General features: G+C 65.7%; 106 protein-coding genes and 1 pseudogene (2 of these 107 only partly in view). 75 read left to right on the forward strand and 32 right to left on the reverse strand.

What is annotated here, in order from left to right; all coding sequences use genetic code 11:
• The 3 genes from ACQCSU_RS15845 to ACQCSU_RS15855 form a co-directional block, all read left to right on the forward strand.
• Window positions 1–321: the 3' portion of a Gfo/Idh/MocA family protein gene (locus tag ACQCSU_RS15845; RefSeq protein WP_426976221.1), read on the forward strand. It extends 693 nt beyond the left edge of the window; the window shows 321 of its 1014 coding nt (coding positions 694–1014); its start codon lies off the left edge, out of view; it ends in the stop codon at window positions 319–321.
• A 74-nt stretch (window positions 322–395) separates the two neighbouring features.
• Window positions 396–1268 (forward strand): sugar phosphate isomerase/epimerase family protein, encoded by an 873-nt coding sequence (locus ACQCSU_RS15850; RefSeq protein WP_426976222.1) that lies wholly within the window; start codon window positions 396–398, stop codon window positions 1266–1268.
• A 31-nt stretch (window positions 1269–1299) separates the two neighbouring features.
• Window positions 1300–2730, forward strand: a complete 1431-nt coding sequence (locus ACQCSU_RS15855) for a sugar porter family MFS transporter (protein ID WP_426976223.1) — start codon at window positions 1300–1302, stop codon at window positions 2728–2730.
• Window positions 2731–2820: 90 nt separating this feature from the next.
• On the opposite strand, the gene ACQCSU_RS15860 is transcribed toward ACQCSU_RS15855, so the two are convergent.
• On the reverse strand, window positions 2821–3270 hold the full coding sequence (locus tag ACQCSU_RS15860; protein ID WP_426976224.1) for a MarR family winged helix-turn-helix transcriptional regulator: 450 nt from the start codon (window positions 3268–3270) through the stop codon (window positions 2821–2823).
• 161 nt (window positions 3271–3431) lie between these two features.
• Here ACQCSU_RS15860 and ACQCSU_RS15865 point away from each other — a divergent pair, with 161 nt between their 5' ends.
• Complete coding sequence (locus ACQCSU_RS15865; protein WP_426976225.1) at window positions 3432–4685, forward strand: MFS transporter; 1254 nt, start codon at window positions 3432–3434, stop codon at window positions 4683–4685.
• A 33-nt stretch (window positions 4686–4718) separates the two neighbouring features.
• On the opposite strand, the gene iolB is transcribed toward ACQCSU_RS15865, so the two are convergent.
• Window positions 4719–5624 carry a 5-deoxy-glucuronate isomerase gene (iolB, locus tag ACQCSU_RS15870; protein WP_426976226.1) on the reverse strand — a complete coding sequence of 302 codons (906 nt, stop codon included), beginning with the start codon at window positions 5622–5624 and terminating at the stop codon, window positions 4719–4721.
• Between the two features lie 32 nt (window positions 5625–5656).
• Window positions 5657–6397, reverse strand: a complete 741-nt coding sequence (locus ACQCSU_RS15875; RefSeq protein WP_426976227.1) for a GntR family transcriptional regulator — start codon at window positions 6395–6397, stop codon at window positions 5657–5659.
• A gap of 302 nt (window positions 6398–6699) precedes the next feature.
• On the opposite strand from ACQCSU_RS15875, the gene ACQCSU_RS15880 reads away from it, so the two are divergent.
• From ACQCSU_RS15880 to ACQCSU_RS15890, 3 genes are read left to right on the forward strand one after another with little or no spacing between them, the layout of a single operon-like run.
• The gene (locus ACQCSU_RS15880) at window positions 6700–7695 is read left to right on the forward strand and encodes a substrate-binding domain-containing protein (RefSeq protein ID WP_426976228.1); all 996 of its coding nucleotides are present in this window, start codon (window positions 6700–6702) and stop codon (window positions 7693–7695) included.
• 51 nt (window positions 7696–7746) lie between these two features.
• Entirely contained in the window at window positions 7747–8796 is a 1050-nt protein-coding gene (locus ACQCSU_RS15885; RefSeq protein ID WP_426976229.1) for an ABC transporter permease, read from the forward strand.
• A gap of 13 nt (window positions 8797–8809) precedes the next feature.
• Entirely contained in the window at window positions 8810–9718 is a 909-nt protein-coding gene (locus tag ACQCSU_RS15890; RefSeq protein WP_426976230.1) for an ATP-binding cassette domain-containing protein, read from the forward strand.
• A 249-nt stretch (window positions 9719–9967) separates the two neighbouring features.
• Here ACQCSU_RS15890 and ACQCSU_RS15895 read toward each other — a convergent pair whose 3' ends face one another.
• Entirely contained in the window at window positions 9968–10984 is a 1017-nt protein-coding gene (locus ACQCSU_RS15895) for a LacI family DNA-binding transcriptional regulator (RefSeq protein ID WP_426976231.1), read from the reverse strand.
• 142 nt (window positions 10985–11126) lie between these two features.
• Here ACQCSU_RS15895 and ACQCSU_RS15900 point away from each other — a divergent pair, with 142 nt between their 5' ends.
• Together ACQCSU_RS15900 and ACQCSU_RS15905 are read left to right on the forward strand one after the other, a co-directional pair.
• Window positions 11127–12236, forward strand: a complete 1110-nt coding sequence (locus ACQCSU_RS15900; RefSeq protein WP_426976232.1) for a Gfo/Idh/MocA family oxidoreductase — start codon at window positions 11127–11129, stop codon at window positions 12234–12236.
• Window positions 12236–13009, forward strand: coding sequence for a TIM barrel protein (locus ACQCSU_RS15905; RefSeq protein ID WP_426976233.1), 774 nt, complete (start codon window positions 12236–12238; stop codon window positions 13007–13009). Before ACQCSU_RS15900 ends, ACQCSU_RS15905 begins: the two co-directional genes overlap by 1 nt.
• Before the next feature lie 29 nt (window positions 13010–13038).
• On the opposite strand, the gene ACQCSU_RS15910 is transcribed toward ACQCSU_RS15905, so the two are convergent.
• The gene (locus ACQCSU_RS15910; RefSeq protein ID WP_426976234.1) at window positions 13039–14061 is read right to left on the reverse strand and encodes a LacI family DNA-binding transcriptional regulator; all 1023 of its coding nucleotides are present in this window, start codon (window positions 14059–14061) and stop codon (window positions 13039–13041) included.
• Between the two features lie 158 nt (window positions 14062–14219).
• Here ACQCSU_RS15910 and ACQCSU_RS15915 point away from each other — a divergent pair, with 158 nt between their 5' ends.
• Window positions 14220–15269, forward strand: a complete 1050-nt coding sequence (locus tag ACQCSU_RS15915) for a Gfo/Idh/MocA family oxidoreductase (protein WP_426976235.1) — start codon at window positions 14220–14222, stop codon at window positions 15267–15269.
• Here ACQCSU_RS15915 and ACQCSU_RS15920 read toward each other — a convergent pair.
• Window positions 15266–16060, reverse strand: coding sequence for a gamma-glutamyl-gamma-aminobutyrate hydrolase family protein (locus ACQCSU_RS15920; protein ID WP_426976236.1), 795 nt, complete (start codon window positions 16058–16060; stop codon window positions 15266–15268). The two genes, ACQCSU_RS15915 and ACQCSU_RS15920, sit on opposite strands and share 4 nt — an antisense overlap.
• Window positions 16061–16113: 53 nt before the next feature.
• On the opposite strand from ACQCSU_RS15920, the gene ACQCSU_RS15925 reads away from it, so the two are divergent.
• From ACQCSU_RS15925 to ACQCSU_RS15945, 5 genes are all read left to right on the forward strand, one after another.
• A complete protein-coding gene (locus tag ACQCSU_RS15925) occupies window positions 16114–16602 on the forward strand; it encodes a polyketide cyclase / dehydrase and lipid transport (protein ID WP_426976237.1) in 489 nt (162 codons plus the stop codon).
• Between the two features lie 143 nt (window positions 16603–16745).
• Window positions 16746–17453: a FadR/GntR family transcriptional regulator gene (locus ACQCSU_RS15930; protein ID WP_426976238.1), complete on the forward strand. Its 708-nt coding sequence runs from the start codon at window positions 16746–16748 to the stop codon at window positions 17451–17453.
• A 200-nt stretch (window positions 17454–17653) separates the two neighbouring features.
• Window positions 17654–19039, forward strand: a complete 1386-nt coding sequence (locus tag ACQCSU_RS15935; RefSeq protein WP_426976239.1) for an MFS transporter — start codon at window positions 17654–17656, stop codon at window positions 19037–19039.
• 26 nt (window positions 19040–19065) lie between these two features.
• Entirely contained in the window at window positions 19066–19839 is a 774-nt protein-coding gene (locus tag ACQCSU_RS15940) for an SDR family NAD(P)-dependent oxidoreductase (RefSeq protein ID WP_426976240.1), read from the forward strand.
• 138 nt (window positions 19840–19977) lie between these two features.
• A complete protein-coding gene (locus tag ACQCSU_RS15945) occupies window positions 19978–21111 on the forward strand; it encodes an LOG family protein (protein WP_426976241.1) in 1134 nt (377 codons plus the stop codon).
• A gap of 132 nt (window positions 21112–21243) precedes the next feature.
• Here ACQCSU_RS15945 and ACQCSU_RS15950 read toward each other — a convergent pair whose 3' ends face one another.
• Window positions 21244–22212 (reverse strand): matrixin family metalloprotease, encoded by a 969-nt coding sequence (locus ACQCSU_RS15950; RefSeq protein WP_426976242.1) that lies wholly within the window; start codon window positions 22210–22212, stop codon window positions 21244–21246.
• Window positions 22212–23390, reverse strand: a complete 1179-nt coding sequence (locus ACQCSU_RS15955; RefSeq protein ID WP_426976243.1) for a VIT1/CCC1 transporter family protein — start codon at window positions 23388–23390, stop codon at window positions 22212–22214. Before ACQCSU_RS15955 ends, ACQCSU_RS15950 begins: the two co-directional genes overlap by 1 nt.
• A 262-nt stretch (window positions 23391–23652) precedes the next feature.
• On the opposite strand from ACQCSU_RS15955, the gene ACQCSU_RS15960 reads away from it, so the two are divergent.
• Complete coding sequence (locus ACQCSU_RS15960) at window positions 23653–23889, forward strand: hypothetical protein (protein WP_426976244.1); 237 nt, start codon at window positions 23653–23655, stop codon at window positions 23887–23889.
• A 91-nt stretch (window positions 23890–23980) separates the two neighbouring features.
• Here ACQCSU_RS15960 and ACQCSU_RS15965 read toward each other — a convergent pair whose 3' ends face one another.
• Entirely contained in the window at window positions 23981–25504 is a 1524-nt protein-coding gene (locus ACQCSU_RS15965) for a sodium:solute symporter (RefSeq protein ID WP_426976245.1), read from the reverse strand.
• Window positions 25505–25867: 363 nt separating this feature from the next.
• Here ACQCSU_RS15965 and ACQCSU_RS15970 point away from each other — a divergent pair, with 363 nt between their 5' ends.
• A complete protein-coding gene (locus ACQCSU_RS15970; protein WP_426976246.1) occupies window positions 25868–26443 on the forward strand; it encodes a helix-turn-helix domain-containing protein in 576 nt (191 codons plus the stop codon).
• Window positions 26444–26529: 86 nt separating this feature from the next.
• The gene (locus tag ACQCSU_RS15975) at window positions 26530–27339 is read left to right on the forward strand and encodes a hypothetical protein (protein WP_426976247.1); all 810 of its coding nucleotides are present in this window, start codon (window positions 26530–26532) and stop codon (window positions 27337–27339) included.
• Window positions 27340–27471: 132 nt separating this feature from the next.
• Here the strand turns inward: ACQCSU_RS15975 and ACQCSU_RS15980 are convergent, their stop codons facing one another.
• Entirely contained in the window at window positions 27472–28299 is an 828-nt protein-coding gene (locus ACQCSU_RS15980; RefSeq protein ID WP_426976248.1) for a DUF559 domain-containing protein, read from the reverse strand.
• A 320-nt stretch (window positions 28300–28619) separates the two neighbouring features.
• On the opposite strand from ACQCSU_RS15980, the gene speB reads away from it, so the two are divergent.
• The 10 genes from speB to ACQCSU_RS16030 all read left to right on the forward strand — a co-directional run bounded on the left by speB (window position 28620) and on the right by ACQCSU_RS16030 (window position 42816).
• Window positions 28620–29687, forward strand: coding sequence for an agmatinase (gene speB / locus ACQCSU_RS15985; protein ID WP_426976249.1), 1068 nt, complete (start codon window positions 28620–28622; stop codon window positions 29685–29687).
• Entirely contained in the window at window positions 29684–31360 is a 1677-nt protein-coding gene (locus ACQCSU_RS15990) for a thiamine pyrophosphate-binding protein (protein WP_426976250.1), read from the forward strand. The genes speB and ACQCSU_RS15990 overlap by 4 nt, the downstream gene beginning before the upstream one ends.
• Window positions 31361–31630: 270 nt before the next feature.
• The gene (locus ACQCSU_RS15995; protein WP_426976251.1) at window positions 31631–32116 is read left to right on the forward strand and encodes a MarR family winged helix-turn-helix transcriptional regulator; all 486 of its coding nucleotides are present in this window, start codon (window positions 31631–31633) and stop codon (window positions 32114–32116) included.
• 91 nt (window positions 32117–32207) lie between these two features.
• Window positions 32208–34286, forward strand: a complete 2079-nt coding sequence (locus ACQCSU_RS16000; RefSeq protein ID WP_426979813.1) for an MFS transporter — start codon at window positions 32208–32210, stop codon at window positions 34284–34286.
• Window positions 34287–34513: 227 nt separating this feature from the next.
• Window positions 34514–36247, forward strand: coding sequence for an ABC transporter ATP-binding protein (locus tag ACQCSU_RS16005; protein WP_426976252.1), 1734 nt, complete (start codon window positions 34514–34516; stop codon window positions 36245–36247).
• Entirely contained in the window at window positions 36244–38286 is a 2043-nt protein-coding gene (locus ACQCSU_RS16010) for an ABC transporter ATP-binding protein (RefSeq protein WP_426976253.1), read from the forward strand. The genes ACQCSU_RS16005 and ACQCSU_RS16010 overlap by 4 nt, the downstream gene beginning before the upstream one ends.
• A gap of 119 nt (window positions 38287–38405) precedes the next feature.
• Window positions 38406–38852 carry an acyl-CoA thioesterase gene (locus ACQCSU_RS16015; protein WP_426979814.1) on the forward strand — a complete coding sequence of 149 codons (447 nt, stop codon included), beginning with the start codon at window positions 38406–38408 and terminating at the stop codon, window positions 38850–38852.
• Between the two features lie 79 nt (window positions 38853–38931).
• On the forward strand, window positions 38932–39189 hold the full coding sequence (locus ACQCSU_RS16020; protein ID WP_426976254.1) for a hypothetical protein: 258 nt from the start codon (window positions 38932–38934) through the stop codon (window positions 39187–39189).
• Window positions 39190–39293: 104 nt separating this feature from the next.
• Window positions 39294–41525, forward strand: a complete 2232-nt coding sequence (locus tag ACQCSU_RS16025; RefSeq protein ID WP_426976255.1) for an McrB family protein — start codon at window positions 39294–39296, stop codon at window positions 41523–41525.
• A gap of 94 nt (window positions 41526–41619) precedes the next feature.
• The gene (locus ACQCSU_RS16030) at window positions 41620–42816 is read left to right on the forward strand and encodes a 5-methylcytosine restriction system specificity protein McrC (protein WP_426979815.1); all 1197 of its coding nucleotides are present in this window, start codon (window positions 41620–41622) and stop codon (window positions 42814–42816) included.
• Between the two features lie 104 nt (window positions 42817–42920).
• Here the strand turns inward: ACQCSU_RS16030 and ACQCSU_RS16035 are convergent, their stop codons facing one another.
• A complete protein-coding gene (locus ACQCSU_RS16035) occupies window positions 42921–43217 on the reverse strand; it encodes a hypothetical protein (RefSeq protein ID WP_426976256.1) in 297 nt (98 codons plus the stop codon).
• A 124-nt stretch (window positions 43218–43341) separates the two neighbouring features.
• On the opposite strand from ACQCSU_RS16035, the gene ACQCSU_RS16040 reads away from it, so the two are divergent.
• A complete protein-coding gene (locus ACQCSU_RS16040; protein WP_426976257.1) occupies window positions 43342–43968 on the forward strand; it encodes a TetR/AcrR family transcriptional regulator in 627 nt (208 codons plus the stop codon).
• Here the strand turns inward: ACQCSU_RS16040 and ACQCSU_RS16045 are convergent.
• Together ACQCSU_RS16045 and ACQCSU_RS16050 are read right to left on the reverse strand one after the other, a co-directional pair.
• On the reverse strand, window positions 43965–44414 hold the full coding sequence (locus ACQCSU_RS16045; RefSeq protein ID WP_426976258.1) for a very short patch repair endonuclease: 450 nt from the start codon (window positions 44412–44414) through the stop codon (window positions 43965–43967). The two genes, ACQCSU_RS16040 and ACQCSU_RS16045, sit on opposite strands and share 4 nt — an antisense overlap.
• 53 nt (window positions 44415–44467) lie before the next feature.
• A complete protein-coding gene (locus ACQCSU_RS16050; RefSeq protein WP_426976259.1) occupies window positions 44468–44902 on the reverse strand; it encodes a pyridoxamine 5'-phosphate oxidase family protein in 435 nt (144 codons plus the stop codon).
• A 246-nt stretch (window positions 44903–45148) separates the two neighbouring features.
• Between ACQCSU_RS16050 and ACQCSU_RS16055 the strand changes: the two genes are divergently transcribed.
• From ACQCSU_RS16055 to ACQCSU_RS16120, 14 genes are all read left to right on the forward strand, one after another.
• Window positions 45149–45736 (forward strand): DUF6318 family protein, encoded by a 588-nt coding sequence (locus tag ACQCSU_RS16055; protein WP_426979816.1) that lies wholly within the window; start codon window positions 45149–45151, stop codon window positions 45734–45736.
• Between the two features lie 442 nt (window positions 45737–46178).
• Window positions 46179–46679 (forward strand): hypothetical protein, encoded by a 501-nt coding sequence (locus ACQCSU_RS16060; RefSeq protein WP_426976260.1) that lies wholly within the window; start codon window positions 46179–46181, stop codon window positions 46677–46679.
• A 100-nt stretch (window positions 46680–46779) separates the two neighbouring features.
• Entirely contained in the window at window positions 46780–47850 is a 1071-nt protein-coding gene (locus ACQCSU_RS16065; RefSeq protein WP_426976261.1) for an alkene reductase, read from the forward strand.
• A gap of 222 nt (window positions 47851–48072) precedes the next feature.
• Window positions 48073–48783, forward strand: a complete 711-nt coding sequence (locus ACQCSU_RS16070; RefSeq protein WP_426976262.1) for a GntR family transcriptional regulator — start codon at window positions 48073–48075, stop codon at window positions 48781–48783.
• Window positions 48784–48921: 138 nt separating this feature from the next.
• Window positions 48922–50262, forward strand: a complete 1341-nt coding sequence (locus tag ACQCSU_RS16075; RefSeq protein ID WP_426976263.1) for an MFS transporter — start codon at window positions 48922–48924, stop codon at window positions 50260–50262.
• Window positions 50259–51323, forward strand: a complete 1065-nt coding sequence (locus tag ACQCSU_RS16080) for a 2-hydroxyacid dehydrogenase (RefSeq protein ID WP_426976264.1) — start codon at window positions 50259–50261, stop codon at window positions 51321–51323. Before ACQCSU_RS16075 ends, ACQCSU_RS16080 begins: the two co-directional genes overlap by 4 nt.
• Before the next feature lie 80 nt (window positions 51324–51403).
• On the forward strand, window positions 51404–52408 hold the full coding sequence (locus tag ACQCSU_RS16085) for a sugar phosphate isomerase/epimerase family protein (RefSeq protein ID WP_426976265.1): 1005 nt from the start codon (window positions 51404–51406) through the stop codon (window positions 52406–52408).
• Between the two features lie 87 nt (window positions 52409–52495).
• On the forward strand, window positions 52496–54283 hold the full coding sequence (gene dhaL / locus ACQCSU_RS16090; protein WP_426976266.1) for a dihydroxyacetone kinase subunit DhaL: 1788 nt from the start codon (window positions 52496–52498) through the stop codon (window positions 54281–54283).
• Window positions 54280–54762, forward strand: a complete 483-nt coding sequence (locus ACQCSU_RS16095) for a ribose-5-phosphate isomerase (protein ID WP_426976267.1) — start codon at window positions 54280–54282, stop codon at window positions 54760–54762. Before dhaL ends, ACQCSU_RS16095 begins: the two co-directional genes overlap by 4 nt.
• 2 nt (window positions 54763–54764) lie before the next feature.
• Window positions 54765–55751, forward strand: a complete 987-nt coding sequence (locus ACQCSU_RS16100; RefSeq protein ID WP_426976268.1) for a 3-hydroxyacyl-CoA dehydrogenase family protein — start codon at window positions 54765–54767, stop codon at window positions 55749–55751.
• A gap of 38 nt (window positions 55752–55789) precedes the next feature.
• Window positions 55790–56557 carry an SDR family NAD(P)-dependent oxidoreductase gene (locus tag ACQCSU_RS16105; RefSeq protein WP_426976269.1) on the forward strand — a complete coding sequence of 256 codons (768 nt, stop codon included), beginning with the start codon at window positions 55790–55792 and terminating at the stop codon, window positions 56555–56557.
• Between the two features lie 12 nt (window positions 56558–56569).
• Window positions 56570–56698 (forward strand): hypothetical protein, encoded by a 129-nt coding sequence (locus ACQCSU_RS16110; protein ID WP_426976270.1) that lies wholly within the window; start codon window positions 56570–56572, stop codon window positions 56696–56698.
• A gap of 91 nt (window positions 56699–56789) precedes the next feature.
• Window positions 56790–58139: an MFS transporter gene (locus ACQCSU_RS16115; protein WP_426976271.1), complete on the forward strand. Its 1350-nt coding sequence runs from the start codon at window positions 56790–56792 to the stop codon at window positions 58137–58139.
• Between the two features lie 66 nt (window positions 58140–58205).
• Entirely contained in the window at window positions 58206–59000 is a 795-nt protein-coding gene (locus ACQCSU_RS16120; RefSeq protein ID WP_426976272.1) for a triose-phosphate isomerase family protein, read from the forward strand.
• Window positions 59001–59101: 101 nt separating this feature from the next.
• On the opposite strand, the gene ACQCSU_RS16125 is transcribed toward ACQCSU_RS16120, so the two are convergent.
• On the reverse strand, window positions 59102–62812 hold the full coding sequence (locus ACQCSU_RS16125; RefSeq protein WP_426976273.1) for a TM0106 family RecB-like putative nuclease: 3711 nt from the start codon (window positions 62810–62812) through the stop codon (window positions 59102–59104).
• 318 nt (window positions 62813–63130) lie between these two features.
• Between ACQCSU_RS16125 and ACQCSU_RS16130 the strand changes: the two genes are divergently transcribed.
• The 9 genes and pseudogenes from ACQCSU_RS16130 to ACQCSU_RS16170 form a co-directional block, all read left to right on the forward strand.
• Complete coding sequence (locus ACQCSU_RS16130) at window positions 63131–64219, forward strand: IS630 family transposase (RefSeq protein WP_426976274.1); 1089 nt, start codon at window positions 63131–63133, stop codon at window positions 64217–64219.
• A gap of 93 nt (window positions 64220–64312) precedes the next feature.
• Window positions 64313–65632, forward strand: a complete 1320-nt coding sequence (hisD, locus tag ACQCSU_RS16135) for a histidinol dehydrogenase (RefSeq protein ID WP_426976275.1) — start codon at window positions 64313–64315, stop codon at window positions 65630–65632.
• Between the two features lie 29 nt (window positions 65633–65661).
• Window positions 65662–66474: a transporter substrate-binding domain-containing protein gene (locus tag ACQCSU_RS16140; protein WP_426976276.1), complete on the forward strand. Its 813-nt coding sequence runs from the start codon at window positions 65662–65664 to the stop codon at window positions 66472–66474.
• Window positions 66475–66563: 89 nt separating this feature from the next.
• Window positions 66564–67217 carry an amino acid ABC transporter permease gene (locus tag ACQCSU_RS16145; protein WP_426976277.1) on the forward strand — a complete coding sequence of 218 codons (654 nt, stop codon included), beginning with the start codon at window positions 66564–66566 and terminating at the stop codon, window positions 67215–67217.
• Entirely contained in the window at window positions 67210–68061 is an 852-nt protein-coding gene (locus ACQCSU_RS16150) for an amino acid ABC transporter ATP-binding protein (RefSeq protein ID WP_426976278.1), read from the forward strand. Before ACQCSU_RS16145 ends, ACQCSU_RS16150 begins: the two co-directional genes overlap by 8 nt.
• A gap of 110 nt (window positions 68062–68171) precedes the next feature.
• Complete coding sequence (locus ACQCSU_RS16155) at window positions 68172–70619, forward strand: Tex family protein (protein ID WP_426976279.1); 2448 nt, start codon at window positions 68172–68174, stop codon at window positions 70617–70619.
• A 154-nt stretch (window positions 70620–70773) separates the two neighbouring features.
• Window positions 70774–72168 (forward strand): OFA family MFS transporter, encoded by a 1395-nt coding sequence (locus tag ACQCSU_RS16160; RefSeq protein WP_426976280.1) that lies wholly within the window; start codon window positions 70774–70776, stop codon window positions 72166–72168.
• A gap of 1 nt (window position 72169) precedes the next feature.
• Window positions 72170–72301 (forward strand): MFS transporter small subunit, encoded by a 132-nt coding sequence (locus tag ACQCSU_RS16165; protein ID WP_426976281.1) that lies wholly within the window; start codon window positions 72170–72172, stop codon window positions 72299–72301.
• A gap of 114 nt (window positions 72302–72415) precedes the next feature.
• A pseudogene (locus tag ACQCSU_RS16170) lies at window positions 72416–72772 on the forward strand (gamma-glutamyltransferase); the annotation flags it as partial.
• A gap of 32 nt (window positions 72773–72804) precedes the next feature.
• Here the strand turns inward: ACQCSU_RS16170 and ACQCSU_RS16175 are convergent.
• The 7 genes from ACQCSU_RS16175 to ACQCSU_RS16205 all read right to left on the reverse strand — a co-directional run bounded on the left by ACQCSU_RS16175 (window position 72805) and on the right by ACQCSU_RS16205 (window position 79573).
• A complete protein-coding gene (locus ACQCSU_RS16175) occupies window positions 72805–73203 on the reverse strand; it encodes a VOC family protein (protein ID WP_426976282.1) in 399 nt (132 codons plus the stop codon).
• A gap of 122 nt (window positions 73204–73325) precedes the next feature.
• Window positions 73326–75122 carry a DUF222 domain-containing protein gene (locus tag ACQCSU_RS16180; protein WP_426976283.1) on the reverse strand — a complete coding sequence of 599 codons (1797 nt, stop codon included), beginning with the start codon at window positions 75120–75122 and terminating at the stop codon, window positions 73326–73328.
• Between the two features lie 133 nt (window positions 75123–75255).
• Window positions 75256–76011, reverse strand: a complete 756-nt coding sequence (locus ACQCSU_RS16185; protein WP_426976284.1) for a YqjF family protein — start codon at window positions 76009–76011, stop codon at window positions 75256–75258.
• A gap of 153 nt (window positions 76012–76164) precedes the next feature.
• Window positions 76165–76953: an isocitrate lyase/PEP mutase family protein gene (locus ACQCSU_RS16190; protein ID WP_426976285.1), complete on the reverse strand. Its 789-nt coding sequence runs from the start codon at window positions 76951–76953 to the stop codon at window positions 76165–76167.
• Window positions 76954–76994: 41 nt separating this feature from the next.
• Entirely contained in the window at window positions 76995–77384 is a 390-nt protein-coding gene (locus ACQCSU_RS16195) for a DUF1622 domain-containing protein (protein ID WP_426979817.1), read from the reverse strand.
• Window positions 77385–77425: 41 nt separating this feature from the next.
• Window positions 77426–78298 carry an SDR family oxidoreductase gene (locus ACQCSU_RS16200; RefSeq protein WP_426976286.1) on the reverse strand — a complete coding sequence of 291 codons (873 nt, stop codon included), beginning with the start codon at window positions 78296–78298 and terminating at the stop codon, window positions 77426–77428.
• 375 nt (window positions 78299–78673) lie between these two features.
• The gene (locus tag ACQCSU_RS16205) at window positions 78674–79573 is read right to left on the reverse strand and encodes an MSMEG_6728 family protein (RefSeq protein ID WP_426976287.1); all 900 of its coding nucleotides are present in this window, start codon (window positions 79571–79573) and stop codon (window positions 78674–78676) included.
• A 146-nt stretch (window positions 79574–79719) separates the two neighbouring features.
• On the opposite strand from ACQCSU_RS16205, the gene ACQCSU_RS16210 reads away from it, so the two are divergent.
• The 5 genes from ACQCSU_RS16210 to ACQCSU_RS16230 all read left to right on the forward strand — a co-directional run bounded on the left by ACQCSU_RS16210 (window position 79720) and on the right by ACQCSU_RS16230 (window position 84581).
• Window positions 79720–80304 carry a hypothetical protein gene (locus tag ACQCSU_RS16210; RefSeq protein WP_426976288.1) on the forward strand — a complete coding sequence of 195 codons (585 nt, stop codon included), beginning with the start codon at window positions 79720–79722 and terminating at the stop codon, window positions 80302–80304.
• Between the two features lie 197 nt (window positions 80305–80501).
• Window positions 80502–81590 (forward strand): adenosine deaminase, encoded by a 1089-nt coding sequence (locus ACQCSU_RS16215; RefSeq protein WP_426976289.1) that lies wholly within the window; start codon window positions 80502–80504, stop codon window positions 81588–81590.
• A 211-nt stretch (window positions 81591–81801) separates the two neighbouring features.
• Window positions 81802–82656, forward strand: coding sequence for a DUF3883 domain-containing protein (locus tag ACQCSU_RS16220; protein ID WP_426976290.1), 855 nt, complete (start codon window positions 81802–81804; stop codon window positions 82654–82656).
• A 200-nt stretch (window positions 82657–82856) separates the two neighbouring features.
• A complete protein-coding gene (locus ACQCSU_RS16225; RefSeq protein WP_426976291.1) occupies window positions 82857–83756 on the forward strand; it encodes a glycosidase in 900 nt (299 codons plus the stop codon).
• Window positions 83757–83783: 27 nt separating this feature from the next.
• Window positions 83784–84581: an alpha/beta fold hydrolase gene (locus ACQCSU_RS16230; RefSeq protein ID WP_426976292.1), complete on the forward strand. Its 798-nt coding sequence runs from the start codon at window positions 83784–83786 to the stop codon at window positions 84579–84581.
• Between the two features lie 310 nt (window positions 84582–84891).
• Here ACQCSU_RS16230 and ACQCSU_RS16235 read toward each other — a convergent pair whose 3' ends face one another.
• Window positions 84892–86679 carry an alpha-glucosidase gene (locus ACQCSU_RS16235; RefSeq protein ID WP_426976293.1) on the reverse strand — a complete coding sequence of 596 codons (1788 nt, stop codon included), beginning with the start codon at window positions 86677–86679 and terminating at the stop codon, window positions 84892–84894.
• 482 nt (window positions 86680–87161) lie between these two features.
• Between ACQCSU_RS16235 and ACQCSU_RS16240 the strand changes: the two genes are divergently transcribed.
• The 3 genes from ACQCSU_RS16240 (at window position 87162) to ACQCSU_RS16250 (ending at window position 89579) form a co-directional block, all read left to right on the forward strand.
• Window positions 87162–87665, forward strand: a complete 504-nt coding sequence (locus ACQCSU_RS16240) for a hypothetical protein (protein WP_426976294.1) — start codon at window positions 87162–87164, stop codon at window positions 87663–87665.
• 38 nt (window positions 87666–87703) lie between these two features.
• A complete protein-coding gene (locus ACQCSU_RS16245; RefSeq protein WP_426976295.1) occupies window positions 87704–88456 on the forward strand; it encodes a hypothetical protein in 753 nt (250 codons plus the stop codon).
• Between the two features lie 178 nt (window positions 88457–88634).
• Window positions 88635–89579, forward strand: a complete 945-nt coding sequence (locus ACQCSU_RS16250; RefSeq protein ID WP_426976296.1) for an alpha/beta fold hydrolase — start codon at window positions 88635–88637, stop codon at window positions 89577–89579.
• A 54-nt stretch (window positions 89580–89633) separates the two neighbouring features.
• On the opposite strand, the gene ACQCSU_RS16255 is transcribed toward ACQCSU_RS16250, so the two are convergent.
• From ACQCSU_RS16255 to ACQCSU_RS16265, 3 genes are all read right to left on the reverse strand, one after another.
• Window positions 89634–90896 (reverse strand): ABC transporter permease, encoded by a 1263-nt coding sequence (locus tag ACQCSU_RS16255; RefSeq protein ID WP_426976297.1) that lies wholly within the window; start codon window positions 90894–90896, stop codon window positions 89634–89636.
• A gap of 4 nt (window positions 90897–90900) precedes the next feature.
• On the reverse strand, window positions 90901–91863 hold the full coding sequence (locus ACQCSU_RS16260; protein WP_426976298.1) for an ABC transporter ATP-binding protein: 963 nt from the start codon (window positions 91861–91863) through the stop codon (window positions 90901–90903).
• 121 nt (window positions 91864–91984) lie between these two features.
• Window positions 91985–92248 (reverse strand): YegP family protein, encoded by a 264-nt coding sequence (locus ACQCSU_RS16265; RefSeq protein WP_426976299.1) that lies wholly within the window; start codon window positions 92246–92248, stop codon window positions 91985–91987.
• A gap of 171 nt (window positions 92249–92419) precedes the next feature.
• Between ACQCSU_RS16265 and ACQCSU_RS16270 the strand changes: the two genes are divergently transcribed.
• Both ACQCSU_RS16270 and ACQCSU_RS16275 read left to right on the forward strand, forming a co-directional pair.
• Window positions 92420–92725: an acylphosphatase gene (locus ACQCSU_RS16270; protein WP_426976300.1), complete on the forward strand. Its 306-nt coding sequence runs from the start codon at window positions 92420–92422 to the stop codon at window positions 92723–92725.
• Between the two features lie 75 nt (window positions 92726–92800).
• The gene (locus ACQCSU_RS16275; protein WP_426976301.1) at window positions 92801–93136 is read left to right on the forward strand and encodes a cupin domain-containing protein; all 336 of its coding nucleotides are present in this window, start codon (window positions 92801–92803) and stop codon (window positions 93134–93136) included.
• A 29-nt stretch (window positions 93137–93165) separates the two neighbouring features.
• On the opposite strand, the gene ACQCSU_RS16280 is transcribed toward ACQCSU_RS16275, so the two are convergent.
• The gene (locus ACQCSU_RS16280; RefSeq protein WP_426976302.1) at window positions 93166–94797 is read right to left on the reverse strand and encodes a PucR family transcriptional regulator; all 1632 of its coding nucleotides are present in this window, start codon (window positions 94795–94797) and stop codon (window positions 93166–93168) included.
• A gap of 134 nt (window positions 94798–94931) precedes the next feature.
• Here ACQCSU_RS16280 and ACQCSU_RS16285 point away from each other — a divergent pair, with 134 nt between their 5' ends.
• From ACQCSU_RS16285 to ACQCSU_RS16320, 8 genes are all read left to right on the forward strand, one after another.
• Window positions 94932–96203 carry an alpha-hydroxy acid oxidase gene (locus ACQCSU_RS16285; RefSeq protein WP_426976303.1) on the forward strand — a complete coding sequence of 424 codons (1272 nt, stop codon included), beginning with the start codon at window positions 94932–94934 and terminating at the stop codon, window positions 96201–96203.
• A gap of 101 nt (window positions 96204–96304) precedes the next feature.
• Entirely contained in the window at window positions 96305–97216 is a 912-nt protein-coding gene (locus tag ACQCSU_RS16290; RefSeq protein ID WP_426976304.1) for an ABC transporter substrate-binding protein, read from the forward strand.
• 6 nt (window positions 97217–97222) lie between these two features.
• Window positions 97223–98302 (forward strand): amino acid ABC transporter permease, encoded by a 1080-nt coding sequence (locus tag ACQCSU_RS16295; RefSeq protein WP_426976305.1) that lies wholly within the window; start codon window positions 97223–97225, stop codon window positions 98300–98302.
• Window positions 98299–99066, forward strand: coding sequence for an amino acid ABC transporter ATP-binding protein (locus ACQCSU_RS16300; protein ID WP_426976306.1), 768 nt, complete (start codon window positions 98299–98301; stop codon window positions 99064–99066). The genes ACQCSU_RS16295 and ACQCSU_RS16300 overlap by 4 nt, the downstream gene beginning before the upstream one ends.
• A gap of 88 nt (window positions 99067–99154) precedes the next feature.
• Window positions 99155–100513, forward strand: a complete 1359-nt coding sequence (locus ACQCSU_RS16305) for an MFS transporter (protein WP_426976307.1) — start codon at window positions 99155–99157, stop codon at window positions 100511–100513.
• 147 nt (window positions 100514–100660) lie between these two features.
• Complete coding sequence (locus ACQCSU_RS16310; RefSeq protein WP_426976308.1) at window positions 100661–101281, forward strand: DUF1326 domain-containing protein; 621 nt, start codon at window positions 100661–100663, stop codon at window positions 101279–101281.
• 91 nt (window positions 101282–101372) lie between these two features.
• Complete coding sequence (locus ACQCSU_RS16315; protein WP_426976309.1) at window positions 101373–102140, forward strand: DUF2182 domain-containing protein; 768 nt, start codon at window positions 101373–101375, stop codon at window positions 102138–102140.
• A 78-nt stretch (window positions 102141–102218) separates the two neighbouring features.
• A complete protein-coding gene (locus ACQCSU_RS16320; protein ID WP_426976310.1) occupies window positions 102219–102635 on the forward strand; it encodes an ester cyclase in 417 nt (138 codons plus the stop codon).
• Between the two features lie 99 nt (window positions 102636–102734).
• On the opposite strand, the gene ACQCSU_RS16325 is transcribed toward ACQCSU_RS16320, so the two are convergent.
• The gene (locus ACQCSU_RS16325; protein ID WP_426976311.1) at window positions 102735–103160 is read right to left on the reverse strand and encodes an HD domain-containing protein; all 426 of its coding nucleotides are present in this window, start codon (window positions 103158–103160) and stop codon (window positions 102735–102737) included.
• Between the two features lie 277 nt (window positions 103161–103437).
• On the opposite strand from ACQCSU_RS16325, the gene ACQCSU_RS16330 reads away from it, so the two are divergent.
• Complete coding sequence (locus tag ACQCSU_RS16330) at window positions 103438–103794, forward strand: hypothetical protein (RefSeq protein WP_426976312.1); 357 nt, start codon at window positions 103438–103440, stop codon at window positions 103792–103794.
• Here ACQCSU_RS16330 and ACQCSU_RS16335 read toward each other — a convergent pair.
• Window positions 103779–104855, reverse strand: coding sequence for a glycerophosphodiester phosphodiesterase family protein (locus ACQCSU_RS16335; protein WP_426976313.1), 1077 nt, complete (start codon window positions 104853–104855; stop codon window positions 103779–103781). The two genes, ACQCSU_RS16330 and ACQCSU_RS16335, sit on opposite strands and share 16 nt — an antisense overlap.
• A gap of 157 nt (window positions 104856–105012) precedes the next feature.
• Window positions 105013–105567, reverse strand: a complete 555-nt coding sequence (locus ACQCSU_RS16340; protein ID WP_426979818.1) for a helix-turn-helix transcriptional regulator — start codon at window positions 105565–105567, stop codon at window positions 105013–105015.
• A 79-nt stretch (window positions 105568–105646) separates the two neighbouring features.
• Between ACQCSU_RS16340 and ACQCSU_RS16345 the strand changes: the two genes are divergently transcribed.
• Window positions 105647–106099: a VOC family protein gene (locus ACQCSU_RS16345; protein WP_426976314.1), complete on the forward strand. Its 453-nt coding sequence runs from the start codon at window positions 105647–105649 to the stop codon at window positions 106097–106099.
• Window positions 106100–106183: 84 nt separating this feature from the next.
• Here the strand turns inward: ACQCSU_RS16345 and ACQCSU_RS16350 are convergent, their stop codons facing one another.
• The 3 genes from ACQCSU_RS16350 to ACQCSU_RS16360 all read right to left on the reverse strand — a co-directional run bounded on the left by ACQCSU_RS16350 (window position 106184) and on the right by ACQCSU_RS16360 (window position 109931).
• Entirely contained in the window at window positions 106184–107857 is a 1674-nt protein-coding gene (locus tag ACQCSU_RS16350; RefSeq protein ID WP_426976315.1) for an amidohydrolase, read from the reverse strand.
• A gap of 170 nt (window positions 107858–108027) precedes the next feature.
• On the reverse strand, window positions 108028–109239 hold the full coding sequence (locus tag ACQCSU_RS16355; RefSeq protein WP_426976316.1) for a PLP-dependent aminotransferase family protein: 1212 nt from the start codon (window positions 109237–109239) through the stop codon (window positions 108028–108030).
• A complete protein-coding gene (locus ACQCSU_RS16360) occupies window positions 109236–109931 on the reverse strand; it encodes a TetR/AcrR family transcriptional regulator (RefSeq protein WP_426976317.1) in 696 nt (231 codons plus the stop codon). The genes ACQCSU_RS16355 and ACQCSU_RS16360 overlap by 4 nt, the downstream gene beginning before the upstream one ends.
• Before the next feature lie 160 nt (window positions 109932–110091).
• Between ACQCSU_RS16360 and ACQCSU_RS16365 the strand changes: the two genes are divergently transcribed.
• The 3 genes in view from ACQCSU_RS16365 to ACQCSU_RS16375 are tightly spaced (at most 5 nt apart) and all read left to right on the forward strand, a layout consistent with a single transcriptional unit that may run on beyond the window.
• Window positions 110092–111042, forward strand: coding sequence for an ABC transporter substrate-binding protein (locus ACQCSU_RS16365; protein WP_426976318.1), 951 nt, complete (start codon window positions 110092–110094; stop codon window positions 111040–111042).
• Complete coding sequence (locus tag ACQCSU_RS16370) at window positions 111039–112031, forward strand: amino acid ABC transporter permease (protein ID WP_426976319.1); 993 nt, start codon at window positions 111039–111041, stop codon at window positions 112029–112031. Before ACQCSU_RS16365 ends, ACQCSU_RS16370 begins: the two co-directional genes overlap by 4 nt.
• 5 nt (window positions 112032–112036) lie before the next feature.
• A protein-coding gene (locus ACQCSU_RS16375; protein WP_426976320.1) for an amino acid ABC transporter ATP-binding protein crosses the window boundary here: on the forward strand, window positions 112037–112738 show its 5' portion. 57 nt of this gene lie beyond the right edge of the window; the window shows 702 of its 759 coding nt (coding positions 1–702); the start codon lies at window positions 112037–112039; its stop codon lies beyond the right edge, outside the window.

Below are 112738 nucleotides of genomic sequence, written 5' to 3' on the forward strand. Positions count from 1 at the left end.
GCCAAGTTCGGCTACGAAGTCGGCACCCAGGCCTCGTTCGAAGACGGCATCGTCAGCATCGGCGGGGACAAGGGACCCTACACCCGCAGCGCCGGCCGCTGGGGCGGCACCGTCACCCCCGGCTTCGAGGAGCGCTTCGGCGCGGCGTACGACGTCGAAATCCAGTCGTGGGTGGACGCTGCACGCCGCGGCGAAATCGGCGGCCCGACCGCCTGGGACGGCTACGCCACCGCCGCCTGCTGTGAAGCCGGTGTGGAAGCGCAGAAGAACGGCCAGAAGGTTGCAGTAGTCCTGAACGCCAAGCCGGCCCTGTACCGCTAAGGAACATAGGGAGGGGCGGAAGCGATTCCGCCCCTCCCACGATTGCCCGCCTGACCCACAATGGAGTGACCACCGTGAAAATTGCGCTCGACCCCACGCCGTTCCACCACAGCCACAGCCTGCTGGAGTTCCCCCAGCTGGTGGCCGACCTCGGGTACAAGTACATGCAGCTGACGCCGCACCCGGACTTCATCCCGTTCTTCAACCACCCCAAGGCGGACGACGCCCTCGTCCGCCAGCTGAAAAATGCGTGCACTGATGCAGGCATTGAGATCGCCTCCGTGCTGCCGGTGCTGCGCTGGTCCGGCCCGGACGAGGACGCCCGCGAAGCCGCGGTCCGCTACTGGAAGCGAGCCATCCAGATCACCGTGGACCTGGGGGTCCGGCAGATTAACACCGAGTTCAACGGCCGCCCCGAGAGGGCGGAGGAATCCGAGCGGGCCTTTTACCGGTCTATGGAGGAGCTGCTGCCGATCATCGAGCGCGAGGACCTGCACGTGGCCATCGACCCGCACCCGGACGACTTTGTAGAGCAGGGCGTGGCCGCCCTGCGCGTGATACGCGGCGTCAACTCGCCGAACATCGGCATGGTCTACGTGGCCTCGCACACGTTCCACATGCAGGATGACCCGGAGGCGATCATGCAGGCGGCCGGGAACCGGCTTCGTGTGGTCCACGTATCCGACACCCTGAACCACCATGCCTCCCATGGCCTCCGCTACATCACCAATCCGCCAGGCAACGCCGTGCGCGTACACCAGCACTTGAGGCTCGGGGACGGCGACGTGGACTGGGACGAGTTCTTCGGGTGCCTGTCGGAAAACGGGTTCCTTGACCGGGACGACTCGGTCATGGTCTCCAGCGTTTTTGCCGAGGACGACAACGCCCGGGAGGTATCCCGGTTCCAGCTGAACACCATCAAGGAATACGTCTCAAGCGTCCAATAGCGGCTGAGCTCTTCAACCCCCTAAAGGAACCATGACGAATTTACCCCTCCTGGAGACCGCGGCTCCGGCCCAAAAAACCGCGGCGAACCCCAAGAAATTCATGCGCCGCGTGGCGCTCTTCTCCACCTTTGGTGGGCTGCTGTTCGGCTACGACACCGGCGTCATCAACGGTGCCTTGCCGTTCATGCAGCGCGATCTGGGCCTGACGCCGCTCACTGAAGGGCTGGTCACATCGACTCTCCTGTTCGGGGCGGCTTTCGGCGCCATCGGTTCCGGCCGGCTGTCTGACCGGTTCGGCCGCCGCAAGACCATCATGGGCCTCGCTCTGATCTTTGCCGTGGCCACCATTGCCTGTTCATTCGCGCCAAGTACGGAGTGGCTCATTGCAGCCCGTACCTTGCTGGGTCTGGCGGTCGGCGGGGCGTCCGTCACTGTCCCGGTCTATCTGGCCGAAATGTCACCGGCTGCCCAACGCGGGCGGATCGTCACGCAGAACGAGCTCATGATTGTCACGGGCCAGTTCCTGGCCTTTACCTTCAACGCAGTGCTGGGAAATGCCTTCCCGGAGTCGATGCACGTGTGGCGCTGGATGCTCGTCATCGCCACGTTGCCTGCCGTTATCCTGTGGTTCGGAATGCTGGTGCTGCCGGAGAGCCCCCGCTGGCTGGCCGCGGCAGGCCGGTTCGGCGAGGTCATGGCTGTTCTGCGCAGCACTCGCGCAGCGGGTGACATCTCGAACGAGTTCGACGAAGTACGGCAGGCTGCCCGCGAGGACTACAAGTCGAAACTGGGAACAGTCAAGGATCTGACAGTCCCATGGATCCGCCGGATCTTTGTGGTGGGGCTGGGCATGGCCGTGATCAATCAGATCAGCGGCGTCAACGCCATCATGTACTACGGCACCACGATTCTGTCCTCGTCCGGATTCGGCGATCAGGGGGCGCTGCTGGCGAATGTACTCAATGGCATCACCTCCGTAGTGGCCGTCATTGTGGGCATGTACCTGATGACCAGAATTGCCCGCAAGTCCATGCTCATCTTCGGCCTGAGCGGCACCGCGACCTCACTGCTCGCCATTGCCATCATTTCCCTTGCCGTCCCGGAAGGGCTCCTTCGCGCTTACCTGGTGCTGCTCTTTATGGTGACGTTCCTGGCTTCCATGCAGGCCTGCATCGGCACGGTGACGTGGCTGACCATGTCCGAAATCTTCCCGCTCCACGTGCGTGGCGTGGCCATGGGGATCTGCGTGTTTGTGCTCTGGATGATCAACTTCCTGATCGGGTTCTTCTTCCCTCAGATGGTTTCGTGGATCGGCATCTCCGCAACGTTCATGATCTTTGTTGTTCTCCAGGCCTGTGCCATCGTCTGGGTCAAGCGGGTGGTTCCCGAAACCAAGGGCAAGAGCCTTGAAGAGTTGGAACACCATTTCAAGGAAGCGGCCGGAGTCAGGACCGCAGCTTAGGCGGAGTCCGCCGGCACGGTAAGTGCGGGGAAGGGCTCCCGGTCAGTCGGCGGGAGCCTTTTTGATGTCCTTCCGGAATGCGCTGCTGCGCTAGACGCCGGCGTGCAGCCGGGGGAGCGCGTCCACCAGCGGCGCCAGTTCCGGCACCTCCTGGGCCTCGGCCAGGGCGCGCTCCAGCGTGGCGTCGTGGATGGGGCGGACCTCTTCCAGCAGCTTGATTCCGCTGGGCGTGAGCTCGGTGTAGATCCCGCGGCGGTCGTCAGCGCACAGGATCCGGGTCAGCAGGCCGCGGTCCTCGAGCCGGTTGACCAGCCGCGTGGTGGCGCTGGCGCTCAGCGCCGTGGCGCGGGCCAGCTGCTGCATCCGCATGTGCCAGCCGTCCTGGCGGCTCAGCGCATCCAGCACGGTGTATTCCACCACTGACAACTGAGCCTCCGCCTGCAGCGAGCGCTCCAGCTCCGACTCGATCAGCCCGTGCAAGGCCGCCAGCGTCCGCCAGCCTTGCGCCCGGACTTCGACGGCGTCGTCCTTGATGCCCATCTGTTGTTCCCTTCAATCAGCCTGCTCCGCCGCGAAAGGCGGACACTCCACATAATAGTTGCTTGCGCGCTGTATCTGCTTGTGCAACAATAAATAACGCGTCTGCAACTAATAGCTTACGCCTCGTATTACTTTCCGTACAGTTTTGAAGGAGCTCTTCCATGCCTATTGGCCTGATAGCACTCGCCCTCGGCGGGTTCGGGATCGGACTCACCGAGTTCGTCATCATGGGCCTGCTGCCCGAGGTGGCCGCAGACTTCCAGGTCAGCGAGGCTACGGCGGGCTGGCTCATCTCCGGCTACGCGCTCGCCGTCGTCGTGGGTGCACTGCTCCTGACTGCCGCCGTGACGCGCTTCGAGCGCAAGCCCGTGCTGGCCCTACTGATGGTGCTGTTCATTGTCGGCAACCTGGTCTCCGCCATCGCGCCCGACTATGGGCTGATGATGCTCGGCCGCATCATCGCGGCGCTCGCGCACGGCGCCTTCTTCGGCATCGGCGCCGTGGTTGCCGCCAGTATGGTGGCCCCCACCAAAAAGGCCGGCGCCATCGCCATCATGTTCACCGGGCTGACGGCGGCCAACGTCCTGGGCGTTCCGTTCGGCACCATGCTGGGCCAGGCCGCAGGCTGGCGGTCCACCTTCTGGGCGATCACGGGCATCGGCGTCCTTGCGCTGGTGGGCATCCTGGCAATGGTCCCCAAAACGGGGTCCGCGGACGCCGCCGGTTCTGCCGCTGGTTCTGCCTCTGGACTCCGCGGGGAGCTCCGCGCCTTCCGGTCGGGCCAGGTCTGGTTCTCCATTCTGGTCACCATTCTCGGCTATGGCGGCATGTTCGGCGCCTTCACCTACATCGCGTTCACGCTCACCGAGGTCACCGGATTCGCCGCGTCCACCGTGCCGTGGCTGCTGATCCTCTTCGGCGTCGGACTCTTCATCGGCAACACTGTCGGCGGCAAGGCCGCGGACAAGAATGTGGACCGCACCCTGCTGGTGGCTCTCGCCGCCCTCGTGGCGGTGCTCGTGGTCTTCGCGCTGACCTCCAGCAACCAGCCGATGACCATCGCGTCCATGGTGCTGCTGGGCGGGTTCGGGTTCGCCACCGTTCCGGGGCTACAGATGCGCGTCATGAAGTACGCCAACAGCGCGCCCACCCTCGCCTCCGGCGCCAACATCGGCGCCTTCAACGTGGGCAACGCCCTCGGCGCCTGGCTGGGCGGCGTGACCATCACCGCCGGCCTCGGCTACACCTCGCCGATCTGGGCAGGTGCAGGCATCACCCTGCTGGGCATTGGCGTGATGGCGTTCGCAGCCGCTCATGCCAAGCGGAACGACGCCGGACGCACCGAAGGTCCCCGACCCACCGACGCCGCCACGGCTGACAGCCAGCAGGACAGCACCGAACTGCAGCCGGCCTGACTTCTGCGTTCGGACTGCCTCGGGACTAGGACCCTACCCGGCGAACGGCAGCCGGGGGTCCACGTCCTGTCCCGCCCAGGTCTGCCGGACCCAGCCGTGGTGCGGGTCGTCGCTGATAAGCCAGTCGCGGACACGGCCGGGCCCGGCCATGACGTTGAGGTAGTACATGTCGTAGCCGGGTGCGGCCATTGCCGGTCCGTGCCAGCCGTAGGGGACCAGGACAACGTCACCGGTGCGCACCTCGGCCGAGACATCGATGGGGCGTTCGTCGGAGGCATAGACCCGCTGGTATCCGATGGCATCCGCGTCCGGCGCGGGGCCCGCAGCGGGGCCTGCCAAGCTGGTCACCCGGGTTTCGAAGTAGTAGATCTCCTCCAGGCGGGTCTCGCCGTCTTTTTCTTCGTCGTGCTTATGCGGCGGATAGGAGGACCAGTTGCCGGCTGGAGTGAGCACTTCGCACACGATGAACCGGTCGGCCTCGAGAGCAGCTGGTGTTCCGAAGTTGTGGACCTGGCGGGAGCAGTTCCCGGCGCCGCGCAATTCAACGGGGGTCTCCGCGGCGGTGACCAGCCGCGTGGGGTACGAAACCTTTGCCGGAGCGGTGGCAATTGCCACCCTCCCGCCGTCGGACGAGCTGACGGTGACGGCCTTGCCCGTGCCGGAGTAGAGCACATCGGTGGGGCCGCTGAACACACTGGCCCGGCCCGCGAGCGGGAACTCCTGGCCATCAACTGTCGCCTCGAAGGCTCCGCTGAGCGGGATCACTATCCGTTCCTCGCCGGTTGCGGGGAGTTCGACGGCGGCTCCGGGAGCCAGTGTGGCCACCTTCAGCCCTGTGTGTGCCCACCCTTTCACCTCGAGGGTGGAGTCTGCCGTCCCCAGCGAAACGTCCCAGCAACCTTCGGCTGCAGTTCCCAGCGGATATACCCAGTCGGCCATGGATTTACTCTTTCGGTAGGCATGTCCGGCGCTCATCGTTGGACCAATGTCATTTCAAAACTGTAGGAATCCGCGCGGTAGACGTGATGCCCGGTCTCCACCATGCGTCCTGTGTCATCCACTGCGGTGCGCTCCATGGTCACCAGCGCTGAGCCCGGCTTTGTTTCGAGCAGGGGGGCCTGATAGTCGTTGGCCACCATGGCGCCAATGCGCTGGGAGGCCAGCCGGAAGTTGACCCCGCCGTTGCGCAGGATTCCGTAGAGGCCCTGGGATCCCAGCAGGGCTTCGTCAATGGTGGTGATGTCATCACGGACCCAGTTCTCCATCAGGGCCAACGGTTTGCCTGCCACTTTCCGTAGCCTGGTGAAGTGGTAGACGCTGGCCCCCGCCGGCAGATGCAGGGCTTCCCGGGTGGGGGCATCAGCCTCAATATGGGAAAAGCTCAGCACCTCGGTGGTGGGGTTGCTGCCATTGTTGCTGAGATCGTCAAAAAGGCTGGAAAGCTCCAGCGGGCGGCGGACCTGGCTGGAAACCACCTGGGTGCCCACCCCGCGTTTGCGGACCAGCAGTCCCGAGCGGACCAGTTCATCCATGGCTTTGCGCATGGTGGGCCGGGAAAGGTTGAGCTGGGCGGCAAGGTCGATTTCATTCTCCAGCCGGCTGCCGGGTGCCAGGATCCCGGTGTGGATGGCAGCTTCAATGCCCTGCACCACCTGGTGATAGAGGGGCACGGGGGAAGAGCGATCAATACTGAGATTAAGTTGATTCGCCATTGAGCTCTCCCTTGGTGCAGTGGGTTCCTGCGTCCAGGGTGCCCGTATGTCAGGTGCATGTTCGCTTGATAGGACATACTGCCTTTTACAGATAATAGCAGGGCCAGACAGTGCATCAAAGGCCCTGCCTCCGTGCCTCTGGTCTCGGTCTTGAGATTCTCTCCGGCCTGATTAGGTAAAAACATCCTCATGTCAGGACAAACTATTGACATCTGTGAGCAGAGTCACGAAGATCGGTGTAGACGGAATACGAACTGATGCAATGTGGCACCAGGCGTAGGCCGAAATCAAAGGAGATTATCGTGACGAAGTTCGCTTGGCGAAAGGCCGCACTGATAGCTGCGGTTGTGCCCATGATGGCGCTGAGCGCCTGTTCCAGCACCGGCGGCAAGCCGGCTGACACCGGAAATGGCGGAGGCGGTGGCCAGGCAGTCACTACCCCACGTATCAAAGTGGCCCTGATTACCCACGCGGCCGCCGGGGATACCTTCTGGGACATCGTCCGCAAGGGGGCCGAAGAGGCAGCGGCCAAGGACAATGTTGAACTCCTGTACACCTCGGACCCGGAAGGCGGGCGCCAGGCCCAGCTGATCCAGCAGGCGGTGGACCAGAAGGTTGACGGCATTGCCGTCACACTGGCAAAGCCGGACGCGCTCAAGGACGCACTGAAGAAGGCAACGGACGCAGGAATTCCTGTCGTCAGCCTCAACGCCGGCGAGTCCGTGTCGGCACAGCTGGGCGCATTCACGCACTTCGGATCCAATGAAAAACTGGCAGGTGCCGCTGTGGGCGAGAAGCTCGCCTCACTGGGCCTCAAACATCCCATCTGCGTGATCCAGGAACAGGGCCACGTGGGTCTGGAAGCCCGGTGCGCCGGCGTCAAGGAAAAGGTGCCCGCCACGGAAATCCTGTATGTGACCGGAACCGATATGACCCAGGTTTCCTCCACCGTGACGGCCAAACTGCAGGCGACAGCCGACGCCGATGCCATCATCGGCCTGGGCGCCCCCTTCACGCTGACCATCCTCAAGGCCGTCACCTCCGCCAACAGCAAGGCGAAGGTTGCCTCCTTCGATATGAACGCCGAACTGGCGCAGAAGATCGTGGGCGGCGAGGTCATCTTCACCGTGGACCAGCAGCCGTGGCTCCAGGGCTACAGTGCCGTTGATGCCATCTGGCAGACCAAGCGCGGTGGGTTCAAAATCGGCGGCGGGCAGCCCGTTCTGACCGGACCCACCATTGTTGACAAGGCAGCGGCAACAGACGCTCTCAAGTTCGCCCAGCAGGGCGTCCGCTAAGCAGTTTTTTCAGCCTGGCCCGGGCGTGTCCCGGGCCAGGCGCTAAGGAGAATGACCATGACCCAAACTCTCACTAAGCCCCTGGCCGGCGATGAACGCGTGGGAACGCGCAACCCGCTCCAGAAACTCCTGGGCCGCCCCGAAGTCGGCGCGCTCGTTGGCGCGATCGTGCTGTTCGTCTTTTTCGCCATTGTTTCGCAGACCTTCATCCAGCCGAACGCCTTCGCCACCGTGCTCTACGGCAGTTCCACCATCGGCATCATGGCCGTGGGTGTTTCACTGCTGATGATCGGCGGCGAGTTCGACCTCTCCACCGGCGTGGCCGTAATCAGCTCGGCGCTGACAGCCTCACTTTTCAGCTGGTACTTCACCACGAACGTCTGGGTGGGGGTGCTGCTGGCCCTGGCGGTCTCGCTCTCGATCGGGTTCATCAACGGCTGGATCCTGATCAAGACCAAACTGCCCAGCTTCATCGTGACGCTGGCAAGTTTCCTGATGCTGACGGGCCTGAACCTGGGCCTGACCCGCCTGATCGGCGGCTCGGTCTCCTCCCCGTCGATTTCCACCATGGACGGCTTCAAATCGGCGCAGGCCATTTTCGCCTCCTCTGTCAACATCGGCGGCGTCGAGGTCAAAAACACCGTGTTCACCTGGATCATTCTGGTGGCCGTGGCCTCGTGGGTACTGCTCCGCACCAAAGTGGGGAACTGGATCTTCGCCTCGGGCGGCGACGCCAACGCTGCCCGCGCTGTGGGTGTTCCGGTCACTAAGACCAAGATCGGGCTGTTCATGGCCGTCGGTTTCTGCGGCTGGATCCTGGGCATGCACAACCTGTTCGCCTTCGATGCCGTGCAGTCCGGTGAAGGCGTGGGCAACGAATTCCTCTACATCATCGCCGCCGTTATCGGTGGCTGCCTGCTCACCGGCGGCTACGGCTCGGCGGTGGGCGGGGCGATCGGCGCCTTCATCTTCGGCATGGCCAACAAGGGCATTGTGTACGCCCAGTGGAACCCGGACTGGTTCAAGTTCTTCCTGGGCCTGATGCTGCTGCTGGCCACCATCGTGAACCTGATCGTCAAGCGCCGCGCAGAACTCAAGTAAGGGGCTGAACACCATGAACTCCAAACAGATAGACCAGCAAACGCTGCTCAAGGATGAAAAAGACCCGCTGACCCACACACCCGTCCACCTGCTCTCTCTGGACCAGGTGGCCAAGCACTACGGCAACATCGTGGCCCTCACCGACGTCACCATGGCGGTGGACAACGGCCGGGTGACCTGCGTCCTGGGCGACAACGGTGCCGGCAAGTCCACCCTGATCAAGATCATTGCCGGCCTGCACCAGCACGACGCAGGCGTCTTCAAGATCCTGGGCGAGGAGCGGAAACTCAACAGCCCCCGCGAGGCGCTGGATTCCGGCATTGCCACGGTTTATCAGGACCTTGCGGTGGTCCCCCTCATGCCGATCTGGCGCAATTTCTTCCTTGGCTCGGAAATCACTGTTGGCTGGGGCCCGTTCAAGCGCATGGATGTCCAGACGATGAAGGACATCACCAAAAAGGAACTGGCCGACATGGGCATCGACCTGCGCGATGTTGAACAGCCGATCGGCCAGCTGTCCGGCGGTGAACGCCAGTGTGTGGCCATCGCCCGAGCCGTGCACTTCGGCGCGAAGGTCCTGATTCTGGACGAACCGACGGCCGCTCTCGGCGTGAAGCAGTCCGGCGTGGTGCTCCGTTACATCCTGCAGGCCCGCGACCGCGGGCTCGGCGTCGTCTTCATCACGCACAACCCGCACCACGCCTTCCCCGTCGGTGACCGGTTCCTGCTGCTCAAGCGCGGCAAATCGATCGGCTACTACGAGAAAAAGGACATCACCATCGAAGAACTGACGGCCCAGATGGCCGGCGGCGCCGAACTGGCAGAACTCGCCCACGAGCTCGAAGAGCTCGGCGGCCACGGCGAGGTCGTCAAGGCGGTAGAGGCCGAGTTGGCCGGAACCACCGGCCAACAGCCCGGCTAAGAATCCCGTAGAACCCCCGGCTGATGGCCCACCACCAGCCGGGGGTTTTCCTTTGACCGAAGATCGGACGGGCAATTGTCAATCAGGGTAGGTGTCATTGGCGCCGGAATCATGGGTGCCGACCGAATCCGGCCGGAACACGAACCTGCACAACTTCACGCCGACGACGGCGGCCCTGGTGGGTACCGCTGGGCTGTTCAACATGCCGGGCGGATTCAGCGTCCGCCTTCCGCACGGCAGGGAGCTTCGCTACGACGAGCCGGCAGGGGCCGCGGTGGTGCCGCCGATTTCCAGGAACGGAGGCACCAGCACGTGTTCGGCCGTGCCGCCGCACAGCCGAGCGGCGGCCGCACGGACGGCCGCCGCCGCCAGCTCGGGACCATTTTGGCCGATCGAGGTCAGGTTGATGTGCTCAAGCCGCGCCAGCCGGGAGTTGTCGTAACCCACCACGGAGATGTCCCGCGGGACGCTTAGCCCGGCCTTGCCGAACACATCCAACACGCCAAGGGCGCAGCGGTCGTTGAAGACGACGACGGCGCTGGGCCGTGCGGCACCGCCGGGCCGTCCAGCCGCGTCGAGCAGCTCGCGGGCGGCCCGGGACCCATCCGCCTCACTGGGGCCGCCCGTGAAGACCGAGGCATGTCCCGTGAGCCCGGCATCGGCCATATAGCCGAGGTAGGACCGGCGGCGTGCGGCGGAGCCGATCGCGGTGCCCCCGTCGATATGGGAAATCCGGGAGTGCCCCAGCCCGCGAAGGTGGTCCATCGCGAGCCTGATTCCCGCGTCCTCGTCGCTGGAGACACTGCCGGCCGCGTCGCCGCGAACCGGGCGGAGCATGGAAATCACCGGCAGTGGCAGCTGCGCAAGCCCTTCCGCGGGCGTCGAGGGGGCGATCAGGACCAGGGCCTCGGTGCCAAGGTCCAGCAGGGATTCAACGGCCCGCTGCTCGCTGCGCCGCGGACCTGCCGCGCTCAGGGTCACGCCGTAGCCGGCAGCCTCACCGGCCTCGTAAAGTAACTCAACGAGCTCGGCATGGTAGGGCTCGGTCACGTTGAAAACCACGCCAAGCAGGCGGGAACGGGTGCTGCGCAGAAGCCTGGCCCGCGTATCCGGACGGTAGCCGAGTTCCCGGGCGGTATTGAGGACCCTCTCTCGCGTGGCCAGGCTGGCGCCGGCCGCCCCACGGATCACGATCGAAACCAGCGCCCTTGAGACCCCAGCGGCCGCCGCGACGTCCGCCATGGTGGGGCGGGGGCTCGCTGTCATGGGGTCTCCTGAGTCGTCCGGAAAGTACTGGACCCAGTCTACTAGATCGATCTAGATTTTCTGCCGATGCTGTGCAAAACTCATTAGCAGCACATCTTCTAGATCGATCTAGAAGATTTCAGCACGAGGAAAGGACGGGCCCATGGCCTACATTGAAAACCAGGCAGGGACACCCGCACGAGGCATCCGGCTGGGACTTATCGGCGCCGGCTGGATGGGGGCATTCCACGGGGAAAGCATTGTCCGGCGCATTCCCGGAGCCGTCCTTGAGGCCATCGCTGACCCAGCGCTGGACGCCGCCGCCGAGCTGGCCGGCCGGCTGGGCGTCGCCAAGGTGACAGCCGATGCTGCAGACTTGCTGGCCGATCCGGAGATCGACGGCGTCATCATCGCCAGCCCGGCCCGCTTCCACGCCGCGCTGATCACCCAGGCGGCGCGCGCCGGAAAGCATGTCTTTTGCGAAAAGCCAGCCGGACTGACGCTTGCCGAACTCGACGCGGCCCTGACCGAGGTGGACACGGCCGGGGTGCACTTCCAGATCGGCTTCAACCGCCGTTACGCCCCTGATTTTGCTGCCGCGAAGCGCGACCTTGCCGCAGGTGTGGCCGGGCAGCCACAGCTCCTGCGCTCGCTGACCAGGGACCCTGGCACCGGCAGCATCGACCACGCTGCCCGGATCCCTGCGTGGACCATCTTCCTCGAAACGCTGATCCATGACTTCGACACCCTGAACTGGTTCAATGAGGGTGCCGAGCCGGTGGAGGTCTACGCCGTGGCCGACGCCCTGGTGGAGCCCGACTTCAAGGAACACGGATTACTGGACACGGCCGTTGTGACCATCCGCTACAGCAACGGTGCGCTGGCGGTCGCGGAGGCGAACTTCAGTGCGCTCTATGGCTACGACGTCCGAGGCGAGGTCTTCGGCTCCCGGGGAATGGTCCAGGCAGGACGGAGCACCGAAACATCGGCCCGCCGCTACACCGCGGACGGTGTTTCCGCCGACACCCCGCGGCTGAACGTCGAACTTTTCCGCCAGGCCTACACTGATGAACTGGCCGACTTTGCCGACACCGTCCGGGCACGGCGCGACGGCGGCACGGCGCCGTCGGCCGGGTTCACGCTGACCCCAGGTGCCGCCGACGCCCGCCGGGCTCTGGCGATGGCGCTGGCCTGCATCGAGTCGGTCAAACTCGGTGCGCCTGTGGCTCTGCCCGGAGCTCTTCTGAAGGCAGCGACGAAGGCCGGCAACTGATGCGGCTCGCGGTCTGCGCCGAAATGGTGTTCACGGAGCTGCCGTTCATCGAACGGGTCCGGCGCATCCACAACGCCGGATTCGACGTCGAACTCTGGGACTCGCGCAGCAAGGACCTCGCGGCGCTTAAGGCAACCGGGGCGGTGTTCTCCTCGATGACTGGCTACACCGCCGGCAGCGTAGTTGACCCGGCGACGGCCGATGACGTGGTCCGGACAGCCGCGGAGCTCATCCCCACGGCTCTGGAACTGGGCATCAGCCGGATGGTGGTGCATTCGGCGGAGCTGGTGGATGGCGCAGCCGCCCGCCCTGTCTTCCGCTCAACGGGCAGGATGTGGACCACCGGACTGCGCACTCTGCAACGGCTGGGGGACCTTGGCGAGAAGTATGGGGTGACATTCTGCCTCGAGAATCTCAACACCATTCTTGATCATCCCGGGATTCCGCTGGCGCGGGCCAAGGACACCCTGGCGCTCGTGGAGGCCGCCGGGCACCCGAACGTCAAGCTGATGCTGGATCTCTACCATGCGCAGCTGGGCGAGGGGAATCTGATCGGGCTGGTCCAATCGGCCCTGCCACACATCGGTGAAATCCAGGTGGCAGATGTGCCGGGCCGCTGCGAACCCGGCACAGGGGAGATCAACTACAGAGCCATCGCCGGCGCACTGGCCGATGCGGGCTATGACGGGACCGTGGGCATGGAAGCCTGGGCGAGTAACGACAGCGACGACGCCCTGGCCGCATTTCGCGATGCGTTCACTCTTCAGCGCTGAATTCCTGCCTGGGGGCTGAAGCTGCCGGATCACCTGTCCGGGGCGGCTGTGCTGCCCCGGACCTCCAGCACGGGCGGCAGTAGTTCGTCCCGAGGAAGTGCGGCGCCCGATTCCAGCCTCACAATCAGCAGCTCCGCTGCGCGCTGGCCGGCAGCGAAGCTTGCCGTGTCCACGGACGTCAGGCTGATCCTGCGAAGCCTGGCCAGCGGAGTGTTGTCGTAACCGGCAACGGAGAGATCAGCGGGCACGGAGAGCCCGCGTTCCTCCGCCGCTGACATGACTCCCAGGGCCGCCATGTCGTTGACCGCGAAGACCGCCGTTGGCCTGTCCGCACCGCTCAGCAATTCCAGGCCGGCGCTGTAGCCGGCTTCTTCCGTGAGATCCCCGGGCATTGTCCGGATGAAATCCGCAAGGCCGGCGGCCGCCATCTCCGCTGCGTAGCCGCGCTGCCGGGCGGCCCCGACTGCGGTGGCCGGTGCCCCCACATGTGCAATATTCCTGTGGCCCAGAGACACCAGGTGTGCCACCGCGAGGCGGGCGCCGGCGTCGTCGTCGTTGGTCACGACTGTCACGGTCGGGCCGGGGCCAGACGGCGCGCCCAGGGCCACGGTTGGTACCTGTGCGGCGGCAGCGGTCAGGCCCGGACTGTCCGGCATGGTCCCCACCAGAACCAGTCCCTCGATGTTCATTTCGAGCAGTTTCTTCAGCAGGGACTCACCGCTGCGGCTGTCCAGCCGGAAGTCTCCCATGACCATCTGCAGGCCGTGTTCGTTGAGCCGGCCGTTGAGTCCTTCCACCGCGCTGACAAACCAGGGATTCCGCATGTCATTGAGGACTACTCCCACGGTCCGGCTCCGGGACTCGCTGAGTGCCCGGGCGGCGGCGTTTGGCCGATAGCCGAGCTCAATCACGGCCCGCTCCACCGCTGCCCTTTTGGCTTCACTGACATACCCGGTGCCGCGCAGCACCAGCGAAACGACCGACTTGGACACTCCGGCTGCGGCGGCTACGTCGAGTATGGTGGCGGCGCGCTTTCGCATGGGATCGGACACGGCATCCTCCAGCTGTTGGGGCAGTTTGTTAATACAAAGTCTTGACCCGGAACGGTGATCTCCCATACTCTAGCAACCAGATGTTGGAGCGTTCCAACATTGCCAGCTTTCCTGTTCATTGCCCGGGGTCCGGGCTCGGTATTTTTGTAAAGGACACTATGAAGGATGTAACTCTCGGTCTGGTCGGGGTGGGGCGCATTGGCGTTATGCACGCCAACAACATTTCCGCTCTGAACGATGTGCTGAACCCGCAGGGGATCAATGTCCGGCTCAAGCTGACTGACGTTGCTGCAGACCATGCACGCAGCGTGGCGGCTGGGATCGGCGCCGAGTTCCTGCCATCGGTGCAGGAGCTGATTGCGTCCGGCGTGGACGGGCTGGTCATAGCCACCGGCACGGGCACGCATCCGGATCTGATCAGGACGGGCGTGGACGCCGGCATTCCGGTCTTCTGCGAGAAGCCTGTGGCCATGAATGTTGCGGACTCCGCGCCGGTGCTGGACTACATCCGGGACAACGGCGGAACCGTGCAGATCGGCCACCAGCGCCGCTTCGACGCCGGGTACCTGGAGGCTAAACGCTCTTTTGAAGCCGGTGAACTGGGCTGGATCCATTCACTGCGCGCCGTCACCTGCGACATGACACCCCCTCCCGTGGAGTTCCTGGCGGGCTCCGGCGGGCTGTTCCGAGACTGCTCCGTCCACGACTTTGACATCCTGCGCTGGCTGACCGGCCGCGAAATCGTGGAGGTCTACGCCAAGGGCTCCAACAACGGCGATCCCGCCATCGGGGAAGTGGGCGACGTGGACACGGCCCTGGCGCTGGTGACGTTCGACGACGGCACGCTGGGCACCGTCAGCGCCTCGCGCTACAACGGGGCCGGTCATGATGTCCGGCTCGAAATCCAGGGCTCGGCCGGCTCGCTCCTCGTGGGGCTCGATGAGAAGTCCGCCCTTGCATCGGCCGAGACGGGCGTTATGTTCCCGTCCGGGGAGTCCCACCGGACCTTCGCAGAGCGCTTCGACCAGGCCTACCGCTCCGAACTGGCGGCCTTCGTGGAGCTGATCCTGGGCGAGCGGGACAACCCGTGCACACCGGAGGACGCGGTGGCGGCCTCCCGGGTTGCCGACGCCGCCCAGGAATCACTCGAAACAGGGCTGCCGGTCAGTGTTGCCCTGGCAGCCCGGGACCACGGGAGCCGCAGCTAGCCCTGCTTCCGGACCCGGCACACTTCGACAAAGGCCCTGAAGGGCGCCGCCCGCTCCTCGGCGGACAGCTCCACGGCCTCGGGATGCCACTGGACGGATGCCACCCAGCGCTCCGGATCCTCCAGCGCCTCGATGGTTCCGTCCCCGGCCACGGCTGTCACCACGAGCCCCTTGGCTACCCTTGCCACGGCCTGGTGGTGGCCGGAGGCAATCTTGACCGTGACGCCGTCGGAGCTGTTCCCTGGGCCGCCGTTCCCTCCCCTGCTGTTCCCGCCGCCGTACAGCCCGGCAACCTGGGTTCCGCCCTGCACGTCGACCTCGTGCCAGGCCCAGGGGCCGGCCCCGTGCACCGGCGCGGGTTCGTGGTGCACCACCGTGCCGGGCGCCATGTCCTGGATCAGCGTTCCGCCGTAGAGGACGTTGAGCAGCTGGTGGCCCCGGCAGATTCCGAGCACCGGAATCCCCGCGTCGATCGACTGCCGCGCAACGGCCAGATCCAGCTCATCCTGGGCGTGGTTGACGTCGTAACACGCGCCGCCGGGCTCCTCGCCGTAGAGTCGCGGGTCCAGGTCGCCGCCGCCCGGAAGGACGACGCCGTCGAGCTCCTCGAGCGGCTCATCCGGTGCGGTGAGCAGTACCGGTTCGCCGCCGCCGTCGCGCACCAGATCCACGATGTAGTCGAACAGCTCGTTGGCCTCCGCCACCCGCGGATCCGCGTCCGTGGAGCTGCTGAGCCGTATGGGAATGCCGATACGGGGCCGGCTGCTGCGGGGGAGGGGCGGAGTCTGCATGCTTTATTCTGCAACACAACTTCCGTATCACAACGCAGGGCTAGGATTGCCGGATGACGAACAGATATCTCGTGTCCCGCAGCCGCTTCATCGCGGCCGCTCCGGAAGCCATTTTCGAGCTGCTCGCCACCCCGGCGCTGCACAGCGTGATCGATGGCTCGGGCACGGTCAAGGGCGCCCAGCCCCGCGGTCCCGAACGGCTGGCCCTCGGTGCGAAGTTCGGCATGGAGATGAACGTGCGGGTGGACTACAAGATCCTCAACACGGTCTGCGAGTTCGAGGAAGGCCGCCGGATCGCTTGGCGGCACTTCTACGGCCATGTCTGGCGCTACCTCCTGGAGCCCGCCACGGACGACGCCGGCAGGACCGGCACCATGGTCACCGAACAATGGGACGCCCGCCAGGTCCGCGGCAAGTTCTTCCTGCGCCTCGCGGGCTACCTGCGCCGGCACCCTGCCAACCTGGACAAGACCCTGGCCAAGCTTGAGGCCCACCTAGCGGCCTCCGGGCGGCGCGAAGCCGGCGACGCGGGGATTTCCTGATACTCGATGGCCAACGTGGGTAGGTGCCCGGCAATGCGGTCCTTGCAACCCTTCCGGCCCGGGGCGGCTCCCGCCCACTAGCGGGAATTCTGTAATGTGGATGGCACCGGGAGCAAAAGGCAAGACTGAAGGTGGGAAGCGCGATGGGCCGCAGGACACTCGTTGACGACCTCGTCGACGGCCTGCTCGACGACATCCTTGACGGCAAGCTGCAGCCCCACGAAGCCATTCCGCCGGAAGCCGACATCGCCAAGGCCTATGACGTCAGCCGGCTCACGGTGCGCGAGGCGCTGAAGGCCCTGCGGGCGCAGAACATCCTCTACGTGAAGGCCGGCCGCGGAACCTTCGTCAACCCAACTGACAACTGGACCGGGCTGGATGCGATCTTCAAGGCCGCTTCGCACGGCAACGGGGCGGAGCAGGTCGCAGTGGGGCTGATCGAGATGCGTCGCATGGTGGAAACCGGGGCGGCCGCGCTTGCCGCCAAACGCCATACTCCCGGGCATGCCGAACAGATGCGTGAGTGCATCGCGGACATGAAGCGCTTCCATGATTCGGGCGACCTGGATGGCTTCGTGGCAGCGGACATCGGCTTCCACGACGCAGTGCTGAAGGCCTCCGGCAATCCTTTTATCCGGGCACTGTTCGCCCAGCTGGGTCAGCTGCTTTACGTGAAGCGGCGCGAAACGTCCGCCGTCGAAGAGATCCAGCTGCACGCCATCGAGTACCACCAGAAAGTCATGGACGGCATCCTCAGCGGCGACGCGGAGCTGGCCCGCCGCGCCATGGACGAACACATGGACCAGACGTACCGGGACTACGAACGCTACGTGCACAACGCATCATCCTGACGTCACAGCGCGCACCAGCCAGGGCTTGACGTAATCCGCATCACTCTTCTATGCTTTTCCTCGTGTTCTTCAGTCAGATGTCTGACATCTGACTCAAACCGTATCGGACCCAGTTGCAGTTGGACTGGGCCTCCCAAATATCCCCACGGATTCCCGCCACAATCGCAGGTGGCCGGCTTCCGTTAGACAGAAGGTCGAAGATGACTTCACTCTCCTTAAAGTCCGCAGGACTCGGCGAGCTTGGCGAGCGTACGCTCCGCAAGGTCCGCCGCCGCGTTATGCCGCTGATCGTCCTGCTCTACTTCGTTGCCTACCTTGACCGCAACAACGTCGGCTTCGCCAAACTCACCATGAGCGAGGACATCGGCCTGAACGCCGCCGCCTACGGACTGGGTGCCGGCATCTTTTTCCTCGGCTACGCGCTCCTCGAGGTCCCGAGCAACGCCGGCATGTACCGGTTCGGCGCACGCAAGTGGCTGGCCCGGATCCTCATTACGTGGGGCATCTTCGCCACGGCCATGTGCCTGGTGAACGGTGAAACCACCTACTACATCATCCGTTTCCTGCTGGGTGCGGCAGAGGCTGGATTCTTCCCGGCCATCCTTTTCTACCTGACGCTCTGGTTCCCCGCCGCACAGCGTGTGTCGGTGCTCGGCATCTTCATTCTGGCCCAGCCGGTGTCCAATGCCCTTGGCGCTCCGGTCTCCGGGTTGCTCCTGCAGATGGACGGCGTCATGGGTCTTCAGGGCTGGCAGTGGCTGTACATCATCGAAGGCATTCCGGCCATCCTCCTGGGCTTGCTCACTCCCATCCTTATGACCGACCGCCCGCGGGACGCCAAATGGCTCAACCCGGACGAGCGCGAATGGCTTGCCAGCACCATGGACAAAGAACTGGCCGTCAAGTCCAGCTCCGGCAACCACAACTTCCTGGCCGGCCTGAAGGACAAGCGCACCCTGATCTACTCTGCCCTCTACTTCGGACTGGTCTGCGGCATCTATGGACTGGGCCTGTGGATGCCCACCATCGTCGCCGCCCTTGGCAAGTTCTCCACGGCCCAGATCGGCTTCATCGTCTGCGTCCCGTACACCGTGGCCGCCGTGTTTGTGTACTTCTGGAGCAAGCGCGCAGACCGGACCGGCAAGCGTGCCTGGCACACCGCCGTCAGCATGGTGCTGGCCGGTATGGGCCTGCTGGCCGCAGGATACCTGCTGCCCGTCAACCCGATTCTGGCCATGATCGGGCTGACGGCCTCGGCCATGGGTATCTACGGCGCCATCGCACCGTTCCTTTCCATGCCCTCTGCTGCACTGACGGGGGCGGCTGCTGCCGCCGGTTTGGCCCTGATCAACTCACTGGGCAACCTGGGCGGGTTCGTTGCCCCGTACGCAGTCGGACTCCTGAACGACGCCACGGGCAGCAACCAGAGCGGCCTGCTGTTCCTGTCCCTCTGCCTGTGCATCACCGCGGTGGCAACCTACCTCTACGCCCGCAAACGCCCCGAAGGCGACGCCGCGCTGGATCCCGCCGTTGCCGCGACTGCCGCAGAGACCCCTGACTCCACTGCCCCCGCCAAAATCTCCTAATCGCGAATTCCCTGAAGGAAAAACTCATGACTTCCAGCACCTTCCCCTCCGAACGCACAGTTGTCCTGACCGGCGCCGCGTCGGTTCGCGGCATCGGCCGCGCCGCCGCTGACCGTATGGCCAGCGAGGGATGGTCCATCGCCATCCTTGACATCAACGCGGAGGACGCCAAGGCTGCCGCCGCGGAGATCGGCTCCAACCGTGCCGTCAAGGCCATCGGCGTCGGAGCCGACGTGTCCGACGAGGCGTCCGTTGATCGCGCGATCACCGAGATCGAAGCCTCACTCCCGCCGATCGTTGCCCTCGCCAACCTCGCCGGGATCAGCTCGCCGACGACGTTCATGGAAACTACCGTGGCGGAGTGGGACAAGGTGTTCGCCATCAACATGCGCGGAACCTTCATCGTTTCCCAGCGGGTCCTCAAGGGCATGATCGAGCGCAAGCTCGGACGGATTGTGAGCATCTCGTCCATTTCCGCCCAGCGCGGCGGCGGCACGTTCTCGAAGGTTGCCTACAGCGCGACCAAGGCCGGAATCCTCGGATTCACCCGCGCCTTGGCCCGCGAAGTCGGCGAGTTCGGGATCACGGTCAATGCGATTGCCCCCGGCCCGATCGACACCGACATCATGGGTGGAACCCTCACCGATGAGCGCAAGGCCCAGATGTCCGAGGGCATCATGATGGGCCGGGTCGGCACCCGCGAGGAAGTAGCGGCCTTGATCTCCTTCCTGCTCGGCGAGGACTCCGGTTACATCACCGCCGCCACCTATGACATCAACGGTGGCCTCCAAGTCTCCTGACCGAGGTCTGGACCAGACAGGGGGTGCCTCCGCCGGTTTTCCGGCGGGGGCACCTTCGATTTACCGGCGGCCCAGCGCCTGCCGGGCGTCTGCGCATGCCGGGGCGGAGCCTAAGCCGCCGCCGTCTAGGCTGGCTCCATGAGCGCCGCCCGCAGCCTTCACCCCAGCCCCCGCACGTTGGAGGTCGAGAGCCTTGCGGGTTTCGACCGGCTGGTCGCCGCGGGGGCGCGCAGCATGCACGGTTGGCATGTCCAGTCCCTGGACCTGCGGGGCCGCCGGGCACAGCTAGAGGCACTGGAGGTCCAAGGCGCGGTCTTCCTCGGCTGCACCTTCGACGCCGGCGTGGAGGATTCGCTGCGCGGCCGCGGCGCCCTCATTTTCCCCCGGCTCCAGGCCGTGCCGTTCAACCCCTACCGCGGCCAGTTGTACACCCCGCAGGAGCTGTATGCAGGCATCTCTGATTCACGCTACGAGGACACCCTGGACGCGAAGGTGTACCAGTGGAGCATCCGGCCCGGCCAGCGCCATCGGCTGGACGCCACCCTGGCCGCCTCCCTGCATGACCACTCAATCGGCGACGCCCTCGACGAGCTGACCCGCTCGGAACCGTTCCTCGGACGCACCGTGGTGGGCGTTATGGGTGGCCATGCCGCGCGTCGCGGGTCTGCGGTCTTCGAGGAGGCCGCGCTGCTGGGGCGGCTGTTGGCGCGGAACGGAAGGGTGGTTGCCACCGGCGGCGGCCCCGGGACCATGGAGGGCGCGAATCTGGGCGCGTACCTCAACGAGATGCCGGACCAGCACTTCCGGCAGGTTCTGCAGGGGCTTGCCGCCGTCCCCGGCTTCCGCCCGTCGGTATCGGCGTGGGCGCGCGCGGCGGCCGCCGTCGTCGAACGCCATCCGGACGGCACGCCGTCCCTGGGCATCCCCACCTGGTTCCACGGGCACGAGCCACCCAACTTCTTCGCCACCCACATCGCAAAATATTTCGCCAACTCCATCCGCGAGGCCATCCTGTTGGAGCTGTGCCATGGCGGCATCATCTTCCTGCCAGGCTCCGGCGGTACGGTGCAGGAGATCTTCCAGGACGCCTGTGAGAATTACTACGGCGCCCCCGAGACCATCACCCCTATGGTGCTCGTGGGCCAGGAGCACTGGCTGCGCCGCTACCCGGCATGGCCACTGTTGCAGAGCCTGGCCGCTGGCCGGCGGATGGAAAGCAGGATCTTCCTGGTGGACACCGTGCAGGAAGCGCTCGCGGTCCTCGACGCGTAGCGCCGCTCTGGACGAATGACGGCGCCGGCCGCCGCGCCGGACGAATGACGGCGCCGTAGCGCCGCTCTGGATGAATGACGGCGCCGCCGGTCACTGACGCCTGCGCCTTAACCGCAGGGGACGGGGAACGGGCTACAAATCCTTGCGGCACTGGGCACGGCCCAGCTCGTGCAAGCCGTTCAGGTCGCCGTCGGCCAGGCCATCAGGGGTGCCGATCTCCGGGTACATGAGCTGCGCCGGGTCATCCACATGTTCCAGCCCCATGACATGGCCCAGTTCATGCAGGATCACGGCGGTGGCATAGGCAGCACCGGCCGGCCGGCGCAGGTCCTCGGTGATCTGCGGGGCGTCGAGTTCGAGGCTGCCGGTGACGAAGCTCTTGGGGCCGTCGCCGAAGCTGAAATGGGTACTGCCTCCCGTGCCGATGACGGGACCCTTGAGTTGCGGCGCCTGTTCCGGGGTGGTCCAGGCGATCAGCAGCGGGGCCCACCGCGCGCCGTAGACGTCCTTCTGATACGGCGCCCGCGACTGGGAGGGGGCCTCGGCCGTGGGGCCGTCGTTGATGAATTTGATGCCGGTCGCCCGGGACACCGTCCCGATCGCGTCCTCGACGAGGCGCTCCGCCCCTTCCGGTTCGAGTCCGGCGTTGACCACGTAGTGCAGCGGGCGGCACGGCGAATAGCCCACCGGCGTGCCATCCTCATTCGTGGCCAGGAATTCATAGGAATCGCTCGCGACGGCCGGTGTCCTTGGCCGCCCGAGCGGCTCGTCCTGTTCCTCCAACCCCGGTGGGGGAGCGTCGTTCCGCGTGCCCTCGGCGGGAACGCCCGGCTGCTGCCCGGGTTGTCCTGGTTGTCCGGTGCCCGGCTGGCCGGGTTGCCCTGATTGTCCTGTGTCCGGGGCCGCAGTCCGTCCGTTCAGCCCCGCGCCGCGGCTGACCTCGAACAGCCCCACGAAGCGGGGATCGCCATACACAAAGCCGGCGGCCAGGAAGGCGGCGCCGGCAATGACTGCGGCAGCGGCGAGGTTGCGGAAAACCCGCCCGGCGGTTCGGGAGCGGCTGTGCCGCGGTGTCCGGTCCCGGAACTCCGGACCGTCCACTAAGCGACCACGGCGCCGAACGCCAGCCCCAGCAGGTAGGTCACGCCGGCGGCGCCCATGCCGATGGCGAGCTGCCTGAACCCGCGGGATGTCGGGGACGTGCCGGACAGCAGCCCGACGATGCCGCCGGTGAGCAGGAGCGCCAGGCCCACCAGGACGGCGGAGACCACGAGGGCGGCGATCCCGGTCATGCCCAGGAGGAAGGGGATGATCGGCACGATCGCGCCGGAAGCGAAGAAGCAGAAGCTCGACGCCGCCGCGCCCCAGGCGGTGCCGACAGCCTCGTGCTGGTCCTGGCTCTCGGGCAGTTCGGGCCGCAGCGAGAGGCTGGGATCGCAGTCGCAGTCCAGCAGGCCCATCCGCTCGGCCACGCGGTGCTCGGCGGCGTCCCGGGACATGCCGCGGGCCAGGTACACGAGCAGGAGTTCATTGTGCTCGATGTCCAGGGCGGGTGCCGCGGCCAGGGTGATCTGGGTGGGGCGGGTCGCGGCCAGCAGCTCCCGCTGGGACCGCACAGAGATGAACTCGCCGGCGCCCATCGACAGTGCACCGGCCAGCAGCCCGGCGACGCCGCTGAGGAGAACCACCGAGCTTCCCACCCCGGAGGCGGCCATGCCCATGACGAGGGAGAGGTTGCTGACCAGTCCGTCGTTGGCCCCGAAGACGGCCGCCCGGAAGGTGCCGGCGAGGCGGTTGCGGCCCCGGGTGGCGAGTCCGCGGACCACCTCCTCGTGGATCTGTTCGTCGGCGACCATGGCCGGCGTGGCGGACGGGTCGGCGGCATACGGTGAGCGGCTTTCGGCGCGCTGGGCCAGGGCCAGGACAAACACCGAACCGAAGTGGCGCGCCAGGAATCCCAGGATCTGGCTGCGGACGGACGCCGGCCGGGACCGGCCGGCCTTCTCGCCCAGCAGTTGGAGCCAGTGTGCTTCATGGCGTCCCTCGGCCTCGGCCAGGGCGAGCAGGATCTCGCGTTCCTCGCCGCTGCGGTTCTGCGCCAGGTCACGGTAGACGGCGGCTTCGGCCCGCTCGTCGGCGAGGTACTGCCGCCACCTCTTGATGTCTGCAGCGCCAGGCGAGGATGCCGGCGCCTGGGCGGCTCGGCTGGTCCCGCCAGCGGCGGATTCAGGATGGTGGGGGTCAGGGTTGAGCGGGTCAGATGTGGCGTGCTGAGACACGGAATCTCCTGGGCTTGACGGGGCATGGTCCGGCCCCATTGCGTACCCAGCCTACCCCGTCTTTCCGCGCATTTCCGGCTGGCAATCCTCAGTGGAAAGTTTAGGCAAACCGTAAATCCCCTGCCGCCGGAGTGCGTATCAGTCCCGGGTCTTTCCGGCTGCGCGCGGACCCTTGACCGGCCGGGTTCCCGGTGTTCGAATGAAACTCAGGGCGGGTTCCCCGGAGCCACTGCCGCCACCCCAGGCACACGGAGGTTGCACCATGTCCGACACCGGATCACATCCCATCCAGCCAGCCCGGGAGTCCCTCGAGTCCGATCCCGCTTATGACTACGCCGAGGATGCGCCCGTGAGTGATGCTGTGGAGACCGAGGAAGAGGAGCTGCTCGAAGAGGCCGATCGGCTCGTTCCCTTGGACGCGGAGGACTTCCTGGGCGACGAGAAGCCGGTAGTGCCCCTGGAAGGGGAAGAATTCCTTGAGCCTGAGGAAAATGAGTGATTCTCCCACCCGCTTCTAAGTTCCATAAAGGTCGACGGCGGCGCCCCCAGAAGGGGGCGCCGCCGTCGACCTTTAACTCGCCGTCAGGACCCTAATGGGTCAGGGCCGGGCGCTGTTCTTCCTCGACGGCACCGCCGGCGACCCGCCGGCGCCAGTTCGCCATGACCGCGGGATCCGTCGGCTTGGTGAGCAACGACACCGCGATGTACACGGCTGCGGAGGCCACGAGGCCGTAGTAGATCGGCTCGTTGGCGTAGATGCCGTCCAGCGGAACCTCGGCGTTGATCTCCAGGACGATCATGGTGCCGAGCGTGATCACCGAGCCCACCGCCATGGAGGCCGCGGCGGCCACACCGGTGCCGCGCTTCCAGATCAGGCCGCCCAGGATGGCGACGAGGAGGCCACCGACGAGGATGTCGTAGGCGATGGTGAGGGCAGCGACGACGTCTTTGGTGATGATGGCGATGACGATCGGCACGATCCCCAGGCCCAGGACCCACATGCGGTTGGCCTTGATGTCGTGCTCCGGGTTGTCGGTGTCGTCGGTGTTGATGTCCTTGCCGAACCAGCTGGCGACGAACGGCAGGACGTCGGCGCGGGCCACCGTGGCTGCGGCGATCAGGGCGCCGGAGGCCGTGGACATCATTGCCGCGACGGCTGCGGCGAGCACGAGCCCGCCGATGCCGACCGGCAGGAGGTTGGTGGCGACCTCGGCGTAGACAACATCCTTGCCGAGCTTGGCGACGTCGATGTCCGGCAGGGCAACCCGGGCGCCGAGGCCGATCAAGGCACCGGCAGCACCGTAGAGGATGCAGTAGACGCCGGCGGTGGCGCCACCCCAGCGGGCGACGGTGGGGGTCTTGGCGGTGAAGACGCGCTGCCAGATGTCCTGGCCGATCAGCAGGCCCAGGGTGTAGACCACGAAGTAGGTGATGATGGTCTGGATCCCGATGCCGTCGATCTGGAAGAAGCTGGCGTCGACGCGGGCCCGGATCCCCTCGAAGCCGCCGGCGGCGTTGAGTGTGAAGGGCAGCATCAGCAGGAAGATGCCGATGGTTTTGATGACGAACTGGACCTGGTCCGCCAGGGTGATGGACCACATGCCGCCGATGGTCGAGTAGACCAGCACGATGGCGCCGCCGACGGCGATCGCGAGCGCGCGGTCCCAGCCGAAGAGCACCACGAAGATGGTGGCGTACGCACCGGTGGACGTGGCGCACAGCATCAGCGTGTACGCCAGCATCACGATGCCCGAGGTCTGGGTGGCCCGGCTGCCATAGCGAAGGGTCAGCATCTGGGAGACCGTGTAGATCTTCAGCTTCTGGATGGTGCCGGCGAAGAGCAGGCTCAGCAGCAGGACGCCGGATCCGATCGCGACCACGAGCCACATACCGGAGATGCCGAACTTGTAACCGAGGCCGACGCCGCCGACGGTGGACGCGCCGCCGAGCACGACGGCGGCCATGGTTCCGGTGTAGAGGAACGGCCCGAGACGGCGGCCGGCGACCAGGAAGTCGCTATTGTTCTTGGTGCGGGATTTACCCCACCACCCGAACGCCAGCATGGCGACCAGGTACACCACCACAATGGCGATGTTGAGATAAGTTGCGTCCATAAAGGGGCTCCTTGGAGCTGTGCGGAGCAGGGCCGAACCCGCCGCAGCGCACGAGCACGAACGGTGATTCCGCTGCTTCTTAACGGATGATGTGGGAGATCCCTCTGGGGCTCACGGTGCATGGAGTCGCACTACCTTGAGTCGCACTACCTTGACTCGCATTGAATTGTTTCGGTGATTGCCAGGTGATTCCCTGGGGTGATTGCCCAATAGACAACACTTGTTGCCACAAGAGTAGGTTGTGATCCCGGTAACAGTCAAGACGCAGTGCGTGCCGGTGCCGCTTCCCGCGTCACAGGACCTCTCGCCCGCTAGTATGGCTCCAATGATGGGGCCGAGCGGCCGGCCGTGAAAGGTTCCATAATGAAGGCTCTACCAGTAGAACCGAGCAATGTTCCTGTTGCTATCGGTTCCCGGATCCGTGCCGCGAGGCAGTCGCAGCGGCTCACCATCGAGCAGGTTGCGGATGCCACCGGCCTGACCAAGGGGTTCCTCAGCCGGGTGGAGCGGGACCTGACCTCGCCCTCCGTCGCCTCCCTCGTCACGCTGTGCCAGGTGCTCTCCATCTCGATCGGCGATCTCTTTGCCGCCCCGGAAACGCACCTCACCAAGCAGAATGAGGGACCAAGGATCTCCCTCGGCGGCGAGGGGATCGTGGAGCGGCTGCTCACTGCCCGCTCCGAGCGCCGCGTCCAGATCATCCAGGCCGTGATCGAGCCGCGCGGCCGCGGCGAATCCGAACTGTACGCCGTGGACTGCGACGTTGACGTGCTGCATGTGATCAAGGGCCGGATCCGGCTGATCCTCACCAACGAGGAGTTTGAGCTCCATGCCGGAGACACCGTGACGTTCCCCGGCAGGGAGCCGCACACCTGGGTGAACCCCACGGACGACGCCGTCGAAGTGCTCTGGGTGCTGGTCCCCGCCGCGAGCCGCTAGTGCCCCGCCGCGAGCCAGCCCAGCCAGCTGTCCGGCCCCGGCCCGCCTGTCTTCAGCCCACCTTTTCAGACCACTGGGGGATCCAAATGAACAAGCGCAAGATCGTCTTCGTGTCGGTGGCACTTGCCGGGGCAATCGGCCTCAGCTCGTGCGGCGCCGCCACCGGGCAGAACTCAGGGCAGGCCGCCGGGCAGAATTCAGGCCAGAATTCGGGGCAGACAACCGCCGGGCAGACCACCGCACCGGCCGATGCGTCCAGCGCCGCGGCTGCAACCTCCTCCCCGAAACAGCCGGCCGCCCCGACGGCGTCTGCCCCGGCGTCGGCCGCCCCCTCGGCAGCCAAGCCGACGGAGACTGGCAGTCCGGATGCTGCGGCCGGACTGGCGTCGTTTACCTTCCCGGACGGGCACCTGTCCTTTGCCTACCCCAAGGATTGGACGGTCCGGGTGGTGAAATCAGACCCCGAGGCCGATGCGCCCGACGGCGTGGACCCGGTCCAGGCCGTCCTGGCGGACCAGACCGGCAACGAACTGCTCGTGATCACCAGCGGAGCCTACGGCGGCGGCGCGTCCGGGCCCGTGCTCCGCACCGTGCTGGATGCCGCCCCGGTGCCGGGGCTCATGGACACCGCCGACGAGCAGCTCGACTTCGGTTTCGCCTTTGACTCCTTTGCCGGCCACCCGGAGTTCCACATGGGCATCCGGCGGAGCCGCGACTTTGAGCCCTCCCCGGAGAATTCCGGATCATCCCAGGTCAACCTGCCGCACGGGATCATGGAGACCCGCGTCGTCTTCGGCACTCCTGCCTTCGCCTCGATTGACTCCGCGAGGGCCTGGATGGCCACCGAGCAGTACCGCCAGCTGAAGCGGCTGTTGCTCAGCCTCAAGTACTCCTAAGTTCCGCTCCTCGGGCTGCGTTCCTGCCCGGTTACTGGGCCCCGGGCGGCCGCTGAGGCTCGGCGAACCCCGGAAATCCGCGGGCTGCGAGCCGTGGGCGACGAAGCAACTGGGCGGGAGCGTCGCGCGGGGCTAGCCCGCAACCCCTGGCCGCCGGCTCAGCGCGGCTCGTATCTCGGCGACGACACGCTCCGGCTCAAACCAGATGTGCTCGGGCATGTACCGGAGGACGGCAAAACCACTCAGTGTCGAGGCATTGTTCCTGCCCAGGTCCCGGCGCAGGGCCTCACGGCTGGAGTGGAACGCGAAGCCATCCACCTCAACGATCAGGTAACCCTCGATCAGGAAGTCCACCCGGCCAATTCCTGGAAGCTGGACCTGGGTCTCGAAGCCGATGCCGTTGGCGTTGAAGACGTATTGGGCGTCGACCTCCACGATCGACTCAGCCCGCAGATCGAGCTGATTCAGCGCCTTCAGGGCCGGGCCGGACCGGTCGCCGGCCAGCTGGTCCTTCAGTAACTCCAGGGGCACGCCGTACAGGCGTATCGCCGAGGTTGCGAGCGCCGTCGACGCGGGCGGTGCCAGGCAGGACATGGCATGCAGCACCACGTCCTCGATCGCGGCCAGCGGCAGCGAAGGATGGCCTTCGAATCTGACCGTCCGGTGACGGATGAAGCCGGTTCCGTGGCCGTGGTTGCAGGCGAGATGGTGTTGCCCTGGCGGTTCCCGGAGCCACAGGCCGTAGTGCCCGGCCGCGCTGGCGCACGTAATGCGGGCGTTGTGTCGGATCGCAGCCGCGAGATCGGGGCGGCAGTCCGGAAGCATGAAGATGCCGCGCCGGGGCTGCTTCACTGCCTTGTTGGCCAGATGCGCGATATCCGTCCGGGAAAAGCCGGCGGCCAATAATTGCGCGGTCCGCGCAACGCCGCCCAGCTGGACCAGATAGTTGATGGGCTCCATGTTGCCAGTTGATATCCGAAGCCGTGCCGGGGAAACGGGGCCGGCCGCCCATGTGGGAAAGCATCCTGGGAATTCTCGCTGGACTCTGGCCGCACTCCTTCCCAGTTGCCCGCGGCGGCACCGCACCTGGCCTGCCTCTGCACGCCGGATTTTCGCGGTTCTGCAGGGCGTTGGCCCGCTGCTTGGGAAAGCAAATGGGCTGGAACGCCGGGAACCACCCGCACTGGCCGTTTCTTGTAAACAAATGATGCGCATTGCGAAACTTCAAGTGTATGATGGCTGTCACACCCGTCGGTCAATCCTCGAAGGAGAGGCTTCTTTTGGAAGAGCTGCGCATCGAGGCCAATGGCAACCTTGGCCCCATCGATTCATCCCGCATCCCCCGTTACGCGGGAGCCGCCACCTATGCGCGCCTGCCGCGGCTGGACCAGGTGGCCAGGGCCGACGTCACGGTGGTCGGCGTTCCCTTCGACTCCGGCGTCTCCTACCGCCCCGGGGCGCGCTTCGGGTCCAACCACATCCGCGAAGCCAGCCGCCTGCTGCGCCCGTACAACCCGGCGTGGGACGTCAGCCCCTTCGAGAACATCCAGGTGGCCGACGCCGGGGACATGGCCGTCAACCCCTTCAACATCAATGACGCCATCGAGACCATCCAGCAGAACGCGCTGGACCTGACGGCCTCCGGCAGCAAGCTGCTGACCCTCGGCGGGGACCACACGATCGCGCTGCCCCTGCTGCGTGCCGCCGCGGAACGCGCCGGCGCGCCTGTCGCCATGCTCCACTTCGACGCGCACCTGGACACGTGGGACACCTACTTCGGCGCCGAATACACCCACGGCACGCCCTTCCGCCGCGCCGTCGAGGAAGGCATCCTGGACACCGAGGCGATCAGCCACATCGGCACGCGCGGCCCGCTCTACGGCAAGAAGGACCTCGACGACGACCACCGCTTCGGCTTCGGCATCGTCACCTCCGCCGACGTCTACTACCAGGGCGTGCTGGAAACAGTCGCCAAGGTCCGCGACCGGATCGGCAACCGCCCCCTCTACATCTCGGTGGACATCGACGTCCTGGACCCGGCGCATGCACCGGGCACCGGAACGCCGGAAGCCGGCGGCATCACGAGCCGCGAGCTGCTGGAAATCATCCGCGGCTTCCGCGGCATGAACCTCGTGGGCGCCGACGTCGTCGAGGTAGCCCCCGCGTACGACCACGCGGACATCACCGGCGTCGCTGCCAGCCACGTTGCCTATGAACTCGTCACGCTGATGGCGGACCGCGCCGTGCCGGGGGACAGGCACGGCGCGGCCAGCGGCTACGCGGCCCAGGCCCTGGGCCAGGAATCCCGCCGTCCGGCCGGCTTTGCCGCCCCGGTGGCCACCCAGTGAGCGGCGTGCGCAACGGCGGGGACCTCGTCGTCGAAACCCTTGAGGCCCTTGGTGCAAAAACCGTCTTCGGCATCCCGGGCCAGCACGCGCTGGGACTCTTCGACGCGATGGGCCGCGGGAACCTGCACTTCGTCTCCTCCCGGGTGGAAAACAATTCGGCTTTCGCCGCGGACGGCTACTCCCGCGCCACCGGCGAGGTCGGCGTCCTCTTCCTCTCCACCGGTCCGGGCGCCCTGACGTCCCTGGCCGGGCTGCAGGAGGCCTACGCCACGGGTGTGCCGATGGTGGTCATCGCGAGCCAGATCCCGCTCGAGGGACTCGGCGCGCGCCGGAAGGGCATGCTGCACCAGCTCGATGACCAGAAGGCCTCGGCCGCGAACGTCACCAAGAGCCAGCGGCTGATCCAGCACGCCTCGGGCATCCCCTCGGCCATCCAGGACGCCTGGACCGAGGCCATTTCCTCACCGCAGGGCCCCGTGTGGCTGGAAATCCCGCAAAACGTCCTGCTGGACCCCATCATGGTGCCACCCGTGGAGGATGCCCTCGCCGAAGCGGCGGACAACCCGCCCCGCGTGGAACTGGTCCGCGAAGCCGTGAAATGGCTCTCGACGGCGGAACGTCCGGCGATCATCGCCGGCGGCGGCACGCGCCGCGGCCGGGCCGAGAAAGCGCTGCTCTCCATCGCGGAGAAGCTGCGCGCCCCGGTCATCAGCACCCCCGGCGGCAACGGGGCGTTCCCGTGGAACCACGAGCTCTCGCTCCAGTCCTGGATCGAGGACCAGTACATGACGGAGCTGCTCGAGGACGCCGATGTGCTGATCGTCATCGGCTCCTCGCTCGGCGAAGTCACCTCGAACTACTTCACCTTCGAGCCCCGCGGCCGGATCATTCAGATCGACGCCGAACCCCGTGTCCTTGAGTCCAACCGTCCGGGCCTCGGCATCCGTGCAGACGCCGGCCAGGCGCTCGCCGCCCTCGACTCCGCCCTGGATGCCGCCCTGACCGGGACGCACGGCCAGCGCGCCGACTGGAACGGCACCCCTCCAGAGGCCCTGGTCAAAGAAGCCCTGGCCAAGGTCAAGGCCCGCCTCGAATCCCAGGATCTGGCCAAGGAACTGACGTTCATGGCGGATATCCGCGAGGCCGTTCCCGCGGCCATGCAGACGTTCTGGGACATGACGATTTCCGCCTACTGGGCCTGGAGCTGCTGGGACGCCCGCGAGGGCCAGTTCCACTCAGCGCAAGGCGCCGGCGGGCTGGGCTTCGGATTCCCCGCAGCCATCGGCGGTGCCGTCGGCCTGGAAACCACCGGAAGGCCCGGCGGTTCGGCCCGGGTGCTGGCCGTCTCCGGCGACGGCTCCGCGATGTACTCGATTTCCGAACTGGCCACGGCCAAGCAGCACAATGTTCCGGTCACCTGGCTGATCGTGGACGACGGCGGCTACGGCATCCTGCGCGAATACATGGTGGGAGCCTTCGGCAAGGCGACCGCCACCGAACTCGCCCGCCCCGACTTCGTCAAACTGGCCGAGGCCTTCGGCGTCCCCGCCGTCCGGGTGGCGCCGGAGGATGTGGGGGACGCGCTGAAGGCGGGCTTCGCCGCGGACGGCCCGAACGTCGTCGTCGTCGAAACCCTGCTCCAGATGTTCGCCCCGACCCATCTGGACGTCTAAGCACACCCGGCCCCGTCCCGCCCACCCCTCCCGCAACCCTTAGCGCGCTCTCGCAACCCTTAACGCGCTCCCGCAACCCTTAGCGCGAACGTACACTTCAGGCCCTGAATCCCTCGGATTCGGGGCCTGACGTGTACGTTCGCGCTTCCCTTGTGGGGGAGGGGAGTGTGGGGGAGGGGAGCCGCTCCGACGTTCCTGCCCCGCCTGCTTAGTTTCCCAAAGCAATCAATTTAGCGTATTGTTGCCTAAGGCAAGCAAAAAGGGGTCACCATGTCAGTTGCACCGAACACCGCAGCCAAACTCGTCTACCAGATCTTCGATCTCCAGCGCGCAGTCCGCTGCGTCGCCGCGATCAATACCCGCGGCCAGGACACCGGGGCGGCGTTGCAGGGAGTCCTGCGCTTCGTGGGGGAGGGCGAGTCGCGGGCCACGCACCTGGCCGAGCGCCTCGGCGTCAGCGCCCCCGTCCTCAGCCGGCACATCGCCGAGCTGGAGGAGCAGGGCTATGTGGTCCGCCGCCCGGACCCCGAGGACGGGCGGGCCCAGCTGGTGGCGCTGTCCCCGTCGGGCGTCGAGAAATTGCGCTCCATCGAGCACCACCGCACCGCCACCCTGCAGGGGCTCCTGCAGGACTGGACCGAGGACGACGCCGAAGACGCCGCGCGGACCCTGAACAAACTTGCTGAGTCCCTCCGGACCACAGCCCGGGCGAAGACGGCCGGATCCACCACTACGACCACCGTTGCTGAGGAGTAAACACATGGCAAGCCACGCTGCCGCCACCGGGCCGTCGCCGGCCCCGTTGCCGGCCCCCACACCACATTCGCAACCCGTTCCCGCGGCAGCAATGACCCACCGCCAGATCATGGAGGCCCTCACCGGGCTGCTCGCCGCGTTCTTCACCGCGATCCTGAGCAGCACCATTGTGGCCAACGCGCTGCCGACCATCATGGCCGAGCTCAAGGGCACGCAGACGGACTTCGCCTGGGTCATCACCGCGGCGCTGCTGGCCAACGCCGCGACCACGCCGATCTGGGGCAAGCTGGCGGACCTTTTCGACAAGAAGGTCCTCGTCCAGCTGAGCATCGTGATCTTTGTGGCCGGCTCCGTCATGGCCGGCCTGTCCGAGACCATCCCGCTGCTGCTCACCGCACGCGTCATCCAGGGTATCGCCATGGGCGGACTGACCGCCCTGGCCCAGGCCATCATCGGATCCATCATCCCGCCACGTGACCGCGGAAAGTACTCCGGCTACATGGGCGGCGTCATGGCTGTCGGTACTGCGGGCGGCCCGCTGCTTGGCGGCTTCATCGTGGACAGCCCGCTGGGCTGGCGCTGGACCTTCTTCGTCTGCGTCCCTCTCGCCGTCGTCGCGCTCATCCTGCTGCAGATCACGCTGAAGATTCCGCACATCAAGCGACCGGCCCGGATCGACTGGCTTGGTTCCATCCTGCTGACCTCCGGCGTGAGCCTGCTCCTGATCTGGGTTTCCTTCGCCGGCAACCCCGACTATTACGACTGGTGGTCGTGGCAGACCGCCGCCATGGTGGGCGGCGGCGTCGTGCTCCTGGCCCTGCTCGTCGTGGTGGAATCCCGGGTGGCGCAGCCCATCATTTCGCTGAAGATCATCTCGCAGCGGACCACCGCCCTGGCCGTCCTGGCCTCGGTTGCCGTCGGCGTGGGCATGTTCGGTTCTTCCGCGTTCCTGGGCCAGTACTTCCAGGTGGCCCGCGGTGCTTCCCCCACCGAAGCCGGGTTGCTGACCCTGCCCATGATCGCCGGCAACCTCATCGGCTCGGTCCTGTCCGGTCAGCTCATCAGCCGCACCGGAAAGTGGAAGCGCTACCTCGTTGCCGGCGCGGTCCTGCTGATCGGCGGCCTCGGCCTGGCCGGAACCATCGACCACACCACCGAACTGTGGCTCACCGGCATCCTGGGCCTCGGCCTGGGCCTGCTCATGCAGAACCTGGTCCTGGCCGTACAGAACACGGTCCGGGCAACCGACATCGGCACAGCCAGTGCCTCGGTGGCGTTCTTCCGCTCGGTCGGCGGCGCCATCGGGGTTTCGGTCCTCGGCGCCATCCTCGGCAACCGGGTCAAGGAACTTGCCACTGAGGGGCTCGCCGCGGCCGGGATCCCGGCGTCCGGCGGATCCGCCGGGGCAAGCATGGACCTCACGGACATGCCGGCTCCCGTCCGCGACATCATGCGGGCAGCGTACGGTGACGCGACGGCGGAGATCTTCCTGATCTCGGCGATCATCGGAATCGTGGCGCTGGTCGCGATTCTCTTCATCAAGGAACAGCCGCTGCGGCGCACCGTGGACATCCAGCCCGAGGCTACCGCCGCCGTGACCGGTTCCGGTGAGGACAGCGACGCCGGTGCTGCCGCACTGGCCGCCGGCGGGACGGGCGACACCCGCGGCAACAGGGTCGACGCCGCGGCGACGCCGGGTGGTTCGACGGCGGGTGCTTCGACGGCGGGTGGTTCGACGGCGGGTGGCGCCGGGAATTCCGGCGATGTCCCGGTGCCGGGAACCGGCATCGTCGATCTGGACCGGGAGTTCATCGAGGTCCTCAGCCGCCAGCGCGCCGCCGAGACCCGGGCACCCGAGACCCGGACACCCGACCGCGACGGTGTCCGGCTTCGGGCGCGCACCATGCTGGCGGAAGCTCGAACCGAAACGGCCGACGTCGTTCCCGTGCTGCTTGAGACCCAGAAGCTGCTCGCCGAACAACAGCTCCAGCTATCTGTTGCCCTGCGGGCGGTCAACCAGCAGGCAGAAGTGCAGCGGGAAATCGCCGCCGAGCAGGCCAGGGTCAGTGCCGAGCTGACCACCCTGCGCCGGCAGCTGGGGAAAGAACGGAAGCTGCAGCGTGCTGCGGCCGATTACATTGCAACGCACGGCCGGCACCGCGGCGCATAGGGGCCGCGGCGCGTAAGGGCCGCGGGCCTGGCTGGCGTCAAGCCTGAAGTCTGTACACCGTTTGGATGATTTTTGGTGTCGGTGTTCCCGGCCGGCAAGGGATTTCGTAGAGTTGGATGGCTAAGGCTGTCAGACCCATCTGCTAATACTGGGAGCATCACTTCGAAGTTCCCTCTTCAGTCTTCTCTCCAGCCTCATTTATTCGGTATTCCTAAGGACTCGTGGGCATGCTCGTCACCCTCATACGGCGCTATTCCAAACCGTATCTGCCGTATATCGCGGCAGTCATCATCTTCCAGCTGGCCTCGACCATCGCGGCCCTGTACCTCCCCAGCCTCAATGCGCAGATCATCGACGAGGGCGTCTCCCGCGGCGACACCGACTACATCTGGCGTACCGGCGGGCTCATGCTCGTCGTCGCCCTGGTCCAGGTCGCCACCGCGATCGCCGGGGTGTACTTCGGCTCCAAGGCTGCGATGGCGTTCGGCCGGGACCTGCGCCGGGGCGTGTTCCGCAAGGTCAGCAGCTTCTCCGCCAAGGACGTCAATGTCTTCGGCGCGCCCACGCTGATCACCCGCGGCACCAACGATGTCCAGCAGGTCCAGATGCTCATGCTGATGGGGCTGAACTTCATGGTGGCCACCCCCATCATGTGCATCGGCGGCATCTTCATGGCCCTGCGCGAGGACCTCAGCCTTTCCTGGCTGGTCTGGGTTTCAGTGCCCGTGCTGGTGGTTGTGGTGGGCTACCTCGTGGTCCGGCTCATGCCGCTCTTCCGCTCCATGCAGACGAAGATTGACAGGATCAACGCCGTCCTCCGCGAGCAGATCATCGGCATCCGCGTGGTCCGTGCCTTCGTGCGCGAACCCCACGAAACGGAACGGTTCGGCGCCGCGAACAAGGAACTGACGGACGTCTCGCTGAAGATCGGCGCCCTGTTCGTGCTGATGTTCCCCGCCATCGGCATGATCCTGCACGTCTCCACCGCGGCCGTGCTGTGGTTCGGCGGCCAGCGGGTCGACGCCGGGGACATGCAGGTGGGCTCGCTGACGGCGTTCCTGCAGTACCTGCTGCAGATCCTGATGGCCGTCATGATGGGCACGTTCATGGCGATGATGATTCCGCGCGCCTCCGTCTGTGCGGACCGCATCGGTGAGGTGCTCGACGTCGAACCCTCCATCCACGCGCCGCTCACGCCCGTGGCCCCGGCCCGGAAGGCCGGCCGGGTGGAGTTCCGGAACGTGTCCTTCGCCTACCCGGGCGCCGAGGCGCCGGTGCTGAGCGACATCAGCTTCACAGCCGAACCCGGCCAGACCGTGGCGATCATCGGCTCCACCGGTGCCGGCAAGACGAGCCTGCTGGCCCTGCTTCCGAGGCTTTACGACGCCGCCTCGGGTGAGGTGCTGCTCGACGGCGTTCCCGTCACCAAGCTTGACCGCTCGGAGATCACCCAGCGCGTCGCCATGGTGCCACAGCGTGCCTACCTGTTTTCCGGGACCATCGCGCACAACCTCCGCTTCGGCAGCCCCGAGGCCACGGACGAGGAACTGTGGGACGCCCTGACCGTGGCACAGGCCGCGGACTTCGTGCGGGACAAGCAGAACGGACTCGGTTCACGCATCGCCCAGGGCGGCACCAATGTCTCCGGTGGCCAGCGGCAACGGCTCTGCATCGCGCGGGCGCTCGTCACCGAACCCAAGGTGTTCCTGTTCGACGACTCGTTCTCGGCCCTCGACGTCGCCACCGATGCCAGGCTCCGACGCGCACTGAAGGCAAAAACCGTGGACGCCACAGTCATCATCGTTGGCCAGCGCGTTTCCACCATCGCCGACGCGGACCAGATCCTGGTGCTGGACAAGGGACGGATCGTTGACCGCGGCACCCATGAAGAACTCCTGGAGAGCTCCAGCACCTACCAGGAAATCGTCGAATCCCAGCTGAGCGCGGAGGCAGTGGCATGAGCACCAACGAAAAGATCGCCACCCAAACCACCGACGCCGCTCCCGACGACGATTTCCATGAGGAGGAATTCACTCCCGGCGAGGCCGACGGCGGCATGTTCGGCGCCATGCCGGCCAAGAAGGCCCAGCATTTCTGGCCCTCGGCGAAGCGCCTCATGGGCCTGCTGAAACCCGAGCGGGCAGGAATCGTCCTGGTGCTCGGGATGGTGACGGTCGCCGTCGTCCTCAACGTCATCGCGCCGCGGATCCTGGGGCAGGCCATGGACGTGATCTTCGGGGGAGTGGTCGGCAAGCAGCTGCCCGCAGGGGCCACCAAGGACCAGTTCGTCGAGGGCCTGCGGGCCCAGGGCGAGAACAACTTCGCCGACATGCTCTCCAAGATGGAACTCATCCCCGGCGTCGGCATCGACTTCCAGAAACTCGCCTACCTCATCAGTGTGGTCCTGGTCATGTACTTCGTGGCCAATATCTTCCTGTGGCTGCAGGGCTACGTCCTGAACGTCCTCGTCATGCGGGTGGTCCGCCAGCTGCGCGATGACACCGAGAAGAAGCTGAACAAGCTGCCGCTGAACTACTTCGATACGAGGCAGCGCGGCGACATCCTCTCCCGGGTCACGAACGATGTGGACAACATCCAGCAGGCGCTCCAGCAGGCCTTCGCGCAGCTGGTGAACTCGGCACTGACCGTGATCGGCATCGTGATCATGATGTTCATCGTGTCCTGGCAGCTGGCCCTGATCGCCCTGATCGCGCTGCCGCTCTCCGGCGTCGCCGCCGGCATCATCGGCTCCCGCAGCCAGAAGCTCTTCGCCTCCCAGTGGAAGAACACCGGCGAGCTCAACGGCCAGATCGAGGAGTCCTTCTCCGGGCACGACCTCGTCCGGGTCTTCGGCCGCGACGCGGACATGCTGGCCCGCTTCGACGAACGCAACGAAGCCCTCTACAAGGCAAGCTTCGGTGCGCAGTTCGTCTCCGGCATGATCATGCCGGTCATGCAGTTTGTGTCCTACCTCAGCTACGTGGGCATCGCCGTCGTCGGCGGCCTGCGCGTCGCCTCCGGCGGCATGAGCCTAGGCGACGCCACCGCGTTCATCCAGTACTCCCGCGAGTTCACCCAGCCGCTGGGCCAGATGGCGGGCATGGCCAACATGCTGCAGTCCGGCGTCGCCTCCGCGGAGCGGGTCTTCGAATTCCTCGACGCCGAGGAACAGGATGCCGAGACCGCCACCGAGCACCTCCCGGCCAAGACGGACGGCCATGTCGACTTCCGGCACGTCACGTTCAGCTACACCCCGGACAAGCCGCTGATCGAGGACCTCTCCTTCACCGCCGAGCCCGGGCACACCGTGGCCATCGTCGGGCCCACCGGCGCGGGCAAGACCACCCTGGTGAACCTCGTGATGCGTTTCTACGAACTCCAGGGCGGCAGCATCACCCTGGACGGCGTGGACATCACCCAGCTGAGCCGCGCGGAACTGCGCGCCAAGGTGGGCATGGTCCTGCAGGACGCCTGGCTGTTCGGCGGCACCATCTACGAGAACATCCGCTACGGCAAGCTGGACGCCACCGAGGATCAGGTGATGCAGGCTGCGAAGGCCACCTTCGTGGACCGCTTCGTCCGTGCCCTCCCCGACGGCTACAACACGATCATCGACGAGGAAGGCAACAACGTCAGCGCCGGCGAGAAGCAGCTGATCACCATCGCCCGGGCCTTCGTGGCGAACCCCTCGCTGCTAATCCTGGACGAGGCCACGAGCTCGGTGGATACCCGCACCGAGGTGCTCGTGCAGAAAGCCATGGCGGCGCTGCGGACCGACCGCACCAGCTTCGTGATCGCCCACCGCCTCTCCACCGTCCGCGACGCCGACACCATCCTGGTGATGGAGGCCGGCCGCATCGTGGAGCAGGGCAGGCACGCGGAACTGCTGGAACTGAAGGGCGCCTACTACCACCTGTACATGTCCCAGTTCGCCGGTGAGGACGCCGAGGCGGCCTTTTCGGAAAACACGGCAGACGATGCCACGGCGGTGCACAGCTGAGCGCCGCCGGGCCGGCCGCGCGCGCCGCGGCCGCCGAGCGGTCATCCGCCGCCGGGCCGTCCGCGTCCGCGCCTGGAGCAGCTGCAGAGGACCCGCGGCGCATCGAGGTGCAGGTGCCGATGCGCTGGGGCGACATGGACGCCTACGGCCACATCAACAACGTGCAGATCGTCCGGATCCTGGAGGAAGCCCGCATCGCGGCGTTCGGCCCGCCCCGCGGGGCCGGCCTGCCCGGGATCGAGCCGCCGGTGCCGCTGTTCAGCGAGATCCCGGAGGGCACCCTGGCCTTGGTGGTGGAGCACAAGATCCGCTACGTCAGGACGCTCGAATACCGCAACGTGCCGGCGCCGGTCCAGCTCTGGATCGGCGCCGTGAAGGGCGCGAGCTTCGACATCCATTATCTGCTGCAGGATCCCCTGACCCGGGAGGACTGTGTCCGCGCCACGAGCCACCTGGCCTTCGTGGAAGAGGCCACCGGGCGGGTGCTGCGGCTGACCCCGGAGCAGAAAGTGAAGCTCGCGCAATTCACTCCTGCCCACACGGGCTCAGGCCACCCGGCCCCATAGCCTCTATCTCGGCCCACGGATCGCCCCTAGAATGAACCACCCCGAAGGCAGTCAGCCCCGGAAGCAAGGAGCTCAGATCATGGTGAACAAGAGCCAGAAGAAGAACGCCCGAAAGAAGGCCTGGAAGGAACTCTCGCCGATGGCGAAGTTCGGAACCATCACGGCGGCAGTCGTCCAGCTCTCGCTCCTGATCGCGGCCCAGCGGGATATTTCGCGGCGCCCAGCCGAGCAGATCCGCGGCAGCAAGGCACTGTGGCGGGTGGCCACCCTGGTCAACTTCGTCGGCCCGGGCAGCTATTTCACCTTCGGCGTCAAGCGCCGTCCCGCGGTCAAGTAACCGCGGCCAGCTAGCCAATCGGGCCACCCCCTAGCTCTTACTTGGCAGTAGCTTCGGGGCGCCCCATGATGCGGGCGTTCAGCTTAACCCTGTAAATTGAAGGCATGACCCCATCCCCAAAGCCTGCCATGCACCGCGCCCTCGGCATCTCCAAGGAGATTGAGGACGCTGCGTGGTTTGTCTTGGGGCCGGGGCTGCTAGGCAAAGCGTCGGCGCTGGACGGCCGCACCAAAACCTGGTCGGTGCAGGCTGCCGCGGAGTTGCTGGAACGCCTTGAGCGCGGCGTTGCGGACCCCAAGGCGCCCATGATGACAAACCTCCGGGAGAACCTGGCGGATGCCTCGCGGGGAGCCAAGCAGCTGGCAGTTGAACTGCTGTTTCTCCAGTCCCTGCCGCTGGCGCACGAGGTGAAATCCCTCAAGGTCAAGCGCGCCCGGGTGGCCGAGGCGGCATCCTGGCTCGAACCGCCCCTGGAGCTCCCGGACGAGCTGTACGCGGGCATGACGGACCACGGCGTGATCCGGGACCGCACAGCGGAATTCAACTGGACCATCTGGGATCACCTGAAATGGCTCTGCCGCTTTGTCCAGCACGTTGCCCGGCGGCCTGCGGGCGTGGTCTCGGCTGCCGTCAGGGATCCGCTGGCATTCCACCAGTTGGTTGCGGGCACCCCCGACGACCAGCCGGCAATCCGCCGCAGCATCGAATTCCTCGTCTGGCCTAGCTACTTCGAGCCCGTCGTAGCCGACGTCGAACGCCAGGAAATCCGTGACGCCTTTGCCTCCCTCGTGGGCGGGGCCAAAGGGGACAGCGACGAGGAAATCTCGGCGGACATCCACCGCATCCGCCTGCACCTTGACGAGCAGGCGGGCCAGCGGATCGACTGGTACTCCAGGCAGCTCGTCAGCCAGTGGCGAAAGGTGGGGGACCCCGGCCGCCGCGCGTGGCTGCTGCGTACCCACCAGGACAACGCCGACCTGCTTGGCACCTGGCAGACCAAGGAAACAGTGACGCTCGACGTCGAACACCTCCGCCTGCTTGATCCGGGCGTCACTGCCGGGCTGGTCCAGCACGCAGTGGACGAGGACTACAAGCACCTCGGCTATGTGGAACGTGAGGACACCAAGACCGCCGTCTTCGCGTTCCTGACCGTGATGAAGCCCGGCGACCTGACCCTGTACCAGCACTCCGGCACCGTCCGGGTGGGAGTGGTCCTGGGGGAACCGGAGCACCACGAGAACAACCGCCGGCTGGCCCGCAAGGTCCGCTGGTTCGATGAAACCCACAACATGACGGAGCTGCCCCGGCACGTGCAGCGCCAGCTGGCCACCTCCGGCATCATTGTGGACATCACCCGCGTCATCCAGGCGCTCGAGGCGCTCCTGCCGACCGAAGCGGAAGCCGACGCCGGCGACGGCACCGAACCGGACGCCGTCGTCGAACCCGCCTGTGAGGGTTTCCGCCCCCTGACGCCGGACTTCGCCGCCTCCCTGCACATGGACCTGGATCCGCTCCAGGAGATCGCCGAACTGCTGGAGGAGAACCGGCAGGTGGTGCTTTACGGCCCGCCCGGTACGGGCAAGACCTACCTCGCCAAGCACCTGGCGGCCCAGCTGGCTGGGGACACCACGGACGAGCGCGTCAAGCTTGTGCAGTTCCACCCCTCGTACGCCTATGAGGACTTCTTCGAGGGGTTCCGCCCGGACAAGACGGATGAGGGCCAGGTGTCCTTCAAGCTCGTGGCCGGTCCGTTGCGCCGGATCGCCGAGGAGGCCGCCAAGCCCGGCAACGAGAGCAAGCCGTATTTCCTGATCATCGATGAGATGAACCGGGCGAACCTCGCGAAGGTCTTCGGTGAGCTGTACTTCCTGCTCGAATACCGTGACGACAGGATCTACCTTCAGTACAGTCCCAACGAGCCGTTCACGCTGCCGGACAATCTGTACATCATCGGCACCATGAACACCGCGGACCGGTCCATCGCGATGATGGACGCGGCCATCCGCCGGCGCTTTTCCTTCATTGAGCTGCACCCGAAGACCGAACCGGTAAAGGGCTCGCTGCTGCGGTTCCTGCAGGCCCGCGAGCTGGACACGACGCCGGCCCTGCTGATGGACGCACTCAACGACGCGATTGACGAGTGGGACCGCGACCTCATGATCGGGCCGTCCTACTTCATGAAGAAGTCTGCCCAGACGCCCAAGGGCCTGCGCCGGATCTGGAAGTACGAGCTGATGCCGCTGCTCGAGGAGCACTATCACGGTCAGCTCAACCGGGCCCAGCTGGAGGAACGGTTCGGACTGGACCAACTGCTCTCGCGCCTTGCGCACGCCTAGCCCGGGTGCGGCCGGCGCGGGTGCAGCGCCGGGTGCCGCCAGGAAGCGGACTCCGGGCCCGGCGCCGGGCGCCGCGCCGCTGCGCCGCATCGTGCTGGACGAGCTCTCCGTCGGGGTCGCCGAGCGGCTCGACCCGCCAAGCGCCGCCTACATCAACGGAAGCGGCCTGGCGAAAGCCTCGCCGATGGGCATGGGCCTGTACCGGATCGAACCCGTCGGAAGGGTGGGTTCCGTGCGCACCCCGACGGTGCAATTGGAGGTACGGCCCAAGGAGCGGCTCGGTCTGGGACGGCTGCTGTTCATGCTCGGCTACGCGGGGGACCAAGGTTTCCGCGAAGATTCCGTCGCCGCCGTCGAGGAGACGGATCTGTGGAGTGCACTGGCAGAATCGCTGGCGCAACTCGCGAACCGCGCTCTCAGCCGAGGGGTGCTGCAGGGCTACCTGAACGTGGACGAATCACTCCGGACGGTCAAGGGCAGGATCCGCATCTCGGACCAGATCTCCCGCCGGCCCGGCATGCTGGTTCCGCTCGAGGTTTCCTATGACGAGTTCACCGAAGACATCGCGGAAAACCGCATCCTGCGGGCCGCTTTGGAGCGGATGTCCCAGGTGCCGGGTGTCCGGCCGGCAGTACTCAGCCGGCTGCGCCAGCTGAAGGGAAAGCTGGCGGCCGTGACCCGGTTGCAGTCCGGTGCGCCGCTGCCGGCATGGCGGGCCAGCCGGATGAACACCCGCTACCACGCAGCCCTGCGCCTCGCCGAGCTGATCCTGCGCAACGCCTCCGCGGAAGCCGGCGACGGAAAGCAACAGTCGGCGTCGTTTGTGGTGGACATGTCCAAGGTGTTCGAGGACTTCGTCGGCACGGCGCTGCGGGAGGCCATGGCGGCCTTCCCCGGTGAGATGCGCCTGCGGTACAACGCTTTGCTCAACGAGGCTGTCCGGGACTCGGACCGGATCGTGGTGCAGCCGGGTGCCGTGCACCTGTTGGGCGGGCGGCCGGTGATGGTCTATGACGCCAGGTACCAGGCGGCGGCCGACGTCGGCGCCTCACTCTCCGGCGACCATTACCGGATGCTGGCCTACTGCACCTCACTGCGGGTTCCGACGGCGTGGCTCATTTACCCCGGCGCCGGCGAAATCAAGTTGCGTCGGATCCTGAACACTGACATCGACATTGTGGAGTTTCCGGTGGATCTGTCCAAGCCGCCGTCGGAGATCCTGGCATCGGTGGCGGACCTCGCGCAACAGTCCTGGGGCGAAGTCGTGCGACAGGCAACCATCAGTCGCTGACTGTGACGGGTGACGGTGGCGTGTGCCGCACCTAACTCTTGTGCGCGCGGCAATTGACTGTGTCCGAACGCCACTGCACTCCGGGTGCTTGTTGGGGGCGGAAGTTACCCCGCTGCCTCCCGCCGGGCTGACATTGAAAGCAAGTGGCCCATGAGCGCCTTCTCCGGCCTACCGGGATTGCGGGCGACATGCCAGCGAAGTTTTTCTCGTACCTCCGCCTCTTCCGGCGTGTTGTCAGCGAGAATCGCATCAATGATCGTCGACACCTGCCTGCGCAGGGGTTCAAGATCAGGGTCGACCTCGTGGGCCCGCCGGTAGTCCTCCAGCCGGGTGGGGGAGGACGGCACGGAGCGTGGCGCGTCGGTACCGGGCAATTCATTCGACGTCAGCAAGTGCGGCATCTGGCGCTCTCCCGTGGGTGTAGTAGTAGGAACAAGTACGGTCTGAATCCCCCAAAATCCCCCCGGACTCGAATTTTACCCGAGACAGACCATTCTGTCTCGCAACCCGCTAGAATATTTTTTGATGTCCCTTTCAACGAATCCCGCTGCGATATCGCCTCCGCCTGTTGTGGCGAACGGCGACGCGCTGCCCGTATCCGGAGTGCGCGAACGGATTCTCGACGCTGCCTATGACTTATTCTCCCGGCGGGGAGTCCGCGATGTCGGCGTTAACGAACTGATCAGCCGTTCCGGAGTGGCCAAGGCAAGCTTCTACCGTCATTTCGCGTCCAAGGACCAGCTGGTGCTGGCCTTCCTGGAACGCCGGGACCAGCAATGGACCGTTGACCAGATCGTCTCCGAGGCCCGGCGCCGGGGTGAGACCCCGGAAGAGCGGCTGCTCTCCATCTTCGACGTCTTTGCCGACTGGTTTGCGCGCGATGACTTCGAGGCTTGCTCCTTCGTCAACATCCTGCTCGAAATGGGGCCAGGCCATCCTCTCGGCCAGGCCAGCATCGACTACCTCGCCAAGATCCGTGGCCATGTGGAGCAACTGGCCGAAGAGGCTGGGCTGCGAGACCCGGAGAACTTCTCCCGTTCCTGGCACATCCTCATGAAGGGATCAATCGTTTCGGCAGCGGAGGGGGACCGTGCCGCCGCAGGCCGCGCCCGCGAAATGGCCGGTTGGCTGATTGCCCAGTACCGCGGCTAGTTTCCTGGCCGGCGTTCTGTTGATTGGGCCAGCAGGAATGCATCCAACTGCTGCTCCAGCGCGGATGGATTCCTGAGCTCGCACTCCCAGACGGTAAGCACCTTCCAGCCTAGGCTTTCAAGCTGTCGAAGCTGTTCGGCGTCGCGTTTCCGGGTGCACGTACGCTTGGTTTCCCAGAACTCGGCGTTGGCTTTGGGTGCGTGTTGCCCCACACGGCAGTCGTGGAAATGCCAGAAACAGCCGTTGACAAAGATGACTTTGTGGCGGCTGGCGAAGACCAGGTCCGGGCTGCCGGGGAGTCTGCCTCCGCGGGCCGTGCCGTGCAGCCGGTAGCGGTAGCCCTTGGAATGCAGCAACTTTCGAACCAGCAATTCAGGTTTGGTGTTCTTCCCCCGGATGCGGGACATGTTCCAGCTGCGCCGCTCCGGTGTCAGCTTGTCCGCCATGGTTTAAGTCTGCGCCATGGTTTAAGTCTAGGCGGCGGCTGAGGTTGCTCTGATTAGAGTTCCCGCTCCGGGTGTTCGGCGAACTGGAAGTGGCGGCCGGTGACCGACGTCGGCTCGATCTCAACGTAGAAGTCCTTCAGCGTGGGAACCCAGGGGTTGAGCCCCAACGATTCCGCCGCGGCGATGTCCGCGGACTGCTCCAGCACGCGCGCGGTGCCGCGCAGGACCACGGACCAGGCCTCCGCTGACAGGATGCCGTCGGTTTCGAACAGCACCTTGGGGTTGATGGTCAATTCGGCCAGTTTGTTGCCAGGCGCGGTGCGGAGGTACAGCATCCTGCCACTGACCACGTAGTTCACCGGGAAGATGTCTGGCTCCCCGGCCACGGTGACAACCAGCCTGCCGTGCTGAGTACCGTCAATCAGTTTCCAGCTCTGGTCATCGTCCAGATTGAGGATGGGGTTACCGTCGGCATGTTCGAACATCATGGCTTCATTGTTCTGTCGCCGGCAGGCAAACGCTAGAGGCCAAGGGGTCTGTCTGCACGCAGGGAGTGGGAGCTTCCGCCTGTGGACAACGCTGATGAGCAAAATGTGACGTCAGTTACCCTTAAGCCATTGTTTGGCTTAATGCGTCTTGATTTTCTATCGGGGGAGTAGCTGACCATGACATCCCGCACTTCGATCTCCACCAGCAGGCGAATTCGCGCGTCCGCCCTCGTTGCCGCGCTCCTGATGTCCGTCACTGCCTGTAGCGGGGGAGGGGCCGAGCCGAACGCATCGCCGTCCGCTGGAACCCAGAGCCCGTCGGTGTCGCCCACGCCCAGTGCCACCCCGAGCCCCACCGCCAGTTACAAGCCGGCCGACGCCTCAGGGAGAGCCCAGAACGTCCCGGTTCCGGTGCTACCCGAGGCCGCGAAGCTGGAGACGAAGGAAGGGCTGGAGGCATTTGCGCGGTACTGGTTTCAGTTGCTCAGTTACGGATACGAGACCGGAGACACGTCGAGGCTTCTGGCTATCACCAGTCGCGAGTGCAGAGCATGTGAGCGGGCGAAGGAAGTCATGACTGGCTGGCACGAGGAACGTCGTTGGCTCGCCGGTGGCAAGACGGACACGCCGTCCGTTAGCACTACGTTTCTCGTGGCGCCCGACGGGAACTATCAAGTGGCCATACAAGTTTCCCAGACGGCTATTTCCTACTACAACTCGGACGGCACATTGCACCAAGCCACCCCAAAGCCGGAGGATACGGGCAATCTCATGCTTGCTGCCTTCCGCGACGGCGCATGGTACGTGAACAACATTCAGCCGATAGTCGGCTAATCCAGTGAGGACAGCCGGGTGGGGCAGGGCGGCGTTGACTTTGTTGCTAGCCATGGTCTTGGCCGCACATCCAGTCCCTGCGCTTGGCGGCAGCAACGAGCCACCTATTACTAGTGATTGGGGAGAGGACACGGTCGACGTCGGTGGCTGGACGATTGACACGGGTTCAGGCCGATTCGTTTGGGCGGAGCCCGGCTCAATAGCTGCCGATCCCTACCAGTACAAGTACGAACTTCAGTGTCATCTTGGGGGCGGTGACTTCGACACCGACTGTCTGGCAGTCCTAGTTGATTGCAAGAACGGTCCCAACGGCAAGGAGGGGATTCCGGTCGTCTGGTTGAAAGCTCCGGCGGGTGTGCCGAACCCCTCGTGGACCTTCCATTCCGGCCCTACCTGCCTCTTTGATGCCAGGCCAGAAGACTTGCTGCCTCGAATCGCGGCCATGATCCAAACCGAGTTCCAGCGACTTCCCATCGCGGCAGGAACCGTGACGGCCCAGCCAAGCCCGCACACCCTACGGGGAGCGGAGACCAACTTCTTCGGGGATGCGGCGGAACAGCAGTTCGATGTCACCATTCTGGCTCAGAGGGTGCACGTCGTGGCAAAGCCCGTGGAATACACCTGGACCTACGGCGATGGTGGTTCGCTCGGTCCCCAAGCGGCGGCGGGCGGCCCGTTGCCGCAGGAGCGATGGGGAGAAAAGACCCTCACCAGCCACGCGTACACCCAGACCGGGGACTTCTCAGTGGTGCTGACCACGCATTTCCGCGGCACCTACTCCGTGAATGGCGGCCCGCCCCTGCCCATCCCGGGTCAAGGCTCCTTCAGCTCGCCGCCGCAGCTTGTCAGCGTGTGGCGGTCCATTACCAAGAATTACGCGGATGATTGTCTCCGGAACCCCCAAGGCCAAGGGTGCCCGGGCGGCTCTCCGCCCAATCCCTAGTGTGGAGTTCCACTCGCAGTGATCCGAGTCTCACATGGAATAGTTGCAAACGCTGCGCAGTTACCTCCAATGAACCAATCCATTGTGAAAGGAACTGCGCATGCTGTTTTCCCCGATGACCCTCGGCGAGCTGGAACTGCCCAACCGACTCGTAATGGCGCCGCTCACCCGCGTCCGCTCCGGCAACGAAGGAGTCCCCGGCCCGCTGGTGGTTGAGCACTACCGTCAGCGTGCCTCGCTCGGCCTGATCGTCAGTGAGGGCACGTACCCCAGCCACGCAGGCCGAGGCTTCCCGGGCCAGCCCGGGCTCGTGACCGACGAGCAGCTCGCGGGCTGGGCCAACGTCACAGCGGCCGTGCACGCCGAGGGCGGCCGCATCTTCGCCCAGGTCATGCACGCCGGCCGGGTTACCCACCAGGACACCACCGGTGGCTACGAAGTAGTCGCACCCAGTGCCATTGCCATCGACGGCGAGACCCGCACGTACGCGGGCAAGAAGCCGTTCCCCGTACCGCACGCTTTGACCACAGGGGAACTGCCGGGCATCGTCCAGGAATTCGTGACGGCCTCCCGCAAAGCGGTAGAGGCAGGATTCGACGGCGTCGAGCTGCACTCCGCCAACGGTTACCTGCTGCACGAATTCCTTGCTCCGTCCGCCAATCAGCGCGAGGACATCTACGGCGGCTCCCCGGAGAACCGGGCGCGTTTCGTCATTGAAGTGACCCGAGCCGTCGTGGATGCCCTTGGCGCGGACCGCGTCGGCATCCGTATTTCGCCCGAGCACAACGTCCAGGGCACAACCGAAGTTGACGCAGCAGATGTCCAGGAAACCTACGCCCACCTCGTGGATGCCTTGGCACCCCTTAAGCTCGCCTACCTGAGTGTCCTGCACAAGGAGCCCACCAGCGAGCTGGTGCAGGGTCTGCGCGCCCGCTTCGGCGGAACCTTCCTACTGAACACGGGCTTCGGCGTCATCACCACCCGTGAGGAAGCCAAAGCGCTGATCGCGGACGGCCACGCTGACGCCGTCGTCGTCGGACGCCCCGCCATTGCCAACCCGGACCTGGTCCGCCGCTGGCGTGAAGGACTCCCGGTCAACGAGCCGGACCAGTCCACCTTCTACAGCGACGGCGCACAGGGCTACACGGACTACCCGGCCTACCAGAACTAGGACTCCGGGAACTCACCAACCGCCGCTGTACATGTCCAGCCGCAGCCGCGAACAGTGGGCAGAACACGATTCTGCCCACTGTTCGCGTTTAAGAAATGGGCATGTCCCGCGGGCCGGGAATTTAAGAATGGGCATGTCCCGCGGGCCGGGAATTAGGGAATGGGCATGTCCCACGGGTCTTGCCCGAGAGCTCCACGGCAGCCCGTCCTATAGGATCTGAACATGCAACTAGCTTCCTCCGGGAGTCGCCCTGAGGGCCACTACGCGGGCCGTCCCGTCAGCCGCCAGGTCCTCGCTGACCACGTCTACGAAGAGCTTCTGGCGTCGCTGATGGACGGTCGGCTGGCACCTGGAACCGCGGTAAGTATTGACGGGACCGCCAGGGAACTGGATGTGTCCCCGACGCCGGTAAGGGAAGCGCTCGCGCGTCTGGAGCACACCGGAATGGTGCGCCGCGTGGCGCTCAAGGGTTACCGGGTTGCGCCGGTCTTCACCCGGGAAGATTTTGCCGAACTCATGGAAGCGCGCCTCGCGATCGAGCCCGTGAATGCCCGGCTCGCGTGCGCGCGGCTGACGCCGGAGCACCTTGCCGAGCTGGGGCAGGCAGTCGTCGATCTCAGGAAGGCGCCAAGGGGCCCGTCGTTCGCCGAATACCGTGACTATCTGGAGGCCGACGAGAGGTTCCACCGGCTGATCGCGGAACAGACCGGCAACCAGTTCATGGCTGCCGCCTACGCCGCCCTCGGCGGACAGGTCCAGCGCTTCCGCTTGTTTGGGGGAGTGGGCATCACCGACGCGGAGCATGCCATCGCCGAGCATCAGTCCGTGCTGGACGCGTTCTCGTCCGGCGATCCGGAGAAAGCGGCCGAGGCCATGGCCGAGCACGTGCAGAAGGTCCGCGGCCGAGCCATCGCGGACGCACCGGCAGAGTAGATTCACCCCGGTTCGCAGCCTTAATACAGACCCGTAATAACTTTCTTGTGACCCCCTTCACAAGCACATCAAACACCCTATAGGATCTTCGATTGTGGCGGTTGTGTGCCGGCATCGGGAATCACAAGGGAGTGAAGTGTGCAGACAGATACTTTGGCCGCTGGGCCCAAGGAATCAGCGACACGCCGCACCATCAAGAATCTGCGGTGGTGGATCCTCGGCTGGGCGCTGGCCGCCGGCATCATCAACTACATGGACCGCAGTGCGATCTCCATCGCCGCTCCGCAGCTGATCAAAGAATTCGGCATGACCCGGACAGACATTGGGCTCCTGGGCACCGTGTTTTCCTGGACCTACGCCTTTTGCCAGTTGCCCGCCGGCTGGCTCGTGGACAAACTCGGCGCCCGCCGGATGTACTTCCTCGCCATCGCCGGCTGGAGCATTGCTACCGCGCTGATGGCCATGGGCGGCAAGATGTGGCAGTTTGTCACCTTCCGATTCCTGCTCGGCGTCACCGAAGCACCCAACGGACCGGCATCGGCCAGGCTCACCGCTGACTGGTTCCCCCGTGCGGAGCGCGGACAGGCCACCGCGATCTGGGACAGCGGATCCAAGTGGGGACCCGCCATCGCGCCGCCCGTCCTGACTGCCATCATGCTCGCCTTCGGCTGGCAGGCCATCTTCCTCTTCCTCGGCGTCGCCGGCCTGGTGCTCGCCGTTGCCTTCTTCCTCTACTACCGCGCTCCGGAAGAACACAAACGCATCAGCGCGAAAGAACTGGAATACATCGAAAGCCAGCGCGCCACCCAGCTCCTGGCTGCCAAGAAAGTCTCCTGGCTGGGCCTCTTCAAGCACCGCCAGATCTGGGGAATGATGGCCGGGTTCTTCTGCGTCATCTGGATCTGGAACATCTTCATCGTCTTCCTGCCGCTCTACCTGCAGGAAGAGCGCGGCGCGAGCATCGCAACCTCCGGGTGGCTGGCGGCCGTCCCGTACCTCGGCGCAGCCATCCTCGGCATCACCGGCGGCTGGGTCATGACGCGCTACTCAAAGAAGGCAGGCCGCGATCCGCTCCTGGCCAAGCGCCACGTCATGTCGGTCGCCGCCGTTGCCGCCGGTATCCTGATCTGCCTCATCCCGTTCGTGGATTCCCTCCCGCTCGCCATCGCTGTGATGACCGTGGCACTGGGCTTCGTCGCCACCATGCAGGCAGCGGCCTGGGCCATGCCCGGTGACATCGTGGACAACTCCCAGGTCGCATCCGTCGGAGCCATCCAGAACTTCGGCGGCTACTTCGGCGGCGCCTTTGCCCCGCTGCTGACCGGCGTGATCGCCGACGCAACCGGCTCCTACGCGCCGTCGTTCGTCATCGGCGGCGTCATCGCGGCTCTCGCCGCCGTGGCCTACACCGTCCTGGTCCGCGAGCCCATCAGGGACAAGACGACCGCAGACCGGCCGGAGAACGGAGTCGACGCATGAGCACAGCCACCAATGAATTGACGACGACGGCGGCCGCCACCCGCCCGCCGTTCACCGTGGCGGTCACGGCCGACGCTGCAAGGCCTGACGGAAGCTCCATCCACGGGGATCTGGGGCTGCAGCGGCTCAGTGAGAAGGGCATCAGCTGGAGCGTTCTGCCCAGCTACACGGACCCGGTCCCGGTAGCGGATCTCGCCGGGGTCCAGGCCGTTCTGTCACTGGGGCACATAGCCTTCGATTCGCGCACCGTGGACCACGCCCCGGAGCTGCGGCTGATCGCCCGGTTCGGGGCAGGGTACGAAACCATTGACTTGGACGCCTGCACCCGCGCCGGCGTCGTTGTCACCAACACTCCGGATGCCATCCGGCGGCCGTTGGCGGTAGCCGGGCTGACCCTCCTCCTGGCCCTCTCGCACAAGCTCCTGGCCAAGGACAGGCTGACGCGCACGTCCGACTGGGCGAAGCGCGAACACTACCGGGGCGCGCCGCTGGTGGGGCAGACGGTCGGCATCGTGGGCTTCGGCAGCGTCGGCGCGGAGCTCGCGCGGCTGCTGGCTCCCCTTGGGATGAAGGTGGTGGGCAACAACCGCAGCGGCCGCCATACGGAGGCCGCCGAACTCGGCGTCGAGTTGCTGGGCCTCAACGAGCTGTTGGAACGCTCGGACTGCGTTGTGCTCTGCGCCGCTCTGACGCCGGCGACGGAAAAGCTGATCGACGCCGTGGCGTTGGCCCGGATGAAGGCAAGCGCCTATCTGATCAACATCGGCCGCGGAAAGCTCGTGGACACGGATGCCCTTCGGGATGCGCTGCGGGATGGCCGCATCGCCGGCGCCGGGCTGGACGTCTTTGCGCCGGAACCGTTGCTTCCCGACGACGAGCTGCTGACCTTCGACAACGTGCTGCTTTCCCCGCATTCGCTGTGCTGGACCGAAGATTTCACCCTGGATGTGGCGGCCAGCGCCATCGCCTCGATCCTGGAGGTGGCGGCGGGGGAGCGCCCTGCCCATGTCCTGAATCCGGAGGTCTTCGCAACAGCGGCCTTCGCCGCGAAGCAGGCGTAACCCGTCCATGTGATCTTGACAACACCACCTCAGATAGTAGATCCTATAGGAAACAGGATTCCACGAAGGAGTGAATACCCATGGCTTACACAGCTGAAAACTGGCCCATCACCGCGGCGCTGCTGCAGTTCCCCGGCGTCGACGCGCAGGGCAAGCACATCAACGACGCGTCCGCTTCCGCCTGGGCCGAGGTCTTCACCGAGGTCAGGGAAGCCGGCTTTGCCGACGCCGACCTCACGGACAGCTGGGTCCGTCCCGGCGACCTGAGCTCTGCCCGGCTCGCCGAGTTCAAGGAAACCGCGGAGAACGTCGGCATCGGCATCCCGGTCATCTCGGCCATCCGGCGCAGCGTCATCGAGGCCGAGAACTGGGAAGCCAACCTGGCCTACAGCCACCGCACCATCGACGCGGCGGCCGAGCTTGGCTGCGAGGTGGTCTCCTTCGGGCTGCACCAGGCGCTCACCGCCGAGCAGCAGAAGCAGCTGTGGTTCTGGACCGTCGAAGGGCACAAGGACCCGGTGGGGGACAAGGAGACCTGGGGCAAGGCCGTTACCAGGCTCCGCGAGCTCGGCCGCCACGCAGCGGATGCCGGCATCCTGCTTTCGCTGGAAATGTACGAGGACACCTACCTGGGCACCGCGGATTCTTCCGTGCAGCTGGTTCAGGACATCGGCCTGGACAACGTCGGCCTGAACCCGGACCTCGGCAACCTGATCCGGGTGCACCGCCCGATCGAGGACTGGCGCGAGATGGTCGCCAAGACCCTGCCGTACTCGAACTACTGGCACATGAAGAACTACATCCGCGATGAAGACGTGGCCCGTGACAGCTACGTCGCCATGCCCGCGCCGATGGAAAGCGGCCTCATCAACTACCGCGAGGCATTCAAGATTGCCCTGTCCGTCGGCTTCGAGGGAATCCTGTGCACCGAGCACTACGGCGGCGACGGACTCAGCGTCACGGCCAGCAACCAGGACTACCTGCGCCGCCACGTCCTGCCGAAGACCGACGGTTATGCCCTCGGCCGGAGCCAGGTGGCCCAGGGCCGGCAGCAGCCGGCAACCTCGGAACTCGCCGGCGTCTGACTCAGCGCATGGTGCGGCCGTCAAGCCATTTGGGGGCGGCCGCACCACCCCAGCACGACTTCTCCAACACGGACTCAATGAGGAACCATGACCCAGATCTTCGACAACCCCGCTGACTTTGCGGATGAGGCACTGGACGGCTTTGTCGCGGCCAACCGCGGCTACGTCGCCCGGGTGGACGGCGGCGTGGTCCGCTCCACCGAGGTCCCTGCCGGGCAGGTGGCCCTGGTGGTGGGCGGCGGATCGGGGCACTACCCCGCCTTCGCAGGCTTGGTGGGCCCGGGCCTGGCCGCGGGATCGGCCTGCGGCAACATGTTCGCTTCCCCCGCGGCGGGGCAGGTTTACCGGGTGGCCAAGGCCGCCAACGCGGGCGGCGGGGTGCTGCTCAGCTACGGCAACTACGCGGGCGACGTCCTGCACTTCGGCCAGGCCCAGCTGCGCCTCAACGCGGAAGGCATTGAAACCCGCACCGTTTTGGTCACCGACGACATCGCCAGCGCCCCGCTGGAGCAGATCGGGAAGCGCCGCGGGATCGCAGGAGACCTGACGGTCTTCAAGATCGCCGGCGCCGCCGCAGAGGCCGGGTTGAACCTCGACGACGTCGAACGGCTGGCCATCAGGACCAACCACCGCACCCGTTCGCTCGGCGTGGCGTTCGGCGGCTGCACGCTGCCGGGCGCCAGCGAACCCCTCTTCCACGTCCCGGCGGGCCAGATGTCCCTGGGCCTGGGCATCCACGGGGAACCGGGGATATCCGAACACCCGATGCCCACCGCCTCCGAACTCGCCGAACTGCTGGTTTCCAAGCTGCTCGCCGACAAGCCTGACCAGGCCGCAGACCGCGTGGTCGCCATCGTCAACGGGCTCGGCACGGTCAAGTACGACGAGCTGTTCCTGCTCTTCGGCAAGATCGAAAAGCGCCTCGTCGCCGCGGGACTCACCGTGGTGGAGCCGGAATGCGGCGAGCTGGTCACCAGCCTGGACATGTCTGGGCTCTCCCTCACCCTGCTGTGGCTGGACGAGGAACTCGAACAGTACTGGGCTGCCCCGGCTGACACCCCGGCCTTCCGCAAGGGCAACCTGGCACCCCGCGCCCGCCGCGAACTGGCCGGTCCGGAAGCCGCCGAATCAGCCGAGGTCGAACGACCCACTCCGGCAGCGGCGGACCTCGGGCGGCAGGCAGTCGGAGTGCTCGCCCAGGTGCGGGACGTCGTCGTCGAGCACGAAGAGGAACTGGGCCGCCTGGACGCCATCGCCGGCGACGGCGACCACGGGATCGGCATGCGGCGCGGCGTGGACGCGGCAGTCGCCGCCGCTCAGCAGGCGGCGGCGAACGACGGCGGCGCCTCGGCGTCGCGGGTCCTGACCGCAGCGGGGGAGGCCTGGAGCGAACGCGCGGGCGGCACCTCGGGGGCACTCTGGGGTTCAGCGCTCATCGCCGCCGGACTCGCCCTGGGAAACCAGGACAGCTACAGCGGTGAGGACGCAGCCGCCGCGGTCACGGCCTTTGTCGACGCCATCACCGAGCTCGGCAAGGCGGAGCTGGGGGACAAGACCATGGTGGACGCGCTGCTACCCTTCCGGGACGCCTTCCTCACAGCGTCCGACGGCGGCGCCCCGGTAGGTACTTCGCTCGCCGCGGCTGCGGCCGCCGCCCAGGCCGCCGCAGACAAGACCGCGGGCCTGCGTCCCCTCAAGGGCCGCGCCCGTCCGCTGGCCGAAAAGAGCCTCGGACACCCGGACCCCGGCGCGGTTTCGTTTGCACTGATCGCAGCACGGATCTCAACCCACCTCGAAACTGCACACACCGACGCCAGGCTCGCGAACCCCGAACTGGCGAACCCCGAACTGGCAAAGCAAGGAGTACAGGCATGAGCACAACAACAGGCTGGCGCGTCGTCGTCGGCAACGATGAGGCGGGCGTCGAATACAAAAACGCCCTGAAGGCACTCCTCGAAGCGGATCCCCGCGTGGCCTCGGTGCAGGACGTGGGGGTCGGCGCCAACGACTCCACCGCCTACCCCCACGTGGCCATTGACGCCGCGCGGAAAGTAGCCGAGGGCAAAGCCGACCGGGCGCTGCTGATCTGCGGGACGGGCCTCGGCGTGGCCATCGCGGCGAACAAGGTCCCCGGCATCCGTGCGGTCACCGCGCACGACAGCTACTCGGTGGAACGCTCGGTCCTGAGCAACAACGCCCAAGTGCTCACCATGGGGCAGCGCGTCATCGGACTGGAACTCGCCAAGAAGCTCGTCGGCGAATGGCTCAGCCACCGCTTCGATGAAAACTCCTCCTCCGCCGCCAAGGTGGAGGCCATCTGCTCGTACGAACCCGAATACACGAAGGCAGTCTGAACATGACCGAATCAACAGATACCGCGGCCGCCATCAACGCCGCCCGCAAGATCGCCGTCGTCGGCTCCGGCTACATGGGCGGCGGCATCGCCCAGGTCCTGGCGCTCGGCGGAGCCCGGGTTGCGCTGGCCGATGTGTCCGCCGAAGTGGCGCAGAAGAACTACGAGCGGCTCCTCACGGAATCCGACGAATTCGTGGCCGCGGGTCTCTTCCCCGAGGGCTCCACCGCCATCCTGAAGGAAAACCTCTGGGCCGCCCAGAACATCGAGGAAGCCGTGGCCGACGCCGACTTCATCGAAGAAGCCGTCCCCGAAGTCATCGGGATCAAGCACCAGACGCTGGCCCGGATCAGCGCCGCGGCCCGGCCGGACGCCATCATCGGCTCCAACACCTCCACGATCTCCATCGCGGACCTGTCCGAGCCCGTCACCAACCCGGGGCGGTTCCTGGGCGTGCACTTCTCCAACCCGTCACCCTTCATCCCCGGCGTCGAAATCATCCCCCACGCCGGCACCTCGGCGGCCACTATCGGCGCCGTCCGCGAGCTGGTCCACGCCGCCGGCAAGCAGACCGCCGTCGTCAAGGACGTCACCGGCTTCGTGCTCAACCGCCTCCAGTACGCGCTGTTCCACGAGGCCGCCCAGCTCGTGGAGCAGGAGATCGCGACGGCGGAGGACGTGGACACCCTGGTCCGCACCACGTTCGGCTTCCGGCTGCCGTTCTTCGGACCGTTCGCCATCGCGGACATGGCCGGCCTGGATGTTTACAACTTCTGCTACAAGTCCCTCCAGACGGACTTCCCGGAGCGCTTCGCCACCCCGAAAATCCTCACCGACCTGGTGGAGGCCGGCAAGCTGGGCACCAAGACCGGAGCCGGCTTCCTCAACGTCCCGGCGGAGCGCACGCCGGAGCTGATCGCCTACCGGAACAAGGCGTATGTGGCCATGCAGAAGCTCATTGACGAGCTTGGCCCCGCCCCCATCAACTGAACTCCAACGTTCACTTCCACCCTTTCAGGAGCACACCCATGAGCACTTTCCCCGCAGGACGCACGGCGATCATCACCGGCGCCGTGTCCGAGCGAGGCATCGGCCGCGCCACCGCCAACTACCTGGCGGCGCAGGGCTGGAACATCGGCATCATCGATCTCGATGACGCTCTGTGCAAGGCCGCAGCCAAGGAACTGGCCGCCGAACACGGCGTCAAGGCCTTCGGCGCCGGCGCCAACGTTTCCGACGAAGGCTCGGTCCGTGCAGCGATCGATGCGATCGAGGCCGAACTGCCGCAGATCGTGGCGCTCGCCAACGTGGCCGGCGTCAGCTCCCCGGTTCCCTACCTTGAGCTCGACGCCGCCGAATGGGACCGCGTGCTGAACATCAACCTCAACGGGGTCCACTACGCCACCCGCCGTGTCGCCGAATCCATGGTGAAGAACAGGATCGGGCGCATCGTGAACATCTCCTCCGTCTCCGCCCAGCGCGGCGGCGGCACGTTCTCCAAGACGCCGTACTCGGTGGCGAAAGCGGGCGTGATCGGCCTGACCCGTGCAACGGCCCGCGAACTGGGCGAGTACGACATCACCGTCAACGCCATCTCGCCGGGCCCCATCGACACCGACATCATGGGCGGCACCCTCAGCGAGGAACGCAAGGACGAACTCACCAAAGACCTCGTGGTCAACCGCGTTGGCTCCACCCGGGACATCGCAGCAGCCATCGCCTTCCTCATCAGCGAGGACGCCGGGTACATCTCCGGCCAGACGCTGAATGTGGATGGCGGACTCTACATGCACTAAGGAAGAAGAATCGTGGCCCAACACACCCAACCGCCCGCTGCCTCCGGCTTCGCGTCGTGGAGCAAGGGACGGAAGATCTACCTCGTCGTCGGGATCCTGGCCTGCCTGGCCGGGATAATGATCATCGCTTTTTCACGCTAGAGAAAATCACTGCCTGTTCAACGCACCTGTCCTACCCACCCGTTCTGCCCCACCTGATCTACTCACCTGATTCACTCAATGAGGAGTTTTGATGTCCGTAGCAACAACGTCCACCAGGGACCTCCTGGATACGCCGGTACTGAAATCGGCCATATCCAAGGCATCCCGCCGGCTTATGCCCATGCTGGTGATCCTCTATGTGGTGGCCTTCCTGGACCGCACCAATGTGGGCTTCGCCGAAGCGGCCCTGGGAGTGGACAAGGGCATCACCGCCGGCGCCTACGCCCTGGGCGCCGGGATCTTCTTCATCGGCTACGCCCTGTTCGAGATCCCCAGCAACCTGCTGCTGACCAAGTTCGGCGCAAAGGTGTGGCTGGCCCGCATCGCCATCACCTGGGGCATCGTGTCCGCGTGCTTCGCCTTCGTCCAGGGCGAGACGTCGTTCATCATCCTGCGGTTCCTGCTGGGTGTCACCGAGGCCGGGCTGTTCCCGGGCGTCATCATGTTCCTTGCCGCCTGGTTCCCCAACAAGGTCCGCGTCAAGATGTTCGCCATCTTCTACCTGGCCCAGCCGTTCTCCCAGATGATGGGCGCCCCGCTGTCCGGCTGGCTGATCAACATCGGCGACCAGGTGCCCGGAGTCCAGGGCTGGCAGGTCATGTTCTTCGTTGAAGGCATGCTGGCGGTCGTCGCCGGTGTTGCCGCGTACTTCTTCCTGATCAACAGCCCGCAGGACGCCAAGTTCCTGAGCAAGGACGAGAAGAACGCACTCCTGGAGGTCATGGCACTGGAGGACACCGTCAAGGAAGAGTCCGGCCCGCGCGGCGTGCTCGCCGCCATGAAGAACGGCAAGGTCTGGTACTTCACCGTCATCTACTTCTGCCTCCAGATCGCCGTCTACGGCGTCACGTTCTACCTGCCGCAGCAGGTGGCCCAGCTGACCGGCCAGAAGGTGGGCTTCGCCGTCGGCCTGATGGCAGCCATCCCGTGGTTCTTCGGCATCTTCGCCTGCTACTTCATCGGCAAGGCCGCCAACACCGTGGTCCGCCGCCGGGTCTGGGGCACCGGGCTGTTCATCTCCACCGGGCTCTGCATCTTCGGCTCCGCCTGGGCCGGCGCGAACCACATCCCGGCACTCGGCATCATTTTCATCACCCTCGCCGTGTGTAGCTTCCTCTCCATCGGCCCCATCGCCTGGTCCTACCCGACGGCGTTCCTCACCGGTACGGCCGCGGCTGCGGGCATCGGCCTGATCAACTCGCTCGGCAACCTGGGCGGTTTTGTGGCCCCGATCCTGCGGACGTCCGTGAATCAGATGACCGCATCCGATACCGGTACCATGGGCGTCTACGCGCTGGGCGTGCTCCCGTTCCTGGCCGCGGCCATGATGTTCGCCACCCGCCGGTTCAAGAACAAGGCCGACGAACTCCTGGAGCAGTAACCCAACCCGTCAGGCCCACGGGCTGCCCGATAGCTCAGCCCAGCAGTCCAGCAGAAAGCACCAACAATGCAGCAGACTCCAGCCAGCCATACCCCCAGCACCCGCATCCTTGTGGGGGTCAGCACCAAGATGTACCTGGGCTACCGGGACAGTCTGGACTGGCTGGAGCGGCTGCGGCACGAAGTGGACACCCGTCCGGCCCTCGCGGCCGGGCGGGTTGTCCCGTTTGTCATCCCGTCCTTCCCCGTCCTGCCCGCGGCGGCCCGGCTCCTGGCAGATTCGCCGCTGCTGCTCGGCGCCCAGAACTGCGGCTGGGCGGACGGCCCGTGGACCGGGGAGGTGGCCCCGTCGATGCTCGCGGAACTCGGGGTCCGGCTCGTGGAAATCGGCCACGCCGAACGCCGGCGGCACTTCGGCGAAGACGATGCCATGGTTGCCCTCAAGGTCCGGGCGGCGGATGACGCCGGGCTCACGCCGCTGCTGTGCGTGGGGGAGCGCGACGGCGGGCAGCCGGCGGCCGCCGCGGACTTTGTGTACCGCCAGATCGAGTTGGCCGTCGACGGCGACTGGGACCTCGCCGGCCGGCTCACCATCGCCTACGAACCCGTCTGGGCCATCGGTGCGGCGGAACCCGCCGGCGCGGCGTACGTGTCCGACGTCGTCCAACGGCTCCGCGGACAGCTCGCCGCCGCCGGGCTGCGGGAGCTGCCGGTCATCTACGGCGGTTCGGCCAAGCCTGGACTGCTGCCGACCCTCGAGGGTGTCTCCGGCCTGTTCCTGGGCCGTTTTGCGCACGACCCCGCGAACTTCGGCACAGTGCTGGATGAGGCACTCCTGATTGCAGCCGCCAACCAGAACTAGGGCCAGCCGCCAGGCCTTCATGGCTGGCCCCGTCACCACTGGACATGTCCAGCCGCGGCCGGGAACAGTGGGCAGAACGCCATTTTGCCCACCGTCCGCGTTTAAGAATGGGCATGTCCCACGGGCCGGATGGCCACAGACCGCTGGCACAGCCCGATGAAGCCGCCCAGCTGTTCCAGGCCTTCCGGGTGCGTGGGGAGGTAGTTGGTCAGTTCCCGGGCACGGATTATTACGGCGCGCCACTGCCCGCGGGACACCGCCACGTTGATCCGGTTGCGCGAGAGCAGGAACTCCATGCCGCGCGGGGCCTCGGCCACCGCTGAACAGGCCATGGACACAATCACCACCACCGCCTCCTGTCCCTGGAACTTGTCCACGGTCCCGACACGAACCGCCGCATGGCCCGCGCCGTCCAGGGCATCACGGATCAGGTTCACTTGCGCGTTGTAGGCGGCCACCACCAGGATGTCCTGTGCCCCCAGCGGACGGTTCCCGGATTCGTCGTGCCATGCAAGCCCCAGGTGCCTGTTGACCTGGTGCACCACTTCGGCTGCCTCCTCGGGGGAGGACGTGATGTTGCCGCTGTGCTCCACCAGGACGGTTTCTATGCCGGCAGGAACTCCGTCCAGGCGGCGCAGGTCCGCGGCGGGGGCTGACCGCAGCCTGCCCTCATAGGAGAGCTCGGAAACGGCCCGGCACAGTTCGGAGGTCATGCGCCACGAGTCAGCCAGGAAATACCCGAGCTCGGGCGGAAGCGTGGCGTGGCCGGCGGAGATCCAGCCCAAGGCGGACTCATTGACGGGTTCGGGATGCGTGCCCTGGCTGACCTGGGGAAGTTGCTGCGGATCGCCGAGCAGCAGCAGCCGCGGGCTGGCTTGGGCCACAGCCAGCGTGTTGGCCAAAGAGAACTGGCCGGCCTCGTCAATCACGAGCAGATCCAGCGCGCCGGGAGGCACAGTGGCACCGGTCATGGTCCAGGCTGTGCCGCCCACCAGGGCGCCGCCCGGAGTGCTGAGCAGCCGGTCGACGTCGGCGGCAGCGCGGTGATCCCACGGCAGGGATTCGTTGTGCTTCACATCCTTGGCGACCCGGCGCGGATCCACGCCCGCCTTGGCCACCGCAGTCCGAAGCAGGTTCTCCACTACCGCGTGGGACTGGGCCACGACGCCGACCTTCCAGCCCCGGTCCACGAGCCTCGCAATGACATGCGAACCAACGTGCGTCTTGCCGGTACCTGGCGGTCCCTGGACCGCCAGGTATGAGTGATCCAGGGCTTCGACGGCTGCTGTGATGGCGTCAATGAAGCGGTCCGGGCGGTCGTCCGGGACGGGGAGGGAACCGCCCGTCAGCAGCCGAGGCGGAATCCGGCGGACAAGATCCAGCGCCGGATGCTTACTGAAGGTCGGTTTTCCTGGCGAGCCTGACGTTCCGCCGGGCAGCCCCGCAGCAACCTCGTCAGCCAGCACCGCCAGCGCCTGCTCGAGGCTCTTGGTCGGGATGGGCTGGTCCTCGGTGAGGGCAATGGGAAGGTGGTCATACGGCTCGATGTTTCGGCGGAGCTTGTCCCGGATGACCACGGTGTCCTTGCCATCCTCGTGGTCGAGTTCCAGGATTTCCGTGCCGAACCATCCGTTGCGTCCGGTGCCGTCCTTGCCCGTGCCCTCCAGCCCTTCCGGAAGCGGGCGGTCATACATCCGGAACCACGTACTGCCCTCGCGGAGGTCCGAGCCGGCGCTCACAGCTCCGGTCAGCCGTACCTTCCGCTCCGAAAGTTTGGCGCCGTCCTTCCACCAGTCCTCCAGGATCCTGGCCTCCTCCACCAGAAAGACGTTGCGGTCCTGCTGGTGAGTGTCGGGTCCGTTTTCACAGCGGTCAAAGTGGGCCCACCAAAAGGCCTTGCGCTCGCGACGGTGGTAGTTCACGGCCGCGTCCACCATCGCGACGGCCTGTATGTCGGGATCCGGGCCGACGGCGTCGCCCGGATCCCGGGCCGCTTGGGCTGCAGTACGGGACTCTGCCGCACGGTGCAGAAAAGCCCTGATGACGCGTTCGGACGGTCGGACCGGGGCACTTTCCTCCCGTTCGGCTGGCACACCCCGCAGATTTTGTGGCGCCCCGCCCGTCCCCTCGCCGTGCCGTCCTTGACCGGGCCCGGTCCCGATGCCGCGCTCGTCCGCCAGCCGCAGCAGCCAGTCCCGGAGCTCGAGCGTGGAAAGGCAGTCGTACTCGTTGTAATCGGAGATTCCGGCGAGGATGGCCGCTGCGTCCTCGGCCAGCCCGGCGTCGCGGGCCTCGCAGTAATCGGCGTAGGCAACCACAGAGGCACCGGCGTCTTTCACATCACCGGAACGGAGATTGCTGCCCATGTACAGAGGTTCGAGCTTCTTGATGCTGTAGGAGTTCTCGGAGATTCGGATGCTGTTCCGCACGGTCTGGTAGAGGTCCACCAGAAGGCCTTCGCGCAACCACTGGTCCACGGTGTCCTCGCCCGCCACATGCATGACAGACAGTTTCCGGAGGGCAGTTTTCTCGTAGGCGGCGTAGTGGTACACGTGCATGTCCGGGTACCGGCGCCTTCGGTCCTGCACGTAGTCCAGGAAATCGAGGAAGGCCTGTTTCTCCGCGTCCCGGCTGTGTGCCCAGAAGGGCCTGAACACGGTGTGCCCGCCACGTTGAAGCGGGGGCTCAATGACTCCGAACAGGTACTCGATTCCCCAGGTTCCGGTGGAACTTTCCTGCCACAGCGGATCACCTTCGAAGTCGAAGAAGATGTCGCCTTCGCTGGGCGTGGGGAGTTCTGCCAAGGTATTTTCCGCAATGACCCGGTAGCTGATGCTGTGCTGTTCGCCGTCCTTGACGTAGCTGACGGACCACTCGGCGGCGCCTGCGCCGCTTTGCATCCGGGCCTGGTCCTGCATCCGCAGAAGTGATGCGTTGGCCCAGGGCAGGCTGGCGTCAGCCAACTGCTTGACCGTGAAGATGCCTTGCGCGTGGAGTTTCTTGCGCTGAGCGGAGTTCATCCGTGCCACGAGCAGGAGGTCGTCGGTCGCCTTCACCTGCTCCTTGCAGTAGTCACACCGACCGCAGGCCATGACGCCGGACGCGCCCCAGCTCACCGTGTCGGCCTGATCGCGGTGGGCTGCCGTCAGCGCGAGGAACCGGTCCCGCCGCTCCCGGAACACCGGCAGGATGTCCGCGAGTTTATGGCTGCTCCTGACGTAATCGAAGCCGCCGCCAGCCACAGCCAACGTGGCACCGAGGATGAGCGTCACCTCCGGGTCCGGGGTGATGCCGGCCTGCAGCAGCTGGTCGCCATACGCAGCCAGCTGGAGCAGCGCGGTCACCTTTGCATGCCGGGCCAGTTTGGTGTCGTACACGGCGTAGCTGCCGTCATCCTGCTTGACGAGGAAATCGGAACGCCCGTGGAAACGGCCGTCAAAGAAGGCCGCCTGGAACACGACGTCGGCTCCGGCGCGCAGCGCCTCGATGGATTCCGCATGTTTCGCCAACAGCGTGGCCCGGTCCATGTCAGCAGCCGCAGGGACGTCGTACACGCCACGGCCCGTAGCTGGATTCCAGGCACCGAACTGGCCCAGGAACTTGTCCAGGACCTTGTGCTCGTGGATATCGCCGAGCTTGGCTGTGCGTACCAGCATCTCGTCGGTATCGAATTCGGCCTTGGGGGACCGGCCCAGTTTTTCGTCGAGCTTCCGCAGCAGCTGGTACTCACACGTGGCCGCAATGACGAGATCGCTCGCGGAAAAGACCAGATCCTGTGCCAGGTCCGGAACTTCCGGTTCAAGAAGAAACACTGTGCCCCCGTTGTTTTGGCCCGCGTTGTTTTGGCCCGCGTTGTTTTGGCCCGCGGCGCCGTTGAAGTCCTATTGCCAAGCTATCAAAGCCCGCCGACAATTTGACCGCCGGCCGTGCTCCGACTCCAGGCGTGCGCAGGGCGCACAGACGCGCAGGCATGGGCAGGGGCTCAAGCAGGGATGCGGACAGACGCGGAGGTAGGGGCGGCGGGATGGCTCGCACGGGAACCGTGCCGGGCCCGTCAGGCAAGCCCGCAATCCTAACACCTAGTGGTGTGTCTCCAAAATAATCTATGAGTGTTCCGTTAAATTGGAGGTATGTCGAATCCAGCTCCTGCTTTGGTGGTCTCCGATGGTCAGCGTGCCGCGTTGGAGGTGTTGTCGAAGTCGCAGACGGCGTCCCATCGTGAGGTGCAGCGGGCACAGGTGCTGTTGATGGCCGCGGAGGGGCTGGCTAATGAATGGATAGCGAAGGTAGCGGGGACGAGCCCGGGGACGGTGCGTGCGTGGCGGGCCCGGTTCGAGCAAGAGGGTCTGGCGAAACTGGGGAAGGTCCGTGCCGGGCGGGGCCGTAAGCCCTCGATTCTGCAGTCGAAGATCGATGAGATCGTTGAGCTGACGCGGAACTCCAGGCCGGAAGGGCATACGCACTGGTCGGTGCGGACCATGGCCGCGAAGGTCGGGGTGTCCCCGGCGCAGGTGCAGCGGATCTGGGCCGCGCGGGGGCTGAAGCCGCACCGGATCGAGGCGTTCAAGCTTTCCACCGATCCGCGGTTCGAGGAGAAACTCATCGATGTGGTGGGCCTGTATCTGAACCCGCCGGAGCAGGCGATCGTGTTGTGCATGGATGAGAAGTCCTCGATCCAGGCCCTGGACCGCACCCAGCCGTCACTGCCGATGAAGAAGGGCCGGGGCGAAACGATGACCCATGACTACAAGCGCAACGGCACCACGACCCTGTTCGCCGCCCTGGACGTGGCCAGCGGAAAAGTCATCGGTTCATGCCTTCCCAAGCACCGTCACAACGAGTTCCTGACATTCCTGAAAACACTCGAGAAGGAAGTCCCGGACGGACTGGCCGTGCACCTTATCCTCGACAATTACGCGACACACAAACACGCTAACGTCAGGGCCTGGCTGGAGAAACATCCAAGGTTCCACCTGCATTTCACGCCCACGTCCTCGTCCTGGCTGAACCTGGTCGAGCGGTGGTTTCGGGAACTGACCGACAAGGCCCTGCGGCGCGGAGCATTCCACTCAGTCCCGGACCTGATCCAGGCGATCGAGGGCTACCTCGCCGCCCACAACGATGAGCCCAAGCCCTTGGTGTGGACGGCGACAGCGGAATCCATCCTCGAGAAAGTCGCCCGCGGCCGCGTCGCACTCCAAGCCGTCAAGCAAAACTGAGACAGACCACTAGGTGTATTGCGCATAGCTATGTATAGGCGGATCGTAATACTCAAGGTTGTCCTGTGCACAACCCAAGAACAGGTTTTCGTGATGTGGATCGGCGAGGCCGACAAGGCATTTATCCGGGGCAATTTCACTGCGCTTAAGGAACCCGAAATCGGGGGCGTCGCTGCTCAACGTATTCCGGAAGTCATTCAATCCGTTTCCGAAATGCTCGCGGACATCGAGAAGAACGGCATGGACGCCGTTCTTAAATACTCGCGGATGCTGGACGGCTGGGCGGGCACCGACGTCGAGATCAGCCAGGCTGAATTGGCTCAAACCGGTGACCAGCTCCCCCCTGCACTCCGTGAAGCACTCGGCGCCAGCGCGGAGCGCACCCGACTGTTTGCGCTCGAGCAACGAAAACACCTGACGGACTTCGAGACGGAAGTCCTGCCGGGCGTCGTGGCAGGTCAGAAGTACATCCCTGTTCCCCGGGTTGGCGCCTACCTTCCTGCCGGGCGCTTCCCCATCCTCGCAAGCGCCTTCATGACCGTGGGTGTCGCCAAAGCGGCGGGCGTTCCCAGCGTCATCGCGTGCACTCCGCCCACCAGTCCAACCGGCGGGCACCCCGCTGTTCTGCACGCCGCCTACCTTGCACGGGTTGACAGGGCATTCGCCATCGGCGGCGTGCAGGCACTGGCCGCCATGGCATTTGGACTGCTCGGCGGGCAACCCGTGGACATCCTCGTCGGAGCCGGTAACGCCTACGTTACGGAGGCCAAGCGCCAGCTCTTCGGCAGGGTGGGCATCGATCTTCTCGCAGGGCCGTCCGAGGTCGCCGTAATCGCTGACGAATCCGCGGATCCGGAACTCGTTGCAGCAGACCTGCTGGGCCAGGCCGAACATGGTCCGCAGTCACCGGCATCCCTGGTCACCACATCGGCGTCCCTGGGTCGGGAAGTCATCAGCCACATCGAAAAGCAACTGGAAACGCTGGCCACCCGGGACATCGCCGGTCCGGCTTGGCGCGATTTTGGAACGGTATACGTTGCCGACGATCGGGAAACGGCCGTGGAAATCATGGATCTGCTGGCTCCGGAGCATCTGGAAATCCAGACCGTCGATGACAACTATTACCACGAGAACCTCAAGAACTATGGCTCCATTTTCCTAGGGCCATGGTCCACCGTCGCGTACTCGGACAAGGGCATCTCCGGCACCAACCACGTGCTGCCCACCGGTGGCGGCGCACGGTCCTCGGCCGGTCTATCCGTAGCCAGGTTTCTCAAGCCGCTGACGTTCCAGCGGGTCGAGAGGGAGGCTACTCCGCAACTGGCCCAGTACGTTTCAGAGATTTCCGCTTTCGAGGGCATGGAAGCCCACAAAGCCACGGCGACGCTCCGACTCAATCGTTTCAACCGCTAGTACCGTCCCCCTCTATCAAAGGCACCAAGATGAAAAGTTCGATCAAACTGAGCAAGCGCCTCAGGGCTCTGCTACCCATGGGCGTCGTGGCTGTCCTGGCGCTGTCGGCGTGTGGCTCCGGTTCATCCACCGGCGGGGGCGGCGGCGGGGAACAGAAGACGGTCACCATCGCCACGTCCAATGACGCCCCCTTCTCGTTTACCGATCAGGCAACCGGGGAACTCAAGGGAATTGACGGCGAGATGATGAACGAAATTGCCGCCAGCAAGGGATGGAAGGTCAAAGTCTTCACGTCCGAGTTCGCCACGCTGATCGCCGCACTTTCAGCGAAGAAAGCCGACGCCATCGTCGATGCCATGTACATCACGGATGACCGAAAGAAACAGATTGATTTCACTGACCCCTGGTACACCGAGGGCGAGGCAATGGTGGTTCCGGCGGATTCCACTCTCGCCTCCCGGGATGACGTCAAGGGGAAGGTGCTCGGCGCCCAGACCGGTACCGTGTTCAAGGACCTCGTCGACAGCCTCGGCGGAAGCCAGGTGAAGCTCTTCGATTCCCAGGCGGCTTTGCTTGCAGCGGTTGAGAACAAGCAGGTTGACGCTGTATTCACGGACAGTGCAGTTATTGGGTACAGTCTCGTGCAGAAACCGAATCCGAAGCTGAAGCTTGTGACGCCGTACACGCCGTTCTACCCAGGCATCATCGGTGCCGGAGTCCGCAAGGACGATACCCAGTTGCTGAAAGACCTCAATTCCGGACTGGCAGACCTGAAGAAATCACCGAAGTACCTTGAGATCCTCAAGAAGTACGGCCTGACCGAAGCCAACGCGGCCAAGTAGATTCACGCACAGCCGGCGGCCAGTCTGACGGAATAACGACGCCGACAGCCGCCGCCGGCCATGCCCGCCCCGAAGCTAGGGATCCCGTCATGGACTTCATAAATAACACCCTCGCCGTATTCCCGGCACTACTTGTCGCTGTACCCGTTGTTGTGCAATTGGCGCTTGGAGCCATGTTGCTGGCCCTTGTCTTGGGACTGCTGATCGCCCTGGCGCGAATCTCAAGCATTAAAATCCTTCGCGGCATCGCCACCTTCTACCTCGAGGTCATCAGGGGAACCCCTCTGCTGGTGCAGTTGGTTTACATCTTCTTCGTGCTGCCGAGTGTCGGAATCGAAATCGAGCCGGTCCCGGCCGGCATCCTGGGCCTCGGGCTCAACTATGCGGCCTATCTGTCGGAGGTGTTCCGGTCTGCCATCCTGTCGGTGGAGCACGGCCAGACCGAGGCCGCGCTGTCGCTCGGATACACGCCAACCAAGACACTGTGGAAGGTCGTGATTCCCCAGTCGTTCGTCGTCTCCATGGGACCGATCGGAAATTACTTCATCGCCATGATCAAGGACACTGCCCTCACCTCGGTAATCGCAGTTACGGAAATCCTGAAGACGGCCAATATCCTCAACAGCCAGACGTTTCAAACTACGGCCATTTACACCGCCGCGGCCATTCTGTATCTGATAATTAGCCTCCCACTCTCGCGCGTCGTGGTAGTGCTTGAACGAAAGGCGCGCTCCAGTGGTTGACGACACCATCATCAACGTTCGCGACGTACACAAAACCTTCGTTTCCGAAACGAAGCCTTCACTGTGGAGCCGACTTACCGGCCGGGCCCACGTGCAGAAACGAGTCGAGGTACTCAAGGGCGTCGATCTAACAGTCCACCGCGGCGAAACCGTCGCCATTCTTGGCTCCAGCGGATCAGGCAAGAGCACGCTTTTACGCTGCATCAACAAGCTCGAAACCATCGAGGCCGGGAGAATCTATGTCAACGGACACCTCATCGGCTACGAGGAGAAGGACGGGGAACTGATCAGCGAGAAAGCGTCCATCACCGCGAAAAAGCGCACCGATATCGGAATGGTCTTCCAGCAGTTCAACCTGTTCCTGAACAAGACCGCACTCGGCAACGTCATGGCTCCGCTCCGCGACGTCAAGAAAATGTCGGCGGCGGAAGCCCGGGAAATCGCCATACCCACGTTGGAATTGGTGGGGCTCGGAGACAAGATGGAAAACTATCCGAGCAAGCTTTCCGGCGGTCAAAAGCAGCGCGTCGCCATTGCGCGTGCCCTGGCCATGGAGCCCAGCGTCATGCTCTTCGACGAACCGACGTCCGCGCTGGACCCCGAGCTGGTGGGGGAGGTCCTTGCGGTGATCAAGAAAATCGCACAGCAGGGAACAACCATGGTCATCGTCACCCATGAAATGCAGTTCGCCAGGGAAATTGCGGACCGTATCGTGGTGATGGACCAGGGCGTTATCGTCGAGCAGGGGCCGCCGGAAGCCATCTTCACCCACCCGCAACATGCCAAGACCAAGGCTCTCCTCAGCCGCTCGGGAATGATCCCCAGGGAGTCTACGGACAGCTGACCCAAGACGAACGACGGCCTACTGGGCTGCCACTGCATCACTTATGTCGCGGGCTTGGTAGACCCAATTGGTGGCCGGCCATGCAGCCGTCGGCGGCCCGGTGAGGCAAAATGTTGTGGGTGACTCAAAACCCGCAGCGCCCTCACACTTCCCCAGCAACCCCGGATTCAGCGATCCACACACAGATCGCAGCCGAGCTCGGCGTCAAGGCCTGGCAGGTGAAGGCGGCCGTTGACCTGCTCGACGCCGGGTCCACCGTGCCCTTCATCGCCCGGTACCGCAAGGAAGCCACCGGCACGCTGGATGACACGCAACTCCGCGAGCTCGAGGAGCGGCTGCGCTACCTGCGCGAACTCGAGGACCGCCGCGGGACCATTCTCGAAGCGATCGCCGCGCAGGGCCAGCTGACCCCGGAGCTGCAGGCCGCCGTCGTCGGCGCCGACACCAAATCCCGACTCGAGGACATCTACCTCCCGTTCAAGACCAAGCGGCGTACCAAGGCCCAGATCGCCCGCGAGGCCGGGTTGGAGCCGCTCGCCGACGCCCTGCTGAAGCGGCCCGAACTGGATCCGGAGCGCGAAGCGGCCAAGTACCTCAACGCCGAACATTCGATCGGGGACCCGGCTGCGGCGCTCGCGGGTGCCCGTTCCATCCTGGTGGAACGGGTCGCGCAGGATGCCGACCTGGCCGCGACCCTGCGGGAGCGGCTCTGGACACAGGGCCGGATGGTGTCCCGGGTCAAGAAGGGCAAGGACGCCGAGGGCCAGAAGTTCAAGGACTACTTCGAGTTCTCCCAGTCGCCCTCCGGGATGCCCTCGCACCGGGTTCTAGCGCTGTTGCGCGGCGAGAAGGATGGCGTGCTGGAGCTGGACCTCGCCGAAGCCGAACCGAACGACGACGCCGCCCTCACCGCCGCGCGCGGCCGGTACGAGGCCGCCGTGGCCAGGTGCCTCGGGGTTGCCGACCGCGGCCGGCCCGCCGACGCTTGGCTGTTGCAGACCGCGCAGCTGGCCTGGCGCTCACGGGTGCTGGCCCGGCTGACTGCTGATCTGCGCAGCCGGATGTTTGCCGCCGCAGAGGACGAGGCCGTGCGCGTGTTCGCCGCCAACCTGCGCGACGTTCTGCTGGCGGCCCCCGCCGGGAACCGTGCCACCCTGGGCCTCGACCCGGGACTGCGGACCGGAGTGAAGGTCGCCGTGGTGGACGGCACCGGCAAAGTGGTCGCGACGGACACCGTCTACCCGCACGCCCCGGCCCGGAAATGGGACGAGGCGCTGCGGACCCTCGTCGGCCTGGCCAAGAAGCACGGCGTCGAACTCGTGGCGATCGGCAACGGCACGGCCTCCCGGGAGACGGACAAGCTCGCCGCCGAGCTGCTGAAACAGCTCGGCACGGGATCGGACTCCGCCAACCTGGGCGCCAAACCGCAGAAAATCGTGGTGTCCGAGGCCGGCGCCTCGGTGTATTCGGCGTCGGCGCTCGCCGCCGCGGAACTGCCCGGCATGGACGTGTCCCTGCGCGGTGCCGTCTCGATCGCCCGGCGCCTGCAGGACCCGCTCGCGGAGCTCGTGAAGATCGAGCCGAAATCGATCGGCGTCGGGCAGTACCAGCACGACGTCACGGCCGCGAAGCTGGACCGCAGCCTCGACGCCGTGGTCGAGGACTGCGTGAACGCCGTGGGTGTGGACGTCAACACCGCGTCGCCCGCGCTGCTGAGCCGCGTGGCCGGCGTCGGACCCTTGCTGAGCGAGAACATCGTGGCGTACCGGAACGAGCACGGCCCCTTCAACAAGCGCAGCGAGCTGAAGAAGGTGCCTCGGCTCGGCGCCAAGGCGTTCGAGCAGTGCGCCGGCTTCCTGCGGATCAGCGGGGGAGCGGAGCCGCTGGACGCCTCCAGCGTGCACCCGGAGGCCTACCCGGTGGCCCGGAAGATCAAAGCCGCGGCAAAGAACCGCCCCCTGGGGGAGAAATACGCGGCGCTGAACCCGCAGGACTTCGTGGACGGCACCTTCGGGCTGCCCACCGTGCAGGACATCATCGCCGAGCTCGAGAAGCCGGGCCGGGACCCGCGTCCGGCTTTCGCGGCCGCAACGTTCTCGGAAGGGATCGAGAAGATCTCCGACCTCAGGCCCGGCATGGTGCTGGAGGGCACGGTGACCAACGTGGCGGCATTCGGCGCGTTTGTCGACGTCGGCGTGCACCAGGACGGGCTGGTGCATGTGTCCGCGCTGGCCAACCGCTTCGTCTCCGACCCCCGCGAGGTGGTCAAGTCCGGGCAGGTGGTACGGGTCAAGGTGCTGGAGGCGGATCCGGAACGGAAGCGCATCTCGCTGACCCTGAGGCTCGACGACGAACCGGCAGCTTCCGGCGGCACCGCACCTTCTACCGGAGGCAGCGCACCTTCTTCGGGGGGCCGCGCGAGCGGGCGGCCGCAGACGCCCGCCAAGCAGCAGGCGCCCGCCAAGCAGCAGGCGGCAGCCAGGCAGACTCGGCCCGCACCGGCTTCGGCCAACACGGCGATGGCAGAGGCTCTCCGGAAGGCGGGACTCGGCAAGTAGAACCGCATATCGCCGAAAAGCTACCGCTTGGCGCATAACTAGTACGTTTGCTGACGATCTGCACCATGCTTGCCGGAGGCGAACGGCCCAAATACAGGCCGTTCGCCTCTGTGTCGCTGGACATCGATGTCGTTGACGAGCAAGGGGAACAATTATGGGCTGGCTGGATCGCGAACGAACTATCGCCCCACCGGGATTCAACCGGTGGCTGGTGCCTCCCGCAGCGCTCGCTGTGCATCTGTGCATCGGCCAGGCGTACGCGACGAGTGTGTACAAGACGGCGCTGGTGAAGCACTTCGGCGCCAGCCTGACGGAGATCGGCGTGATCTTTTCCATCGCGATCGTGATGTTGGGCCTTTCGGCTGCCATCATGGGCACCTGGGTGGATAGGAAAGGCCCGCGCCAGGCGATGTTCACCTCGGCCGTGTTCTGGGCGAGCGGCTTCCTGATCGGCTCCTTCGGCATCTTCAGCGGCCAGCTCTGGCTCGTCTACCTCGGTTACGGCTTCGTCGGCGGGATCGGCCTGGGCATCGGCTACATTTCCCCGGTTTCGACCCTGATCAAATGGTTCCCCGACCGTCCAGGACTGGCCACGGGCATGGCCATCATGGGCTTCGGTGGCGGTGCGCTGATCGCCAGCCCGGTCTCTACGGCACTGCTCAAGATGTACGATCCCAACTCCGGCGCCAAGGGCTGGGTGGCCAGCGGCGACTCGGTGGGCAAGCTCTTCCTGACCCTCGCCGCCGTCTATTTGGCCTACATGCTCTTCGGCGCCTTCACCATCAAGGTCCCCGCCGAGGGCTGGAAACCGGCCGGCTTCGACCAGTCCAGGGTCAAGGCCTCCAAACTCGTCACCACGGACAACGTCTCGGCCAAGAACGCGGTCAAGACCAAGCAGTTCTGGCTCGTCTGGATCGCCTTGTTCTGCAACGTCACGGCGGGAATCGGCATCCTGGAACAGGCCGCGCCGATGATCCAGGACTTCTTCCGCCAGTCCGACGGCGTGTCCCTGGTCAGCGCCGGCGTCGCCGCCGGCTTCGTCGGGCTGCTCTCCATCGGCAACATGGCCGGCCGCTTCGCCTGGTCCGCGACCTCGGACGCGACCGGCCGCAAGCGCATCTACATGGTGTACCTCGGCGTCGGTGCCGTGCTCTACACCGTGCTGGCGCTGGCCGGGTCCACAACCACGGCCCTCTACGTGCTCCTGGCGTTTGTGATCATCTCCTTCTACGGCGGCGGCTTCTCGACCGTCCCGGCCTACCTGCGCGACCTCTTCGGCACCTTCCAGGTGGGGGCCATCCACGGCCGGCTCCTGACGGCCTGGTCCGCGGCCGGTATCGCCGGACCACTGATCGTAAACGCTTTCCTGGACGCCCAGGGCAAGCCGGGGCAGTTGAACGCCGCGTCCTACCAGCCCGCACTGTTGACCATGGTGGGGCTGCTGGTGATCGGCTTCGTGGCCAACCTCCTGGTCAAGCCGGTGGATGCGGGCTTCCACGAACCCCGTCCCGACCGCGTCCGGTCCGAAGAACCCGCCCTGGAGGCTTGAGATGAGTGCAGCAAACGAATCACCCGGAAAACCGTCCACCGGAAAGTTGACCACCGCGTGGGCCCTGGTAGGGGTGCCGCTCGCCTACGGCGTGTACGAGACGCTCACCCGGGTGGCAGCCCTGTTTGGCTGACACCGTGGTGACAGGTGTCCTTGGCCGCTCGCGCCGCCCGGCTCCTGTGCCGTTCACGCGCCCGGAGCCGTTCACCACCCGTCCCACGCTGCAAGGCACGTTCGGGATGAGTGCGTCCACGCGATGGGTTCGCCCGGCGGCGACCAGCAGGACCAATGGCAATTGCCGCACCTGCTGCGCACCATCGTGGGCGGGTACTCGCCACAGCAGGCGATCGACGCACCGACGTTCCATACGACGTCGATGCCCGGCTCGTTCTGGCCGCCCGCCTGGGAACCAGGCGGCGCCGTCGTCGAGGACCGGCTCGGTGAGGACGTCATCGCGGGGCTGGAGCGCCGCGGGCACGTTGTGACCCGGGCTGGCGACTGGGCGCTCGGGCGGCTCTCCGCCGTCTTGCGGGATCCCGAAACCGGGGTCCTGCAGGCAGCCGCCAATCCGAGGGGCGCGCAGGGGTACGCCGCGGGGCGGTAGCCGGCTGGAAGCGCCCGACCGTACCAGGACGCTCAGCCAATGAACTCGTTGAGCGCAATCAGGTTGCCTTCCGGATCTTTCAGGAAGGCCGACTTGGCCTGGCCGAAGTCCATGACGTCGCCGACCGCCTTCCCCTCCACGCCGGCGAAGCTGGCGGCTGAGAGCGGCTGAAACGTCGCGCCCCGGGCCTTCAGCGACTCAACGAGCTCCTCGATGCCGGTGACCATAAAGCTGACCACAGGGTATGGCGGCGGAACGCGGTCCGGCATCTCGCTGAGGGCGATGCTCGAGCCTCCCGCGGCGCCGAACACCATGGGGTCGTCCGTGGGGCCAGTGAGAAGATCCAGGCCGAGGACGTCACGGTAGAAGCTCCGGGCGCGGTCTCCGTCCTTTGCCGGGAGGATCGGATTGACGTAATAGCGGCTGAGCATGTTCGGCCTCCTCGTTCGCAGCGTGTTTGCGGGTAGTTAGATCGTGGCAGATTCCGCTGCAGGTTTGGAGGCTCGCTGGGGCGCTGCCGGGGCCCGCGGCACCGGGTCAGGAGGCACCGCTGTCATGCGGCCGTGCCTGGGTCTGCGGGACGGAAATAGTGGTTGCGGCGGGGGCGTTGGCGGGGGTCCAGGTGTGGTGGCGGGATGAACCAGGGAATCCCTGTCGTGAGCCGGATGGTCCATTGTTCCTTGTGGATCAGATGGTGGTGGTGGGAACAGAGCAGGACCCCGTTTTCTGTTCCCGTGGTCCCGCCACGGGACCAGTAGCTGATGTGGTGGGCCTCGCACCAGGGTGCGGGGATGGTGCAGCCGGGGAAGGCGCAACCCTGGTCGCGGGCGGTGAGGGCTTTGCGGATGTGCGGCGGGAAGATCCTGGAAGCCCGGCCGATGTCCAGGATCCGGCCGTCGCCGCCGAGCAGGACCGGGATGATGTCCGCGTCGCAGGCGATCTTGCGGACGGTGGAGGCGGTGACGGGCCCGGTGAACAGCAGCGACCCGGTGCCCGCCCCCGGCTGTCCGGTGTCTGCCGAGGCGCATGTGGAGTCCTGAAGCCGGGTGAGCAGGTCCCGGTAGTCGATGGTGACCATGACCTGGGGGCGGAGCCCACCGGCGGCGGGCAGCGATCCGGCGGCGAGTGCGACCTTGCAGGCACCGACCAGGCCGTCGAGCAGCTTCTGCGGCCGCGAGCGGAGGTCCAGGCCCGGCAGCGCGGGGTCCTCTACCGGACCGGCGGCTGCGGGGGCATCCCCAGGGACACCGGCAGCCGCCGAAACACCAGCAGTCCCAGCACCGGCCGCCGAAACACCCCCGGCAGCTCCAGCGCCGGCAGCACTCGAACCACGGTCGGTCTCACCTGCGGCAGGGCTGAGCCCGGACTCCTCACCGTCTGCCGCGGACGCGACATCCGTTCCGGCGGAAGCCGGGGCGGTGGCGGTGGTGCGGGGGTTGGTGGCGGTGTTCATGACGGTGAGGAGGTGTTCGAACTGTTCGGTGGTCGCGAAGATCTCGAGGTGCTGGAGGCCGTGACGGGGCGGGCGGATGAAGGCGCCCTGGAGCTGGCGGAGGAGTTTCTCGGAGGGCTCGGCGCCGTCCTGGTCCAGGGCCTCGGTCCAGCCCCGGGCGACGCGGACCAGGAAGTCCGGATCGTGCTCTGCCGCGGTGCGGGTCAGGGCGTGTTCCATCCGGCCGGCGGCCTCGGCGTCGCAGAGGTGCCGGACCCGGTCCTGGGCCGCGGTGATGATGCTCGCGGACCGGGACGCGATCTCTCCGGCGGCGACGGCGGCGCCGAGCTCCGCGTGGACCGGGGGCTGGGGCAGGCCGGTGAGTCCCTGGCGGGGCAGCAGTCCCCGGGCGAGGCAGAGCCGGCGCCGGGCCTCGGACGCCCCGATCCGCAGCCTGGCCCGCAGGAACTCCTCGGTATTCTTGTAACCGTCATCCACCGCCGCCACGGCTGACGCGTCATCCGCGGCCGCCGCAGCCGACGCGGGCACTTCCGTGGTCCCGGCAGGATCCGCGGCCACGGAGGTCTCCGTGGTCTCCCAGCCGCCGGGGCTGTCCCGCCAGCCGGTGGTCCACGAGCCGCCGACAGTGACGGCCGAGGCCGCGGCGGCGGCCTGTTTCCGGGTCCGGTCCACGGCGGCGGCGGCCACGAGCTGCAGATACTCCACCGTCCGCGAGAGTTCCTCCACCCGGCCGGCGAAATCCGACGCGGCCTGGAATCCCCAGGCCGCCGCGTCCTGCACCGCCGTCGAACCCACGTCCTGCAGCATCGCCAGGGCGCCGTCCACGCCGGGCCGCGGGACCGGGGCTGCGCCCCGGTCCGCGTCCTGGAAAGGAATGAAATCCCTGACGGCTTCCATAACCCAACTCAACCAAGGGGGTACGACATTATTAGCCCCGCTCATGGGTGGCGGCCGGTGCGGCCGCCCATTCCTTGCCGTCCGGCAGAATTCAGGAAGCAGAATTCAGGAGGCAGAAGTCAGGAGGCAGTATTCAGGACGCGCGATCCAAGACCCGCGGCGGGCCAAACTGTGTGCGGACCCCCGGCGAATACAACACCGACTCCGGTGGTCCTGCGACATTGAGGCCAGCAGCGCCCACCAGCTCGTCCCCAAGCAGAGTCACTTGCGCCCGGTACAGCGTCCACGGACTGTGCGCGTTGGGGACATATAGGGTCCGGCCCCTGAACCGGGTATGCAGTCCGAACCGGGCCGTAAGATGGATCGACAGCGGATCGGCGGCTTCGACGTCGAGCTCTGCGGCTACCGCGAAATCGCTCCGGGCGCCGCCCCGGAACCGGCGCACCGAATACCCAGCCGACCCGGCGGACCCGGCCGACCCGGTGGACCCGGTGGACCCGGCGGACCCTTCGGCTCCGGCGGTCCCGGCGACGGCGGTGCGGCCATTGGGATCCAATGAATCCGCACCAAGGAAGCTCGCACGCGACCACACATAGGGAATCCCGGCCGCCCGCGCGGCCAGCACCACAGCTAAGCGCGAAGCATCCAGGCTCAGGAAAACTACACCACGGGTGCCGTCCGGCTCCCGGGAGTAGAGGCGCACGTTGATCTCGTTGAAGCTCCCGAAATACGGGATACCAGGACCGCGACCAAGTCCAGCACCCTGCATGCGGAAGCCGATCAGCCCCACCCAGGCGGATCCGTCGAAGACGTCCGGCACGACGCCCTGCGGCATGAACGACGCCGCCACGGCCTCAGGGATGCGCCAATGCAGGAAGACGGCGTCCATCCACCGCTGGTACATGATGATGGGCGTCGGAAGTTCGGGTGCATCCGGCCAAGGATCTACGCCAATTCGGATCATCCCGCTTCGGTCGGCATGGTGAGAAGGCTCCGGGAGCCCAATAGACGCGGAGTCCATTGGTTTCGGAGCCCTCGCCCGTCAGTTCAGCGGCCGGGTTCCTTCCGGCAGGGCCCCGCCGGCCAGCAGCTCCGCCGTGGCATCGGCCAAGGCGGTCAGCGCCACGCGCTGGGTCCATGGGCCGTATGAAATGCGGGCCACACCAAGTTCCTGAAGTTTTGCCGGGGCCAGGGAACCGGGCCCGTTGATGACCGAAATCTTGTTCCAGCCGATACCCTCCACCAGTGCGGTGACGGTGGCCTCGTCCAACAGACCCGGCACAAACACGGTCGTCGCCCCTACGTCGAGGAAGGCACGGCCCCGCTCAATGGCATCGGCAAGCACCGCGGAGGGGTCCCGGTCCTTGCCCTTCAAGAAGGCGTCGGTGCGGGCGTTGAGCACGAAGTCGATGCCCTCGGCTTCGGCTGCGCGGGCCGCGGCCCGCATCTGCTCCACGGCATCGCCGGGCGGACGCATCTGGTCCTCGATGTTGGCGCCGACAATGCCAACTCCAATCGCTTTGCGCACCGTCTCGCCAGGGTTCCCGTAGCCCGATTCGAGGTCGGCACTGACCGGCAGCGACGTCGAGGCCGCGATCCGCCGGACGGCGTCGATCATTTCTGTGACCGGAATTTTCTCGCCGTCCGGATAGCCGCGCGAAGCGGCGATCGAATGGCTGGCCGTGGCCAGGGCAGCGATGCCTGGCACGTCGGCGACCACCTTCGTGGAAATGGCGTCCCAGACGTTGATGACCTGCAGGATTTCGGGTGCTTGGTGGAGGCGGAGCAATTCAGTGGCTTTGGCGGCAAGGGAATTGGCGTTTTCAGTCATTTCCCGAGCCTAGCCGGAGCCTGCGACACCCGAAAGGGTTCTCAGCCCGCAGCTGACGCGGCGGAGGAACCCGCGGGCTGCTTCTGCCACGGCCAACGCCCCGTGATTTCCAGCTCGAGCGAGAAGCTCAGGAACGTCCGGATGAGCACGATAATGGCGAGCACCCCCACGCTCTCGAACGTTGGCGTGACGGCGACGGTCCGGATGATGTCGGCCGCGACCAGCAGCTCCAGCCCCAGCAGGATCGAGCGGCCCAGCAGCTGTCGGTAGGAGCGGTAGATGGAGAGCGGTTCGGATCCAGCAGGCAGGCGCCGTGGCTGGAACCCGCGCAACGCCATCGGGATGGACACGACAGCGCCGACCACCATAACGGCCACGCCGGCGAAGTCCATGAAGCGTCCGACCGTCTCAATAATGTGCTGAAAATCCATGGGTCCCCCGGAGAAGTAGGCAGTGATGTCCAACGCAGGTCTTAGGGGTGCCGCACACCGACGCCGGCGAGAACGTCCCGGTAGCCTTCGCGGAAACTCGGGTACCGGAATTCGAAACCGGTGGCCCGGAGCAGCGCATTGCTGCAGCGTTTGTTGCCGCCGCGCGATGGCTCTCCGCCGGGGTCAGCAGAGGACGACGCCGGCCGGAGGAGTCCCAGCTCGGCCGCCAGGAAGCTCAGCACCTCTCCCAGCTCGGCTGGTTCGTTGTCGACGCCCAGATACACAGGCCCGGGAACTGCGTCCATGGTGCACAGCTGGACGATTGCGGCGGCGGCGTCGTCGCGGTGGATGCGGTTGGTGAAGCGCGGTTCGGCCGGAATCACGGCCGCTCCGCCGCGCACCTGGTCAATCAGCCGGGTCCGGCCTGGACCGTAGATCCCGCCAAGCCGCAGCACCACCGGGGTGATGCTCGTGCCGTGCAGGCGGCGGTAGAGCAGTTCCTCCGCCTCGCGGAGGATGCGGCCCGAGAACCCGCCGGGTTCCGGCGTCGTGCGTTCATCAATCCAGCCGCCGCCAGCGTCGCCGTAGACCGCGGTGGAGGAGACAAACAGGACCCGGCGGATGCCGGCCCCGGAGGCCATCAGGGCGTCCAGCACGTTCGACAGCCCGTCCACATAGGCGGCCCGGTAGGCATCCTCCGTGGGGGAGTCCGCCGCAATTGCGACGACGACGGCGGAGGTGTCCGCCGGGATGGGCGGCAGTACGCCGGAGCTCAAGTCGGTGCGGATGCCCTCAAGGGCCGGCGGAAGTTTCTCCGGCGAGCGACGCCAGCCCACCACGCGGTGGCCGGCCGCTGCAAATAGCAACCCGGCCTCGGTCCCCAGATCGCCGCAACCGGCCAGCAGAACAGTCATAGGCCCAGTCTGCCAGTGTTCAGGAAAAGCAGTGTTCAGGAAAAGCAGTGTTCAGGAAAAGCAATGGGAAGCGCTACGGTCGGGCTTGAGCGAATCTTGAAGTGATCTTGTCGACCACTGAAGCATTGCCTTGAGGGGGCCGGGCATTGTTGTCAGGGTCAGCCAGTGAGGCTGGCAGACACAACTACTTCCCGGTCTTCTGCGGCCGGCTCCACGAAACGGATATCTGATGGGTCTCAGCCTCAAGTCCACGTCCAGCAAGGTCCTTGCCTCCGCCGCACTCCTCGCCGCAGCCGCCGGCGCAGCCGGCCGCCCGACGTTGGATCTGGGGCCTGACGCCCGACGCCGGACCGGCGTCGGGCGTTCTTGTGCTGGTTACCTTGCGGGAATCGGGAAGAAGGCCCGCGGATCCTGCAGCAGAGCCGGGTAGTCAAAGGCCGAGCGGTCCAGGATCTCGTCGACCTGGAAGTTGCGCGCGAACTGGCCGTCCACGGTGATCGGACGGCCCAGGACCTTGCCTATCGCGAAGGAACTGCCGCCATGGACCGGGATGGCGACCACGGAGTTGCCCGGGAGGGTCTTGAACGCCTCTTCCTGTTGCTGCCGCTTGCGCGTGGGCTTCTTGACGAGCTGCTTCGGCGGCAGCTTGCGTACCTTGGCCGGGCGGCGGGCGCCCGAGTCCGCGTACACGAACTGGTAGTCCTCCTCCTCGGAGGTAGTCTTCGCACGTCCCACCGGCGGCAGGCTGACGGTCTTCAGCTGCTCGGGCGCGGTGTCGCCGAGCGGCAGTCGGAGTACCCAGATACGCTCGCCGGAAGGATCCTCCGGCAGCAGCTCGAGCTTCGGCTCGGGCCAGACGTACTCCAGGTCCGCTTCCGTACCGGGGAACAAGGGCGTGTAGAAGCGCGGATCCTTGGCGATCAGCTTGGAGCGGTGGCTCAGGTGCAGCTCGGGATCGCCGAGCCACTGCGGCATGGGGATCTTGGCGGCGTAGTCGGGGTGGGCTGCCTGGGGCGCGAACTCCATGATCTTGTCCCGGGTGGTGTCCTCGCCGCCGCGGGCCGTCCATTCGTCCACCACTGACAGGCCGTAGAGCGTCAGCGCCGGAACGTACCCCATCCACATCCGGATGGCCGGGTGCGACTGCCAGCCATACTCCGGGATCACCAGCGCACGCAGGATCTGCAACGCTTCGATGCGCTGCTTGCCGAGCCGCTCGCGGTCCAGTACCGCGGCGCTCTGCTGGAAATCCGGGAAGGGGAGAAAGGTCTGCATCTCTCCAGTTTGAGGCCCCGGACCAAATGCACCAATTGCAGAGGCTTCCTGGTGAGCGTGTTCACATTTCGGAACCGGACAGGCGGCTCTCAGCTTCGGCGCGTAAACTAGCACGAAACACCCCTGCCGCCCGGGAGGCACGCCCCATGTCGAACAAATCAATAACTACATCTGCGGCGCTGATAGCGCCCAAGTACGGACAACTGCTCAGCCCGGACGCCAACGGGATTCTGGTGCTGGAAGAGTTCACGATCGACCCGGAGGCTGCCCGCAAAGAGCAGCACGGTTTCCGGGCGGCTATCGCTTCCGTGGCACTCACCATGCGTCGCCTGCTGGCGCTCCGCCTCTTCATCGCCGTTGTAGCGATCGCCAACCTGCCGCTGTTCCTGCTCTCCAGCGGTTGGGAGATCTACGTCATCTCGCTGACGCTCGTGGTGGCGGTCCACGCCGCGGTGTCCTGGCTCAACCGCCACGAACCACGGATCCGGCAGCGCCGGATGCTGGAATTGCACCTGCACCGGGAACAGAGCGCCAACTACCGCAAGGTCCGCGACGCCGTGAAGTACGTCATTGACGCGCCGGCCCGGATGAACGAAAACCTCTACCTCGAACTCCTTGGTGCCAAGCGGGTGGCTCTCCACCTCGCCATGGGCACCGTGGCCCTGCTGGATACCAGCGACGACGCCGCCTGGAAGGTCCGGATCGTCCGCGAAATTCCGCGCGCCGCCTGAGCCGGTCCAACCAAGAAGGCGAATCGACGGGGGGGCCCGCCCGCAAGGGCGCGCTCCGGCGTCGTCGTTTCTGCGGGTTGTCAGCCGCCCGCCTGATGCCGCCCGCCTTTGCTGGGCAAATCGGCAGCATGCTGTTCACTTTGCATTGGTCCGACTCTGTCCGCCCCACAGGGTTGCGCTGGGCATATCCTTGCCGGATGGAACCTAACGACGGCGGCGCGGACGCCGGCACTGATGCGGCCGCGACAGACCCCGACAGCGGAGCGGCGCCTGAGCCGGCCGAAATCCCCGAGGGAGTCAACGGCGTGCTTCCGGTCGCGGAGCTGCACCTGCACATTGAGGGAACGTTGGAGCCCGAGCTGATTTTCGCGCTGGCCGAACGCAACGGGATCCAGCTGCCGTATGCGGACCTGGACGAGCTGCGCTCGCGCTATGAGTTCACGGACCTGCAGTCCTTCCTGGACCTCTACTACGCCAACATGGCGGTGCTGCAGACCGAGCAGGACTTCGCCGACATGACCCGGGCATACCTGGCCCGGGCGGGGCTCGCCGGGGTGAGGCATGCCGAGATCATGCTGGACCCGCAGGCGCACCTGTCCCGCGGGATTTCGCTGGAGACCTGCGTCAACGGAGTGGCATCGGTGCTGGCGACCTCCCGCGAGGAGTTCGGCATCTCCACCTTGCTGATCGCGGCCTTCCTGCGCGACCTCGCCGAGGAATCCGCCCTGGAGGTGCTGGAGCAGCTGCTCGCCATGGGAGCCCCGATCGCCGGAATCGGCCTGGATTCCGCCGAGGTGGGCAACCCGCCGGCGAAGTTCGAGCGGCTTTTTGCCCGTGCCAGGGAGGCCGGCCTGCACCGGATTGCGCACGCCGGCGAGGAGGGCCCGCCGTCGTACATCATCGACGCGCTGGACATCCTGGGTGTGGAAAGGATCGACCACGGCATCCGGTGCATGGAGGACCCCGAGCTGGTGGAGCGGCTGGTGAACGAGCTCATGCCGCTGACCGTGTGCCCGCTGTCCAACGTCCGGCTCAGGGCGGTGGACACCCTGGCTGCGCACCCGCTGCCGGCGATGCTCGCGGCCGGGCTGAACGTGAGCGTGAACTCGGACGATCCGGCGTATTTCGGCGGGTACGTGGACGACAACTTCGCGCAGCTGAAGTCGGTGATCGGGCTGTCCGAGTTCGACTTCGTGCGAATGGCGGCGAACTCGATCCGTTCCTCCTTCGCGAGCGAGGAACGGAAGACGGAACTGCTGGCCGAGCTGGCGGCGTCCGGGCACTAAATCTGGGCTGAGGATAGGCATGCACAGGCGCCGGACGGGCAGCACTACCTGGTGCGGACCGGCTCCATTGAAGGAACAGACCCTGAACTGACGGACGATATTGTTCAAGGCCTGCTCGACTTCCTTAATGTTCAGAGCCGCTGATGAATTGTACGGGCACCACGAACTCGAAGAACCGCTGATCGCCAGGAATTCCGGATAGCCTGGCCTCATGCAAATGGGGGAAATCGGGAAACCATGGACGGACGCTGAGATTGCACTGACTGTCGAGAGCTACTTCAGCATGTTGAGGGAAGAGTTGCTCGGCCGCGGATTCAACAAGAGCGCAGAGAATAAGAAGCTCCAGGCCTCGATCGGTCGGAGTAAGGGTTCCATTGAATTCAAGCATGCAAACATCAGCGCGGTCTTGGAATCCATGAATTCGTTTTATATCGACGGCTACAAGCCGCGGCGTAACGTCCAGGAATCCCTTCGCCGGGAAGTAATCCGCCGCCGCTTGGAAGAGACGGACCTTGATGCGCTAATGCTCCAGAAGTTGGACGAGCCGTTGCCGGCGGCGATTGACCTACTGCTGCATCTCGAGCCGGCCCCCGACGTGGAATTCGAGGAAAAGGTCTTCCATCGCAGGGCCGGAAGGGTGAATTTTGTCCGTCTGGAGGCGGATAAGAGGGAGCTGGGACTGGCGGGTGAGCTTGCCGTCGTCGGCTATGAAACGCGCAGATTGGAATTGGCAGGTAAACCAAAACTGGCTGCCAAAATCGACCATGTCTCCCAGAGCCAGGGCGACGGCATGGGGTACGACGTGCTCTCCTTCGATGAAAATGGCCGAGAACGCTTCATCGAAGTCAAGACCACCCGTAGACGAAAAGAGTGGCCGTTCCTTGTGACCCGGAATGAACTCGACTTCAGCCAGGAAGCTGCCGGGCAGTTCCACCTGTACCGGGTCTTCCAGTTTGGCCAGAACCGGCCAGGCCTTTACTCCCTGGCGGGTCAACTTGACGCCACGTGCCGCCTCGAACCCACTGTCTATGAAGGACTGCCCAAGCACGCCGTCGTAGGTCTGTAACCGGAAGCACCCCGGGGCGAAGGGCCCGTCGCCTTCTCACGATCGAAGCTACTCACGGGTACCGGTGCGTTGATCCCCCGCGCACTCCGGTTTGGGCTGTCATAGTGGGTCACGACACGCAGAGTTAACCGCATCCACTCGCGAAAACTCCCACATCCTTGGCAAAATGCAGGTGGATCAATTGCTTCTAAAGGAGACCCATGGGCGCGAACACCGCGGAAAACACCAACCTTCGGCTGAAAGCCGTGCTGGATGTCCTGACAGAGGGGGTGTGGACGGGCGAGAAGCTGAACGCCGGAGGCGTGCTGGGCGAGGCAATCGCGCGGGAGCCGCTCAACGATCATGAACGCGAACTCCTGAGCGGCGGCATTCCACGTGGCCACAAGACGCTGACCACCGCCACCGCGAAGCTGGTCAAGGCCGGCTGGCTGGTCAAGGGCCGTTCCGGCTGGTCCATCACCGACGACGGCCAGCGCGCCACGGTCGCTTTCGCCGAGCCTGCCTCTTTCGCCGCAGCGCTCGACGCCGGCACTCCGGTTCCGGCCGACACGCCGCTGCCGTCCGCTCCCGCCGGGAAGCCGTCTGCTCCCGCAGGAAAGGCCGCCGCGCCAGCCGAGAAAGCGCCGTCGAAAGCCGCTAAGGTGGCCGGCAAGGCTGCCAAGCTGGTCGAAGAGGCGGTCGCCCCTGTCGCCAAGGCGGTGCGGAAGCGCAAGGCCGCGGACAAGGCCCCCGCGGCCGCAGTTGCCAAGGTCGCGGCCCCGGCAGCTCCCGCAACGCCGGCTGTCAGCACCGAAACCATCGAGCAGCCGGAAGCCGTCGCGGTTGCCGGTGACTTCAACATCCTGCTGGGTGCGCCCGCCAATTGGGCGCCGCAGTACGACGAGTCCCAGATGGAACTGGACCAGGTGGACCAGCTGTGGAAGATCGCCGCCGACATCCCGGCCGGGTCCTACACCTTCAAGATCGCCCTGAACCGTTCCTGGGACGAAAACTACGGTGCGTTCGGGACCTTCGACGGACCCAACCACGAGGTGCACCACGGCGGTGGCGTCCTGGTCATCCACTACGATCACCGGACCCGCGACATCATCCTGCCGTAGGGCTGGAGGCCGCCCTAAACTGGGCTGATGGACGCCGTCGAGGTTGCGGGGCTACGAATCGGGTACCAGCGCGCGGGCCACGGTCCGCCGCTGGTCCTGCTGCATGGTGCCTACGAGGACAGCCGCGTCTGGCGCCGCCAGCTCGAGTCGTTGTCCGATGAATTCACCGTCATCGCCTGGGACGCCCCGGGGTGCGGGCGCTCTGACGACCCGCCGCCGGACTTCTCCGGTAAGGACCTGGGCGACGCCCTGACCGGTTTCCTCCGGGCAGCCGTGCCGGGCAAACCGCACATCCTGGGACTTTCCATGGGCTCCGGGATTGCGTTGGAGATGTACCGGGCTCACCCGGAAGTCCCCGCTTCGCTGCTGCTGGTCTCGGCCTACGCCGGCTGGGCCGGCTCGCTGCCGCCGGAGGAAGTCGAACGCCGCTACGCTCAGGTGCTGGACGAACTCGAGCGGCCACCGGAACAGTTCATCCCGGTCTGGCTGCCCACCCTTTTCACCAGCCGCGCCGATCCGTCGTCGGTCGGGGAAATCGCCGCCATCATGGCCGACTTCCACCCGAAGGGCATGCGCGCCCTGCTAAATGCGAGCGGCCGCGCCGACTACCGAGAGGTCTTGCCTACCATCACGGTGCCCACGCTCTTGCTGTACGGCGCCGAGGATGTCAGGTCACCACTAAGCGTCGCCCGGGACATGCACCAGCACATCCCTGGTTCCACGCTCGTGGTCATTCCCGACGTCGGGCACCTGGCTGCGGTCGAGGCGCCGGAAGCCTTCAACGCGGAGGTGCGCCATTTCCTGCATGGGATTGCCGGCGGTTGAGCGCGATTAGAACCGGGTCGGGTCCGGCCGTGGCGGCACCGGTCCGGGGTCCGGAATCGGGAGGGGACTCGGCGTCGGGAACGGGCCCGGAGTTGGTGCAGGCCCGGGCTCCGGGATAGGCGGCGGGGGCGCCACCGGGCCGGGTTCCGGCGGGAACGGATCCCCGGGCTCGGGCGGCGGAGTCGTGGGACCGGGATCCGGAAACGGGTCAGGTTCGTGTGGCGGTGGAATAGTCATGCGGGGCTCCCTCACTCTGTTGACGATCCGGGTCTGTTTGTCAGACGGTTTGTTGATCGGGCGGGTCGGTTGGTTAGGCGCGGCGGCGTCGGCGCTGGACCCGCAGCTCCCACGGCCTGAGACGTAACGGGCCGGACGCAGAAGCCCCGGCCGCAGAAGCAGCGTCGGACGCATCGCCGTCGGACGGGTAGTTCGCCAACACCAGTTCCGCGTCCCCCCAACTCTCATCGCCGAGTTCCATGCCGTGTTCCTCGCCGGAGAAGTTGCCCAGCACCAGCAGCTCCGTGAAGTCTGGGGCGCTTTCTGAGGGACCGCTCAGCGACCGCGTGAAGGCGTAGACGTGCTCGTCGTCGGGCAGCAGCATAGTGAAGTTCCCGTGCGAGACCACCGGCTCCGCATGCCGCAGCTCGATCACCTTGCGGTAGAAGCTGTAGACCGAATCCGGATCGTCCACCTGGGCGGCGGCGTTGATGTGGTTGGTATTCGGGTTGACCGCGATCCAAGGCGCTCCGGTGGTGAAGCCGGCATGCCGGGAGGCGTCCCACTGGACCGGGGTCCGCGCGTTGTCCCGGTTCAGCGGCGCGAGCGCGGCGAGCACCTCGGCGTCGGTGTGGCCGAGGTGGGTGGTGGCTTCGCGGTGGTGGTTGAGGACCTCGATGTCGCGGTAATCGCTGATCGCCCCGAACGTCATGTTGGTCATGCCGAGTTCCTCGCCCTGGTAGACGTAGGGCGTGCCGCGGTGCAGGTGCAGGATGCCGGCGAGCATCTTGGCCGAGAGTTCGCGGTAGTGGCGGTCGTCGCCGAAGCGCGACACGGCGCGGGCCTGGTCGTGGTTGCCCCAGTACAGGCTGTTCCAGCCCTTCTCGGCCAGGCCTTCCTGCCAGCGCCCCAGGGTCTGCTTCAGCTCTGTGAGCTTGAGCTTCTTGGGCCGCCACTTGTTGCCGCTCTCCTGGTCCAGGGCCACGTGCTCGAACTGGAACACCATGTCCACCTCGGCCCGTGCGGGATCGGTGAAGAGGATGGCCTCCTCGACCGTCACGCCCGGCATTTCGCCGACGGTGAGCAGTTGACCGGTGCGGCCGGCGAAGACTTCGCGGTGCATCTCCTGCAGGAACTCGTGGATGCGGGGGCCGTTGATGTAGGACGGTGTGCCGTCGCCGTGGAGCATGCCCTCGGCGATCGGCCCGTCCGGCAGGGAAGTCTCCTTGGAGATGAAGTTGATGACATTCATCCGGAAGCCGTCCACGCCCCGGTCCAGCCACCAGTTCATCATGTCGTAGACGGCGGCGCGGACTTCCGGGTTCTCCCAGTTCAGGTCCGGCTGCTTCTTCGAGAAGATGTGGAGGTAGTACTCGCCGGTGGCCTGGTCGAACTCCCACGCAGGCCCGGAGAACGCCGAGCCCCAGTTATTGGGCTCCGCGCCATCCCGCGGTGGCCGCCACCAGTACCAGTCGCGCTTCGGGTTGTCCTTCGCGGAGCGGGATTCCACGAACCACGGGTGCTCGTCCGAGGTGTGGTTGACCACGAGGTCCATGACCAGCTTCATGCCGCGCGCGTGCAGGCCGTTGGTCAGTTCCTGCAGGTCCTCGAGCGTGCCGAAGAGCGGGTCCACGTTGCGGTAGTCGCTGATGTCGTAGCCGTTGTCGTCCTGCGGCGAGGTGTAGATCGGGGACAGCCAGACGACGTCGACGCCAAGCCGCTGCAGGTAGTCCAGCTTGCTGATGATGCCGCGCAGGTCGCCGATGCCGTCGCCGTCGGAATCGGCAAAGCTGCGCGGATAGATCTGATAGACGACGGCGCCCTGGAACCAGTCGCTGGCAGGTGCCTCCAGCGATTCCGCAGGTGCTTGTTCGACCGTCATTTGGGACTCCTCGGCTGGTCCGGCACGTTGTGGCGGGCAGCGTTGCCGCGGTGCCGCCAACGTCTGATTATCGACCCGTTAGCGCAGGCTGGGAAGACCCTTCTAGTTCTGCGAGGCTAAGGGTCACGCCGTGGCGTCTCCGCGGCGCCTCGATCTGCCGGGCCGGCGCAAGGGGTCCAAAGGCCCTGTTTTTCGCGCCCGGAAAAACGAGAATTGTCGAACTACTTGCATCCCAGGGGGAGGGCGACATGCGCCGAGTTGGATCATCTTGCAGGGCTGCTTCGGCGGCATTCTGTGTAGCCGTTCTGCTGGCGGCCTGTTCTCCTCCCGCCACAGCCCCAAGTACCAGCTCGCCGTCTGCGAGCTCCGCGCCTGCGAGCTCTGAGGCGGCGACGCCGGACACGTCCGGGACGGCAGCCCCGGCATCACCCTCGGCGTCGTCGTCGGCCTGGACGAGCTTCACGACGTCGGACGGCCAGCTGATGTTCGACTACCCGTCAGCGTGGACGCTCAAGGACCGGGCAGCTGAGGCGGCGCCAGGCGGCGTCTTTGTGGAGGTCCTGAATAAGGCGGGAAAATCGATGGCTACTTTGCGGACCAATATGGTCACCGGGTCGGAATGCACTGAGAAGCATCCGTATTCCCTCATCGATTCCGAGGAACTGCCGGCACTGGCTCAGGGTGACGCGATTCCGCGGTTCGTTTTTGAGGGCCGGGCCAACCCCAACGATGCGGATCCGGCGAAGGCGAATGTCCTGGCCTATGGGATCACCTCCGCGCCCGAACCGTCCGGCCCCACCGCCTGCCCCATCTTCCATTTCTTCACGTGGCCGCCAAGCGGGGCGATGTTCGGCGGCGTCTACAATCCCCTCGATACGACTCCCGGGAACCCGCCCAACGTGGACACCCCGGAGGCCTATGTAGACACGAACGAGTACCAGGACATCCGCCAGATGATCACGTCCCTCCGGCCGGCGGGGAAGTAGCGGCGCGGCGAAACGCCGGGCTGAAACGAGGCGCACGGATGGAGGCCAGGAGGCCCGGGGTCACCATCGCGGCCACGTTCTGCGGCGCCTTGCTGCTGTCCTGCTGCTCGCCGCCCGGGCCGCCACCCGTTTCGACGGCACTGCCGCCCGCAACGACCTCGACCTCCGGCAGCACGCCGCCGTCGGGCAGTGCGACGCCAACCACGCCGCCGGCGTCGGACTGGAAGACCTTCACGACGTCCGACGGCGGGCTGTCCTTCGACTTTCCCAGCCGCTGGAGCGTCCGGGATCCCGCCGGGGAGATGCCTCTCGGCGGTGAGTTCGTGGACGTGCTCAATCAGGCGGGAAGGCCGATGGCCAGCCTGCGGACCAACATCGTCACCGGTGCGGACTGCACGCAGAGGTACCCGTTCGAGGTGTTCGACTCCGAGCCGATGCAGGCGCTCGCAGAGGATGGGGCGGCCGACGCGCCGGTGCCCCGCTACGTCTTCGAGGCCCGGGGCGACGCCACAGCTCCAAAGGCGGCACCGCCCACCATTGCCGGCTACGGAATCACCATGGTCCCGGAAGAAACCGGCAGCACGGCCTGCCCGATGTTCCTTCTGTTCCTCTGGCCGCCCAGCGGCGCCTTGTTCGGGGCAGCGTACAACCCGGAGAACAACACGACGCCGGGCGACCCGTCCATGCCGTACCTGGCGAAGGCGAAGCTCTACGCGACGACCCCGGAGTACCAGGACATCCGGAAGATGATTACCTCGCTGCGGCCGGCGGGGAAGGACGCGGGGAAGTAGCAGGCACCGATCCCGCCAAACTCTTCGTTCCGGCACCGCCAAAGTCACTGAAACGCGAGCCCCTGAAAGGCACACCATGGGGTTCATTCCTCGTCGCAGAAACGCTTCCTCGACGGATCTCACTGCGGATCCCACTGCGGATCCGACTAACCGTCCGCCCCGGCGGCGGCGCCGACGAGTGCTCCGCATCCTCGCCATCGTGGCTCTCGTCGCGGTGGGGCTGGGGCTGGTCTCGACGGCGGTCAATCTGCTCCTCGAGCGGCAGGAACGGGGCAGCATTGCCCCTTATGGCGAGCGGGTGGAGATCGCCGGCGGAGCGCTCAATGTCTACCGGAGCGGCCGGTCCGGTCCGCCGATCGTGCTCCTCGGCGGCCTGGGCACGGCCGCACCAGCCCTGGACTTTGCCCCGTTGATCCGGGAGTTGGGCGAATTCAACGTCATCGTCGTGGAGGGATTCGGCTATGGCTACAGCGACCTCAGCGCCAGCGAGCGGACCAACAAGAACATCAGCACTGAACTCCACGAGGTACTCGCTAAGCTCAACATCACTCGGCCGTATGTCCTGGCCGGGCACTCGATCGCCGGCTTCTACATGCTCGACTACGCCAACCGGTACCCCGCGGAAGTTTCGGCCGTGATTGGGATCGACCCCACGGTGCCGACGGCGAAGGAGGGGCCCGTGGAGCTGCCGCTGGAAGGGGCGGGGTTGGTGCGGATGCTGTCGGTCACGGGAGTGGTCCGCGCAGTACTGGCCGTGGCCCCCGCGCTCGTGGAGCCCGACGGCGACGCGTTTACGGCCGATGAGCGTGAACGCATGCGCTTGATGCTCAGCTGGAACCTGGGCAACCAGGCCGTCGCCGACGAGACCGCACGGATTAGCAACAACGCAGCCGAACTTAGGGGAGTCACGTATCCCGACGCGCTGCCGGTGCTGGCATTTGTCTCCGGCGCCGGATCCCCCGGGGAACCGGCCAAGGCTGAGGCGGCTGAGAACCTCCTGAAGAACGTCAAACGCCATGAAATCGTCCCGCTCGCCGGCGGCCACTACCTGCATTGGACCCAGGCCAAGCTGATGGCCGAGGCGATCAGGAAGTTCCTCGGGAGCGGGCAGGCGGACCGGTAGACGGACCGCCGTCGTCGAACCGGCTGTACGGGACCGCAACTCACCGGACCCGCGTCAGGGGCCCGGCGTCGTCGGTGCCGCGTCAGAGGCGGCGTGCCTCGATCCTGCCCGGAGCGCGGTGCGGATGTTGACCTTCGAGGTGTAAGAGATCGAGCCGTACTGGAAGAGCCGCACGGCGAGGCGGAGCATGATGGCGGCCCCCACATAGAGGATCACGATCACGATTGCGGCTTCGAGCAGGTTCAGTGAGCCGAAGCCGTTGCGCAGCAGCGCGGTGACCGGGGCGGAGAACGGGAAGTAGGTGAAGATCTGCACGATCACGGAGTGCGGGTCCGAGACCACCAGGGCCACGGCGTAGAACGGCACGAAGATCAGCGCCATCATGACGCCCATGAAATTTCCGGCTTCCTTCGCGGTCGGCATCACCGCGCCAATGGCCACGAGGGTGGTGGTGAACAGCGCGAAGCCGCCGACCAGGATCAGGAAGCCGACGGTCATCCGGACCGGGTCGAAAATCAGCCGGGGCACGTCCAGCGCCGCCGGGTTCAGCTGTTCGGGGAGGAGCAGCCGGGCGATGAGGATGGGGGAGAGGAACACGATCATCTGCACCAGGCCGATCGCGAACAGCGCAATCACCTTGCCCGCGATGAGGGTGGTGGGTTTGAGCGTGGTCAGGATCATCTCCGTCACGCGGTTTTCCTTCTCCTCCAGGGTGGAGTTGAGCATCTGCCCGGCGAGGAGCACGATCAGTCCGTAGAAGATGACCAGGAAGATCAGCGGCGGAATGACGGATCCCGGCCCGCCGGCTTCCTGCGCGCCGTCGTAGGTGACGGTCTCGATCTTCGCCTTGCCGGCCGCGAGCGTGGACAGTTGCGGGGAGCCGATCCTCTGATCGACGGCGCGGCCCAGCATGGCCTGCGCGACGGCGGCGTACTTGCCGTTCTCGAAGATCCCCCTGTCGGCACCGTAGACGCGCACGGCGGTGGTCTCGGGGTTCGCCGGGAAGTCGAAGTAGGCGTCCACGGTCCTGGACTGCACGGCCCGGAGCCCGGCGTCCGGGGACCCCGCAGGGCGGGCGCCGAAGAGGGCCGCGTTCTCGGCGGTGATCAGCCCCGAGGCATCCGTGTAGGCGATGCTGAGCTGCGCGCTCTTCTGGGCCTCCGACGCAGTGTCCGTGGTGCTGTTGCTCAGGAAGATCAGCCCGAACACCACGGCCATGATGACGGGGACGGCCAGGGTGCCGATCCAGAACCGCCGCTTGGTCACGGTGCGGACGAATTCGAAGCCGATGACGGTTCCGAGATTGTGCTGGGCCACGGCCTTACACCTCTTCCCTCACGAGGGCGGTGGCGGCGGGCGCCGGTGCGGCTCCGGAGGCGCCGGGCCGGTTCTGGTCGCCGTAGACGCGGATGAAGATGTCCTCGAGCGAGACTTTGGTGGTGGTGAAACTGCGGACGGTCACGCCGACCTCGATCAGGTCCTTGAGGATGGCGGCTTCATCGGTGGCGTCGGTGATGCTCAGCTCGGCGTAATTGGTTTCCTCGAGCATCACGTCGTAGTGGGGCGAGCGCGGGATGGTGCCGCCGTACTTGATCCGGATGATTCTGCCGCCGTATTTGTTCTGCACCTCGTCGATGGTCCCGTAGGCCTCGGCGGTGCCGTTCTTCAGCAGGATGACGCGGTCGCACAGGCGTTCCACCTCTTCCATCTGGTGGGTCACCATGACCACCGTGGCGCCGGATTGTTTCTGCTCGGCGATGACGTCAATCAGCAAGCGCCGGTTGACCGGGTCGAAGCCCTTGGTCGGTTCGTCCAGGATGAGCAGTTCCGGGCGGTTCATGATGGTGACGCCGAGTTGGACCTTCTGCTGCTGGCCGCTGGAGAGCTTGTCCAGCAGCGAACCGGCCTTGTCCGCCAGGGCCACCCGTTCGAGGTACTCGAGGGACCACCCCCTGGCGGCGCGCTTCTCCATCCCTTTGAGCCGGCCGAAGTAGGTCATGATGTCGATGACCTTTTCCTTCTTATACAAGCCGCGTTCCTCCGGGAGGTAGCCCAGCCTGTCCCCGTGCTCGGGCTTGAACTCCCGCCCGTTGATATGCAGGATTCCGGCGGTGGGCTCGTAGATCCCCAGCAAGGCACGGATCGTCGTCGTCTTCCCGGAGCCGTTGCTGCCCAGGAAGCCGAAGGTCTCGCCGGCGTGCACATCGAAGGACAGGTCCCGGATGACGGTGGTGTCACCGAAGTCCATGCGGAAGCCGCTGATGTGGACCCGTGCTTCGCCCATGGCTGCTCCTGTGCCGGGCCGCCCCCTTTTGCAGCCCGTGCCTCTACTCGATCGGCCTGTCGAGACCCCTGTCCAAACTGCTTGCCCAGGACCCTTTCCCGGACCCCGTGCCTGAACCCCGCTAGACGGCGGGGGAGTGCCGGTGGCGGCGGTTCGAGGGGGTCGGCAGGCCAGCCCGGGTCCGGCCGGTCCCGCCCCAGGCGTTCGAGCGGGCCTCCTTGATCAGGCCGGTGCCGGCGCACTCGCGGACATCCATGATGCCGTCCGCAGCCGAGCGTTTGTCCGCATAGGCCCTGGAAATGGCCAATACCGTTCCGTCCGCCCCAAGCAGGCGGAACCGGACGTTCGCCTCCGCGTCCGTGAAGATCTCGAAATGTCCTGCCATGGTCATGTCCTTTCGGGCCACCTAGGCACCCCGGGCCGTACACGTCCCTGTGCTGATGCCGTTTGTTCGACAGGGCGCCGCGGTGCTCTGACAAGACTGACCCGTGGGGACTAGGCGGGTAAGGGGCGAAAGTCCCAATGTCCCGGTGAGGCGGGGCACTACATTGGAAGAATGGCTGAGTTTCAGGAGGGCGAATCCGGGGAGCGTGTCCGGCTGACGGCGAGGGTGGGCGGCACAGTGCAGGCCGTCGGCTTCCGGTACTGGACGGTGCGGAAGGCCGAGGAGCTCGGGCTGACGGGCAGTGTCCGGAACAACGACGACGGTTCGGTCGGCATCGTGGCGGAGGGACCACAGATGGCGGTACTTGAGTTCCGGCGCTGGCTGCGCTCGCCGCAAGCGCCCGGACGCGTGGAAAACGTGGAGGAACAGATCTCCCGGGACACCGGGGAGTTCAACAACTTCGGGGTGGTGTACTGAGGCCGTGTTCGAGCGTGCCCAGTCTTGGGGCAAAGGGCACTCGGCACGGGACCCGATTGTGGGTACGGTGGCCCCATGCAGAAAATATCGATCGACGCCCTGGCCCGTCAGCAAATCGCGGCAGCCCTCGTGGCAGCCAGCGGCCGGGCCGCTGACACGGTGTTCGGCGGGCACGAGAAGGTCCTCCGCCAGACCGTCATGGCGTTTAGGGCCGGCACGAAGTTGAGCGAGCACCAGAACCCCGGCGAAGCCACCGTCTTTGTGCTCCGGGGCTGCGTCCGGCTGCAGGCTGGCAAGGAATCCTGGCAGGGGAAAGCCGGCGATCTCCTGATCGTGCCCGAGGGGCTGCACAGCCTGGAAGCGGAAGAAGACTCCGCGATCCTGATGACCGTGGCAAAAATCCACGCCTGAGAGAAGCAACACCTGAACCGCGGGGACTTCTAGTTGTGCCGTGCCCACAGCTGCAACCATACGAGCAGTCGCGTTTCGGGGTCCTCTAGGTCTATTCCGAAAAGGGGTTCAACGCGGGACAAGCGGTACCGGACCGTGTTGACGTGCACGTCCAGAGCCTTTGCGGCATCAATCGCGTTTCCGCCGCAGCTCAGGTAGGCGTGGAGGGTCTCCTCGAACGACTTCTTATGCTGTTCGTCGTATTCGGCGATCCTCAGGGCGTGGGCCCCGGGGAGCTGGCCCGACGTCGTCAGCGACGAGACGATCTGGCGCAGCTGAAGGCGTGAGCCGAGGGAGTCGTCGTCGGCGACGATCTCATCGGAATCTGCCGCTATCCGCCCTTCGGCGACGTTACGCACCAGCTCGGACAGGACGAGTTCCGCGTTGACCCGGGACTCCGCTAGGCGGTCGATCGTGGCCGCCACCCCCAGTGCGGCCAGGACCGGGCGGGAGAGAAGCCGCCGCGCGTTCTGCACAATTTTCAGGATCGCGCTGCGTTGAAATTGCCGTGAAGATTCGGTGGTCTGCGGCAGGACGATGTAGACGATGTTGTCCGAGAGCCCACAGACCGCCGAGGGCAGCCGGATGGCGCAGGCGGTCCGGATCGTATCGAAGAGCCGGAGGCGGGACTGCAGCGTTTCGGCTGCGATGGCATCGGACGGCCAGATGCCCAGGGCCGCAACCCGAACGGACGCCGCCGGGATCCCCAGCCGGATCGCGGCCAGCTCGGCGCGTTTGGGCTCGAACAGCAGCGGCTGGACCAGATCTATTTGGCGGGTCAGGTTCGAGACGTAGGTGGTGCGCTTGTGCAGGATGTGGAGCGCCGCAACGTTGGCAGCTTCACGCAGGATCCGGTTCGCGTCCTCGTTGTGGTGTTCCGCCAGTTCGAGGAGCCAGAGCGAGCCAAGGACGGAGTCGCCAGCCCGGATGGCGATGGCCGTGCGCCGGAGCAGCGGGTCCTCCGTCGCCACGTTCAACGCATTGCTGGCTGCATGGACGCGGCGGTAGTCCCTGTCCGTTTGAACGGAGTGCGGCACGTGCAGCCGCAGGATGGAACTCCGGCGCGTCTCGTCGATGGGCTGGTCCGGAAGGGTCGAATACGCCAGAATCGTCTGCTCCGGATCGGCGATCGCGATGGCACCGCCGGCTTGGGCCGCCACGGTGTTCGCCAGGTCGAACAAATCTCCGGGACGGATGTCCACCAGCGTGCGCCCCGATTGCCGGTGCGGGATGACGGCGGCGTCCATGATCTCCGCGAGCTGGTTCCACGGTACCGAATCAGAGGCCCGGAAAAGAGCCATCCCAGTGTCCCGCACGGCCGCCCGCAGTGTTTCGTCCGAGGTGCCGTTGGCTTTGTAGACTACTGCCACGTAGCCGGCGTCGCTGAGCTCCCGGATTTTCACGCCCAGCCGCTTGCCGGACAGCGACAAACCGATGGCAAGGGCGACGGCGCCGGGAAACTTCGCAGGACGGGCCATCGAGTCATAGAGAACAGAGCCTGCGACAATCTGCTGGTCGTCGGCCGGCATTTCGACGAGGCTGACAATTTCCGAACCGGCCGAGCGGGCGACGTCCGCCAGGGTGGGCAGCGCATGCCTCTCCGCCGCCGGGAGCGCCGTCATTGTTTCACCGAAGGAACTGTTTGGTAGTCGCTGCTAATGACGTGCCCTTCAATTTGTCGCTATCTCCATAGTGGCGCGGAGTTCCACTTCCTACGCTGAACCATAACGCAGCACCGCAAAAAGGAAGGCCCTCATTGAAAATCAGCGAAGCCAGGCAGCTCATCCAGGTCAAGGCCCCCGTGTTCTCCCGGCAGCGCCGGGTGCTGGCCAACGCTTTCAATGTGGAGGAATACCGGCAATCGGCACGGAAAGTCTTGCCGGCAGGGATTTTCGACTACCTGGACGGCGGATCTGAAGACGAGGTGACGCTCCGCCGCAATCGGGCCGTCTTCGACTCCTGGGCGCTCATGCCCAACTGGGGCCCGGTGTCCGGACCGGACACCAGTACCAGTTTGCTCGGAAAAGACAGCGCCCTGCCGCTCACCTTGACCCCCACCGGGGCCACCCGGCTGTTCCATCCCGAGGGCGAGCTGGCCGTCGCGGCTGCCGCGGACCGGGCCCGCATCCCCTACGGGCTGGCCGGACTGAGCACCGTGCCGATGGAAACGATCGCGGAGCGCCACCCGGCCCTGGACCGCTGGTTCAACTTCGGGCTCACCTCCGACGCCCAGGCGCTGCAGGCCAAACTGTCGCGCTGCGAGGCCGCCGGATTCAGCACCCTGATTGTAGGAGTGGACACGCGGGCGCTGGGCTCGAGAGAAAGGGATCTCCACAACGGCTTCACCGCCCCTCCCGCGCTGACTCTTTCAACCATCGCGGACATCGCCCGGCACCCCTCCTGGTGGGTGAATTTCCTGAAGTCGGACGGCATCAGTTTCCCGAACCTGGATCCGCGCAGTCCGGCGGCCACCGCAGTGGTCACGCCCTCCATGTGGCAGCACATCCTGGGCCACTCGGATGCGACCAGCGGATGGAACGAACTCGTTGCCTTGCGGCAGGCCTGGCACGGCAAGATCGTGCTCAAGGGCTGCGTCAACCCGGCCGACGTCGCAAAGGCCGCGGGCATTGGCCTGGACGCCGTCCAGTTGAGCAATCACGGCGGCCGCCAACTGGACCACATGCTGAGCCCGATGGACGTCCTGCAGGAATCCCGGCAGCGGGTAGGCGATTCGATCGAGATCTACGTGGACTCCGGCATCCGCCGGGGGAGCGACATCCTCAAGGCCTTGGCGCTGGGAGCCGACGCCTGTTCGATCGGCCGGGCCTACCTGTACGGGCTGGTGGCGGCCGGCTCGCCGGGTGTCGGACGCATCATTGACATCTTCGCGGACGAACTCCGGCGTACGATGACGCTGGTGGGCGTTTCCAGCATTCCCGAATTGAAGGCACGGGGCGGGGAAATTCTTCGCGACATCCGTCATTCCCCCGAAGTCCTCGAACCAACAGCCTCAAGCTCCACGCATTAATAAGCTCCGAACAATTCGGCTCAGCTCCGAACAATTCGGCACGCCGTGCCTTCCCGCAGCGTTGCGGGAGGCCCAAGAATCCCTGAACAGCTAAGGAAACCATGCGCACTCGATACCTACTTCCCGTTCTCACCGTCATCACGGCAATGTCGCTGACAGGCTGCGTCAACAACAGCGAACCAGCAGCCACGGCTGCCACGTCCGGCGCACCCGGACCGGCTGACGCCGTCGCGGTGAAGAAGAACGACTCCCTTGCGGCGTCGCTCCCGGAGAAGATCAAGTCCGCCGGTGTCCTCAACGTCGGCATGGCGAACAACTACCCGCCCAACGAGTTCAAGGACGGCAATGGTGCGCCGGCCGGCTGGGCCGTGGACCTGACGAAGGCGCTGGGTGACGTCCTGGGCCTGAAGGTCAACTTCGACATCGGCACCTTTGACAATATTCTTCCGGCCGTGAAGGCCGGAAAGGACGACATGGGCGTGTCCTCCTTCACCGACACCCTGGAACGCGAAAAGCAGGTGGATTTCGTGAACTACTACTCCGCCGGCATCCAGTGGGCCGCCCCGAAGGGCAAGACCGTGGACCCGGCCAACGCCTGCGGACTCAAGGTCGCCGTCCAGGCAACCACCTACCAGGACACACACGAGGTGCCCGCGAAGTCCAAGGCCTGCACGGACGCCGGCAAGGCGGCCATCACCATCTTCAAATACGACGCGCAGGACCAGGCGACCAACGCCCTCGTGGTGGGGCAGGTCGACGCCATGAGCGCCGATTCGCCCGTTACCCTGTACGCGATCTCCAAGACCAAGGACAAGCTGCAGACCGCTGGCGACGCCTTTGAGGTGGCACCCTACGGGATGCCCGTGGCCAAGGACAGCGCCTTCACGCCGGTCCTGCAGAAGGCGCTCCAGACGCTGATCGACGACGGCACGTACAACAAGATTCTGGCCAAGTGGGGAGTGGAATCCGGCGGGGTCAAGACGGCGGCGCTCAACGTGGCAGCCAAGGGGTGATCACGAATGAGCGAGCCGGAGTCCGGCAGGATGACTGAGCCGCTGCCCGGCCAGCGGCCCCGGGCCGGCGGCACCGCCCCCGGCCCGGGCGGCACGGGCCCGGGAACGGGCGGTGGCAAGGGTGCCGGCGTCGGCGTCTCGGACCGCGATGGCGAGCCGACGACGATCGTCGCCGTCCCGCTGCGCCACCCGTGGCGGATCCTCGTGGCTGTGGTCCTCGTCCTCATGCTGGCGGTCTTCGTGCTGGACGCCGCCCAACGACCGGACTACGGCTGGGCCGACGTCGGCAAGTACATCTTCGACCGCCGGATCAGCCAGGCCGCGTGGGTCACGTTGTCGCTGACCATCTACGCCATGGTGGGCGCGATAGTTCTGGGCCTTCTGCTGGCCATCATGCGGCTCTCACCGAACCCCGTGTTGAAGAGTGTGGCGTGGCTCTACATCTGGATCTTCCGGGGAACGCCTGTCTACGTGCAGCTGGTCTTCTGGGGCATCGTGTCCCTGATCTATCCGGTGTTCACGCTGGGCATTCCGTTCATGACGCCCTGGGCCACCATCCCGAACGAGATCTTCACCAACCTGTTCATCACCGCCGTGATCGGGCTGGCCCTGAATGAGGCCGCCTACATGTCCGAGATCGTGCGCGCCGGGCTGCTGTCCGTGGATCAGGGCCAGGAGGAAGCCTCGACAGCCCTGGCCATGTCCTGGGGGCAGACCATGCGCTATGTCGTGGTTCCGCAGGCCATGAAAATCATCATTCCGCCCACCGGCAATGAAGTGATCTCGATGCTCAAGACCACCTCGCTGGTGGCCGCGATTCCGTTGAGCATTGACCTCTACGGGGTGTCCCGGGGTATTTCAGCGGTGACGTTTACTCCGGTGCCGCTGCTGATTGTGGCGTCGCTCTGGTACCTGCTTTTCACTTCCGCCCTGATGGTGGGCCAGCACTTCATCGAGAAGCGATTCTCGCGCGGAACCGGCCGCCTCAAGACGGGCAAGGAACCGGCGTCGCCGGAGTCGGGACCGACGGCGGCGCCAGGCGCACCGGGCGTACCGCTCGGCACAGACTTTGGAGGAAAGGGATGACGGGCATGCCAATGGTGCTTGCAGACCGGGTTTCTAAGAACTTCGGCACCAACAGGGTGCTACGCGGGATCAGCCTGGAGGTCAAGCCGGGCGAGGTGCTCTGCATCGTGGGTCCCAGCGGTTCAGGCAAATCCACGTTCCTGCGCTGCATCAATCACCTCGAACGGGTGGACGCGGGCAGGCTCTCGGTCGACGGACAGCTGGTTGGATACCGTCAAAAAGGAGACAAGCTCCACGAACTGAGGCTCACGGAAGCGGCCCTGCAACGCCAGGAAATCGGCATGGTCTTCCAGCGGTTCAACCTGTTTCCGCACCTGACGGCGGTGGAAAACATCATCCTGGCTCCCATGCGGGTGAAACGGCTTTCCAAGGCCAAAGCCACCGCCCGGGCCAAGGAACTGCTGGAGCGTGTGGGCCTGGGGGACAAAGGTGACCACTACCCGGCGCACCTCTCGGGCGGGCAGCAACAGCGGGTGGCCATCGCCCGCGCGCTGGCCATGGACCCCAAGCTGATGCTCTTCGATGAGCCCACAAGCGCCCTGGACCCCGAGCTGGTGGGCGAGGTCCTGGACGTGATGAAGGAACTGGCCCTTACCGGCATGACCATGATTGTGGTGACGCACGAGATGGGGTTCGCCCGCGAGGTGGCGGACACCCTGGTCTTTATGGATGAGGGTGTGGTGGTGGAGGCCGGTCCACCGCGGCAGATCCTCAGCGACCCGCAGCATGCCCGGACCAGGGCGTTCCTTTCCAAGGTCCTCTGACGGCGGGTCCTCGGACGGCGGGGCCTCTGACGGCGGGTCCGGCGTCACCGAGTTCTGATGTCGAGCAGTCGTGGGACAGACTGTTGCCGTGAGCAACTCTCCGCGGAGCGGCCTTGCCGTCGCTGGACTCAGCCTCGGCACGGCGCTGAACCCCCTGAACTCCTCGATGATCGCCGTCGCCCTGGTGGTGCTGCGCGCGGATTTCGGGCTCGACGTCGCCACGGTCACCTGGGTGATCACCGCGTTCTACCTCACCTCCGCGGCAGGCCAGCCGCTGATGGGCCGGCTGGCGGACCGCTTCGGGCCGCGCCGCTTGTTCATGTTCGGCATGGCCGTGGTTGCCGTGACCTGTGCCGTGGCACCCTTCGCGCCGAACTTTGCGGTGCTGTGCGTTGCCCGCGCCTTCATGGCGCTGGGCACGGCGGCCGCCTACCCGAGCGCCGTCGTCATGGTGGGGGCGCTGGCCCAGCTGGCCAGGACCAAATCCACGCGGCCGCTGGGCAGCATCCAGATGGCCAACACCTCCGCTGCCGCCGTCGGCCCGGTGGTTGGTGGGCTGCTGGTGAGCCTGGTCGGGTGGCAGGCGTTGTTCCTGATCAACGTCCCGCTTTCGCTCGCGGCCATCCTTCTGGTCCGGAGGTTCGCTCCGGCCGACGAGGGGCGTGAACGCGGCCGGGCCTCCGAGCTGCTGCGGGACTCGGACATTCCGGGCATCCTCGCGTTCTTGGCTGCCATGGTCCTGGTGATGATGGCGCTGCTGAACGTGCTGCCGGAATACCGATGGTGGCTGCTGGGCGGCGGGACGCTGCTGGCCGTGCTGTTCGTGTGGCGCGAGCTGCGCTTCGCCCCGCCGTTCCTGGACCTTCGGCTGCTGGGCCGGAACCGGCCGCTGCTGCTGGTCTATCTGGGATTTGCCCTGTTCAACGGCGTCTACTACTTCGCGTTCTTCGGGCTCCCGCAGCTGCTGCAGGAGGCCGCGGGATACGATCCGGGCATTGTGGGGCTGCTGATGTTGCCGCTGGCCGCCATGTCGGTGGTGGTGACGCCGTTCGCGGTCCGCGCGATCGACCGTTTCGGCGTCAAGCGGGTGCTGATCATCGGCGTCGTACTCCTCGTGGCGGCGTCCGGGATGATGTGGCTGCTCACGGCGTCGTTCGCGATCCCGCTGGTGCTGGCGCTGACCGCCCTGATGGGGGTGCCGTACGGGGTGGCCAGCATCGCCTCCAGCCAGGGCATGTACCTCTCCACCCGGCCTGAGGAGAGCGGGGTGGCCGCCGGGATCTACCAGACCTGCCGCTACCTCGGCGCGATTACCGCAACGGTGCTGATCGGCATCTTCTACGGAACCGGCGTCAACCAGGCCAACTGGGGCCTCATGGTGTTCGTCATGCTGGGACTCGGCGCGGTGGTGTTTGTGGTGTCGCTGCTGTGGCGGGAGAGGCTGTAACCACAGCAGCTTGACACGTCCAACGGGCCGGATTAGCGTCGGCCTTAACGAGGCATTTCGCCCGTTTCTCAGTATTTTTTTACAGTATTTTCGGCGCTCAGTCCGGGCTGCTTCTGCTTGGCCATGGCGCCAGCAAGGAGAGTCCTGATGTCCACTTGGGAAATGTCCGGAAAGTATGTGGGCAACTGCAATTGTCAGCTGATTTGTCCGTGCCCCGTCGACGGGGTCCCCACCGGCCCGAATGGCGAGTGCCGCGGTGTGAATGTGTTCCATGTTGCCAGCGGAAAACTCGATGACACAGATTTGTCCGGAGTCGACTTCGCGTTCTGCAACTGGTTCCCGTCGCATCTCACCGCGGGTGGCTGGAAGGTGGGGGTCGTCGTCGATGAAGGAGCGTCGGAAGCGCAGGCGACAGCCTTGGAAAGCATCCTCCATGGCGAGGCCGGCGGCCCGTTCGCCGAATTTGCGGCGTTGTACGGGGAATGGCTCGGCGTAGAACGTGCGAGTGTCACGTTCTCGGACGGCGACACACCATCCGGTGCTGTGGCCGGGCGCGTGAACTTCACCTTTGAGCCCCTGCCGGGACCCGACGGCGGCGTCACCACCGTCAGGAACGCGATGTTCGGCTTCGCCCCCGAATTCCAGATCGGCAAGGCACCGGGCCACTCCGACCTCTTCGGCCTGGACTTCGACGGCGTATATGGCGAGACCGCGGACTTCACCTTCTCGAGCGAGATGGCTGAGAACGCCCCAAAGGCGCGGGCCTGAGCGCCGGCACCTGATGCTTCGCCGGAAGCAGTTGACACGAGAGGGCGACCGCCGTATCCCGCGCGTCACCGTTACACCTGCCGCAGGTTCAGTGGCAGCGGCGTACCGCCTCGATCCGCGGGAGGCCGGACTCCTCGCGGTCCTCCTCGGGCTCGCCGCAACGAGCTGGATCTTCATGTCCGCCCAGATGAACGGGATGGACATGGGCCGCTGGACGGACCCGGGACCGCTGGGATTCTTCGCCACGACGTGGGTCGTCATGCTGGCGGCCATGATGTTTCCGTCCGTGGCGCCGATGGTTGTCGCCTACGCCCGGATCCACCGCCGCCGACGCGAGCTGGGGCGTCAGGCTCCGCCGGCCTGCACCGCAGTGTTCGTGGCGGGCTACCTGCTCACGTGGACCGTCTTCGGAATCCTGGCCTATTCGCTGTACGCCGCCGTGGCAACGCTGGTTCCGGGTCTTTTCGCCTCGGATCAAGGCGGCCGCTACCTGGCAGCCGGAGTGATCCTGGTGGCGGCCGCCTACCAACTCACCCCCGCCAAGAACATCTGCTTGATGAAATGTCGTACGCCCATGGACTTTGTCCTCCGCCGCATGCGCTACGGGTACGGTGGTGCGCTACGCATGGGGATGGAGCACGGCGCCTGGTGCGTGGGCTGTTGCTGGGCCCTGATGGTGGCACTGTTCGCTCTGGGAGTGATGAGTATCGGGTGGATGGCAGTCGTCGGGGCGTTCATCGCCGTCGAGAAGATGCTGCCGTGGAAGCAGTTGGCTAACCGCGCAGTAGCGGCAGCCCTGGCTGCAATTGCACTCAGTATCGCCCTGGCGCCCTGGGCGATGCCTGGAATGGTGGCCTGACAACGCAGGTCTGCGCGTCGCACCTGGGCCATGCACCGGGGGAATTTACTACGGTCTCTCGTTTGCAAGGAGTAGGAAATGGCTGAAGGGACTGGATTGATCAAGCGTTTCTACACGGAGGTGATCGAGGGTGGAAACCTCGATCGCATCGATGAACTCGTGGTTGATGACGTTCTTGACCACGAGGAGGGCCTGCCGGGGCAACCGCCCGGCCGGGAAGGCGTTCATTTTTATGTCACCGCGATGCGGGCGGCATTTCCGGACCTCAAGGTGAAAACCAGCGGTCCGGCGCTGGCCGACGGGAACCTTGAAGCGATGCACGTGGTGCTCACGGGCACGCATCAAGGTGACATGGCGGGCATTGCGCCCACGGGCCGAAGCGTCGAATTCGGCGGCATCGACATTATCCGCGTCGAGGGCGGCAAAGTCGCTGAGCATTGGGGAGTCACGGACACCCTGACCCTCATGCAGCAGATCGGCGCAGTTCCTCAATAACGCGGAATCTAACGCCGAGCAAGGGGGTCCTTCCTCTTGGGAAGAGCCCCTTTGCGTGCCCGATGCCGTACCCGCCGACCTGCACGCGCCGACGCGAAGTCAGCCTTCGAGCAGTTTCCGGGCATGCGCGTACTTTGTGGCCAGCCGCGTCCGTTTCTCGGGATCCAGTCGAGCCGTGCGGGCCGGATCCGTGTTGTCGTCGATGTCCGCCAACTTCACTGCGAGGGCAATGGAATTCTTGCGGATTTCCAGGTAGTACCCGTCGCCCTTGTTCTTCGTGGTCCGCGTGAGCAGGACGACGGCGTCCACCACGTCCGGGCTGATTCCGGCGGCGATGAGGTCTTCAGCCGTGATGCCGCAGTCTTCAACCACGTCGTGCAGCCAGGCTGCGGCAACGTGAGACGGATCGCTGAGCCTGGCAGCCACCCGGCGCGGATGTTCGATGTAGTCGACGCCAATCTTGTCCGTCTGTCCCCGGTGCGCGATGGTCGCAATCGCCTTAGCGGCGGCTACTTCGATAGTCATGTCTTGGGTTTCCATGGAGACCCTCCCTGTTGACCGGCCAAGGTAGATCTTCGCCGGTAATCGCAGGCTATCAAGGGGCTGCGACATTCCTCACCCGGACCCGAAAATGTCAGTGCCTTGACTGAATATGGTCCTGTACATGACTACGAAAGGGGCGAGGGATGCTGGAAACTCTGGCGTTGCCCGAAACACAGCTCGAACTCATGCTCGCGTCCAGCCGGAGGAATCCCTGGAGTGGCAGACCCAGCGGAATCGGCACTACACGGGCTGGCATGATGTGGAGTCCACAGACCAGCTCGTCGCAATCGCTCAATCGATCACCCACGAGAACGATTGGTTCACGGTGCAGACGAGAGATCTGCATGGCCAACCGTCAGGACGGTACGCGCAGGCGGCGAATACCGGCGAGGGCTATCTGGTGGAGGTTGCCCAGATCAACGGCCAAACCACGCACAACTGGCGCATCGGACTGGGCACGGCGGCCGACGGCGCCGGAAACAAGCCACCCAAGGGGCCCAAAGCCAGCCAGATTCTCAGCCTTGCCGCAGTGATGGAAGTACTGCTGTCCTGGCTGCACGGGAAGGGGCTGCCCTTGGGGTACGGAGCTGCGCTGCGGATCTACCGGAGCGCTTGACGTGAGTAGGCCTTGGGCAGCTTCATCCCGGGCTCTTCCATGACCGTGCGAAGGCGGGTGGGGTAGTCGGTGATGATGCCGTCCACGCCGAGGGCCATCTGGCGTTCCATGTCCGCCTTGGTGTTCACCGTCCAGGGGATGACGGGCAGGCCGAGCTCGTGGGCTTCGGTGATCATCTGGGGTGTGACGGAGCGGAAGGTGGGGGAGATCATGTTGTAGCCCTGGGCTGCGGCTGCCTTGGCGAGGGACCCGCCGTAGGTATCAATGTCGATTCCGCCGAGGTTGGAACTAGCGCCGGGCCGCCCGACCCCGAGCCAGGCATCGCCACTGGACAGGGCCGCGAGCGGAAGCTCCGGGGCGATCTTTTTGGTCAGGTTCAGCGAGGACCAGTCGAACGACTGCACAGTGCTGCGCTCAGCCGTACCGGCGGTGTAGATCTCCCTGACCACAGCCTTGGTCAGGGCCACCATGCCCTCGCCGCCGGACCGGCCGTCCTCCACCTTGGTCTCGATGTTGAAGCGGACCTTCGTGGCATCGGCGTCGCGCACAAGCTGGAACACGTCCTTGAGCTCAGCGATCCGGTTGCCCCCGATCACGTCCTGCTCCGGATACCCTTTCAGCTGCGTAAACCCGCAGTCCAGCGTCTTGATCTGGGCGAGCGACAGCTCGGCGACCCGGTCACCGACATAGGGGAACTCGGCATCGCCCGGAGTCACCGGCGCGGTGTCGCGGCACTTGTCCGACTGGATGGTGTCGTCGTGCCAGACGATGATCTTGCCGTCGTCGGTCAGGTGGGTGTCCAGCTCCAGCGTGGTCACCCCGAGCTTGAGCGAGTTGGCGAACGCGGCCAGGGACTCCTCGGTCCACTCGCCGCGGCCTCCGCGGTGGGACTGCAGGTCAAAGGAACCATTGCGTTCGTTGCTGTTGATTTCGGACGTGGCGGTTCCGGCAGCCTTCGACGACGGCGCGGAGCCCGCTTCGGGGTATGAAGCGGCGACGGCGGGGCTCGCCAGAGAGGCGATGAGCGCGGCGGTGGCCGCGGCAGTCAGGGGTGTGCGCATGGTGATGGTTTCCTCCTGGATGACGGTTGCCGGCGTTGCGCCGGCAACTCGACCACCGTAGGGAGGCGAGATGGACTGCCGTGTTCGGGGAGCTGGACCTCGCGTGAACAAAGAGGCCGTACGAGGTGTCCGACTTACAAGAATTTATTGGTCGCTATCAATTTGTGTGCGGCGGCTGCACCCGTCGCGGGCCGGATGCCGCGCGCGCGATCCGGCCGCTGAGTAGGTTGAGATGGTCGACGAGCTCCGGCGGCTCCAGGACCGTGAAGTCACAGCCGAGCATGCCGAGCCTGGCAGCGAGCCATTCGAGGGTGTCTGCAAAGCCGCGCAGCTCGCAGCTGCCTTCGTCGATGGGAATGATTTCGGCAGAGCCGACACCGAGCACCTCGATCGCTCTACGGGCCGGCATCTGCAGGACGGCGACAGCCGAGTAGCTCGGCGCCAGCTGGTAAAAGGAGTCCTTGAGGAATTCGGCGGCTCCGTTCGCAGGCAAATCGCGCGGTGCAACCCGGGCGCCGGTGCCCAGAAGCCCGCTGATTCTGTCGATGCGGTAGGTTCTCCAGTCGCCGCGGTCGTTGTCCCAGGCGACCAGGTACCAGCGCCGGCCGGCGGCCACGAGCCGGTACGGGTCCACATGCCGGTTGGCCGGTATCCCGTCGCGGGGGCGGTAGGCAAATCTCAGGCGCTCACGGCTGTTGATGGCGACGGCCAGGGCCGCCGCATCTGCAAGAGGGAGAGCAGTTTCAGCAGCCGCGCCGGTGTATCCGTCATGGGTCTAATCTCGCTCTCTGGTGGAACCATGGATCATTTCCCGCAACACCGCAGGAGTGCTCGATTTCATGACGGCGGCATTCGGCGCACGGGAGGGCTTCCGCATACCTATGGAGGACGGATCGATCGGCCATGCGGAAGTGCGCATCGGCGATTCCAACGTACTGGCCTTCGACTCCCGCCCGGGCTGGCCCGAGACGCCGGCGTTCAGGCGACTATATGTGGACGACGGCGATGCCACGTTCGCGGCGGCAGTGGCAGCGGGGGCGACGCCGGTGACCGACATGACGGAGATGTTCTGGGGTGAACGTGCGGGCCGGGTCCGCGATCCGTTCGGGAACCTCTGGTGGATCCACTGCCGGGTGGTGGAGTTGACCGAGGACCAAGCCTACGAACGCGCCATCCAACCGGAGTTCGTGCGCGCCATGGGCTACGTCACCAGCGCAGAGATAGTGGCCCCGGCACAGAGCTGAATCGTATTCTCGCTTGCGCGGGCGTGCCCGGCGAATTGGCAGCTTTCCGGCGATTTCGCGCCTCAAGCCGAACCCAGGCCGAAGTCAGCCGCCGTAGACGCGCACGCCGTTCACCCAGGTCTCCACCACCTCGATGCCGCTGATGCTGCTTTCCGGGGCGTCCAGCGGATCCGCTGCCAGGATCACGAAGTCGGCCAGTTTCTGCGGTTCCAGGGAGCCCAGCTCGGTGTCCCGGCCCAGAGCGCGGGCCCCGTTGATGGTGTGCGCGCGGAGGGCCTCGACGGCGTCGATCTTGAGATTGTCGGCGCCCAACTGCACGCCGGAACGGGTCTGGCGCGTCACCGAGGTCTGGATGGCTTCGAGCGGGCGCGGATCGGCCACGGGAGCGTCCGAGCTCATGGTCACGGGCACCGACGCGGCCACGAACTCGCCGAGCGGGTTGAAGCGTTCCCCGGGCGAACCGATGGCGTCCAGCACACCCGGGCCCCAGTTGTAGTAGTGCTGGGGCTGGTTGACCGGCATGATCCCGAGTTCGGCCATGGTGTCGATCTGCTCCAGCGTGGGCAGCCCGCAGTGCTCGATCCTGTGCCGGTGGTCCGCGCGCGGGCTCGCGGCAACGGCCTCGGCCACGGCGTCAAGCACCAGCTGGATGGCCGTGGGCGACTGCGCATGGGTTGCCGTCTGCAGCCCCGCGCTGTGTGCCTTGGCCACGAGGGCGCGGTACTCGGCGGGCTCGTGGTACAGCGAACCCGTGCGGCAGGGATCGTCGCGGTAGCCCTCGGGGAAGTAGGCCGTCCAGCCGCCCAGGGTGCCGTCCGCGTAGAGCTTGATGCCGGCGAAGGAAAGGAGCGAATCGCCGAACTTGTCCACGATGCCCAGGTCCAGCACTTCGTCCAGGAGGCTTGAGAGGAAATAGGCGTTGATGCGTGTCACCAGCTCGCCGCGCTCCATCAGGTCCAGGTAGGCGGAGAATTCGCGCTTGGTCACCTGGGCGTCGCCAATGGTGGTGACGCCGTGGCTGAGGAACTCGCGCTGGGCGTGCAGGAGCTGGGCGCGGTGGTGTTCCTTGCTGTCGGCGAGGTGGAAGTTGGGGCCGTGGTGCCCCAGCTTGACGCCCTCGTCCCCGGTCAAGATGTCGCAGGCGGCATCGGAGAGCTCACCGGTCAGGGAACCCTCGGCGTCACGGAAAAACGTTCCGCCCGGCGGGTTGGGCGTATTCTCGTCCACCCCGGCCTTGTCCAGCACGAAGGTGTTGACCACTCCACCGTGGCCGCTGGCGTTCATGACATAGACCTCGCGGGTGGTGGAGACAGTGTCGAACTCCTGCCGCGTGGGGTGGCGCCGCTCGGCCAGGTTCCGGTGCTCGTAACCGTAGCCGCGGATGGGGGTATCGCCCGGGGTCCCGGCCGCAGCCTTCGCCAGTCGGGCCAGCATGGTGGGGATGTCCGGGGCCACGTCCGGGCCGCAGTCCACCCAGGAGAGCAGCTGGCCGTACATGAGCGGGTGCGCATGCGGGTCAATGAAGCCGGGCACCACAGTGCGGCCATTGAGGTTAACAACCTCGGGAATGGCCGTGATGAGCTCGAGCGCCGCCGTGCGGCATTCCTGCGGGGTTCCGACGGCGGCAACCCGGTTGCCGATGACCAGCATCGCCTCGGCGACGGTGTTAAGAGCGTCGACGGTCCGGATGCGGCCGCCGAAAAACAGCGTTGCCGTGGGGGCGATGGGGGACGTTTCATGGGATGCCAGGATTGACATGGGAATGACCTTTGCGTGTTGATGTGTTGCGTTGCCTGCGGACTGACTGCCGGCTAGGGACGTGGCTCAGGAACTTAATGCACGTGGCTGAGGAACTTAATGCACGTGGCTGAGGAACTCCTTGGTCCGCTCGTGTTGCGGGTTGCCGAAGAACTGTTCCGGCGCCGCCGTCAGGCGTTCCGGATGGCCTCGGCGAGCCTCTTGACGCCTTCGGTCAGCTGCTCTGCCGGCGCGTAGGAGAAGGCGATGCGCAGCTGGTTGGCTGCGCCGCCGTCGGCGTAGAACGCACTGCCGGGCACGAAGACCACCCCGGCGTCGATGGCGGCCGCCAGCACGCGTTCGGTGTCGATGCCCTCCGGCAGCGTGACCCAGGTGAAGAAGCCGCCCGTGGGCTTGGTCCATTGCGTCCCCTCCGGCATGTGCGCCGCCAGGGCGCCCAGGGTGGCCTCGCAGCGCGCGGCGTAGACGGCGGTGTACGCGGCGATCTGGCCGCGCCAGTCGAAGCTGCCGATGTACTGCTCTACCACCAGCTGGCTCAGTACCGAGGGGCAGATGGTGGTGGCCTCGGAGGCGATCTGGAGCCGGCCGCGGACGTCCTCGGGCGCGACCACCCAGCCGACGCGCAGTCCCGGGGCGAAGATCTTGGAGAAGGAACCCAGGTAGAACACGTTCTCCGGGTCCAGGGTGTGCAGCGCGGGCTTCAGGGTGCCGTCGAAGCTGAGCAGGCCGTAGGGGTTGTCCTCCACGATCAGCACGTCTTCGGCGCGGCAGATGTCCACCACGCGCTGGCGGCGCTCGAGCGAGAGGCTGACACCGGACGGGTTGTTGAAGTTGGGGATCGTGTAGAAGAACTTGATGGTCTTGCCGGCGGCCTTGATACCGGAGATGACCTCCTGGAGGCGGTCCGGGTCCACGCCGTCGTCGTCCATGACCACGTGCGCCACTTCGGCCTGGAAGCCCTCAAAGACGCCCAGCGCGCCCACGTAGGTGGGCCCTTCGGCGATCACCACATCCCCTGGATCGCAGAAGATCTTCGTGACCAGTTCCAAGGCCATCTGGGAGCCGGCCGTGATCTGCACGTTGCCCGGGGCCGTCGTGATGCCTTCCAGTTCCATGACCTGGCAGATGAGGGCCTGAAGCTCCTCGGTTCCGGCGCCGGAACCGTACTGCAGGGCCTCGAGCCCGCGGCGCGCGACGACGTCGCCCACCATGGCGGCTATGTCATCCATCGGAAGCGCCGGCAGGTAGGGGTTGCCGCCGGCAAGGGAGATCATGCCGGGCTGCATGGAGACGTCGAAGACGGCGCGGACCGGGGAGGGCTGGAAGCCGGCGGCACGCCGGGCCATCCGGTCCGTGTGGGAGAGTTCGGAGGTGGTGGTCATGGGGTTCCTTTCGAGCGGACTCCCACCAGTTTGGAGCGTTTGTTCCGGATGAATTCGTCGGCGTCGATGCCGAATTCCCGGGCCGCAAACCGGTGCAGAGTCTCGATCATCGTTTTCGGGGTTGATTGGTGGATGTTGTTCAGTGACTGGATGGCCAGCCCGTCGATGACTGCCGTGAAGAGCGTGGCCAGTTCGTCCACATCGGCGGTGGGGTTAAGGAGCCTTTCTTCGATTGCCTCCTCAAGGGCCCGGACAAACAGCGTCCGCCAGGTGGAGAGGACTTCTGCCACCGAGTCCCGGATTTCCGCGTTCTTGTGCGCGGCGGCATAGATCTCCAGCCAGAATCCCCAGGCCTCGGCGAAGGGGGTGTCGCCCTCGACGGCGAAAGTCAGCAGGTCGTGCAGGCGCTCCAGCGCGTTCTCGCCATTGGCGTAGATGCGCTGCCATTCCCTCATGGTTTCTTCGGTGCGGTATTCAACGGTGGCGCTGATCAGCCGCTCCCGGTGGCGGAAGTAGTGCTGGATCATCCCGATGCTGAACCCTGACAGCTCGGACAGCTCGGCAAAGGAACAGCCCTCCACCCCGCTGCGGGAAATCACCTGCGAGGCGTAGTGCAGAATGCTCTGCCTCCGTTCGGCCATCGCCTCTGTTGTGACGCTGCGTGTCCGTTTTACCGCTGTTTTCTCAGTCATGCCGACCTTCCTTACAAAGCTGCTCCCGAAGCCGCCCACAGAGTGCAAGCCGCTTCGTGTCATCTACAGATGATGTTGCCACTTTGTCTTGACAGGGGGTGTTGCTCATCTCACAATAAGTTACACATATTGTTATTTCAATACCGAACTGGAGAGCATCGTGAAGCACAACGGCGTGAAGAGGTCGCTCCTGGCAGCGGCCATGGTTTCCCTCGTGGCAGTGACGGCAGCCTGCACCAATGCTGAGGGAGCCTCGTCCACCGGCGCCGGGCAGGCGTCCCCCGGGGCCCAAAGCGGCCAGGAAGTTGCACAGTCCGTCCAAATTAACCCTAAGGTCCAGGCACTGGTGCCGGAGGCCATCAAGAGCAAGGGCACCCTGAACCTGGTGACCGACCCCACCTACGCACCCATCGATTTCACCGACGACCAAGGCAAGATCATCGGCCTGGAACCGGACATGGCCCTGGCCGTGGCCAAGAAGATGGGCGTCGGCATCTCGATCGAAAAGGCAGACTTCAACGGGATCCTGGCCGGTATCCAGGCAAAGCGTTACGACGCCTCCTGGGCCGCCTTCTCGATCACCGCCGAACGCCAGCAGGTGGTGAACATGGTCAGCTACATGCAGGCCGGAACCTCCGTGCTGGTCAAAAAGGGCAACGCGGCCGGCGTCAAGGACGTGCTGGACCTCTGCGGCAAGACGGTGGCCGCACAGACCGGCACAACACAGGCGCTGACTGTACTGCCCTCTTTCGAGCAGCAGTGCACGGCAGCCGGCAAGGACAAGCCCACGGCCCTGATCCTGCCGCAGCAGGACAACGTCAACCAGGCCGTTGCGTCCGGACGCGCCCATGCCCTGGTGGCTGACAACGCCCTGGTTGGCTACTACGCCAAGCTGCAGCCGGACGCCTTCACCCCCATCGACGCCATCCTGGTGGACCCGTCCCCGTACGGTGTTGTCTCCGCCAAGGACGACAACGGCCTGTCCAAGGCGTTCCAGGCTGCCATCCAGTCCCTGATCGACGACGGCAGCTACAGCAAGATCATGGAATCGTGGAACCTCAAGTCCGGTGAAATGAAGACGGCTGAGCTCAACCCGGTGGTTGCCTCGTGACGGGCAGCCAACGCACAGCGTCCCCGGGCGCAGGCCACGCCGCGACCGGCGCTTCGTCCACCGGCGCTTCGTCCAAGGGTGCGGCGTCCAATGGCGCGGCGTCCAAGGGCGCTGAGGTGCCGGAGTTGACGCACGACTTCCTCGCTCTGTCCACCCGGCCGGTGCTGAAACGCAAAAAGCCCGGCCAGTGGGTGGCCATGGTCCTGGTGGGGCTGATGGCCCTGATGGGAATCTACATCGTGTTCACCAATCCGGGCTTCGGCTGGGGCACGGTGGGCAAGTACCTGTTGGACATCCGCATCATGTCCGGCCTGCTGACCACCATCGAGCTGACCGTGATCGCCATGATCATCGGCTTCGGAGTCGGACTGCTGGTGGCCGTCATGAGGATGTCTGACAACACGCTGCTGCGGGCTGTGGCCGCCGCCTACATCTGGTTCTTCCGCGGCACCCCGTTGCTGGTCCAGATGCTGTTCTGGGGCTTCGCCGCAGTCCTGTTCCCCACCGTCGGCCTCGGCATCCCCGGCGGGCCGATGCTGGTGGAGTGGAACACCAACGAGCTTCTGCCCCTCTTCGTGGCCGGCATCCTGGGCCTGGGCCTCAACGAGGGCGCCTACATGGCGGAGATCGTTCGTGCGGGCCTCCTCGGAGTTCCCGCCGGGCAGTCGGAAGCTTCGCACGCCATGGGCTTCAGCCGCATGGAGACCTTGCGCTTCGTGGTGATCCCGCAGGCCATGAAGATCATCCTGCCCCCGGTTGGCAACGAGACTATCTCCATGCTGAAGACCACCTCACTGGTGATCGTGATCGGCGTCGGCGATCTCCTGTACAACACGCAGCAGATCTACGCGAAGAACCTCCAGCAGATTCCGCTGCTGATCGTGGCGAGCATCTGGTACATCCTGCTCACCACCATCCTGTCCTTCGTACAGGCACGGATTGAAAAACGGTACTCCAGGGGCAACGCCCTCGTAGCGGGAAGGGCCTGAGGAACATGTCTGAAGTCAGATTCCTGAACGTACACAAGAACTTCGGTGGCACGGAAGTGCTCAAGGGCATCAATTTCACCGTGGAAGCAGGCCAGGTGGCATGCCTCATCGGCCCCTCGGGCTCCGGGAAGTCCACACTGCTCCGCTGCGTCAACCACCTGGAGACAACCAGCTCCGGCACCATCCTGGTGGGCGGTCGCATGGTCGGCTACGAAGTCCACGGCGAGCAACTGATCGAGGCCCACCAAAAGGACATCAACAAACGCCGCTCCCGCATCGGCATGGTGTTCCAGTCCTTCAACCTCTTCGGCCACATGACCGCCCTGGAAAACGTGATGATGGGCCCGGTCAAGCTCCTCAAGGAGCCAAAGAAGAAGGCTGAAGCCGAAGCCCGCGAACTCCTTGCCAGGGTGGGCCTCGCGGACCGCACCGGGCACTACCCCGCCCAGCTCTCCGGCGGCCAGCAGCAGCGCGTGGCCATCGCCCGGGCGTTGTCCATGAAGCCGGACCTCATGCTCTTCGACGAGCCAACATCCGCCCTGGACCCCGAACTGGTGGGCGAAGTCCTGGACGTGATGAAGGCGCTCGCCCGCGACGGAATGACCATGATCGTGGTGACCCACGAGATGGGATTCGCCCGTGAAGTGGCGGAAGTCGTGGCCTTTATGGACGGCGGCGTGATCGTCGAGGCAGGCGAACCCAACGAA

The organism is Pseudarthrobacter sp. O4, assembly GCF_050157025.1.
Lineage (GTDB): Bacteria > Actinomycetota > Actinomycetes > Actinomycetales > Micrococcaceae > Arthrobacter.

What these genes read in the sequence shown, in the direction of transcription:
- ACQCSU_RS16240 (WP_426976294.1), top strand. Translation starts at nt 87,162, where the DNA reads ATGTTCGACTACCCGTCAGCGTGGACGCTCAAGGACCGGGCAGCTGAG.
- ACQCSU_RS15900 (WP_426976232.1), top strand. Translation starts at nt 11,127, where the DNA reads ATGGCCTACATTGAAAACCAGGCAGGGACACCCGCACGAGGCATCCGG.
- ACQCSU_RS16070 (WP_426976262.1), top strand. Translation starts at nt 48,073, where the DNA reads ATGCAACTAGCTTCCTCCGGGAGTCGCCCTGAGGGCCACTACGCGGGC.
- ACQCSU_RS16300 (WP_426976306.1), top strand. Translation starts at nt 98,299, where the DNA reads ATGACGGGCATGCCAATGGTGCTTGCAGACCGGGTTTCTAAGAACTTC.
- ACQCSU_RS16310 (WP_426976308.1), top strand. Translation starts at nt 100,661, where the DNA reads ATGTCCACTTGGGAAATGTCCGGAAAGTATGTGGGCAACTGCAATTGT.
- ACQCSU_RS15895 (WP_426976231.1), bottom strand. Translation starts at nt 10,984, where the DNA reads ATGACAGCGAGCCCCCGCCCCACCATGGCGGACGTCGCGGCGGCCGCT.
- ACQCSU_RS16215 (WP_426976289.1), top strand. Translation starts at nt 80,502, where the DNA reads ATGGAACCTAACGACGGCGGCGCGGACGCCGGCACTGATGCGGCCGCG.
- dhaL (WP_426976266.1), top strand. Translation starts at nt 52,496, where the DNA reads ATGACCCAGATCTTCGACAACCCCGCTGACTTTGCGGATGAGGCACTG.
- ACQCSU_RS15960 (WP_426976244.1), top strand. Translation starts at nt 23,653, where the DNA reads ATGTCCGACACCGGATCACATCCCATCCAGCCAGCCCGGGAGTCCCTC.
- ACQCSU_RS16000 (WP_426979813.1), top strand. Translation starts at nt 32,208, where the DNA reads ATGACCCACCGCCAGATCATGGAGGCCCTCACCGGGCTGCTCGCCGCG.
- ACQCSU_RS16190 (WP_426976285.1), bottom strand. Translation starts at nt 76,953, where the DNA reads ATGACTGAAAACGCCAATTCCCTTGCCGCCAAAGCCACTGAATTGCTC.
- ACQCSU_RS16270 (WP_426976300.1), top strand. Translation starts at nt 92,420, where the DNA reads ATGGCTGAGTTTCAGGAGGGCGAATCCGGGGAGCGTGTCCGGCTGACG.
- ACQCSU_RS15975 (WP_426976247.1), top strand. Translation starts at nt 26,530, where the DNA reads ATGAACAAGCGCAAGATCGTCTTCGTGTCGGTGGCACTTGCCGGGGCA.
- ACQCSU_RS16175 (WP_426976282.1), bottom strand. Translation starts at nt 73,203, where the DNA reads ATGCTCAGCCGCTATTACGTCAATCCGATCCTCCCGGCAAAGGACGGA.
- ACQCSU_RS16265 (WP_426976299.1), bottom strand. Translation starts at nt 92,248, where the DNA reads ATGGCAGGACATTTCGAGATCTTCACGGACGCGGAGGCGAACGTCCGG.
- ACQCSU_RS15935 (WP_426976239.1), top strand. Translation starts at nt 17,654, where the DNA reads ATGACTTCACTCTCCTTAAAGTCCGCAGGACTCGGCGAGCTTGGCGAG.
- ACQCSU_RS15980 (WP_426976248.1), bottom strand. Translation starts at nt 28,299, where the DNA reads ATGGAGCCCATCAACTATCTGGTCCAGCTGGGCGGCGTTGCGCGGACC.
- ACQCSU_RS16065 (WP_426976261.1), top strand. Translation starts at nt 46,780, where the DNA reads ATGCTGTTTTCCCCGATGACCCTCGGCGAGCTGGAACTGCCCAACCGA.
- ACQCSU_RS15995 (WP_426976251.1), top strand. Translation starts at nt 31,631, where the DNA reads ATGTCAGTTGCACCGAACACCGCAGCCAAACTCGTCTACCAGATCTTC.
- ACQCSU_RS16100 (WP_426976268.1), top strand. Translation starts at nt 54,765, where the DNA reads ATGACCGAATCAACAGATACCGCGGCCGCCATCAACGCCGCCCGCAAG.
- ACQCSU_RS15855 (WP_426976223.1), top strand. Translation starts at nt 1,300, where the DNA reads ATGACGAATTTACCCCTCCTGGAGACCGCGGCTCCGGCCCAAAAAACC.
- ACQCSU_RS15865 (WP_426976225.1), top strand. Translation starts at nt 3,432, where the DNA reads ATGCCTATTGGCCTGATAGCACTCGCCCTCGGCGGGTTCGGGATCGGA.
- ACQCSU_RS16205 (WP_426976287.1), bottom strand. Translation starts at nt 79,573, where the DNA reads ATGCAGACCTTTCTCCCCTTCCCGGATTTCCAGCAGAGCGCCGCGGTA.
- ACQCSU_RS16045 (WP_426976258.1), bottom strand. Translation starts at nt 44,414, where the DNA reads ATGGCGGACAAGCTGACACCGGAGCGGCGCAGCTGGAACATGTCCCGC.
- ACQCSU_RS16035 (WP_426976256.1), bottom strand. Translation starts at nt 43,217, where the DNA reads ATGCCGCACTTGCTGACGTCGAATGAATTGCCCGGTACCGACGCGCCA.
- ACQCSU_RS16350 (WP_426976315.1), bottom strand. Translation starts at nt 107,857, where the DNA reads ATGTCAATCCTGGCATCCCATGAAACGTCCCCCATCGCCCCCACGGCA.
- hisD (WP_426976275.1), top strand. Translation starts at nt 64,313, where the DNA reads ATGTGGATCGGCGAGGCCGACAAGGCATTTATCCGGGGCAATTTCACT.
- ACQCSU_RS16165 (WP_426976281.1), top strand. Translation starts at nt 72,170, where the DNA reads ATGAGTGCAGCAAACGAATCACCCGGAAAACCGTCCACCGGAAAGTTG.
- ACQCSU_RS16080 (WP_426976264.1), top strand. Translation starts at nt 50,259, where the DNA reads ATGAGCACAGCCACCAATGAATTGACGACGACGGCGGCCGCCACCCGC.
- ACQCSU_RS16225 (WP_426976291.1), top strand. Translation starts at nt 82,857, where the DNA reads ATGGGCGCGAACACCGCGGAAAACACCAACCTTCGGCTGAAAGCCGTG.
- ACQCSU_RS16120 (WP_426976272.1), top strand. Translation starts at nt 58,206, where the DNA reads ATGCAGCAGACTCCAGCCAGCCATACCCCCAGCACCCGCATCCTTGTG.
- ACQCSU_RS16280 (WP_426976302.1), bottom strand. Translation starts at nt 94,797, where the DNA reads ATGACGGCGCTCCCGGCGGCGGAGAGGCATGCGCTGCCCACCCTGGCG.
- ACQCSU_RS16140 (WP_426976276.1), top strand. Translation starts at nt 65,662, where the DNA reads ATGAAAAGTTCGATCAAACTGAGCAAGCGCCTCAGGGCTCTGCTACCC.
- ACQCSU_RS15965 (WP_426976245.1), bottom strand. Translation starts at nt 25,504, where the DNA reads ATGGACGCAACTTATCTCAACATCGCCATTGTGGTGGTGTACCTGGTC.
- ACQCSU_RS16355 (WP_426976316.1), bottom strand. Translation starts at nt 109,239, where the DNA reads ATGACCACCACCTCCGAACTCTCCCACACGGACCGGATGGCCCGGCGT.
- ACQCSU_RS16005 (WP_426976252.1), top strand. Translation starts at nt 34,514, where the DNA reads ATGCTCGTCACCCTCATACGGCGCTATTCCAAACCGTATCTGCCGTAT.
- ACQCSU_RS16180 (WP_426976283.1), bottom strand. Translation starts at nt 75,122, where the DNA reads ATGGAAGCCGTCAGGGATTTCATTCCTTTCCAGGACGCGGACCGGGGC.
- ACQCSU_RS16145 (WP_426976277.1), top strand. Translation starts at nt 66,564, where the DNA reads ATGGACTTCATAAATAACACCCTCGCCGTATTCCCGGCACTACTTGTC.
- ACQCSU_RS16025 (WP_426976255.1), top strand. Translation starts at nt 39,294, where the DNA reads ATGACCCCATCCCCAAAGCCTGCCATGCACCGCGCCCTCGGCATCTCC.
- ACQCSU_RS15885 (WP_426976229.1), top strand. Translation starts at nt 7,747, where the DNA reads ATGACCATGACCCAAACTCTCACTAAGCCCCTGGCCGGCGATGAACGC.
- ACQCSU_RS16295 (WP_426976305.1), top strand. Translation starts at nt 97,223, where the DNA reads ATGAGCGAGCCGGAGTCCGGCAGGATGACTGAGCCGCTGCCCGGCCAG.
- ACQCSU_RS15905 (WP_426976233.1), top strand. Translation starts at nt 12,236, where the DNA reads ATGCGGCTCGCGGTCTGCGCCGAAATGGTGTTCACGGAGCTGCCGTTC.
- ACQCSU_RS16020 (WP_426976254.1), top strand. Translation starts at nt 38,932, where the DNA reads ATGGTGAACAAGAGCCAGAAGAAGAACGCCCGAAAGAAGGCCTGGAAG.
- ACQCSU_RS16050 (WP_426976259.1), bottom strand. Translation starts at nt 44,902, where the DNA reads ATGATGTTCGAACATGCCGACGGTAACCCCATCCTCAATCTGGACGAT.
- ACQCSU_RS16230 (WP_426976292.1), top strand. Translation starts at nt 83,784, where the DNA reads ATGGACGCCGTCGAGGTTGCGGGGCTACGAATCGGGTACCAGCGCGCG.
- ACQCSU_RS15925 (WP_426976237.1), top strand. Translation starts at nt 16,114, where the DNA reads ATGACGAACAGATATCTCGTGTCCCGCAGCCGCTTCATCGCGGCCGCT.
- ACQCSU_RS16220 (WP_426976290.1), top strand. Translation starts at nt 81,802, where the DNA reads ATGCAAATGGGGGAAATCGGGAAACCATGGACGGACGCTGAGATTGCA.
- ACQCSU_RS16010 (WP_426976253.1), top strand. Translation starts at nt 36,244, where the DNA reads ATGAGCACCAACGAAAAGATCGCCACCCAAACCACCGACGCCGCTCCC.
- ACQCSU_RS15915 (WP_426976235.1), top strand. Translation starts at nt 14,220, where the DNA reads ATGAAGGATGTAACTCTCGGTCTGGTCGGGGTGGGGCGCATTGGCGTT.
- ACQCSU_RS16210 (WP_426976288.1), top strand. Translation starts at nt 79,720, where the DNA reads ATGTCGAACAAATCAATAACTACATCTGCGGCGCTGATAGCGCCCAAG.
- ACQCSU_RS16115 (WP_426976271.1), top strand. Translation starts at nt 56,790, where the DNA reads ATGTCCGTAGCAACAACGTCCACCAGGGACCTCCTGGATACGCCGGTA.
- ACQCSU_RS15945 (WP_426976241.1), top strand. Translation starts at nt 19,978, where the DNA reads ATGAGCGCCGCCCGCAGCCTTCACCCCAGCCCCCGCACGTTGGAGGTC.
- ACQCSU_RS15875 (WP_426976227.1), bottom strand. Translation starts at nt 6,397, where the DNA reads ATGGCGAATCAACTTAATCTCAGTATTGATCGCTCTTCCCCCGTGCCC.
- ACQCSU_RS15940 (WP_426976240.1), top strand. Translation starts at nt 19,066, where the DNA reads ATGACTTCCAGCACCTTCCCCTCCGAACGCACAGTTGTCCTGACCGGC.
- ACQCSU_RS16320 (WP_426976310.1), top strand. Translation starts at nt 102,219, where the DNA reads ATGGCTGAAGGGACTGGATTGATCAAGCGTTTCTACACGGAGGTGATC.
- ACQCSU_RS16095 (WP_426976267.1), top strand. Translation starts at nt 54,280, where the DNA reads ATGAGCACAACAACAGGCTGGCGCGTCGTCGTCGGCAACGATGAGGCG.
- ACQCSU_RS16155 (WP_426976279.1), top strand. Translation starts at nt 68,172, where the DNA reads ATGTTGTGGGTGACTCAAAACCCGCAGCGCCCTCACACTTCCCCAGCA.
- ACQCSU_RS15930 (WP_426976238.1), top strand. Translation starts at nt 16,746, where the DNA reads ATGGGCCGCAGGACACTCGTTGACGACCTCGTCGACGGCCTGCTCGAC.
- ACQCSU_RS16055 (WP_426979816.1), top strand. Translation starts at nt 45,149, where the DNA reads ATGTCCGTCACTGCCTGTAGCGGGGGAGGGGCCGAGCCGAACGCATCG.
- iolB (WP_426976226.1), bottom strand. Translation starts at nt 5,624, where the DNA reads ATGGCCGACTGGGTATATCCGCTGGGAACTGCAGCCGAAGGTTGCTGG.
- ACQCSU_RS16085 (WP_426976265.1), top strand. Translation starts at nt 51,404, where the DNA reads ATGGCTTACACAGCTGAAAACTGGCCCATCACCGCGGCGCTGCTGCAG.
- ACQCSU_RS16245 (WP_426976295.1), top strand. Translation starts at nt 87,704, where the DNA reads ATGGAGGCCAGGAGGCCCGGGGTCACCATCGCGGCCACGTTCTGCGGC.
- ACQCSU_RS16160 (WP_426976280.1), top strand. Translation starts at nt 70,774, where the DNA reads ATGGGCTGGCTGGATCGCGAACGAACTATCGCCCCACCGGGATTCAAC.
- ACQCSU_RS16260 (WP_426976298.1), bottom strand. Translation starts at nt 91,863, where the DNA reads ATGGGCGAAGCACGGGTCCACATCAGCGGCTTCCGCATGGACTTCGGT.
- ACQCSU_RS15890 (WP_426976230.1), top strand. Translation starts at nt 8,810, where the DNA reads ATGAACTCCAAACAGATAGACCAGCAAACGCTGCTCAAGGATGAAAAA.
- ACQCSU_RS16360 (WP_426976317.1), bottom strand. Translation starts at nt 109,931, where the DNA reads ATGACTGAGAAAACAGCGGTAAAACGGACACGCAGCGTCACAACAGAG.
- ACQCSU_RS16290 (WP_426976304.1), top strand. Translation starts at nt 96,305, where the DNA reads ATGCGCACTCGATACCTACTTCCCGTTCTCACCGTCATCACGGCAATG.
- ACQCSU_RS15860 (WP_426976224.1), bottom strand. Translation starts at nt 3,270, where the DNA reads ATGGGCATCAAGGACGACGCCGTCGAAGTCCGGGCGCAAGGCTGGCGG.
- ACQCSU_RS15970 (WP_426976246.1), top strand. Translation starts at nt 25,868, where the DNA reads ATGAAGGCTCTACCAGTAGAACCGAGCAATGTTCCTGTTGCTATCGGT.
- ACQCSU_RS16235 (WP_426976293.1), bottom strand. Translation starts at nt 86,679, where the DNA reads ATGACGGTCGAACAAGCACCTGCGGAATCGCTGGAGGCACCTGCCAGC.
- ACQCSU_RS16040 (WP_426976257.1), top strand. Translation starts at nt 43,342, where the DNA reads ATGTCCCTTTCAACGAATCCCGCTGCGATATCGCCTCCGCCTGTTGTG.
- ACQCSU_RS16195 (WP_426979817.1), bottom strand. Translation starts at nt 77,384, where the DNA reads ATGGATTTTCAGCACATTATTGAGACGGTCGGACGCTTCATGGACTTC.
- ACQCSU_RS16185 (WP_426976284.1), bottom strand. Translation starts at nt 76,011, where the DNA reads ATGGACGCCGTCTTCCTGCATTGGCGCATCCCTGAGGCCGTGGCGGCG.
- ACQCSU_RS16105 (WP_426976269.1), top strand. Translation starts at nt 55,790, where the DNA reads ATGAGCACTTTCCCCGCAGGACGCACGGCGATCATCACCGGCGCCGTG.
- ACQCSU_RS15920 (WP_426976236.1), bottom strand. Translation starts at nt 16,060, where the DNA reads ATGCAGACTCCGCCCCTCCCCCGCAGCAGCCGGCCCCGTATCGGCATT.
- ACQCSU_RS16060 (WP_426976260.1), top strand. Translation starts at nt 46,179, where the DNA reads ATGATCCAAACCGAGTTCCAGCGACTTCCCATCGCGGCAGGAACCGTG.
- ACQCSU_RS16275 (WP_426976301.1), top strand. Translation starts at nt 92,801, where the DNA reads ATGCAGAAAATATCGATCGACGCCCTGGCCCGTCAGCAAATCGCGGCA.
- ACQCSU_RS16015 (WP_426979814.1), top strand. Translation starts at nt 38,406, where the DNA reads ATGCGCTGGGGCGACATGGACGCCTACGGCCACATCAACAACGTGCAG.
- ACQCSU_RS16200 (WP_426976286.1), bottom strand. Translation starts at nt 78,298, where the DNA reads ATGACTGTTCTGCTGGCCGGTTGCGGCGATCTGGGGACCGAGGCCGGG.
- ACQCSU_RS16325 (WP_426976311.1), bottom strand. Translation starts at nt 103,160, where the DNA reads ATGACTATCGAAGTAGCCGCCGCTAAGGCGATTGCGACCATCGCGCAC.
- ACQCSU_RS16335 (WP_426976313.1), bottom strand. Translation starts at nt 104,855, where the DNA reads ATGCGCACACCCCTGACTGCCGCGGCCACCGCCGCGCTCATCGCCTCT.
- ACQCSU_RS16130 (WP_426976274.1), top strand. Translation starts at nt 63,131, where the DNA reads ATGTCGAATCCAGCTCCTGCTTTGGTGGTCTCCGATGGTCAGCGTGCC.